The 114,491-nt window shown below is 72.3% G+C and carries 96 protein-coding genes and 1 pseudogene (1 of these 97 running past the window's edge); 44 read left to right on the top strand and 53 right to left on the bottom strand.

Features of this window, described 5'->3' with window-relative positions; all coding sequences use genetic code 11:
- Positions 1–1,059, top strand: the 3' portion of a protein-coding gene (locus LZ198_RS12615; protein ID WP_253972179.1) for a hypothetical protein. 249 nt of this gene lie to the left of the window's left edge; only the last 1,059 of its 1,308 coding nucleotides appear in the window; its start codon lies off the left edge, out of view; its stop codon occupies positions 1,057–1,059.
- 3 nt (positions 1,060–1,062) lie between these two features.
- On the opposite strand, the gene LZ198_RS12610 is transcribed toward LZ198_RS12615, so the two are convergent.
- The 5 genes from LZ198_RS12610 to LZ198_RS12590 all read right to left on the bottom strand — a co-directional run bounded on the left by LZ198_RS12610 (position 1,063) and on the right by LZ198_RS12590 (position 5,186).
- Positions 1,063–1,812 (bottom strand): queuosine precursor transporter, encoded by a 750-nt coding sequence (locus LZ198_RS12610; RefSeq protein ID WP_253972178.1) that lies wholly within the window; start codon positions 1,810–1,812, stop codon positions 1,063–1,065.
- 111 nt (positions 1,813–1,923) lie between these two features.
- Entirely contained in the window at positions 1,924–2,769 is an 846-nt protein-coding gene (locus LZ198_RS12605; protein ID WP_253972177.1) for a dihydroneopterin aldolase, read from the bottom strand.
- Positions 2,766–3,491: an SDR family oxidoreductase gene (locus tag LZ198_RS12600; protein WP_253972176.1), complete on the bottom strand. Its 726-nt coding sequence runs from the start codon at positions 3,489–3,491 to the stop codon at positions 2,766–2,768. Before LZ198_RS12600 ends, LZ198_RS12605 begins: the two co-directional genes overlap by 4 nt.
- A gap of 144 nt (positions 3,492–3,635) precedes the next feature.
- On the bottom strand, positions 3,636–4,118 hold the full coding sequence (locus LZ198_RS12595) for a hypothetical protein (RefSeq protein ID WP_253972175.1): 483 nt from the start codon (positions 4,116–4,118) through the stop codon (positions 3,636–3,638).
- 96 nt (positions 4,119–4,214) lie between these two features.
- Positions 4,215–5,186 carry a LysR family transcriptional regulator gene (locus LZ198_RS12590; protein WP_253972174.1) on the bottom strand — a complete coding sequence of 324 codons (972 nt, stop codon included), beginning with the start codon at positions 5,184–5,186 and terminating at the stop codon, positions 4,215–4,217.
- A gap of 188 nt (positions 5,187–5,374) precedes the next feature.
- Here LZ198_RS12590 and LZ198_RS12585 point away from each other — a divergent pair, with 188 nt between their 5' ends.
- Positions 5,375–6,388: an aldo/keto reductase gene (locus tag LZ198_RS12585; protein ID WP_253972173.1), complete on the top strand. Its 1,014-nt coding sequence runs from the start codon at positions 5,375–5,377 to the stop codon at positions 6,386–6,388.
- 38 nt (positions 6,389–6,426) lie between these two features.
- Complete coding sequence (locus tag LZ198_RS12580; RefSeq protein ID WP_253972172.1) at positions 6,427–7,143, top strand: class I SAM-dependent methyltransferase; 717 nt, start codon at positions 6,427–6,429, stop codon at positions 7,141–7,143.
- Positions 7,144–7,146: 3 nt separating this feature from the next.
- On the opposite strand, the gene LZ198_RS12575 is transcribed toward LZ198_RS12580, so the two are convergent.
- From LZ198_RS12575 to LZ198_RS12555, 5 genes are all read right to left on the bottom strand, one after another.
- Entirely contained in the window at positions 7,147–8,052 is a 906-nt protein-coding gene (locus LZ198_RS12575; protein WP_253972171.1) for an MBL fold metallo-hydrolase, read from the bottom strand.
- Positions 8,053–8,141: 89 nt separating this feature from the next.
- Positions 8,142–8,648, bottom strand: a complete 507-nt coding sequence (locus tag LZ198_RS12570) for a GreA/GreB family elongation factor (protein ID WP_253972170.1) — start codon at positions 8,646–8,648, stop codon at positions 8,142–8,144.
- 525 nt (positions 8,649–9,173) lie between these two features.
- The gene (locus LZ198_RS12565; RefSeq protein ID WP_253972169.1) at positions 9,174–9,635 is read right to left on the bottom strand and encodes a YajG family lipoprotein; all 462 of its coding nucleotides are present in this window, start codon (positions 9,633–9,635) and stop codon (positions 9,174–9,176) included.
- Between the two features lie 685 nt (positions 9,636–10,320).
- Positions 10,321–13,116, bottom strand: a complete 2,796-nt coding sequence (locus tag LZ198_RS12560; RefSeq protein ID WP_253972168.1) for an Lnb N-terminal periplasmic domain-containing protein — start codon at positions 13,114–13,116, stop codon at positions 10,321–10,323.
- Positions 13,117–13,247: 131 nt separating this feature from the next.
- Positions 13,248–14,030 (bottom strand): hypothetical protein, encoded by a 783-nt coding sequence (locus LZ198_RS12555; RefSeq protein WP_253972167.1) that lies wholly within the window; start codon positions 14,028–14,030, stop codon positions 13,248–13,250.
- A gap of 534 nt (positions 14,031–14,564) precedes the next feature.
- Between LZ198_RS12555 and LZ198_RS12550 the strand changes: the two genes are divergently transcribed.
- Both LZ198_RS12550 and LZ198_RS12545 read left to right on the top strand, forming a co-directional pair.
- Positions 14,565–15,689, top strand: a complete 1,125-nt coding sequence (locus tag LZ198_RS12550) for a response regulator transcription factor (protein WP_253972166.1) — start codon at positions 14,565–14,567, stop codon at positions 15,687–15,689.
- A gap of 43 nt (positions 15,690–15,732) precedes the next feature.
- Complete coding sequence (locus tag LZ198_RS12545; protein ID WP_253972165.1) at positions 15,733–16,896, top strand: metallophosphoesterase; 1,164 nt, start codon at positions 15,733–15,735, stop codon at positions 16,894–16,896.
- Positions 16,897–16,899: 3 nt separating this feature from the next.
- Here the strand turns inward: LZ198_RS12545 and LZ198_RS12540 are convergent, their stop codons facing one another.
- Positions 16,900–18,261 (bottom strand): thioredoxin family protein, encoded by a 1,362-nt coding sequence (locus tag LZ198_RS12540; protein WP_253972164.1) that lies wholly within the window; start codon positions 18,259–18,261, stop codon positions 16,900–16,902.
- 111 nt (positions 18,262–18,372) lie between these two features.
- Between LZ198_RS12540 and LZ198_RS12535 the strand changes: the two genes are divergently transcribed.
- The 4 genes from LZ198_RS12535 to traB all read left to right on the top strand — a co-directional run bounded on the left by LZ198_RS12535 (position 18,373) and on the right by traB (position 25,435).
- A complete protein-coding gene (locus LZ198_RS12535; RefSeq protein WP_253972163.1) occupies positions 18,373–20,115 on the top strand; it encodes a GTPase in 1,743 nt (580 codons plus the stop codon).
- A 187-nt stretch (positions 20,116–20,302) separates the two neighbouring features.
- Positions 20,303–21,397, top strand: coding sequence for a hypothetical protein (locus LZ198_RS12530; RefSeq protein WP_253972162.1), 1,095 nt, complete (start codon positions 20,303–20,305; stop codon positions 21,395–21,397).
- Between the two features lie 217 nt (positions 21,398–21,614).
- Positions 21,615–23,798 (top strand): outer membrane exchange protein TraA family protein, encoded by a 2,184-nt coding sequence (gene traA, locus LZ198_RS12525; protein WP_253972161.1) that lies wholly within the window; start codon positions 21,615–21,617, stop codon positions 23,796–23,798.
- Positions 23,795–25,435 (top strand): outer membrane exchange protein TraB, encoded by a 1,641-nt coding sequence (gene traB / locus LZ198_RS12520; RefSeq protein ID WP_253972160.1) that lies wholly within the window; start codon positions 23,795–23,797, stop codon positions 25,433–25,435. The genes traA and traB overlap by 4 nt, the downstream gene beginning before the upstream one ends.
- 169 nt (positions 25,436–25,604) lie before the next feature.
- Here the strand turns inward: traB and LZ198_RS12515 are convergent, their stop codons facing one another.
- The 5 genes from LZ198_RS12515 to LZ198_RS12495 form a co-directional block, all read right to left on the bottom strand.
- Complete coding sequence (locus LZ198_RS12515; protein WP_253972159.1) at positions 25,605–26,381, bottom strand: Ig-like domain-containing protein; 777 nt, start codon at positions 26,379–26,381, stop codon at positions 25,605–25,607.
- Positions 26,382–26,594: 213 nt separating this feature from the next.
- Positions 26,595–27,947 (bottom strand): HD-GYP domain-containing protein, encoded by a 1,353-nt coding sequence (locus LZ198_RS12510; RefSeq protein WP_253972158.1) that lies wholly within the window; start codon positions 27,945–27,947, stop codon positions 26,595–26,597.
- 24 nt (positions 27,948–27,971) lie between these two features.
- Positions 27,972–29,714, bottom strand: coding sequence for a HEAT repeat domain-containing protein (locus tag LZ198_RS12505; protein WP_253972157.1), 1,743 nt, complete (start codon positions 29,712–29,714; stop codon positions 27,972–27,974).
- Positions 29,715–29,786: 72 nt separating this feature from the next.
- Positions 29,787–33,764 carry a serine/threonine-protein kinase gene (locus LZ198_RS12500; RefSeq protein ID WP_253972156.1) on the bottom strand — a complete coding sequence of 1,326 codons (3,978 nt, stop codon included), beginning with the start codon at positions 33,762–33,764 and terminating at the stop codon, positions 29,787–29,789.
- 57 nt (positions 33,765–33,821) lie between these two features.
- A complete protein-coding gene (locus tag LZ198_RS12495) occupies positions 33,822–35,729 on the bottom strand; it encodes a lipase maturation factor family protein (protein WP_253972155.1) in 1,908 nt (635 codons plus the stop codon).
- Between the two features lie 158 nt (positions 35,730–35,887).
- Between LZ198_RS12495 and LZ198_RS12490 the strand changes: the two genes are divergently transcribed.
- Both LZ198_RS12490 and LZ198_RS12485 read left to right on the top strand, forming a co-directional pair.
- Positions 35,888–36,541 carry an MBL fold metallo-hydrolase gene (locus LZ198_RS12490; protein ID WP_253972154.1) on the top strand — a complete coding sequence of 218 codons (654 nt, stop codon included), beginning with the start codon at positions 35,888–35,890 and terminating at the stop codon, positions 36,539–36,541.
- A 31-nt stretch (positions 36,542–36,572) separates the two neighbouring features.
- On the top strand, positions 36,573–37,370 hold the full coding sequence (locus LZ198_RS12485) for a hypothetical protein (protein WP_253972153.1): 798 nt from the start codon (positions 36,573–36,575) through the stop codon (positions 37,368–37,370).
- 9 nt (positions 37,371–37,379) lie between these two features.
- On the opposite strand, the gene LZ198_RS12480 is transcribed toward LZ198_RS12485, so the two are convergent.
- Together LZ198_RS12480 and LZ198_RS12475 are read right to left on the bottom strand one after the other, a co-directional pair.
- Positions 37,380–38,171: a hypothetical protein gene (locus LZ198_RS12480; RefSeq protein ID WP_253972152.1), complete on the bottom strand. Its 792-nt coding sequence runs from the start codon at positions 38,169–38,171 to the stop codon at positions 37,380–37,382.
- Positions 38,164–39,063 carry a dimethylarginine dimethylaminohydrolase family protein gene (locus LZ198_RS12475; protein ID WP_253972151.1) on the bottom strand — a complete coding sequence of 300 codons (900 nt, stop codon included), beginning with the start codon at positions 39,061–39,063 and terminating at the stop codon, positions 38,164–38,166. The genes LZ198_RS12480 and LZ198_RS12475 overlap by 8 nt, the downstream gene beginning before the upstream one ends.
- 125 nt (positions 39,064–39,188) lie before the next feature.
- On the opposite strand from LZ198_RS12475, the gene LZ198_RS12470 reads away from it, so the two are divergent.
- Complete coding sequence (locus LZ198_RS12470) at positions 39,189–40,886, top strand: GTPase (protein WP_253972150.1); 1,698 nt, start codon at positions 39,189–39,191, stop codon at positions 40,884–40,886.
- A gap of 183 nt (positions 40,887–41,069) precedes the next feature.
- Here LZ198_RS12470 and LZ198_RS42865 read toward each other — a convergent pair.
- Positions 41,070–41,522: pseudogene (locus tag LZ198_RS42865) on the bottom strand (M23 family metallopeptidase); the annotation flags it as partial.
- A 364-nt stretch (positions 41,523–41,886) separates the two neighbouring features.
- On the opposite strand from LZ198_RS42865, the gene LZ198_RS12460 reads away from it, so the two are divergent.
- The 3 genes from LZ198_RS12460 to LZ198_RS12450 all read left to right on the top strand — a co-directional run bounded on the left by LZ198_RS12460 (position 41,887) and on the right by LZ198_RS12450 (position 45,272).
- On the top strand, positions 41,887–42,561 hold the full coding sequence (locus LZ198_RS12460; RefSeq protein ID WP_253972149.1) for a TetR/AcrR family transcriptional regulator: 675 nt from the start codon (positions 41,887–41,889) through the stop codon (positions 42,559–42,561).
- A gap of 21 nt (positions 42,562–42,582) precedes the next feature.
- On the top strand, positions 42,583–43,491 hold the full coding sequence (locus LZ198_RS12455) for a sterol desaturase family protein (protein WP_253972148.1): 909 nt from the start codon (positions 42,583–42,585) through the stop codon (positions 43,489–43,491).
- 191 nt (positions 43,492–43,682) lie between these two features.
- Entirely contained in the window at positions 43,683–45,272 is a 1,590-nt protein-coding gene (locus LZ198_RS12450; RefSeq protein ID WP_253972147.1) for a glucose-6-phosphate isomerase, read from the top strand.
- An 84-nt stretch (positions 45,273–45,356) separates the two neighbouring features.
- Here the strand turns inward: LZ198_RS12450 and LZ198_RS12445 are convergent, their stop codons facing one another.
- Positions 45,357–46,133: an alpha/beta fold hydrolase gene (locus LZ198_RS12445; RefSeq protein WP_253972146.1), complete on the bottom strand. Its 777-nt coding sequence runs from the start codon at positions 46,131–46,133 to the stop codon at positions 45,357–45,359.
- 398 nt (positions 46,134–46,531) lie between these two features.
- Here LZ198_RS12445 and LZ198_RS12440 point away from each other — a divergent pair, with 398 nt between their 5' ends.
- A complete protein-coding gene (locus tag LZ198_RS12440; RefSeq protein WP_253972145.1) occupies positions 46,532–47,437 on the top strand; it encodes a helix-turn-helix domain-containing protein in 906 nt (301 codons plus the stop codon).
- Positions 47,438–47,447: 10 nt separating this feature from the next.
- On the opposite strand, the gene LZ198_RS12435 is transcribed toward LZ198_RS12440, so the two are convergent.
- The gene (locus tag LZ198_RS12435) at positions 47,448–48,344 is read right to left on the bottom strand and encodes a LysR family transcriptional regulator (RefSeq protein ID WP_253972144.1); all 897 of its coding nucleotides are present in this window, start codon (positions 48,342–48,344) and stop codon (positions 47,448–47,450) included.
- Positions 48,345–48,452: 108 nt separating this feature from the next.
- Here LZ198_RS12435 and LZ198_RS12430 point away from each other — a divergent pair, with 108 nt between their 5' ends.
- The 3 genes from LZ198_RS12430 to LZ198_RS12420 all read left to right on the top strand — a co-directional run bounded on the left by LZ198_RS12430 (position 48,453) and on the right by LZ198_RS12420 (position 50,805).
- Positions 48,453–49,424: an alpha/beta hydrolase family protein gene (locus tag LZ198_RS12430; protein WP_253972143.1), complete on the top strand. Its 972-nt coding sequence runs from the start codon at positions 48,453–48,455 to the stop codon at positions 49,422–49,424.
- Positions 49,425–49,441: 17 nt separating this feature from the next.
- Complete coding sequence (locus LZ198_RS12425; protein ID WP_253972142.1) at positions 49,442–50,212, top strand: SDR family NAD(P)-dependent oxidoreductase; 771 nt, start codon at positions 49,442–49,444, stop codon at positions 50,210–50,212.
- A gap of 68 nt (positions 50,213–50,280) precedes the next feature.
- A complete protein-coding gene (locus LZ198_RS12420; protein ID WP_253972141.1) occupies positions 50,281–50,805 on the top strand; it encodes a hypothetical protein in 525 nt (174 codons plus the stop codon).
- Between the two features lie 19 nt (positions 50,806–50,824).
- Here the strand turns inward: LZ198_RS12420 and LZ198_RS12415 are convergent, their stop codons facing one another.
- From LZ198_RS12415 to LZ198_RS12365, 11 genes are all read right to left on the bottom strand, one after another.
- On the bottom strand, positions 50,825–53,521 hold the full coding sequence (locus LZ198_RS12415) for a YncE family protein (protein WP_253972140.1): 2,697 nt from the start codon (positions 53,519–53,521) through the stop codon (positions 50,825–50,827).
- 399 nt (positions 53,522–53,920) lie between these two features.
- Positions 53,921–54,946, bottom strand: a complete 1,026-nt coding sequence (locus LZ198_RS12410) for a cytochrome d ubiquinol oxidase subunit II (RefSeq protein ID WP_253972139.1) — start codon at positions 54,944–54,946, stop codon at positions 53,921–53,923.
- Complete coding sequence (locus LZ198_RS12405) at positions 54,936–56,291, bottom strand: cytochrome ubiquinol oxidase subunit I (protein WP_323382451.1); 1,356 nt, start codon at positions 56,289–56,291, stop codon at positions 54,936–54,938. Before LZ198_RS12405 ends, LZ198_RS12410 begins: the two co-directional genes overlap by 11 nt.
- Before the next feature lie 45 nt (positions 56,292–56,336).
- Complete coding sequence (locus LZ198_RS12400) at positions 56,337–56,846, bottom strand: hypothetical protein (RefSeq protein WP_253972137.1); 510 nt, start codon at positions 56,844–56,846, stop codon at positions 56,337–56,339.
- Positions 56,843–57,247, bottom strand: coding sequence for a phage holin family protein (locus tag LZ198_RS12395; protein ID WP_253972136.1), 405 nt, complete (start codon positions 57,245–57,247; stop codon positions 56,843–56,845). Before LZ198_RS12395 ends, LZ198_RS12400 begins: the two co-directional genes overlap by 4 nt.
- A 167-nt stretch (positions 57,248–57,414) precedes the next feature.
- Positions 57,415–58,443, bottom strand: coding sequence for an ADP-ribosylglycohydrolase family protein (locus LZ198_RS12390; protein WP_253972135.1), 1,029 nt, complete (start codon positions 58,441–58,443; stop codon positions 57,415–57,417).
- 414 nt (positions 58,444–58,857) lie between these two features.
- Positions 58,858–59,121: a hypothetical protein gene (locus LZ198_RS12385; RefSeq protein ID WP_253972134.1), complete on the bottom strand. Its 264-nt coding sequence runs from the start codon at positions 59,119–59,121 to the stop codon at positions 58,858–58,860.
- Positions 59,118–59,561 (bottom strand): RrF2 family transcriptional regulator, encoded by a 444-nt coding sequence (locus LZ198_RS12380; protein ID WP_253972133.1) that lies wholly within the window; start codon positions 59,559–59,561, stop codon positions 59,118–59,120. The genes LZ198_RS12385 and LZ198_RS12380 overlap by 4 nt, the downstream gene beginning before the upstream one ends.
- Before the next feature lie 2 nt (positions 59,562–59,563).
- Positions 59,564–60,553: an FAD-binding oxidoreductase gene (locus tag LZ198_RS12375; protein ID WP_253972132.1), complete on the bottom strand. Its 990-nt coding sequence runs from the start codon at positions 60,551–60,553 to the stop codon at positions 59,564–59,566.
- Between the two features lie 26 nt (positions 60,554–60,579).
- On the bottom strand, positions 60,580–60,963 hold the full coding sequence (locus LZ198_RS12370) for a group I truncated hemoglobin (protein ID WP_253972131.1): 384 nt from the start codon (positions 60,961–60,963) through the stop codon (positions 60,580–60,582).
- Between the two features lie 145 nt (positions 60,964–61,108).
- Positions 61,109–61,738 (bottom strand): flavin reductase family protein, encoded by a 630-nt coding sequence (locus LZ198_RS12365; RefSeq protein WP_253972130.1) that lies wholly within the window; start codon positions 61,736–61,738, stop codon positions 61,109–61,111.
- 85 nt (positions 61,739–61,823) lie between these two features.
- Here LZ198_RS12365 and LZ198_RS12360 point away from each other — a divergent pair, with 85 nt between their 5' ends.
- Positions 61,824–62,501 carry an ArsR/SmtB family transcription factor gene (locus LZ198_RS12360; protein ID WP_253972129.1) on the top strand — a complete coding sequence of 226 codons (678 nt, stop codon included), beginning with the start codon at positions 61,824–61,826 and terminating at the stop codon, positions 62,499–62,501.
- 15 nt (positions 62,502–62,516) lie between these two features.
- On the opposite strand, the gene LZ198_RS12355 is transcribed toward LZ198_RS12360, so the two are convergent.
- The 5 genes from LZ198_RS12355 to atpG all read right to left on the bottom strand — a co-directional run bounded on the left by LZ198_RS12355 (position 62,517) and on the right by atpG (position 66,955).
- Entirely contained in the window at positions 62,517–62,930 is a 414-nt protein-coding gene (locus LZ198_RS12355) for a F0F1 ATP synthase subunit epsilon (protein WP_253972128.1), read from the bottom strand.
- Between the two features lie 30 nt (positions 62,931–62,960).
- Positions 62,961–63,524: a hypothetical protein gene (locus LZ198_RS12350; RefSeq protein WP_253972127.1), complete on the bottom strand. Its 564-nt coding sequence runs from the start codon at positions 63,522–63,524 to the stop codon at positions 62,961–62,963.
- A 31-nt stretch (positions 63,525–63,555) separates the two neighbouring features.
- Entirely contained in the window at positions 63,556–65,001 is a 1,446-nt protein-coding gene (atpD, locus tag LZ198_RS12345) for a F0F1 ATP synthase subunit beta (RefSeq protein WP_253972126.1), read from the bottom strand.
- Positions 65,002–65,178: 177 nt separating this feature from the next.
- Complete coding sequence (locus LZ198_RS12340) at positions 65,179–65,973, bottom strand: prohibitin family protein (protein ID WP_253972125.1); 795 nt, start codon at positions 65,971–65,973, stop codon at positions 65,179–65,181.
- Positions 65,974–66,076: 103 nt separating this feature from the next.
- Positions 66,077–66,955, bottom strand: a complete 879-nt coding sequence (gene atpG / locus LZ198_RS12335) for an ATP synthase F1 subunit gamma (RefSeq protein ID WP_253972124.1) — start codon at positions 66,953–66,955, stop codon at positions 66,077–66,079.
- 219 nt (positions 66,956–67,174) lie between these two features.
- On the opposite strand from atpG, the gene LZ198_RS12330 reads away from it, so the two are divergent.
- From LZ198_RS12330 to LZ198_RS12320, 3 genes are all read left to right on the top strand, one after another.
- Complete coding sequence (locus tag LZ198_RS12330) at positions 67,175–67,600, top strand: response regulator (protein WP_253972123.1); 426 nt, start codon at positions 67,175–67,177, stop codon at positions 67,598–67,600.
- Between the two features lie 77 nt (positions 67,601–67,677).
- A complete protein-coding gene (locus tag LZ198_RS12325) occupies positions 67,678–68,325 on the top strand; it encodes a SanA/YdcF family protein (RefSeq protein ID WP_253972122.1) in 648 nt (215 codons plus the stop codon).
- 111 nt (positions 68,326–68,436) lie between these two features.
- The gene (locus LZ198_RS12320; protein ID WP_253972121.1) at positions 68,437–68,709 is read left to right on the top strand and encodes a hypothetical protein; all 273 of its coding nucleotides are present in this window, start codon (positions 68,437–68,439) and stop codon (positions 68,707–68,709) included.
- 201 nt (positions 68,710–68,910) lie between these two features.
- Here the strand turns inward: LZ198_RS12320 and LZ198_RS12315 are convergent, their stop codons facing one another.
- Entirely contained in the window at positions 68,911–70,878 is a 1,968-nt protein-coding gene (locus LZ198_RS12315; RefSeq protein ID WP_253972120.1) for an SMI1/KNR4 family protein, read from the bottom strand.
- Between the two features lie 332 nt (positions 70,879–71,210).
- On the opposite strand from LZ198_RS12315, the gene LZ198_RS12310 reads away from it, so the two are divergent.
- From LZ198_RS12310 to LZ198_RS12290, 5 genes are all read left to right on the top strand, one after another.
- Positions 71,211–71,555, top strand: a complete 345-nt coding sequence (locus tag LZ198_RS12310; protein WP_253972119.1) for a thioredoxin family protein — start codon at positions 71,211–71,213, stop codon at positions 71,553–71,555.
- A 193-nt stretch (positions 71,556–71,748) separates the two neighbouring features.
- Entirely contained in the window at positions 71,749–73,101 is a 1,353-nt protein-coding gene (locus LZ198_RS12305; RefSeq protein ID WP_253972118.1) for a hypothetical protein, read from the top strand.
- 79 nt (positions 73,102–73,180) lie between these two features.
- A complete protein-coding gene (locus LZ198_RS12300) occupies positions 73,181–73,510 on the top strand; it encodes a hypothetical protein (RefSeq protein WP_253972117.1) in 330 nt (109 codons plus the stop codon).
- A gap of 29 nt (positions 73,511–73,539) precedes the next feature.
- Positions 73,540–74,118, top strand: a complete 579-nt coding sequence (locus tag LZ198_RS12295; protein ID WP_253972116.1) for a type 1 glutamine amidotransferase family protein — start codon at positions 73,540–73,542, stop codon at positions 74,116–74,118.
- 121 nt (positions 74,119–74,239) lie between these two features.
- Entirely contained in the window at positions 74,240–75,115 is an 876-nt protein-coding gene (locus LZ198_RS12290) for a Uma2 family endonuclease (RefSeq protein WP_253972337.1), read from the top strand.
- 12 nt (positions 75,116–75,127) lie between these two features.
- Here LZ198_RS12290 and LZ198_RS12285 read toward each other — a convergent pair whose 3' ends face one another.
- Together LZ198_RS12285 and LZ198_RS12280 are read right to left on the bottom strand one after the other, a co-directional pair.
- Positions 75,128–76,987 carry an ABC transporter ATP-binding protein gene (locus tag LZ198_RS12285; RefSeq protein ID WP_253972115.1) on the bottom strand — a complete coding sequence of 620 codons (1,860 nt, stop codon included), beginning with the start codon at positions 76,985–76,987 and terminating at the stop codon, positions 75,128–75,130.
- A gap of 43 nt (positions 76,988–77,030) precedes the next feature.
- Positions 77,031–77,954, bottom strand: coding sequence for a universal stress protein (locus LZ198_RS12280; protein WP_253972114.1), 924 nt, complete (start codon positions 77,952–77,954; stop codon positions 77,031–77,033).
- Positions 77,955–78,576: 622 nt separating this feature from the next.
- On the opposite strand from LZ198_RS12280, the gene LZ198_RS12275 reads away from it, so the two are divergent.
- Entirely contained in the window at positions 78,577–78,735 is a 159-nt protein-coding gene (locus tag LZ198_RS12275; protein WP_174453945.1) for a hypothetical protein, read from the top strand.
- Between the two features lie 106 nt (positions 78,736–78,841).
- Here LZ198_RS12275 and LZ198_RS12270 read toward each other — a convergent pair whose 3' ends face one another.
- The gene (locus LZ198_RS12270) at positions 78,842–79,030 is read right to left on the bottom strand and encodes a CsbD family protein (RefSeq protein WP_253972113.1); all 189 of its coding nucleotides are present in this window, start codon (positions 79,028–79,030) and stop codon (positions 78,842–78,844) included.
- Positions 79,031–79,407: 377 nt separating this feature from the next.
- Here LZ198_RS12270 and LZ198_RS43195 point away from each other — a divergent pair, with 377 nt between their 5' ends.
- Positions 79,408–81,138, top strand: coding sequence for a methyl-accepting chemotaxis protein (locus LZ198_RS43195; RefSeq protein ID WP_267145466.1), 1,731 nt, complete (start codon positions 79,408–79,410; stop codon positions 81,136–81,138).
- On the opposite strand, the gene LZ198_RS12260 is transcribed toward LZ198_RS43195, so the two are convergent.
- Both LZ198_RS12260 and LZ198_RS12255 read right to left on the bottom strand, forming a co-directional pair.
- Positions 81,129–81,995, bottom strand: coding sequence for a hypothetical protein (locus LZ198_RS12260; protein WP_253972112.1), 867 nt, complete (start codon positions 81,993–81,995; stop codon positions 81,129–81,131). The two genes, LZ198_RS43195 and LZ198_RS12260, sit on opposite strands and share 10 nt — an antisense overlap.
- A gap of 100 nt (positions 81,996–82,095) precedes the next feature.
- A complete protein-coding gene (locus tag LZ198_RS12255; RefSeq protein WP_253972111.1) occupies positions 82,096–83,685 on the bottom strand; it encodes a phytoene desaturase family protein in 1,590 nt (529 codons plus the stop codon).
- A 211-nt stretch (positions 83,686–83,896) separates the two neighbouring features.
- Between LZ198_RS12255 and LZ198_RS12250 the strand changes: the two genes are divergently transcribed.
- Together LZ198_RS12250 and LZ198_RS12245 are read left to right on the top strand one after the other, a co-directional pair.
- Complete coding sequence (locus tag LZ198_RS12250) at positions 83,897–85,732, top strand: CHASE domain-containing protein (RefSeq protein ID WP_253972110.1); 1,836 nt, start codon at positions 83,897–83,899, stop codon at positions 85,730–85,732.
- A 123-nt stretch (positions 85,733–85,855) separates the two neighbouring features.
- Positions 85,856–86,389, top strand: a complete 534-nt coding sequence (locus tag LZ198_RS12245; RefSeq protein ID WP_253972109.1) for a hypothetical protein — start codon at positions 85,856–85,858, stop codon at positions 86,387–86,389.
- Positions 86,390–86,399: 10 nt separating this feature from the next.
- On the opposite strand, the gene LZ198_RS12240 is transcribed toward LZ198_RS12245, so the two are convergent.
- A complete protein-coding gene (locus LZ198_RS12240; RefSeq protein WP_253972108.1) occupies positions 86,400–86,903 on the bottom strand; it encodes a VOC family protein in 504 nt (167 codons plus the stop codon).
- A 298-nt stretch (positions 86,904–87,201) separates the two neighbouring features.
- Between LZ198_RS12240 and LZ198_RS12235 the strand changes: the two genes are divergently transcribed.
- The 12 genes from LZ198_RS12235 to LZ198_RS12180 all read left to right on the top strand — a co-directional run bounded on the left by LZ198_RS12235 (position 87,202) and on the right by LZ198_RS12180 (position 103,176).
- Positions 87,202–87,687, top strand: a complete 486-nt coding sequence (locus tag LZ198_RS12235; protein ID WP_407667417.1) for a chemotaxis protein CheW — start codon at positions 87,202–87,204, stop codon at positions 87,685–87,687.
- Positions 87,684–89,456, top strand: coding sequence for a CheR family methyltransferase (locus tag LZ198_RS12230; protein WP_253972107.1), 1,773 nt, complete (start codon positions 87,684–87,686; stop codon positions 89,454–89,456). Before LZ198_RS12235 ends, LZ198_RS12230 begins: the two co-directional genes overlap by 4 nt.
- Before the next feature lie 43 nt (positions 89,457–89,499).
- On the top strand, positions 89,500–90,111 hold the full coding sequence (locus LZ198_RS12225; RefSeq protein WP_253972106.1) for a chemotaxis protein CheW: 612 nt from the start codon (positions 89,500–89,502) through the stop codon (positions 90,109–90,111).
- Positions 90,108–91,751: a methyl-accepting chemotaxis protein gene (locus tag LZ198_RS12220; protein ID WP_253972105.1), complete on the top strand. Its 1,644-nt coding sequence runs from the start codon at positions 90,108–90,110 to the stop codon at positions 91,749–91,751. The genes LZ198_RS12225 and LZ198_RS12220 overlap by 4 nt, the downstream gene beginning before the upstream one ends.
- On the top strand, positions 91,751–93,898 hold the full coding sequence (locus LZ198_RS12215) for a hybrid sensor histidine kinase/response regulator (RefSeq protein WP_253972104.1): 2,148 nt from the start codon (positions 91,751–91,753) through the stop codon (positions 93,896–93,898). The genes LZ198_RS12220 and LZ198_RS12215 overlap by 1 nt, the downstream gene beginning before the upstream one ends.
- Positions 93,895–94,965 carry a chemotaxis-specific protein-glutamate methyltransferase CheB gene (gene cheB / locus LZ198_RS12210; protein ID WP_253972103.1) on the top strand — a complete coding sequence of 357 codons (1,071 nt, stop codon included), beginning with the start codon at positions 93,895–93,897 and terminating at the stop codon, positions 94,963–94,965. The genes LZ198_RS12215 and cheB (LZ198_RS12210) overlap by 4 nt, the downstream gene beginning before the upstream one ends.
- Before the next feature lie 104 nt (positions 94,966–95,069).
- On the top strand, positions 95,070–96,758 hold the full coding sequence (locus LZ198_RS12205; protein WP_253972102.1) for a sensor histidine kinase: 1,689 nt from the start codon (positions 95,070–95,072) through the stop codon (positions 96,756–96,758).
- Between the two features lie 31 nt (positions 96,759–96,789).
- Positions 96,790–98,271, top strand: coding sequence for a potassium/proton antiporter (locus tag LZ198_RS12200; protein WP_253972101.1), 1,482 nt, complete (start codon positions 96,790–96,792; stop codon positions 98,269–98,271).
- Positions 98,272–98,358: 87 nt separating this feature from the next.
- On the top strand, positions 98,359–98,721 hold the full coding sequence (locus LZ198_RS12195) for a VOC family protein (protein ID WP_253972100.1): 363 nt from the start codon (positions 98,359–98,361) through the stop codon (positions 98,719–98,721).
- A gap of 160 nt (positions 98,722–98,881) precedes the next feature.
- On the top strand, positions 98,882–100,666 hold the full coding sequence (locus tag LZ198_RS12190) for a monovalent cation:proton antiporter-2 (CPA2) family protein (protein WP_253972099.1): 1,785 nt from the start codon (positions 98,882–98,884) through the stop codon (positions 100,664–100,666).
- 294 nt (positions 100,667–100,960) lie between these two features.
- Positions 100,961–101,635, top strand: coding sequence for a hypothetical protein (locus LZ198_RS12185; RefSeq protein ID WP_253972098.1), 675 nt, complete (start codon positions 100,961–100,963; stop codon positions 101,633–101,635).
- A gap of 23 nt (positions 101,636–101,658) precedes the next feature.
- The gene (locus tag LZ198_RS12180; protein ID WP_253972097.1) at positions 101,659–103,176 is read left to right on the top strand and encodes a sensor histidine kinase; all 1,518 of its coding nucleotides are present in this window, start codon (positions 101,659–101,661) and stop codon (positions 103,174–103,176) included.
- Here the strand turns inward: LZ198_RS12180 and LZ198_RS12175 are convergent.
- The 9 genes from LZ198_RS12175 to LZ198_RS12135 form a co-directional block, all read right to left on the bottom strand.
- On the bottom strand, positions 103,137–103,532 hold the full coding sequence (locus LZ198_RS12175; protein WP_253972096.1) for a response regulator: 396 nt from the start codon (positions 103,530–103,532) through the stop codon (positions 103,137–103,139). The two genes, LZ198_RS12180 and LZ198_RS12175, sit on opposite strands and share 40 nt — an antisense overlap.
- Before the next feature lie 18 nt (positions 103,533–103,550).
- On the bottom strand, positions 103,551–104,636 hold the full coding sequence (locus tag LZ198_RS12170; RefSeq protein WP_253972095.1) for a PilZ domain-containing protein: 1,086 nt from the start codon (positions 104,634–104,636) through the stop codon (positions 103,551–103,553).
- A gap of 186 nt (positions 104,637–104,822) precedes the next feature.
- Positions 104,823–105,788 (bottom strand): fatty acid desaturase family protein, encoded by a 966-nt coding sequence (locus LZ198_RS12165; RefSeq protein ID WP_253972094.1) that lies wholly within the window; start codon positions 105,786–105,788, stop codon positions 104,823–104,825.
- Between the two features lie 124 nt (positions 105,789–105,912).
- Positions 105,913–106,959, bottom strand: coding sequence for a chemotaxis-specific protein-glutamate methyltransferase CheB (gene cheB / locus LZ198_RS12160; protein WP_253972093.1), 1,047 nt, complete (start codon positions 106,957–106,959; stop codon positions 105,913–105,915).
- Positions 106,956–107,777, bottom strand: coding sequence for a CheR family methyltransferase (locus LZ198_RS12155; RefSeq protein WP_253972092.1), 822 nt, complete (start codon positions 107,775–107,777; stop codon positions 106,956–106,958). Before LZ198_RS12155 ends, cheB (LZ198_RS12160) begins: the two co-directional genes overlap by 4 nt.
- 10 nt (positions 107,778–107,787) lie before the next feature.
- Positions 107,788–110,166, bottom strand: coding sequence for a HEAT repeat domain-containing protein (locus LZ198_RS12150; protein WP_253972091.1), 2,379 nt, complete (start codon positions 110,164–110,166; stop codon positions 107,788–107,790).
- Positions 110,163–112,715, bottom strand: a complete 2,553-nt coding sequence (locus LZ198_RS12145) for a methyl-accepting chemotaxis protein (protein WP_253972090.1) — start codon at positions 112,713–112,715, stop codon at positions 110,163–110,165. Before LZ198_RS12145 ends, LZ198_RS12150 begins: the two co-directional genes overlap by 4 nt.
- Positions 112,696–113,142, bottom strand: coding sequence for a chemotaxis protein CheW (locus tag LZ198_RS12140; RefSeq protein WP_253972089.1), 447 nt, complete (start codon positions 113,140–113,142; stop codon positions 112,696–112,698). The genes LZ198_RS12145 and LZ198_RS12140 overlap by 20 nt, the downstream gene beginning before the upstream one ends.
- Positions 113,139–114,491: chemotaxis protein CheA (locus LZ198_RS12135; RefSeq protein ID WP_253972088.1), on the bottom strand; the 1,353-nt coding region annotated here is incomplete at its 5' end. The genes LZ198_RS12140 and LZ198_RS12135, both read right to left, overlap by 4 nt.

Genomic DNA, 114,491 nt, shown 5'->3' with positions numbered 1-114,491 from the left:
AGCTCCACGCCCACGGAGGAGGGGACCTCCGCGTCCGACGCGGGGGACCGGGTGCTCACCCTCACCCACCACGGCGCGGAGGGACAGGTGGTGTGGGCGCGGCGGTTCGTCCCCGAGCCCTCGGAGTCCACGGTGGCCAGCGCGCACGGCACCTGGTTGGCCGTGGGCCCCACGGGTGAGCTCTTCCTCGGGGGCAGGGTCGAGGGTCGCTTGAGGTTGGGAGAGAGCCTGGTCACCGACAGCCACTTCATCGCGAAGCTGGCCGACGACGGCACGCCGCTGTGGGCGCGCGCCACGGGCGCGGTGAAGGCGGTGACGCCGGACGTGGACGGCGAGGTCCTGGTGGCCCACGGACGGCTCGTCACGCGCTACGACCCCCGAGGCGCCGCGCGCTGGTCCCAGGAGATTCCGGCGATGACCTCCGCGTCCGCCGTCGCGCTGGACTCGGACGGAGGCGCGGTGCTGGCCGGGCGCCGTCCCGTCACCCCCTTCGAGAGCATCGGCTTCATCGCGCGCGTGTCCCCCGTGGGGGAAATCTACTGGGAGCTGGAGGTGGGGCCGGACGCGCCCGTCTTCACCCAGGTGGCGTTCACCCACGACGGAGGCATGCTGCTCACCGGCGACCTCGGCGCCCCGCTCCACTGGGGAGGCGCCGTGCTGTCCCCCACCTGCGTGGACGACGTCTGCCCGCGCACGGCCTTCGTGCTCGCGGCGGATGCCGCCGGGCGGCCGCTCTGGAGCCACGTGGCGGACAGCGGTGGCCTCGAGGGTTCGCTCGAAGCGCGCGTGGCGCCAGACCCGGAGGGTGGTGGCGCGGTGCTCTGGCGCGGCACGTGCGGCGCGGAGCTGACGCGGCTGTCGCCCCGGGGCGAGCCCCTGTGGCATCAGGCGCACGTCGCGGAGCCGTGCGCGGCCTCCCCGTCGTTGACGGACCTCACCTTCGTCTCCGGCGGCGACGTGGTGGGCGTGGGGAGCTTCCGCGGCACGCACAGTTTCGCGAGCGGCGGAGACTTCACCGCGGATGATTCGGACCTGTTCCTGCAGCGCTGGGTGCCGTGAACCTCACAGCGTGTTCGACGCGACGGGGACGGGGACGGGCTCCGGGGACTCCGGGAGCGGCTCTCCGTCCGCGCCCAGCACCACGGGCTTGATGCCCAGCTTGCGCTCCACGAAGCCGTGGCCCAGGTAGATGAACGGCGTCAGGCCCACGGCGATCAACAGCTTCACGAAGTACGACGTGTAGATGATGCTGAAGATGGTGGCCGTGGGCAGCACACCCGACCACGCGACGAACTGCACCACCGTCGTGTCGATGAGCTGCGACACCAGCGTGGAGCCCGTGGCGCGCAGCCACAGGAGCCGGTTGTTCGTGACGCGCTTGAGCAGGTTGAAGATGGCGATGTCCGCGAACTGGCCCACGAGGTAGGCCGCCATCGACGCCACCAGGATGCGCTGCGAGCCGGAGAAGACGTTGTTGAACGCGCTCTCCACGGTGCCCTTGAAGTCCGGCGCGCGCGTCAGCGGCGCCCACGGCACCTGCACGGCGATGGCGATCACCCCGTACGCGAAGATGGCCATGAAGAAGCCCACCCAGGTGACGTAGCGAGCGGCCTTCTTGCCGTAGAACTCGTTGAGGATGTCCGTCAGCAGGAACGTCACCGGGAAGGGCAGCATCCCGATGGACATCACGGCCACGACGGGACCGAGGTGCGCCTCGAAGAGCTTCACCCCGATGAGGTCTCCGACGACGAGCGAGGTGACGAACACCGCCGCCAGCACCACGAAGAGCTGCATCCGCCTGTCGAGGTTCATCCTGTCTTCTTCCTTGTGAGCCGAGCCCGCGTCATACCGCGCCTGCCTCGTCCAGCAGTAGCCCCCGGCCCCACCGGACGAGCCGGGTGGGGCCCGGGCTCCCGCCCGCCCTCAGAGGTGACGCTCGGCGTGAAGTCCCGGCGCCGCGGGCTCGTCGTGCGGGTAGTACGAGGTCCCCGCCACGGGCTCCAGCGGCGTCACGGGCGGCTCGTCGGAGAGGGCGTCCGACTCCAGGGGCAGGTAGCGCGGCCGGTACACGCACAGCACCGTCTGCTCCGTCGAGGACGGGTTGTCGTAGCGGTGCGGGAAGCCCCGGGGCCAGTGGAAGGCCATGCCGCGTTCGACCGGTCGCCCCTGGGACAACAGCCCGGGCCCGAGCACCAGCTCGCTCTCCTCTATGCGGGGGTTCGCCCGCGCGGGGACGCCGCCGCCGGGCTTCACGCGCAGGCGGTAGATGCCGTAACCCGCGCCCTCGTGGATGGCCTCCACCCTGCCGAAGGACCGCTCCTCGCTCGCGTACACCATCTCCTCCGCGGTGCGGTGCACCTGGAGCGACGGCGTCGCCACGCCACCGAGCGCCAGCGGCTTGATGACGCGCACCGTGGCCGCGAGCACCTGCGCGCGCGGCGCATCCCCCGTGGGCGGCGCCAGCAGGTAGCGGCTCACCGCCTCGACGGAGGACTCCAGCAGCTCGAAGCGACAGGCCTCCAGGAGGAAGCGCAGCTCGCCCGTCAGCCGGCCATAGTTCACGGTGTTCGCCAGCCGCCCGCCCGTCGCCGCGCTGCGCGTGTCGAGGAAGAGCGCCACGTCCAGGCGCAGGGGCTGGGCCGTCACGCGCTCGCGGTTGTAGATGCCCACGACACAGTCGACGGTGAGGCCGCGCAGCTCGATGATGTCCAGCGGACGGCCGTGGGCATCGGTGACGTTGGGGGGCTGGAACGCCTGCTCCGCGCTCATAGCTGCACACTCCTGCCGCCGTCGACGGCGATGACCTGGCCGGTGATGTAGGGCGCCTCGCGCGCGAGGAAGACGACCGTGCGCGCGATGTCCTCCACCGTGCCCGAGCGGCCCATGGGCACGCGGCGGAGCACCTCCTCCCGCGCGGCCTCGTCGAAGCTCTCCGGGAAGGCGGCCACGCCGGGCGAGACGGCGTTGACGCGCACGCGCGGCGCCAGCTCCACCGCGAGCGCCCGCGTCAGCATGAGCAGCCCCGCCTTGCTCACCGAATAGTGCGCGTAGTGGCTCACCGGCCGCTCGCCGCCGATGTCGGTGATGTGCACCACCAGCGGGTCCTTGCCGGCGTGCAGCGCGGGGAGCAGCGCCTGGGTGAGGAAGAACGGCGCGTCCAGGTTCACCGCGAGCATCGTGTGGTACTGCGCGCGGGTGATGGCGGCGAAGTCGACGCGCTCGTAGAGGGCGGCGTTGTGCACCACGACGTCGAGCGCGGGCCAGGCCTCGCGCACCCGGGCGGCCAGGAGCTCCACGGCGTCGGGCTGACCCAGGTCGGCGGCGTGGAGGGTGACGCGGCGGCCCAGGGCCCGCAGCTCCTCGGCGAGCGCCTCGAGCGGGACGATGGAGCGATTCGCGTGGAGCGCCAGGTCATACCCGGCATGAGCGAGAGCCCGAGCCACCGCGCTGCCCACGCGGATGCCGGCCCCCGTGATGAATGCGGTGCCCATGCGGCGCACTGACTAACAGGCCGCGCCGCGAAAGGCACCGGCGGACTGAGAAACACGAAGGGCGATGCCGGATACCCCCGTATCCCGGCACCGCCCCTCGCTTCTTCCCGTTCCCCCCGGAACGATTCCTTCAATCCCCGTCGACTACGGGTGGTAGCTGGCCGTGCGGTAGACCGGGCGCCAGTCGTTGCGCTCGTGCGACACCCAGACCCACTCCGTGGTCTGCTCGTACCGGCCCGGCACCCAGCGCTGCTCGAAGCGGCCCTCCGTGCAGTGCGTCACCCGGCCATGGCGGCCCCGACGCTGCTCCGTGCAGACCTCGGGCACCCACACCCGCTCGTAGCGGCCCTCGACCCAGCGATTCACCGTCTGCATCTCGTAGCGCCCCTGGGCGCGCGGCGGAGGACGCGGCGCGGGAGCGTGGTGGCAGTCGCGCGAGTGGACGTGGGCCTCGTAGTAGTCGCGGTGGTTGTCGCGGCGGTCATCCCGGCGATCGTCGCGGCGGTCGTCGCGGCGGGCCTGCTGCCCCGCCCAGTCGCGCACGCTGCCGTCCGCCGCCTGGGCCGCCGTGGAGCCGAAGAACATCGTGCCGAGAACCAGGGTCGCGATCGCAGTCTTGAAAGCCATGTCCTTCAACCTCCGTCGTCCGTGTTGAACCTTCTGACGGGGGTCCCTCCGGAACATTCAATCCCTCGGAGATGAGGCATGGCTCCGATGTAGGTCCTACATCCCCCCGGACAGGGCGCGGGCCTCCGCCTCGGCGACGAAGCGCTCGGCGGTCCGGGCCTCGTCCACGTAGAGCGCGGTGAGCCACTCGATGAAGAGGCGGACGCGCGCGGGCAGGTGGCGGGAGGCGGGGTAGAGGATGCTGGAGGGGAGCGGCTCACTGTGCCAGCCGGGCATGAGGAGGCGCAGCTCGCCGCGCTGGAGGCGCGCGCGCACGTCCGCGGAGCACGGCGTCTGGAGGATGCCCAACCCGGCGATGGCGAGCGCGATCCACGTGTCGGAGTCGTTCGCGGCGACGAGGTGACGCGCCATCCGCACCACGGGCTGCGCGTCCGGTCCGCTGCCCGGTGGGCGCCAGTCGACCTCGAACACGCGGCCGGTGCGCGAGGAGAAGTAGTTCACGAAGACATGGCCCTCGAGTTCGTGGGGCGTGCGCGGCGTGCCCCGCGCGGCGAGGTAGCTCGGCGCGGCGCACGTCACCACCGGCAGGTGCGCCAACCGGCGGCCCACGAGCGACTCGTCGTGCACGTCGCCGCCGCGCACCACGCAGTCCACGCCCTCCGCCACCAGGTCCACCGGGCGGTCGCTGGAGCCCAGTTCCAGGACGATGTCGGGGTGGCGCGCGAAGAACCCGGGCAGGGCCGGTGCGATGAGGTGGCGCCCGGCCGCCGCGGGGACATCCACCCGGATGCGGCCGCGCGCGCTCGCGGCGGAGTGCCCCAGCCCCGACTCCACCTCCGCCAGGTCCTTCAGCAGGCGGCGGACCTCCTCGTAGTAGAGCGCGCCGTCGGTGGTGAGCGACACGCGCCGCGTGGTGCGGTGGAGCAGCCGCACACCGAGATGCGCCTCCAGCGCCTGCAGCTCGGTCGTCGCGCTGGTGCGCGGCATCCGCAGCGCCTGGGCCGCGGCGGTGAAGGAGCCCGTCTCGACCACCCGGAGGAAGAGCTCCATCGCCCGAAACCTGTCCATCGCGCTCGCCTCCCTGCCCGGATTGGTCGGAAATTCCGACCAGCCCATTCCATGCGGCGCAGTTTATCGCCCGTGCGCCGAACAATACATCTGGCTCACCGCGCACGGTGTTCCAGCGGCCAGCCAGCGGCGCTGGAGCGGCGGGAGCGGGATGTCGCACCCAGGTTCTTCCTTCAAGGAGCAGCGCCATGACGACCCAGATGACCACCCGTCGGCTCGGCCGCACGGGCCCCACCGTCTCCGCCCTCGGCCTCGGGGCCATGGGCATGTCCGACTTCTATGGCCCGGCGGACGAGGCGGAGAGCATCGCCACGATTCACGCGGCGCTCGACGCGGGCATCACCCTCATCGACACCGGGGACTTCTACGGCTCCGGCCACAACGAGCTGCTCATCCGCGAGGCCCTGCGGGGCCGCAACCGCGAGAAGGTCGTGTTGTCGGTGAAGTTCGGCGCGATGCGCGACCCGGCCGGCAACTTCGGTCCGGTGGACCTGCGCCCGCAGGCGGTGAAGAACTTCCTGGCGTACAGCCTGAAGCGACTGGGCACGGACTACATCGACATCTACCGTCCGGCGCGCATCGCGGGCGAGACACCGGTCGAGGAGGTCATGGGCACGCTCGCGGACCTGGTGAAGGCGGGTTACGTGCGCCACGTCGGCCTGTCGGAGGTGGGCGCCAGCACGCTGCGCCGCGCCGCCGCCGTGCACCCGGTCTGCGACCTCCAGATCGAGTACTCGCTGCTGTCGCGCGGCATCGAGGCGGACATCCTCCCCACCGCGCGTGAGCTGGGTATCGGCGTGACGGCGTACGGCGTGCTGTCACGAGGCCTGCTGTCGGGCCACTGGAACCCGCGGCGGGAGCTGACCTCGAGGGACTTCCGCGTCAACAGCCCCCGCTTCCAGGGCGACAACCTCCAGCACAACCTCGCGCTCGTGGAGGCGCTGCGCGAGGTGGCGCGGGCGCGCGGCATCGAGGTCGCGCAGGCGGCCATCGCCTGGGTGATGTCGCGAGGAGACGACATCGTCACGCTCGTCGGCGCGCGCTCGCGCAAGCGGCTCACCGAGGCGCTCGGGGCCGCCGAGGTCGCCTTCACCGCCGCGGATCTGCAAGCCATCGAACAGGCCGTGCCAGCCGGCGCCGCCGCGGGCGAGCGATACCCCCAGGCCGCCATGGCGCACCTGGACAGCGAGAAGCGGGCGTAGCCCCTTCCTCCCCGGGATGCGGTACACCGGGGAGCACCATGTTCCACCGCCAAGGGCCCACCCTGCTGGAGCTGGCCGAGCAGGCCTTCTCGTCCGTCGAGAGAGGCTACGACCTGCTCGCCCCCAAGTTCGACTACACGCCGTTCCGCACGCCGGACCCGGTGCTCCAGGCCGCCGTCGAGGCCCTGGGGCCACCGGGCAGCGTGCGCGACGCGCTCGACGTGTGCTGCGGCACCGGCGCCGCGATGCGCATGCTGCGCCCGCTCGCCCGCGAGCGCGTCGTCGGCTTCGACCTGAGCCAGGGCATGCTGGAGGAGGCGGAGCGGCGGCTGTCCGGCGCGCCCGGCACCGCGGCGCTGGAGTTCGCCCGGGGCGACGCGCTGGACCTGCCCTACGACGCGGCGTTCGACGTCGTCACCAGCTTCGGCGCGTTCGGCCACATCCTCGAGGAGGACGAGCCCCGACTGGTGCGAGGCATCGCTCGGGCGCTGCGGCCCGGCGGTCGGTTCCTCTTCGTCACCGGCCACCCGCCCTCCCTGCTTCATCCGGGTCTCTGGATGGCCAGGGGCTTCAACGCCGCCATGCGCGTGCGCAACGCGCTGTGGAAGCCGCCCTTCGTCATGTACTACCTGACGTTCCTGGTGCCCCGGGCCCGGGCGCTGCTGGAGGCGGAGGGCCTCACCGTCGAGGTGCGCGACGGCATCCTCCCCCCACCCTTCACGCCGCTGGCGACGGTCATCGCCACGAAGCGCTGAGCGCTACTTGCCGTCGGTGGCCTTCGCCGCGCCCTTCTCCAGGCCGCGGTACACCGACTCCAGCCAGACGTCCTGCTTGATGAAGCCCTCTCCGTAGGACTTGTACTTCTCCGGCAGGCCCTCGGCCTTCACCTGCTCCAGCGTCTTGCCCGCGTCACGCCGGGTGCGCACGAGCGACACCGTCTCGCGCAGCATCGCCACGAAGCGCTCCAGGCCCGCGCGGTCCGTCAGCGCGCCGTGGCCGGGGATGATCTTCACGTTCGGCGGCAGCGTCTGGAGCACCTGCTCCACGTTGCGGACGTAGCCGTCCAGCGAGCCACCGCTGCCCACGTCGATGAAGGGGAACGCGTCCAGGACGAACTGGTCACCGGTGTGCATCACGTTGGAGCTCGTGAAGTAGACCAGGGTGTCGCCGTCCGTGTGGCCCGCGGGCAGGTGCGTGAGGCGAACCTCCTCGCCGTTGAAGTACAGCGACATGCCCGTGTCGTAGGTGATGACCGGCAGCGCCTCCTTCTTCGCGGGGGCGATGGTCCCACCCGGTCCGTCGTTCCGACCCGCGACGAGCCGCGTCCGCACCTCGCGCTGCGCGACGATGCGGCCCTCGCGCCCGAACACCGCGTTGCCGCCGGTGTGGTCGGGATGCCAGTGCGTGTTGAGCACGTAGGAGATCTTCGCCTTGCTCAGCTTGTCGAGCGCCTTGTGGATCTTCGGCGCCAGCGGCTCGAACTGGTCATCGACGATGAGCAGGCCGTCCGGGCCCACCGACACGGCGATGTTGCCGCCCGCGCCCATCAGCAGGTGCACGTTGCCGGCGACGGGGGTGCTCGTCACCTGCACCTTCTCGAAGCCCGTGGGTTGGGCGAGGGCCAGCGAGGGCGCCGCGACGAGGACGGCGAGGACGCTTCTCATGGGGGAGCTCCGACGGACACAGCGGGGTGTGGGAGACGGGGTGGCACGATAACCATCCGCGTCGCACGGGGCCCGCAAATGCACGCGACTCACCGCGCCGTGTAGTCCACCGCCTCCACGGTGTATTCGACGGCGCCCCGGGGACGCTCCACCAGCACGGCGTCCCCCACCTCCTTGCCGAGCAGCGCCCGCGCCAGGGGGGACTCCACGCTCAGCCGCCCCGACTTCACGTCCGCCTCGTCAGGGCCGACGATGCGGTAGCGCGTCCGCGCACCGTCCTCGTCCTCCAACACCACCCAGGCGCCGAAGAACACGCGCCCGGCCCGCGAGCCGTCCGGCTCCACCACGCGGACCTCCTCCAAGGTCGCCGCGAGCTGCTGCACCCGACGCTCGCGCTCCTTGCGGCGCACGCCGGCCTCCAGGGGCGTGAGCCCCTCCGCCCCACCATCCGGCCCCTGCAACGCCGACAGCTCCTCCTGCAGCGCGCGGTATCCGTCGGGGGTGATGTAGCGCTTCTCGCCGGACTCGGACCGGGGGCGCGGCGGCACCACCACGTCGTCCCCGCCCGAGTCCTCCTTCGTGAATGCCTTCGACATGCCCTTCTCCACTCCCCCGTCCGAGGACGTCCCGCTCACGAGATGTACCGCGCCCGCCCTCCAGGTGGGGGAGGAAGCGGTGGCGCCCATCCCGCGCCTTCACAGGCCGCTCACGTTCAAGGAGTGCATACGGGCGAAGACAGGCAAGCCCGTGGCTCCGTGGAGGCGTCTCCTGGAGCGCCCGCCTGATACCAGGGCTTGCTCGGGCTTCGAGCGCGCATCAGCCACTCGTCGCCCGAGCGCACACGCAGGGTCCGCGCGTGAGACCGCTTCGCGCGTTGGGAGGCCGCTCACGACGACGCGCGGCACTCCCGGGGAACCTGGAGGCGCAACGCCCTCGTCATGGCGAGCGGTGAATCCCCCTTCACGAGGGAACTCGAGTCCCCTCGGAGGCGACGCTGTTCACGTGCGTGGACATCCGGGTCACGCGGGGACGATTTTCGCCCGCTCCGCGCGGACCGCGACTCCGTGAGGAGACTCCACGCGAGGCGACAGCAGGGCTCGCGTGGAGGACCGGGAAGCGACTCAGGTCGCCGGGGCGGGCGGGGTCGCGGAGGAAGGCGCCTCCGGAGCGGCGGGCGTCTGCGGAGCGCTCGGCTCGGTCTCGGGAGCCGCCGGCGTCTCGGGCGCGACAGGGGCCTCGACGGTGGGGACCGGCACGATGCGGTAGGACGTCACACCGCGCGGGTTGATGACCTCGACCAGCGGGTTCTCCTTCAGCAACGTGCCGGAGACCTCGACCTTCACGATGCCCTCCGCGTCGCTGGTCGCGGACAGGCGCGTGCGGCCCTCACCAGCGAGGACGCGGGCGCCCTCGACGGGCTTGCCGGCGCCGTCCACCACGCGCAGCACCACCGTCTGGCCCGCGGTGACGCTGTCGGAGCCGGGCGCCTGCACGACCTGCTGGTAGGTCGGGCGCAGCGCACAGGCGGAGAGCAGGGAGGAGGCAACGAGGGCGGAGGTCAGCAGGGCTCGACGGAGGCTCATGGCGATTCCAGATGGACGTGAAGGGGACAACGGGCCGCGCAGCATAGCCGCAGTCACCCTCCCGCCAAGCCCGCCACGACGCCTCGTGCCCTGCATTCCCGAGAATCCAGGGGAAGGAGTCGGGGGGCCGCAAGCAGGCCCGGCTTCCGAGGCGGACGGCGGCCCTTCCGCATCTCCACCGCCGATGCCACCTGAGAAACAACCGGGGAACTTCGTCCCCCAGGGAGGCCTGGAGTCATGGTCGAGATGATTCGCACCGACAGGAAGTCCGCGACGCCCCCTTACGTCCGGGACGTCCGTCGCGACTACCGCTACGAGGAGCTGCCACCCGGTATCGGGATGCGGGACGAGAACTTCCAGCTTCGCCACAAGCGCTTCCTCGTCAGCGTGGCGGTGATGTTCATCACCAGCCTCCCGCTCTTCTTCGCGCCCCTCTTCAACGGGCTGTTCGCGGGCGCCCTCGGCGGATACCACGCGGGCCGGATGAAGCGGGCCCTCTCCGCGGCGGTCGTGTGTGGCGTGGGCGTGCCGCTCATCATCGCCCTCGCGACCTTCCTCGCCGGCAACAACTCGCTGCGCATCTACTCCGGCCTCGGTTTCTGGGTCTGGGCGGTGCTGCACTTCATCAGCGTCCTCGTCGGCGCGGCGACGGGGGCCGCCAGCCGGCCCATCACGTCCGAGTACTTCACCGGACCTCGAGACCTACTGCCAGCCGGCGGTCCACGGTTCCATCCCACCATGAGGACCGAGACGGTGACTCGTGTCGAGCGGGTGGAGACAGTGTCCCCTCCCAGCGCAGTTGTGCGCGAGGAGTGAGCAACACACCGAAGGGCCCGGCGCGGCCCAGCCACCACTCCACCTGGAGCGAGGCCCCCGCCTCGTGGACGAAGCGCGAATCCCCCATGCGCCAGGTGGGGGCATAGGCCGCCTCGACGCGCACCGCATTGGCCCCAGAACCCGGCAGCCCCGACCGATGCACCAGTGAGAAGCGGGGCCCCGCCGCAGGGGCCAGCATGCCCTCGCTCCAGTGCATGCGCGCCAGACCACCGATGCCCAGCGCGGTGAAGCGGGAGAAGCGCTCCGCCTCGTCCACCACCACCAACGCCTCCGCCTGCACCGTGGCCCGATAGGGCAGAGGCCGCGAGGCATCCGAGGCCACCCGCGCCTCCGCGCCCCAGCCCAGCGAATCCCAGACCGACTCGCGAAAGCGGGGCAGTTCGCGCTGCAACGTGCGGTAGCCCAGCAGCGTCATGTCGGTGGACACCAACCGGGGCATGCCCCAACGCGGCTCCACCGACAGCTCACCATCCAGGACCCGCAGCTCGCTGCTCGGCTGGAAGCCGTGCAGCCTCGCGTCGCCCAGCGCCTCCGCCATGCCCGCCGTCCGCACGCTGACCACGGGCCTGGGCCCCCCCACGTCGGGGAAGTCCATGCCCACGCTCACCACGGTGCGCCCCGCGCCGGAGTCCCGAAGCGCCGACGCGGCCCATGCGGACTCCGCCGCCACCTTGCGTCGATGGTCCTCCCCCAGGAAGGCCATCGGGTCCACCTCCGACAACACGCCGTCGTTCAGCTCGCCCTGTGCGTCGGTCGCGGCGGCGAAGGCCGCCTCGGTGCGCTCGGCCCGGACGAGGGCCTTCAACTCCTGGGGCGTGGGCAGACGTCTGGGGGCGGTGGCCAACGCGTCCTGGAACACGGTGGTCCGGTCCAACACCGCCAGCTTCCGCTGGAGCGCGTCCTCCCGCTCGAAGACGCGCTGACGTTCACGCAGGCCCGCCGCGGCGGAGCCCTCCACCGGTGCATTCACGGAGAGCAGCCGGGTGCGATCGATGCGCAGCCGCTCTCCCTCGGCGCGGTCCACCGCCGCGCGCTCCACCCGCACCGCGTGCGCCACATACGCGTGCAGCAGCTCACGCACGGAACGCCGAGCGGCCCCCGTCGACGAACCGAGCACCCCGCGCACGAGCGCTGGCAACTCGAGATAGGCCGCGCGCCGCGCCTCGGGCTCGGGTGACTGGAGTCGCTCGTCCAGGCGTCTCAGCCTCGCGAGCCCTGTCTCATCCACCTTCCCCACGAGCCCATCCAGCGCCGCGTCCCTCGACACGCTCGCGCGCACCGCGCGGTCCCCCGTCGACTCGAAGGCATCTGGCACGAGCGCCAGCAACGGCCCCGCGCGACCGTCCTTGCCGAGCACCTCCACGCGCGCCAACACGTCGAGCGTGGCGGTGGGCAGCACCCACAACGTCCCGGGGGCTCGGACCTCGCGGCCCTGCTCCAGCACACCATTGAGGAGGAACAGGAGCGCGCTCGCGCAGTTGTCCGTGAAGAAGTAGTAGCCCATGTACCCGCGACGCTCGAGCTCCCACACCCGCTCCAGCATCCGCGCCTCCTCGCCTCGCGTCAGCCGGAGGTGGAAACGACGGATGGTGCGCTGCTCCAGCTCCAGCGCCTCGTGCGCGAGGTCTCCCATCGTCCCGGTGAGGAAGACGGTGTCGTAGCCGCCCGTCATCCCCTTCACCACGTACCCCAGCCCCCGGGGCTCCATGCCCGTGAGGGCCACGAGCTGCACCACGCGCTCGAACGTCGGCCCACGCACCCGCGCGCCCTCGCGCCAGACGGGCTTCAGCAACAGGTGGCCGAAGAGGGACTCCGGCTGGCGCCCGGTCGCGGCCACCAGCAACACCTCGAAGTGGGAGAGCAGGTCCAGCTCCGCCCAGGCATCGAAGGCCGGACACGCTCCGCGCCACGCCAAGGCCCCCAGGCCCGAGTCCTCCACCAATCGCGCGAACGCACCGGCCTTGGAGAACTCCTGACACCTCACGCGGTCATCGACGTTCAACGCGTCCTCGCGCAGCGACTCCACGGGGACGAGCAGCTCCTCCGCGAAGGTGACGAGGTCGAGCGACGCGCTCCGCGCGCCCAATGCGCGGCTGAAGGCACCGGCATAATGGAGGCGAGCCTGCTCCTTCCAGACGAGGGGACGCTCGAACGGGTTCATCCAACCCGAGAGGCGCCGCCATTGCGCGTCGCGACTCCACCCGAGCGCGTCGTCCCACCGCTGCACCACCGCGTGCACCACCGCGCGCCGTCGCCACAGCCGCTCCGCCTCCACGTCCGTCAGTCGCGACAGCCGCAGCATCGCCCGCCGCTCGGAGGACGGGGCGTAACGGTAGAGGTGGAAGCGCCCCCGCCCCTCCGACCAGTCGGGACGCTCGGGGCTTCCATCCCCCAACCCCAACGGCGCGGACGCCGCGTGCAGGACCAGCTCCAGGGGCCCCCCAGGGAAGCGGCGCATCGCGGGTGGCAACGCCGCGAGGCCCGCCTCCACGTCCGAGACGAGGGCCGCGTCCCATGCCTCGGAGCCACGCAGCAGGAGTCCCCGTCGCTCCAAGGCCTGGAGTCGCGTCACCAGCCCGGTGGCGACAGGGTCCACGTCGTCGGGACGCGCCGGGGAAGCCACGTCCCGAGGGACAGCAGTCATCAGGGCGTCCGGACGGGCTGGCCCTCGTGAGGTCGACGGCCCGGCGCCCCCATCCACGGCCCACGCGGGCGCACTCACCGACAAGGTCGGCAGCAGGCAGAGCAGCGCCAGCACCCCGGCGCGGCCCGACGTCACCGCGCCACCTCCGCCGAGGCCTCCTGATTCCTGGCGGAGAGGAAGGCCCGTCGGTCCTCGTCGAGTCGAGCATCGGAGCGCGCCAGCTCGCCCACCCGCTCCAGCCACGCCAAGGCCCGGTCGGGGGTGAGGGTGCGTGCGTCCGCCATCTCCAGCAGCTCTCGGCGGTGCGTGCGCAGCAGCCGGCCGAACGTGCCCAGGTTCTCCCGGCGGATGTGCGCCGCCTCCGCCAGGTCCTCCACCGTGGGGCCCGCGCCGAGGGCCAGGTCCTCGCGCAGTTGGTGCGTGCGGGCTCGCAGATAGACCTGGGCGGCGCGTCCCACCTCCTCCGCGCGGGCCCGCTCCCGCCGCTCGGATGCGACGTAGGCGCGCCAGATGACCACGCCGAGCCCTAGTACCGTGGCCGCCACTGTCGTCGCGGAGACGATGCGTCCGTCCTTGTTCCCGCGGTTGCTCGTCTCCGAGCGCGAGTCCTTGCCCTCTCCTCCACTCTCCGACTCGCTGGAGCCCGACTCGCTCTGCTTGCTGGAGCGTGACTCACTGGAGCCGCCCTCCTCCGAGCTGTGGTTCGAGCCCTCGCTCGACTCGCCTGATTCATTGGAGGAGTGGTTCGAGTCACCCGACGACTCGCCCGAACCCGAGTTCGAGTTCGAGCCGTCCGAGGAGTTCTCCGACGCACTCATTCCCTGCTGCCCCATCGCCCCTGGCGTACGGCAGCCTCCCGCAGTCATCAGCAACACCAGGCAGACGGCTCGCTTCGCCAGGCTCTTCGTCTTCATTCCAGACACCCGTGACGGTGAATGACCATTCGTTCTGGTGGGCTTCATGTGAGCGTTTGCCTCACCGAACCGCATAGCCAAGGACGTGCCGACGCACCGACGGATGGCTTTTCGCGCCCTTGCGGGTGACCCACCGCGGCAAGGCGCGTAACACGCGTCACAAGCGTGCGTCGAACACTTCGCGCCTGGAGGCTCCTCGTGCGAAATGTCATGCACGCCAGAGTTTTCCAGGCTGACAGCAATCCCAGGGAGCCCCGCAGCGCTCAAGGGCGGCGCGCCGGGCGTCGACAATCCGACCCCGGCGCGCGCTCACATGAAACATACCGCGATGGCGGCCCTCCCCCCCGGTGGGCCGGCGGTTCATTGTCCTTTGGTCGCTGTCGAAAATTCCATCCGGGGAAGCCCTGATGTCGACTTCCACCCCAAGACCCAGGACCAGAGGGAGGGTTGCGGCCTGGCGCTCAACACCTCTCATTCCCAGACCACGGGCCGGGGACTGGGCGCCACGCATTGTCAGCGTATACTCAGCAAATCTTGATTCGTTTGAATTCCGAGGAGCAGCGCCTCCTGTCTGATTTGGAGGCCCTGCTCATAGAGGCGGAGCCTGGGGCGGAATCCCTGCCTACGGTGCTGGGGGCACTGCGCGACTCGCTGAAGGCGGAGCGCGCGGTGGCCTACGGCGTCGACGTGGGGCCGGATCGCTACCATGTGAGTTATTCCTTCAGCTCGGGCTTCCCGCAGGAGCCCGGGGCCATCTTCGAGGCGCTCGACACGTTCATGTCGCAGCGGGAGAGTCCGTGGGGTTGGTATGATCCCGCCCGGCCCGCTCCGGTGCAGCGCAACCGCGCGTTGCACTTCCGCTCGCTGAAGGAGTCCGAGGCGCAGCAGATGCCGCTGCACGACGTGCCCGCGTACGAGGTGGGGCGGCGGCTGGGCTGGAGCGAGAGTGAGCTGGCGGCGCAGCGCGAGCGGGTGAACCACCGCTCCGGCGCGGTGTTCCGGCAACTGGGCATGGAGCGCATGGCCTTCCTGCGCACGCTGGTGTGCGAGGGCCCCGCGCTGCTGGGCTGGGTGGGGCTGACGCGCGAGGAGCCCTTCACCGAGCGGGAGCAGCGGCTGCTCCAGGCGCTGACGCCCACGCTCCAGCGGCGGCTGACGATGGAGACGCGGCTGCGCGAGTCGGGCCTCATGTCCACCGCGCTGGAGGTGGCCATGGAGGCGCTCGGCCGCGCCGCGTGGGTGGTGAGCGGCAGCGGCCGGGTCGTCCACGCCAACAGCGCGGGCCGCGTGTGGCTGGAGCGGGGCGAGCCGGAGCTCGCCGAGCAGCTCAAGCGCGGCGCTCAGGGCGTGCCGTGTTCAGGGCCCCTCACGCTGACGCCGCTGCGCACCACGGGGCTCCCCGCGCACTACCTGGCCATCGACACGGGCACCGCCTCCAGCGCCGCCGCGCGCGTGCAGGCGCTGGCCGCGCGCTGGTCGCTCACCGCGCGCGAGTCGGAGGTCCTCACGCACATCGTGCAGGGCGAGACGAACAAGGCCATCGCCGGACGGCTGGGTTGCGCCGAGCGCACCGTGGAGGTCCACGTCACGCACCTGTTGGCCAAGGCACAGGTGGAGAGCCGCTCGGCGCTCATCGCGCGCTTCTTCCAGTCGTCCTGAGCAACTCGCGCGACGCGAGGCGTCCCGCGTCTAGAATGGGGCGGTGAACGACACCCGTGACATCCGCATCCAGGCCGCCCGCTCCCGTGCGAGGGAGGCGGTGGCGACCGGCCCCTTCTCCGCGCCCGCCGACGGCGTCCCCCGTCGCCGCCGCATCGCCATGGGCGACCCCCAGGCGGAGTTCGACAAGGTCCTGCGCATCCTCGACCACCACGACCTGCTGGGCGAGGACGGCTGGCTGAAGCCGGACGTGCAGCTCGTCTCGGTGGGAGACCACTTCGACTGGGGCAGGCCCGAGGAGCGCGACACCGCCGCCACGAGCGCGCTGGAGCTGGTGGCCTGGCTGTCCGCGCATCCCGAGGACCAGGTGGTGCTGCTGCTGGGCAACCACGACCTGGGCCGCGTGGGAGAGCTGGCGGACTTCACCGACGCGACCTTCGCCGCCGCCCAGGAGGAGGCGGACCGCGTCTACCAGGGAGGCCACACGGACGAGGTGCAGGAGCGGGAGTTCCTCGCGCGCTGGCCCCAGGCGCCGAGCGCGGAGCTGGTGGCCCGCGACTTCGGCAACTTCCGCGAGGTCCAGCGCGCCTGGGTGGCGCACCTGCTGCGCGCCCGTCGCTTCCGCGTGGCGCACGCGGCGGCCCCCGACCTCGTGGTGCTGCATGCGGGCGTCACGCGCGAGGACCTGGAGGTGGCGGCGCTCGCTCCCGCGCACCACGCGGACGCGGGCGCGGTGGCGCGGACGCTGAACGAGGTGATGGACGCGGCCGTGCGCGGGTGGAGCCGCGGGCCCCTGGAGCTGCCGGGCCTGCACCTCCCGGGCAACGCGTCCCGAGGAGAAGGCACGGGCATCTTCTACCAGCGTCCCACGTTGAAGCCCGAGGACGCGGAGCGCACCCGTCCGACGCCTCGACGACGCTTCGACCCCCGGCACCTCCCCACGGGCCTCACGCAGGTGCTGGGTCACACACGCGACAAGCGCACGCGCGAGACGCTGGGCGCGACGCCGCAGCCCCCACGCAACGGCGTGGTGCGCCACCTGGTGATGACGGGGGACCGCGCGGACTACGCGTGGGGAGCACCGCCGCCCACGACGCCGGGGCAGGCGGTGCTCGTCTTCACGGATGGCGGCATGCGCGAGTGCCCGGTCGAGGACTACGAGCTGTTCGACCTGGACACCCGCGCCGCCGTCACGGCCGCGCGCTGACGACTACGGCGCGGGCCGGGCCGCCGCCTGGAGACCGGAGAGCTTCTTCTCCAGGCCGCTCACCGCGCGCGGGGACACCTGCGAGGTGGGCAGCGTCTTCGCGAACGCGATGGCCTCCTCCAACGTCTTCGCCGCGGCGGCGGGGTCCTTGCGGGCGACGTGGATGTCGGCGCGGCCGGACAGCACGGAGAGCCGACGCGAGCCCTGCACGAGGGCCAGGGCGCGGTCGTTCGCGGCGAGCGCATCGTCCAGGCGCCCCTGGAGGCGGTAGAGCGTGGCGAGCCGCGCGGGCGGGTTGTAGTCGCGGGGCAGGTCCTTCTCGCTCTGCTCGATGGCGGGGACGGCCCGCTCGGGTGCGCCCAGCTTCATGGCGGCCAGCATGCGGTGCGAGTCGAAGACGGAGCGCGCGTCCGGGTTCGGCGCCTTCGCCGCCTCGGCCTCGAGGTAGGCGAGCCACTCCTGGGCGAGCGCCTTCACGCCGGCCTCGTCCTTCTCCTCCTCGCGCGCCTGCACCCGGACCTCGTACAGGCCGGAGCGGTCATCCGCGGCCATCTCGATGGCGGGCGGCGCCAGGGCCTCGGCCACCTTCGCGTCGAGCGCGGCGCGCAGCTCCTTGCCGCCCGCCTGGTCCTCCGGCAGCGACAGCGCGCACGACAGGCCGAGCAGCGCGCCGTTCGCCCACGACAGCGAGCGCGGCGTGCCGGGCAACACCTCCAGGGCCTTGCGGGCGCAGGGCTCGTACTGCTTCGCGCCGTACATGGCCGTCAGCAGCGACTCCACCGCGCGTCCACGGCGCGACCAGTCCGCGGGAGCCTCGGCCAGGGCCTCCGTCAGCGTCTCGGCGGCCTCGGCGGAGCGGCCCTCGCCATACAGCGCGTCGCCGCGGGCCAGCAGGGCCTCCGCGCCGGTGACGCCACCCTTGTAGGCGCGCTCACCGTCCTCGAAGAGCTTCTCGAGCTGGGACACCGTGGCGCTCCCGGCGAAGCGCAGGAGCGGCTTCTCCTCGCGCGGGTCGATGACGTACAGCGTGGGCCAGAACTCGACTGGGAACTTCTCCTGGAAGGCCGCGTTCTGCGTCAGGTCGGTGTTCACCTGCAGCCAGACGTAGCGGCCGGCGTGGCGCGCGAGGGACCTGTCGGAGAGGACGTACGCCTTCATCGAGCGACAGGTGTGACACCACGGCGCCCAGACGTCGACGAAGAGGGGGATGCCCTTCGACTTCGCCTCCGCGAGCGCGCGGGCGTAGTCATCCTCGATGAACGGCAATGGGGCTCCAGCGTGCGTCGGCTCCGCGGGCGCGTTGGTGTTCGCGGCGGTGCAGGCGACGAGCCCCAGCAGCAGCAGGCAGGCGGCATGGGTTCGCATGGGGTGGCACCCTAGCGCGCCCCCGGGCCTGTGTCCCCCGCCGACGTCGGCGCACTCAAGCCGCTGGGCACCCGCCTCCGCGCATGCTGTGGTGTGCGAGGACCTCCGGTGATGAGAGACCCGTACACCCTGCGCGACTCCCTCGCGTCCGCCCTGGACGCGCTCCCCGCCCCCGAGCGCTTCGCCGAGGCAGCGGACGCGGACATGGCCCGCCGACTGGCCGAGCGCCTGCGTCGCGACCTGCTCCCACGTCTGGGCTCCGCCGACGCGCCGCTCCTGCTGGTGGCCATCGCCGGGCCGAACAATGTGGGCAAGTCCACACTCTTCAACGCGCTGGTGGGCGCGCCGTTGTCGCCCGCGCGGCCCGAGGGGGGCCTCACCAAGCAGTGCCTGGCCGCCGCGCACCCGGAGACCTGGACGGGGACGCTGCGGGAGTTCCTCACGCGGCGCTACGACACGGTGCCGGTGGCGCCCGGGGCCGACGCGCCCGTGGACCAACCGGGCCCCGCGGGGCGGCTGTATCTGGTGCTGGCGGAGGCGGTGCCGCGCGGGCTGCTCGTCATGGACACGCCGGACTTCGACAGCGTGTACCGCGAGAACCGCGAGCGCGCCGAGGCGCTGCTCGTCACCGTGGACGTGCTGGTGTTCGTGGTCAGCCGGCAGACGTACCAGAACGCGGCGCTGGTGGACTTCCTGCGCGCGGCCGTGGGCCACGGTCGGCCGTACCTGCTCGTCTACAACGAGGCCTCGCGCGAGGAGGTGGCGCGGGGCCACCTCGACAAGCTCGCCGCGGACGTGGGGCACCCGCCGCTCGCGCGCTATCTGGCGCCCCATCAGCCCGACGTGGAGGCCGGCCTCGTCCCCTTGTCCACGGCGCCACTCGATGGACGGCCCCCGTTGAACGCGCTGCTGGGACGGGCCGAGCACGCACGGGAGCTGAAGGCGCGCGCGCTGGAGGCCTCGCTCGCAGACGCGCGCGCGGAGCTGGAGGCCGTGGCGAGCGCGGCGACCCGGTCCGCGCGTGAGCCCGAGCGACTGCGTCAGCGGCTGCGGCACGAACTGGCGGGCGTGGGCGGCGCGGCGGCGCTCAAGGCCGTGCCGGCGGACATCCTCATCGATGCGTTCCGCGACGAGCTGGATGCGCGCAGCACGTTCCACAAGTGGGTGCGTCTGCCATTTCGCGGGCTGGCCACGGCGCTCACCTTCGTGAGCCGCAAGGTGCGCCAGTCCTTCACCGGCCCCGAGCCCCAGGGCGCGGACACGCCGGTGCAGGCGGTGGACGCGACGCTGACGGATGGGGTGCGCCGGCTGGTGGAGGCCTTCGCTCCGGAGGTGGCCGCGTGGCGCGGGGATGCACGGACGCGAGAGAAGCTGGCGGAGGCCTTCGGGCCGGCGACCCTGGCGCGGCTGGAGGAGCCGCTGGGCTTCGACGCCCTCCACGCGCACGCGGCGGACCGAGCGGCGCTGTATGCCTACTGTCGCGAGCTGGTGGCCGAGGAGCTCCAGGGCGGCATGCGGGAGGAGCTGCTCCAGGCGTTGACGACGCTGGTGTATTCGGTTCCGTCGGGCGCGGCGGCGGTGGTCACGGTGGCCACGGGGGGCTTCGGCCACGACGCGGTGGTGTGGGCGGGCACGCTGCTGTCCACGCCGTTGATGGAGCGCTTCGTGGACCTGCTGGGCGCGCAGGTCCGCGCCCGCGTCACCCGGAAGTGGGCGGATGCCCACGGCGCCACCCTCTCCCACGCCCTGGAGCGGCGGTTCTTCGCCGACGTGCTGGGACACCTCGACGGGTTGGCCGAGGACTGGAACCGCACGGCCACGCGGCTGGAGGCCACCCGCGTCGCGCTCACCTGACGAGGACCTCCCGACGCCATCGCCGTCTGGTGGCGGGGCGCCCCGAGCGGCGAGACGAGTGCTCGGAAGGTGACGGGCCGTCCTCGGCTGGTGGGGACGTTCGAACGCCGGCCCTACCGGGACTGAGGGGAGAAGGCACTGGGACGCATAGACGGAGTGTCATTCCGGCCGTGCGTGTCCGGCGCCGATGCGCCATGCTGGGCGAGTCATGACGACCGGCTCGGACTCCGGCGCCCCGGGCAGCCCACCGCCCATCCTCTCCTTCCGCCACCTGCTGACCGACGCTGTCGGGACGTTCCTGGACGAAGCCGGGATGACGTGCGCGCAGACGGCGGACTCCATCGGCGAGCTCATCGTCACGCTGTCGCGCTATCGCGAGGAGGGCGCGCCCCTGTTCCCCATGGCGTTCGTGGGGGACGACCTGGGGCAGATGCTCGGGCTGCTCGGCGGGCACGACCCCATCGCCATCGGCATCGGGCCGCGCACACGCGCCACCGTGCAGCGCGCGCTCAAGCAGTGCGCGCCCCTGGGCCAGGGACGCTGGTGGGCCCTGTACTTCCTCCGCGTGCCCGAGGGCTTCGCGTACGGCGTCTTCCGCACCGACCCCTTCCCGCTCGCCGAGTCCCCCCTGGAGCGGCTGCGCAAGACCGAGGAGACGCAGGCGGGCGTCATCGGCGTGCTCCAACTGGCGGACAACATGCTGGAGCTGCGGGCCGGGGGCGGCCTGTGCCGGCACGTGTACCTGTCGGGCGCGCGGGTCGAGGCGGCGTCGCCGCCGATGGTGCTCAACGAGCTGGCGGAGGCCATCACGGAGGGCGTGGCCTCGGCGGCGCGAGAGCGTGCGCGCGGGTTCTTCCGGCGCGTGCTGTTCGAGGTGATGCAAGGCTCACACGGGACGCTGGTCGCGGTGCTGCCTCGGGAGCGCGCGGGTTCGAGCCTGTTCGTCGACGGCATCATCCTGCCGCGACCGCTGGACACCGTGGCCCTGCTGGAGCGCTACCACGTGGACCCGACGGACGCCGCCGCCACCGCGGTGCGCGCCACCGGGCAGTTGCTGCGCGGGATGATGGCGACCGACGGCATCACCGTGCTGCGCGCGGATGGCTGCATCGTGGGCTACAACATCTTCGTCCGGCATCCGGAGACGCTCGCGCACCAGCCGTCGGTCGTCGGCGGAGCGCGGCGACGGACCTACGAGGTGCTGTGCGCCGCGGTGGGCTCCGAGCTGACCACGGCGTTCATCCGCTCGCAGGATGGCGACGTGGCATGTCGCCGGGCGTGATGCGCGCCGTCACGACGCGGTGACCCACACCTCGACATGTCGCGGGCCTACATGCCCCGGTGGCCTGTTTTTCGAGCTGTTCCCGATATTTGAATCGGCTCGGTGCCGGACCTCCCTCCCGATGGCGCACATGACCTGTTACGTCGTCCCGGATACGGCGAATGCCCAGCGTTCCGAGAATTGCCCTCGTCAGACGGATGTAGGATGCTTGGCCGCCTTGAAACTCCCCTCGTTCCGCATCGCGCGTGCCGCGCTCGCCGTCCTATCGGTGTGCCTCACGGCATCCCCCGCTCTGGGCCAGCAGAAGCTGCCGGACGTCGTCGTCGCAGGCCCCCCCATCGCCCCCGCACTGAGTGAGAGCGGACAGGGGCTCTGTGTCGCGTCGAATGTGTGGACGCGCTCCGCGAGCGAGTACCCTCAAACACGTGGCACCTTCCTCGACGGCATCAATGGTTTTATCGAAGAGCCCACGAGCAAGCTGAATCGTGTCACCACGGTCCTGCGAACGCCGTTCGACATCTCGAACAACCTCAACGACGGACGGACGCTGAGCTATGGCGACTTCGTCAATCAGGTCAATGCACCTGGATGTGCGACGGGAGGATGCAGCTTCAACGTCATTAACGACAACGATGCATTCACGCCGTTCGTCTCGCGATTTCGTGGCTACCTGAATGTACCGAGCACGCTGACAGGCCAGGCGCTGCACCTCGGCATCTACGCTGATGATGCCGTCAGCCTAGTCATCTACGACCGTTCGCAAGCGCATGTGGTCGTCAACCGCCCCCCTCAGTTGGGGTTCCCGACGTGGCGAACGACGAATACTGTCACGTTCACCAATCCGGGCCTGTATGCCGTCGAGATCCTCTATGCCGAGGTGGGCGAGCACGCCGCGCTAGAGATGTCGATGTACGTAGGCGCATTCTCCGACTTCGAGCGCGCAGCCAATCAGCCGCCGATCATCAACCTCTACAGCTCGGGCTTCCAACTGCTGCAGCCAGCGCAGTTCTTCCAGACGGAGAACGGCCGGCCGTCCTTCCCCACGGATCCGAATCGCTGTGAGCAGTGCGGCCGCGCGAACGTCAACGCACCGAACAACGGTGGCTGCGGTTCGTACTACCACTGCAACTCCGCCGCCCTCTGCGCGCCCTGCGACTCCGCGCTCTTCTGCGGCTCGGCCTGCTCGCCTTGCGGTCAGTCCACGCCGTACTGCGCGAACATCAACGGCAACACCCAGTGCGTGCAGTGCACGGAGGACTCGCAGTGCCCCAACGGCCGCTGCGACCTGACCGACAACATGTGCCGCGGTTGCAACGAGGACACCGACTGCCCGGAGAACGGCCGCTGCGACCTCGAGACGAACCAGTGCACCGGCTGCAACGATGACTCCGACTGTCCGGGAGCGACCTGCGACGAGGAGTCCTCCACCTGCGTCCAGTGCACCGACGACACCCACTGCCCCAATGGCCAGACCTGCGCTCCCGAGACGCACACCTGCGTCGAGTGCAACGTCGACGAGCAGTGCGCCCGCGGCAAGGCCTGCTCCAATCACCAGTGCGTCCCCTGCAACACGAACGACGCCTGCGCGGGCAACTCCTGCAACTGCTGCCCCAACGGCACCCAGTGCTCCGCCCTCACGCCCGGCGCCTCCCCTTCCTGCGTCGAGTGCACCACCGACAGCCAGTGCGCCACGGGCGAGAAGTGCGATCCGCTCAACGGCCGCTGCGTGGCCGAGCTGCCCAAGTGCAACACGGCGGATGCCTGTGGCCCTGGCTGCTCGAAGTGCCCCGGCGAGCGGCCCTACTGCCTCGACGGCGAGGTCTGCGTCCAGTGCCGCACCGACCTCGAGTGCGGCGACGGTCAGTTCTGCCTCAGCGGTGAGTGCAGCTCGTGCACCACCGACCGGCACTGTGGCGCGCGCTGCGGCGCGTGCGAGGGCGACACGCCCTTCTGCCTGTCCGACGGCTCCGTGCAGAACAGCGCCTGCGTCGGCTGCCGCAACAACGACGACTGCGGCAGCGGCCAGTGCAACCCCACCACCCGCGCCTGCGAGAACGCCGGTGCCTGCGCGGTGACCTGCGATGACGGGCTCGTCTGCAACGGCGAGTCCTGCGTCCAGTGCTTCGCCGACGCCCACTGCCCCTGCGGCGGCACGTGCGACCTCGGCACCAACACCTGCTCCAGCTCCTGCACGGACAGCGAGGACTGCCTCGGTGTCCAGCACTGCTCCGCGAAGACCCAGGCGTGTGAACGTGGTCGACGCAAACCCGGCACCGACCCACAGGGCGGCGCCTTCTGCTGCGGCACCACCGCCGACGCCACGCCCGCGGGCAGCGCCGCCATGCTCTTCCTGCTCGCCGCCGGCCTCCTGCTCCTGCGCTCCCACCGCCGCGTCCAATGAAGACCTCCCGCCTGCCCCTCCTCCTCGCGGCGCTGGGATGGTCCACCCTCGCCGCCGCCCAGCCCGACGCGCGCTTCGACGTGCAGCTGTTCCGTCCCTCCGCCGGTCCCCAGGACCTCGTGGTCGTGACGCAGTCCCGGCCGCTCTCGCACGCCACCGTGGCCGCGGGGCCGTACTTCAGCTACTCGCTCAACCCGCTCACCCTCATCCCCGAGGGCGGTGACCTGGAGAAGATCAGCCTCGTCGGCAACCGCCTCCAGCTCGACGTCATGGCCATGGTCGGCCTGTTCGACTGGGCCGAGGTCGGCGTGGACATGCCGCTCATCCTCGCGCAGGGCGGCCAGAACCTGGAGGTCATCGGCACCGAGGGGAGCGTGGAGAGCTTCGTGCTCGGCGACCTGCGCATCTCCGGCAAGGTGGCCATCCCCGGCCTGCGCCGCCCCGCGGAGGGCAAGGGCTTCGGCGCCGCGCTGACGCTCAACGTGAGCTTCCCCACCGGCGCCCAGGACGCCTTCGCGGGTGAGGGCGAGCTGACGTGGGCCCCGGGCCTCGTGGTCGACTACCGCTTCGGCAACGGCATCCTGCTCGCGCTCAACGGTGGCTTCTGGAAGCGGCCGGACCGCGTGTTCGACGACGTGCAGCTCGGCGACATGATGCCCTTCGGCGTGGGCGCGGAGGTCCCCATCCTCCGCGGCAGCGGCGTCATGGCCCTGGGCATGGTCAACGGCGCGGTGGGCCTCAAGAAGGCCCCCGGCCAGGAGCGTCAGGTGCCCGCGGAGCTGCTCATCGGCCTGCGCTGGTACAGCTCCACCGGCTTGACGTTCACCTTCGGCGGCGGCGCGGGCTGTGGTTGCTCGCTCGCCTCGCCCACGCTCAGCTTCTTCACGTCCATCATCTGGATTCCCGCGAAGACGCGCGAGTGGGAGGCGCTGGAGCGCTTCAAGGAGCCCCCGGAGCCGCCCCCGCCGCCCGCGCCCCTCATCGACCCCGACGGCGACTCCGTCATCGGCGTGACCGACCGCTGCCCGGACGTGCCCGGCCCCGTGGAGAACGCGGGCTGCCCGGACTTCGACCGCGACGGCGACGGCGTGGTGGACCGCCTCGACAAGTGCCCGGACCAGCCGGCCAACAGCCGCGGCCGCGAGGGCTGCCCGCTCGCGCGCCGCGACGGGAACAAGATCGTCATCCTGGAGCAGGTGAACTTCGCCACGGACCAGGACGTCATCCTGTCCGAGTCCTTCCCCATCCTGGAGGAGGTGGCGCGGGTGATGAACGAGAACAAGGAGGTCGACCGCATCCTCGTGGAGGGCCACACCGACGCCCGCGCGAGCGACGCGTACAACCTCGAGCTGTCGCGCCGCCGCGCCTCCAGCGTCATGCGCTTCCTCGTCGAGAGCGGCGTGGTCGCCGAGCGGCTGTGCTCGCAGGGCTTCGGCCGCAGCCGGCCGCTGTCCGACAACACGACGGAGGAGGGCATGGCCCTCAACCGCCGCGTCGAGTTCACCATCCAGCCGCCCAGCGAGGGCCCCCGCCCGCCGTGCCCCGAGGAGCCGACGGACAAGAAGGGCAAGCGCCCCAAGCCGCAGAAGGCGCCCGTCTCCCGGCCCAACACCGGGAGCCCGGCCCCCACGCCGTAGAGCGACGCCCGGGCTCGACGGGGTCACCCTGGTCGAGCCGGGCCCACCCCAGCTCAAACCCACCGTGGACGGAGCGGCCCCTGCCCTGCGCCGGGCAGCCGGGCCGTCACGCCAGGCCCCACACGGGCGGCACGCGCCTCACCGCCTCGAGGAGGCGACGCCCCACCCGTCAGGGAACGACGAACTCCGCGGCGGTGCGGCGACGACCGGCGACGACGGAGACGACGGCGCGTCCGGTCCCCACCGCCGTCACCCGCCCATCCTGGGACACGGAGACCACGTTCGCGTCCGAGGAGAACCATTCGAGCGGCACCGTGTCGAGCACGACGCCACTGCGGTTGAAGGCCCGCGCCTGGAGCATCACGGACTGGCCCCGGCGCTGGAACTGGTGGTGCGTCAGGTTGAGCCCCAGGCGCGCGAAGTCCGCGGGGACCACCTGCACGGCGATGTGTCGCGACAGGTGCCCCAGCGTCGCGCTCACGGTCGCCGAGCCCGGGCGCACCGCCACCAACTGCCCGTCCTCCACCCGCGCCACCGTCTCGTCCGACGAGGTGAAGGCCGGCATCGCGTCAGCGAGCGAGGCCCCCTGCTCGTTGCGAGCCACCACGCGCAGCTTGATGGTCCGCCCCACCTCGAGGAAGTCCGCCCCGGGGGCGCGCACGTCCAGCGAGTTGAGGATGACCACGTCCAGGGGCAGCGCCTCGCGCACCTTGCCTCCCGTCACGCCGATGACGGTCTTCCCCGACCGACGCACCGTCACCACTCCATCCTGGACGAGCGCGACCTCCGGCGCGGAGCTGGTCCAGCGCAGCTTCGGCTCGGACATGCGGTTGCCCTCGTCATCGAGGACCACGTAGTCCAGCTTCACGTTCTGCCCGGGCGTGCGCAGGAACTTCGACTCCAGCGGCTGGAGCGTGATGGAGGTCGGCGTCGGCCCACAGGCCATCAGCAGCCCGAGCGCCAAAGGAACGACGGAACGAATGAGAGTGCGCGGCGTCTTCACGGCGGCGACAACGGAACAGGAGCGGGAGAGGCGCCCATCTTAAACACGCCCACCACCACGCACGCGAGCAGGGATGTTCCGCGCCCGAGCCGCTGGAGCCCCAAGCGTCCACAAGCACGCATCCAGGCGTGCGGTCCTCCCGAGCCCCCGCCCTCCTCAGGAGAACAGGAAGTGGGGCACGTTGAGGTCGCTCTCCGTCGAGTCGAGGGAGGCGACGATGGTGAGTCGCTGCCCGGGCTCGGCGAGGTCGACCACGTAGTCCGCCTTCGTCCTCCCCGCGCCCTGGACGACGCGGACGCGAGGCCGGGCCGCCTGCGCCGGGTCCGTGGGCACGTCCATCACCACGCCCAGCTGGCCGCCGGACAGGCGCACCAGCGTCCCCACCGGATAGAAGCCCGCCACCGCGGTGAAGAGCCGCACGACCCGAGGGTCGAAGCGCGTCCCGGCCCGGTGACTGATGAGCCGCAGCGCCGTGTCCGGCGGCAGCCCCGGGTGAGGAGGCGCCGGGAACGTCAGCAGGTCGAAGGCGCAGGGCACCGCCAGCATCCGCCCCGCCAGCCCCACCGGCCGCTGCACCGGACCGCTCCAGGCCGGCTGGAGGCAATCATGCGCCGCCACCACGCGCTCCAGCCGCCCGGGGTCCAGCGGACGCTGCAACATCCGGAGCGCCGTCTTCAACGGTCCCCGTCGCGCCAGGAGTTCGTGCGAGGAGCGGTCGAACTCCCGCTCCGGCGGGAGCGCCGAGGTCCCCCGGCCCAGGTCGTGGAACAGGCCGCTGAGGGCCAGGTCGAGCTGCTGCGCCCGGGGCATCCCCATCCTGCGCGCCATCAACAACACCAGCACCGCCACCGCGGCGCCGTGCTGTCCCCCATCCACGTCCTTGCGGTGGAAGCGCGTCAGCCCCACCAGCAGGGCCTCGTGTCCGACGGAGGCCTCGGCCAGCCGCTGGAGCACGCGACGGAAGCGCTCGACGCGCACCGGCGTCTGCGAACCGATGACGTGCTTGAGCAACACGACGAGCCGCGCGTAGTAGCGCAACAGCACCTCGCGCGGCGTCAGCACCGTCGACGCGGAGAGCGTCTCGCGCAGCCGGACCAGCCCCAGCTTCTCCTGCAAGATGGCCTGGGGTTTGGGCGCGCGGCGATGCTTCTGGAACGCCAGGAAGAAGCCGCGCAGGTGCTCACGCCGGAGCCCCGCGCCGAACGAAATCTCCTGCACCTGGAGGTGCTCCAGATAGCGCCGCAGCGCCACCGCCGTCTCCAGGTGCTCCTCGCCCATCTTCAGGCGCGCGCCATTGAGGAACGGGATGCCGCCCACGCACTGGAGCTCCACCGACTTCTGCTGGCGTAGCTCCGCGTCCAGCAACACGCCCAGCTCCTCGATGGTCTCCTTCGAGCTGGAGTTGTCCACGTCGTGCAGCGACACCGTGTTCAGACATCGCACGACGAGCGCCATGAGCTTCAGGCCCACCTGCGACTTGTCCGCTTGTGCCGCCGCCGAGTCGTTCATGTGTGTCCCCCCGGACATCGCCCGCTAACCTCCCACTGGCGCGAGCTGCGCCAGCGCCTCCTTGCAAGCCTGTCTGAGCGCTCGGGGCGCGAAGAGCTTGCCGGCGACCGCCTCCAGCAGCGGCCGCGCCCGAGGGTCCCCCAGGACGCCGATGCAGCGGGCGCAGTGGGTCTTCATGTCGATGTCCTGCTCGCGCTCGAAGGTCGTGCGCAGCGCGGCGGCGGCGACGGGCCCCCCCAGGTCCGCGAGCGCGCGCAGCACGGCCATCCGCTCGCGCGCCTCCAGCTTCACCTCGAGGCGGGCCACCAACGTCCCCACCGCGGCCTCCACGCCGTGCTGCACCAGCAGCACCAGCACCGCGCCACGGACGCCCGGGTCCGGGTCCGCGAGCAGCTTCAGGAGCGCGGAGCGGTGCTGCTCCACGTCCTTCGGACTCAGCCGTGACAACAGGGCGATGCGGACCTGCGGGCGGGGATGCCCGAGCAGGGCCGCCGTCAGCGCGTGCGCCTCCGGCCCCGACTCCCGCAGGGGCTGGAGCCAGTCGAGGTCCTTCTCGTTCAGCGACGCGATGCGCGGCACCAGGATTCCGAGCGGGATGCCGCGACGCACGAGCAGCTTCGCCAGCGTCCCCCGGGCCTGCGGAGAGGGCAGCTCGAACACCAGCTCCGGAGCGACCTGCAGCGCGTCGCGCGGCAACACACTCAACAGCTCCAACACCTTCAGCAGCACCCCGGGCTGGGCCGTGGCGCTGGCCAGCGCGAAGCGCATCTGCTCGCGGAAGAACAGCCGCGCGACGGCGTAGAGGTCCGGCGTCCGGGCCTGCGCGGCGCGCGCATCCCGCGTCATCCCCTGCACCACCTGCGACAGCTCCGTCCACCGCCCATGCGTCGCGAGCCCCGCCAGCAGCTCCTCCGCCCACCCCAGCAGCTCCGCGCGCTCCTCCTCCCGGCACACCGCCAGCAGGCCCCACACCATCCACAAGCCCCGCTCGTGGAGCCCGTCCGCGGAGCGCTCCCGCTCCATCAGCGCGCGCAGCTCCGCCAGCTCCGCGTCGGTGGCGCCCGCGAAGCCCTGCGCATCCGAGCGCGTCAGGTCCTGTGCGTTCACCGGCGCCAGCACCTCCGCCTCCAGGCGCGCGAGCCACTCGTCGTGCCCCACGGGGCGGCGGCGCCCCCGGCCCGAGGACTCCCGGCGGGTCAGCTCCGCGAACAACTGCTCCTCCCGCTCGGCCAGCAGCGCCTCGTCCTTCGCCGCGTCCGAGCCCGCCTCCACCGCCGCGGGGACCTCCGCGACGACGAGCTCGATGTCCTCGAAGCCCCGCTCCCAGAAGCACGTGTAGAAGTCGTACTCCGGCGGCAACGTCCGCTGCAGCGCGCGGTACCACAGGCTCAAGAAGGCATTCAGCTCGTCCTGCTCCAGGCCCGGCTGCAACAACACCTCCTGCACCCCCTCCAGGAACAGCGGACGCGTCATCGAGTCCCGGGGCGAGGTGACCTCCAGCAAGGGCACGTCCCGCAACACCAGCATCGTGGAGCGCACGTGCAGCACCACGGCCTCGCCCGACACGCCGTGATAGCGATGCATCGCCTCCCAGAGGCGCTGCTGGACCTCCACGAGGCTCGCGTGCCCTTCCGCATAGAAGCGGTACGCGTTCAATGCCTTGCTCAGCGAATGCCCTACCTCCGACGCGGCCTCGCCGGCCGTCTGGATGGGCTGCGCCCCGACAGTGGGCAGGACCGAAGGGCCTCTGGGGACGGAGACAGGCATGGCAATGGAATACCAACAATTCTTGCCATGACCCAAAAACCGGAAACCACTCTCCACCTGTGCAGGCGTTCCTCAGGGGCGAGGGGTCTGTGATTCCAGGGCACCCAGGGCTTGGGTGGCGAGGGCCTCTCCCTCCCGCCAGCCGGCCGTGCGCGCCCGCTCGCGAGCGCGCTCCAGACGCTCGCGCGCCTCGGCCGCGCGGCCCTGGGCCCCGAGCAGTCGCCCGACGTTGTAGTGGATGCGGGCGGCCTCCTGGGCGTCGCCGCCCTGCTCCGCGAGGACGAGCGCCCGCTCCAGTTCGGCCAGCGCCGCGGCGTGCTCACCCGCGAAGACGCGCAGCCCCGCGAGGTTGGAGAGCGCACGCGCCTGGCCCACCGCGCTGGAGACGGCGCGCGCCTGGTCGGAGGCGTGGGTGAAGGTGATACGCGCGCGCTCCGGCTGGTTGAGGCGCAGCTGGAGGCGACCCAACAGGTTGAGGTGCTCCCAATAGAAGTCGGGCGCCCGCGCGGGCCGTCCGCCCATGCGCTGGAAGGCCTGGGTCAGCAGCTCCACCGCACCCGACACGTCGCCCCGGGCCTCGCGGACGCGGGCGCGCTCGCCCAACACCCAGGCCTCCACCTCCGGGTCCGTGGCGGCCGCGTCACGGGCCGTCACCAGGCGCGCCTCCGCGGCGGCCACCCGGCCCAGCTTCAGGTCCGCGATGGCCACGCGCCGCATCACCTCCGCGCGCGCCGCCAGGGCCTCCGCGTCCGGCAGCCGCTCCAGCCAGGGACGCGCCAGCACCTCCACCGCCCCCGGGTCCACCTGCGTCATGCAGGTGAGCGCGCGCGTCAGCATGCCCAGCTGCCACGCTCGCGCGGGCGGCGTGGCCCCGGGCGTCTCGCCCATCGCGCGCAGGAAGTACTCCGCGGCCGCGCGCCACTCGCCTCGCGCCGCCAGTCGCTCTCCGGCGCGCTCACACGCCGAGGCGGCAGCGGGCGACGCGGCGGCGAGCAGGTGGTCCGCCACGCGGACCTCGCGCGCCGGCTCCGCGGCGAAGAAGTCCCGGGACAGCGCCTCCGCCAGCTCCTCGTGCGCCCGACGCAGCGTGCTCGCCGGCAGTCGCTCCAGCAGCACCTGGCGCGCCTGCTCCAGCGCGAAGCGGAAGCAGCCGGGGCGGTCCACCAGCGCCACCAGCCACCCATCGGCCACCAGCACCTCGCGCGCGTCGCCCACGTCCTCGCCCACGAGCGAGGCCTGGACCAGCACCGAGGAGAACACGGCGCCCTCCACGGAGGCGCGCGCCAGGAAGCGCTGCGCGGTGGGGGGCAGCAGGTCCAGCCGGGCCCCCAGCGCGAGCCCCAGGCTGTCCGGGAGGCCCACCTCGGCCAGGGGCGCCGTCGCCTGCCACGCGCCCCCCAACCGCTGCACGGCCCCGCGCTCCACCAGCGCCCGCATCAACTCCAGCGCGAAGGAGGGATTGCCCTGCGAGCGCTCGAAGACCACCCGCTCCACCTCCAGGCCCGGCGGAGCACCGAAGGCCTCGGCGAGCAGCCCTCGCAGCTCCAGCCGGGGCAGCCCCTCCAGGGACGTGGCGGGCAGCGACACGAGCGACGCGGGCACGCCCTCCGGCGCCGAGGTCGCGACGAGCCCCACGCCCGAACCCGAGGCCCCCAGCAGCGACGCGACCAGCTCCACCGAGGGCACGTCCGCGCGGTGGATGTCGTCCACGAGCAACAGCAACCCATCCGGACGCGCGGCGCGCAGCAGCGCGTCCGTCACCGCCGCATCCGACGCCTGGAGCTGCCCCTGCGGCCCGCCGTGCGCGAGCCGACGCCACAGCGCGGAGACCTCCTGCGGGGTGAGCCCCAACGCGGCGAGGGGTTGGAGCGGCGCGACCTCCGTCACGCTCCCCAGCGTCCGCGCCAGCCCGGTGAGCACCGAGCGAATCAACCCCATGGCACCCGCGCCGTGCAGGTCCTCCGCGCTGACCCGGATGACCCGGAGCCCCGCCGCGCGTCCGGCGCCCTCCGCGATGGCCTCCAGCAGGCGGCTCTTGCCCATGCCCGCCGCGCCCAGGAAGAGCCGCGCGCCGCCCGAGCCGCTTCGGACACCGGCCACCACGGCATCCGCCAGCGCGAGCGCGTCGTCGCGACCACCGAACGGCACCGAGCGCACCACGCCGCCCAGCCCCTCCACGCGCCAGGCCGTCCCGGGCTCGAAGTCCGGGGCCTCCGCGAAGCGCACGCCCTCCTCGAGCAGCGACTTCGCCGACGCGCCCGCCAGCACCTCGCCCGGCGTGGACGCCGACGCCAGCGAGATGGAGCGCTCCAGGGCCGCGCCCGTCACCCGCCAGGGCACGCGCCCGCCGCCCCCGCTCACCAGCACCGCGTCGAACTCCAGCCCCGCCCGGACCACCGGCATGGGGGACAGCCCCATCCCCTCCACCGAGCGCAGCAGCTCCAGGGCGCAGCGCACCGCCCGCAGCGGGTCATCCCTGCGCGCCACCGGCAGACCGAAGGCCAGGCTCCAGCGCGTCTCGGTGAGCTGCACCACCTCCGCCTCGTGGCGCTCCGCGACGGAGGCCGCCACGTCGAGCATGCGCCCCACCGCCTCCATCCCCTCCTCTTCCCCCAGCTTGCGTCGCAGCGCGTCCGAGCCCGTGACATCCACCGTGACGACGACGAGCTTGCGCCGGAGCGCGCCCCCCTCGCGCCCCCGCACCTGCACGGTGGGCTCCGGCGACGAGTCCCCCAACGCCGCCGTCTCCAACCCGACGTCGAGGCCCGACTCCGAGTCGTGCAGCGCCGTCGGGGACTCCGCCGAGGGCGTGGTGGTGGTCTCCGGCTCCAGCGGCTGCACCATGGACGGCGCCACGTCGCGCGACGGCACCGAGATGAGCGCCGAGGACGAAATCACCGACGGAGACGAGGACGCGCCGGACGGAGGCGTCGGGGCCGCCTGCGCGAGCGCGCTGCCACAGTGCGGGCAGAAGCGGCTGGTCCCGCTGGTGGACTGACCGCAGCGCGGACACGACACGGTGGAGCCCGGAGCCCGCAGCAGCACGCCCTCGAGGCCCACGCTCGGCTCGCGCAGCCGGGCGCGCACCGCCTCTCCGACCAGCCGCTCGGCGGTGGCCGACACCCCGGGCTCGCCCTGCCGGGCGGACTCGTCCAGGTAGACCTGGAGGGCGCGCGCGACCTCCGCGCAGCGCTCGAAGCGCTGCTCTCGCGCCTTGGCCAGCATGCGCAGGATGATGTTCTCGAGCAGCGGATGGATGCCATCCACGACCGTCGAGGGGCGGGGCGCGGGGGTCAGCGCGATGCGCCGCATCGCCTCCGCCGGGTTGTCGTTCTCGACGAGCGGACGCCGCGTCACCAGCTCCCACAGCACCACGCCCAGCGCGTACTGGTCGCTGCGCCCGTCGAGCGGCTGGTTGCGCACCTGCTCCGGCGACATGTAGCGCAGCTTGCCCTTGAGGATGCCGGTGCGTGTGCGCGTGGAGCGGTTGCTCGCCTTGGCCACGCCGAAGTCCACCACCTTCGTCACGCCGTCCAACCGCACCATGATGTTCTGCGGGCTGATGTCGCGGTGCACGAGCTCCAACGGCGCGCCCTGCGTGTCCACCGCCGCGTGCGCGTGGTCCAACCCCAGCGCCGCGTCGCGGATGATTTCGGCGCAGACCCGAGGACTCAGGGGCGACGCGGACCGCACCGCCGCGCGCGCCAGACGCCCCAGGTTCTCCCCCTCGATGTACTCCATGGCGATGTAGTACGTGCCGCCCCACTCCCCGACCTCGAACACGGAGACGACGTTGGGGTGGTTGAGGCGGCCCGCCACGCGCGCCTCGTCGAGGAACATCTCCAGCGAGCCCTCCTGGTCCAGCAGGTCCGGCAGGAGGTTCTTGAGGATGACCAGCCGCTCGAAGCCGCTGACGCCCACCTGGCGCGCCAGGAAGATTTCCCCCATGCCGCCCACCGCGAGGCGGGTCAGCACCGCATAGCGGCCGAAGACCAGGGGAACCGGACTGCTCGCGGGCGTCATCGCACGCACACGGTAGCCAGCCGACATGGGCCTACGCCAGTTCCCTTCAGGTCCTCACGCAACTCGGTGACAGGGGGGTGTCGGTTACACCCCGTGCGATGCCTGCCATGCCAGCCGGGGGATGCGGCCGGAGGGCTGCGGTCCCGGGGCCAGGGACAGGGGTTGGACATAGAGGCCCAGGCGCTCGCGCCGCCACCAGGCGCCGGTCCGCCGCCGCTCGGACAGGTCCGTCATCCGGTAGTCGTACAGCACGGCGCGCACCTGCCGGGGAGGCGTGTCTTGAAAGGGATTGCCCGCGAGCAGTCCGAGCACGTCTGGCGAACCCTGGAGCAGCCTCGCCAGGAAGGCGACGAACCAGGTGGGTGGAGCGGAGAGGGCGGCGAACCACATCTGCCAGTCCAACCGGGGCTGATGTGGGGCGACCTGCGACGGAGGCCGGTCCACGGCGCCCACCTTGTAGCGGAAGGGATAGGCCATCCAGTGCTCGCCGTCGTTCGAGCCCTCCACGACGACCTCCGGCCGCTCCACCGTCATGACGCTGAAGAGGCCATACCGGTTCACCGAGCGCAGCGGACGCGCGCAGCCATGCAACCACGTCAGCGGGCGCATCACCCGCGCCGACAAGCGAGCGCCCCGCTCGAAGCGAAGGAAGACGTCCGCGGCCCCGAGCACCACCAGCGGCGAGACGAGCGCGGCCGACACCGCCGTGCGCCACCCGGGACGCGGCGCCAGGGGCGACGCCCGCCTCAGTGGAAGCACGCGCCGCAGGGCCTCGTCGTCCAGCAGCCACAATCCCAACACCGCCGACTGGAGGTTGAAGAAGCCATAGTTGCCCGTGGCGGCGATGGCGGCCTGGAGGCCCGTGAAGGCGCCGAAGGCGAGCATCCTCGGGCGGCGTGGGAGGAACACGAAGAACGGTCCTCCGACCTCCAGCGCGAGCACCGCTCCCGTCGAGGCCCGCTGCATGGACGAGGAGAGGTGGTGCGCATACCAGCCGCCTCGCGTGGGCAGCGGCGCCGTCTCGTAATAGTGCCGACACGCCGTCAGCTCGCGCCACGTCCTGTCGCCGGACTGCCACTTGCTGATGCCAGAGCCGAAGTAGAGCCGGAAGGTGAGCAGCCTGAAGAGGAACACGTCGAACGCACCGGGCCCGCCGCGTCCCAGTCCGGGTCGCAAGCCATTCGGCGCGGTGAGCACCGACAGGAGGCCCATCTCCAGGAGCAGCACGTCCCACTGGAACGACAGGAACTCGCGGCCCACGGAGGCATAGGAGAGGTACAGGCCCCACAGCAGCGCCAGGGCGGGACGCGGCGCGAGGCCGAGCAGCACCGCGAGGGACAACCCCTGTCCCACGCGACATCCGCGCACCAGCGCCTCGTCGGAGGCATCGAGCCAGAACACCGTGGGCAACCGACGCCAGCGCTCCAACGCGGTCAGGCCGGAGCGGTCCGTGTCCAGGAGCTCCTTCGCGGGCCGGATGCCGCGCGAGCCGATGAGCCCGAGGACCTGCCTCCCCAGGGACGTGAAGGCGATGAGGTAGACGCCGCCCATCAACCGGAGGAAGCCCCAGCGCACCCAGCGGTACTCCCGTGGCGCCACGCTCCGGCCGAAGAGCCAGCGGTCCACCCGTGACGCCGCGGTCCGGTTCCGGGCGATGACACCGTAGACCCCTCGCGCCGCCTGGAGCACGCCGGGCAGCAGGCCCAGCCTCGCCGCGACACGGGTCGTCCAGCGGGGCGACCAGGTGAGCGCGCGGAAGGCCGCCTCCGCGCCCCGGGACAACCGACCCGAGGGCTCCACGAGCTGCATGGCCCCGCGCATGTCCTTCGAGGAGATACCGAGGAGCCGCCGCCTCCAGTCGCTGCCCGGCAGGAAGCGCACACGCCCCTGCGTGCGCGCGCTCCAACGGGCCACCCAGCGACGGCAGAAGCCGCAGTCGCCGTCGTAGAAGACGAGGGGTCGAGGGGATGGGTCGAAAGCCATCGCGCGCATGTGGCCTTCCTCCTTCCCGGAAGTGTGCGTGTGCCCGGAGGCCCTGGCCGCGCCCGGTCGCGGGAGGGTGGCCGCTCCGGGGGAGGGAGACCGACCGGGCAGGCGCGCCGCGCGCGGACGGCCCCTGGTCTTCGGGACGCGGTGCCTAGCTTCTCCGCATGAGCGAGCCCAAGGGGAAGGCACGACGACTGGTCGAGGTGGTGCCCGGCGTCCATCACTGGAGCGTGTCCGATGACCGCATCGGCGGGAGCCGGAGTGACGCCTATGCGGTGGTGGATGACGACGGCGCGGTCGTCCTCATCGACCCGTTGCCCATCGACGAGGCGAAGCTCCGCGAGCTGGGGGACATCACCGCCATCCTCCTGACGGCGGGCAACCACCAGCGCTCCGCGTGGCGTTTCCGCAAGGAGCTCGGCGCGCCGGTGTGGGCTCCGGAGGATGCCCATGGCCTCGAGGACACGCCGGACTTCACCTACGTGGCGGGCGACACGCTCCCCGCCGGGCTGATGCCCTTCCACACGCCCGGCCCGGCCATCGCCATGTACACGCTGTGGATGCAGCGACACCCGCGCGGCGTCGCCTTCATCTCCGACCTGCTGGTCCACGACGACAAGGGCACGCCGGAGTTCGTCCCCAGTGAGTACCAGGACGACCCGCTGCGCACCCGTCAGAGCGTCCAGCGCATCCTGGACCACCTCACCGTGGACACCGTCTGCTTCGCCCATGGAGCGCCCATCGTCCGCGACGGCGCGGCCGCCCTGCGTCGCGCGCTGGAGGAGGACATGGAGGCCCCCGCCGCGCCCGCGCCCTGAAGCGCCCTCCGCGATTGGGTAGACTGCCTGGATGGATTTGGACATCCGGGCCCGCTTCCTCGATGGGGCCGTGAGGGCATGGTCCACCGATGCGCGCCTCCTGGGCGTGGCGCGCGCGGATGGCCACAGGCCGACGTACATCGACGGAACGCGGGAGCTGGTGCTGGTGCTCGTCTGTCGCGACGAGGCGCTCGCCGGGGTCCTCGCGGAGCGGCTCGACCTGGCGAAGGCCGCGGGCCCGCTGCTCCAGGCCTTCTCCGAGGATTCACGACGGCTCACCTGCCTCTACGACCGCCCGCTCATCCACGTGGAGCTGGACTTCGCCACGCTCACGGAGCTGGGGCATCTCGAGGGGAAGACCTCCGTCGTCTGGGAGCACAGCGGCGCGCTGACGGCGCGGCTCGAACGACCGATGTCCGGCCCGGACGACGCTCCGCCTCCGCACTGGTTCGAGGGGCGCTTCTGGGTCTGGGTCCATCAGGCCGCGTGCATGGCGCAGCAGCGCCGTGTCTTCGACTGCATCACCTTGCTGGGCACGCTGCGAGAGCAGGTCCTCGTCCCCATGCTCCGTGCCGTGGTGCGAGCACCGCCCCGCACCCTCCTCTCCGAGCTGGGCACGCGCCTGCCGCCCGACGGGCCCCAGTTCGAGGACACCGTCGCTCGGCCCGTACCCGAGGACTGCGGACGCGCGTTGCACGCGACCGTGGGCATCTACGACCTCTTGCGCACCGGCGCGGGAATCACCCACGCCTCCCCGGCGGAGCCCGCCGTCCGCAATCACCTCGCCCGGCATTTCCCCCAGGCCCGGCGCGACCGCCGCGCGCGCTGAGTCGAGGCCTCACCCTTCACGCACGAGCACCTGCCCATCGCTCACGCCGGGTGGCACGAGGTGCAGCACCTCCCCCGCATCCGCCCGGTCCAGCAGCCCGCTCAACGCGGGAAGGTCCGTGACGGCGACACGACGCGTGGGTTCCAAGACAAGACGGCGCTCCATCGCGGCCACCACGCGAGCATCGTCCGACACGTCCGTCTCGTAGACGAAGGTGCGCTCGCCATACTCGTGCCCTCCGGGAACACGCCCCACCAGTCGCAGCGGCCCGAGCCGCGCGTGCACGCGAACACTCGGGTTGTCCCACTGCGCCACGCCCCGCAGCCGCTTCGCGCGCAGCATGCGCAGCGTGAGCAGCTTCACCCACGCCCCCGCTCCGCCACCCGGCAGGAAGCTCATCAGCGAGACACCGATGAAGAGCCCCGGCGTCAACGAAGGGGCCGCGTAGTACGCCGCGCCGATGGCGGGGTCCTCGTCCGCCAGCCCCAGTCGCTCTCGCGCGCGGGGCTCCAGCATCCGCGCCGGACAGCGCAGCAGCCCGATGGCGCCCGGCAACAGGTACAGGTCCGACAGCACCCAACGCGGCACGCCGATGCCGCCGAAGGCGAACTGGTTCAACACGAGGTACTGCGCCGCCAGCTCCAGGTTCTGCTCCGCCGGCAGGTACGTCGCGGGCAACCCGAGCGGCGACAGGTCCAGCGACTCGACATGTTCCCCCGAGCCGAGCGCCATGAGCGAGACGCCCGGATGCCGGGAGAAGAAGTCCTCCGCCTGCCGCGTCAGCGAGCGCGAGTCACGCATCGGCTTCGATGTCCTCCGCCACGGCGGACAGCCGGGCCTCGTCGGGAAGCTGGAACGTCCCCTCCTCCACCCGCGCCCGCGACACCAGACAGCGCGAGGAGCCGCCCCCCTTCTCACACAGCTCACGCATCGTGAGCGACACCACGCGCATACCCATGCCCTCCAACCGCACGCGCACCGACTCCGGCACCACGGAGGGGGCCAGCAAATCCCAGCCCATGGGCAGTCCATTCGTCGCGTAGCCGCGCGTCTCGTCCTCCGTCACCGCCAGCAGCCGCGCCTCGCCGAAGCGCTCGCGCAACAGCGCCAGCGAGTCCGGAGCGATGACGTCTTGACACACCATCAGCCGGTCCACGGCCGGCAGCGGGAGCACGGCCATGTTGCCGTGGAACGCGGGCTCACGGACCTGCACGCGCACCACCTCCCCGGGGAAGTACCGCGCCGCCGCCTCCAATCCCTCGCGCGTCGTGCGCCCTCCCCAGAACAACAGCGTGACGCCGTCGAAGGTCGCCACGTCGCCGTGCGCCTCCCAGACCCCGACGTCCGGGTCCACCACCTCGAACCCCATGCGCCGGGCCAGCGGCGCCCAGTGCTCCCGCTCCGCCTGACGGTGCGCGCTCATCATCCGAGGCAGCAGGAACAGCGGCGCGGCGCCCGGGCGCGGCACCACCTGGCCACACTCGGCCGAATACGGCATGCCCGTCAGCAGGTCCGACGGCGAGGGCAGCGCCACGACCGTGCCGCCGCGCGCCTCGATGGCTCGCGCCAACGCCAGCCACTCCTTCCGAGCCTCGCGCGCGTCCACCTGCGGCGCCTCGCGGCTGCGGAAGTTGTTGCGTCCGCGCAGCGCCCAGCCGCGCCCCGGCGGAGACATGAGGAAGAGGTCCACCATGACGTGCTTCTACCCTCCGCGCCCCCGCCGCGTCACCCCACCCCCGCCACGCACTGAACGCTGGCACACGCGGCGGCGCATTCAGGCTGGCCCCCGCCCTCGGGTCGGGAGAGGCTCTGCCTCCCGTGGACGAGACGCCCCTGCCCGAGCCCGAAGCCCTGCGGTCCCTCCTGAAGACCGCCCTGGAGCTGCCGTCGCTCCAGCCCCACGCCGCGCGCCTGGAGCGCCTCGTGGACGACTACGCCCGGGGCGTGGCGCGCAAGGACGCCCCCCTCGCCGTGGCCCTGGTCGGCGCGACGGGCGCGGGCAAGTCCACCCTCCTCAACGCGCTCGCCGGCCAGTCCCTCTCCCGCGAAGGCGTGGACCGCCCCACCAGCACCGCCGCCACCGTCTTCGCGCCCGACGGCTCCGACGTGGGGGAGCTGGCGAAGTCCGGCGCGCGCGTGCTGCGCTACGCCTCCGGCCCCCAGGCCCTGTGGGGCGGACAGGTCTTCGTCGACACGCCGGACCTGAACAGCGTGGCCACCACCCACCGCGACGTGGCGCGCGCCGCGCTGGAGCGCGCGGACGTGGCGCTGGTGGTCATGCACCGGGGCAGCGTGGCGGAGGCCACGCAGGTGGAGTTCCTGTCGGAGTTCGCGCGCCGCCGCGCCCTCGTGTTCATCCTCAACTTCGCGGACGAGCTGTCCGCCGAGTCACGCCAGACGCTCAAGGCCCAGGTGCGCCGCGTGGCCTCCGAGCAGCATGGCCTCGCGCAGGAGGACGTCCCCGTCTTCGCCATCAGCGCGCTCGCCGCCCGGGACGGCCGCGACGTGTCCGGCGAGTTCGGCGCGCTCCTCTTCCACCTGCGGGGCCTCGCCTCGCAGGCCGTGGCCGCGCGCGTGCGCCACGGCAACGCGCTGGGCGCGCTGGACGAAATCCGCGCGAAGGTGAAGGCCGCGCTGGACGAGACCGACGCCCTGCTCGCGCGCACGCAGGCGGCGCTGCTCTCCGGCCTGGAGAAGGCCTCGGAGGGGCTGCGCGCCGACTTCGACACGCGGCTGCACCTGGCGCATGGACACCTCGCGGCCGAGGTGCGCCGACAAGCCGGAGGCCGCTTCTGGGGCCCGGCCGCGTGGGGGCTGCGCCTGTCCATCTGGGGCGCGAGTGGCCTGGGCGCGGCGGCCTTCGTCGGACGGCGCAGCCTGCCCGCGGGGCTGGCGGTGGCGGCGGCCTCCACCGTGGTGGACGCGGTGCGCGGACACACCCGGGCCCGCGCCGCGGAGAGCGTGGTGGTGGAGCCCTTCGAGGACGACTTCGGCGTGGAGTCCGCGGCGCGGACCGCGCTCGCGGAGGCGCGCAGCGTGGTGCGCTCGAGCGGCCTGGACCCGGCGCTCGTCGGCGTCCCCGACGTGGAGGTGATGCTGGAGGAGGTCCGCGCCGCGCGCGCCAGCGCCTGGCGCTACACGGCGACGACGGGCGTGGGAGAGGCGGTGGCCGGCTGGTGGCGCACCGCGCGCTGGCTGGTGCTGCCCCTCATCAACCTGCCCCTGCTCGCGCTGCTGGGGCACGTGGGCTATCGCGTGGTGCGCGCCTACGTGGAGGGCCCCCTGTTGCCGCTCGACTACTTCGTCAACGCGGGGGCCTTGTTCGCGCTGCTCGCCGGAGCGGGCGTGCTCGTGGCGTCAGCGAGTCTCGCTGGGGCCGCTCGCCGTGCGGGAGCCGCCGGTCGGAGCCGCTTTGTCGAGTCCCTGGCCGCCCTGGGCCGGAGGCTGGGAGAGGCCGTCGATGATGGCCTTCGCCCCGGGCGGGAGGCCGCGCGGCGCATCCTGGCGCTCCGGTGACATGGACACCACCGGCTGCCCCGGCTCGTGCGTGCCGTTGCTGGTGGCCATCAGCGTGTTCGCGCCGGAGTCGCGGCAGATGGGCGCGGACACGCGCGTCTCGCGCACTGGGTCCCCATAGCCCACGATGCGCGCGGGCACGGAGGGGTTGTTCCACCCCTTGCCCACGCTGCGCGCCACCTTGAAGTGCAGGTGCGCGCCACACGCCCAGCCCGTGGAGCCGGAGAAGCCGATCAACTGCCCCTCCTTCACCTGCTCACCGGACTTCACCACCACCGCGCTGAAGTGGAGGTACTGCGTCTCCAACCCATCCGAGTGCTGGATGACGACGTAGTTGGCGTACGGCGCGAACTTCTCGTCGCAGCCACCCTGCGTGCTGTCACCGCGGGACATGCGCACCACGCCGTCGCGCGCCGCCACGATGGGCGTGCCCTCCGGCATGCGGAAGTCCCACGCGTACGTGTCGTTGTGCTGATGGCTGCCGGTGTCGTGCCCCTGGCTCACCGTATAGATGCGGCCACACGCGAACGGGACACCGACTTCCGGCGCGTCGCTCGGAGGAGAGGCAATCGAGTTGGGAGCCGCCGGCGCGGAAGCCAGCAAGGAGCCGACGAGAAGGGCAGAGGAAAGGTTCATATCGGGCTGGCGGACAACGGTGACAAGTGGCCCTGGTATTTCCTGTGCGAATTATCGCGCGCCTCCGTGGCCTATCACCAGGGGCCCCATGCCCTGCCCGCTCGGCCGCCCGGTCCCAACCGCGGGCGCCGGAGTGAGCCACCCGTCCTCGACGAACGGGCCCTCGTCGCCTCGCTCGCTGGGGGGCCTGACGCGAACGCCCGCTACGCAGCCCGCGGCGGCGTGGCATCCCGATCGGAAAATGCCGCCCGCCGTCTCACGGCCTACGTGCCAGGCGCTCGGCGCAGCGCATCATGCTGGTTCGACGCGGGTCGTCAACTTAGTGACTGGTCACTCACTAAGTATGTCGTTATGATTTTCGAGGATGGCCAACCGGACTCCTCCACCACCGCCCGAGCCTGCTTCGCGTCCGCCGCGGCGCACGCAGCAGGAGCGTCGCGAGACGACCCGCCGCAAGCTGTTGGACGCCACCATCGAGACGTTGGTGGAGCTGGGCCACGCGCGGCTCACGACGGTGGAGGTGGCGAGGCGGGCGGGCGTGTCGCAGGGCGCGCTCTTCACGCACTTCGACACGAAGGAGGAGCTGCTCGCCGCGGCGGTGGAGCACCTGTTCCCGCGCATCATCCAGGACTACCTGGCGGGCGTGGGGGCGCGTCCCTCCGGCAAGGACCGCATCGCGTCCGCGGTGGACATGTTGTGGTCCGCCTACCAGCGCCCGGAGCTCCAGGCGGCCATCGAGTTGTATGTCGCGGCGCGCACGGACACCGGCCTCCAGGTGGCGCTGGCCGCGGTGGACGGTCCGCACCGCAAGAACCTGCACCGCGTGGCCCGTGAGCTGTTCCCGGAGGCCGCCTCCGAGCACCCGGACTTCGACGCGGTGGTGGAGCTGGCGCTGGACGCCGTGCAGGGCGCGGCGGTGGGTGGCAGCGCCCGACCGGACGACCCGGCCCATCGCCGCATGCTCGACGCCCTCACCCGCTTCATGCGCAGCGCCTTCACTCCACCCGTGAGCCCACGCCCTCGACGCACCCGTTCCTGAGTCACACGAAGGAGGTCCCTGATGGACTCCACACACATTCCCGACCTCATCACCCCGGCCATTCCCGTGTTCATCATCACGGTGCTCGCCGAGGCCCTCTGGGTGAAGAAGCTGCGGGATGAAGGGAGGGACGTGGCGGGGCACACGCTGAAGGACTCGGCGGCCAGCCTCTCCATGGGCCTGGGCAACGTGTTCATCAACGTGGTGTGGAAGGGCGTGGCGTTCGCCGGCTACCTCGCGCTCTACAAGCTGACGCCGCTGCGGTTGGGCACGGGCCTGGGCGCCTGGGTGCTGCTCTTCTTCGCGGAGGACCTCTGCTACTACTGGTTCCACCGCGTCCATCACGAGAGCCGCTTCTTCTGGGCGTCGCACGTGGTGCACCACTCCAGCCAGCACTACAACCTGTCCACGGCGCTGCGCCAGACGTGGACGCCGCCCACGGGCTGGGCGTTCTGGGCGCCGCTGGCGCTCCTGGGCTTCCACCCGGTGATGATCGTCGTCCAGCAGTCGGTGAGCCTGCTGTACCAGTATTGGATCCACACGGAGACCATCGGCCGGCTGCCGCGTCCGCTGGAGTTCGTGCTGAACACGCCGTCACACCACCGCGTGCACCACGCCTCCAATCCTCGCTATCTCGACAAGAACTACGCGGGAATCCTCATCGTCTGGGACCGGCTCTTCGGCACCTTCGAGCCGGAGACCGAGCGGCCCGTGTACGGGCTGACGAAGAACCTCCAGACGTTCAATCCGCTGCGCATCGCGACCCACGAGTTCGTCGCCATCGCGCGCGACGCGCTCAAGCCGGGCCCGTGGAAGCAGCGGCTGGGCTACATCTTCCGCAACCCGGCCTGGAAGCCCGGGGAGGGCCTTCCGCCGAGCCCGCCCTCCGGTCCCGCGCCGTCGCCGGAGCCCGCGCGGACCTCCGCCTGAGCCCCGGGAGGCGTGGGGACGGCGGCCGCTCCGGGGTTGCCCCGTGCTCACTCCCGCGCGGGAGGTGTTGAGCACTGGCCGCCCAGGCGTGTCCGCTCGCGCCCGGGCGTCGTGTTCGACTTCCATCGAGCGGGCGGAGGCGCTAAGCCACCCCCACTTTCTGCGCGAGCAACCCAAGGTGGAGGGGTGACATGACCGAGCGTGAGCTGTGGGAGCGGTATCAGCGATATCTGAGCGTCGTCCCGACCCTGGGGTTCACGCTCGACGTCTCCCGCATGAACTTCGCGGCGGACTTCGTGGAGCGGATGCGGCCGCGCATCGAAGAGGCCTTCACCCAGATGGAGGCGCTGGAGAAGGGCGCCATCGCCAACCCGGATGAGAACCGCAAGGTCGGCCACTACTGGCTGCGCGCGCCGGAGCTGGCCCCGGAGCCCGCGCTGGCGAAGGAGATCACCGACACGGTGGCGGCCATCCACGCGTTCGCCAAGGACGTGCACGACGGGCGGGTGAAGCCGCAGAAGGCGCAGCGCTTCACGCACCTGCTCCTGGTGGGCATCGGCGGTTCGGCGCTGGGGCCGCAGTTGGTCGCGGACGCGCTGACGTCGAGCGACGACGCGATGCAGGTCTCCTTCTTCGACAACACCGACCCGGACGGCATGGACCGGGTGGTGGGCCAGTTGGGCGGCCGGCTCGCGGAGACGCTGACGGTCGTCATCAGCAAGTCCGGCGGGACCAAGGAGACGCGCAACGGCATGCTGGAGGCCGAGCGCGCGTACAAGGCGCGGGGGCTCGACTTCAGCCAGCACGCGGTGGCCGTCACCGGCGCGGGCAGCGAGCTGGACCAGCACGCGCGCAAGCAGGGCTGGCTGCGCACCTTCCCCATGTGGGACTGGGTCGGCGGGCGCACGTCGGTGATGTCCGCGGTGGGCCTGCTGCCCGCGCGGCTCCAGGGGTTGGACATCGACGCGATGCTCGCGGGCGCGAAGGAGATGGACATCGCCACGCGCGAGCGCGACCCGGTGAAGAACCCGGCGGCGCTGCTCGCGCTGATGTGGTTCCACGCGGGCGACGGGCGCGGCCTGAAGGACATGGTCATCCTGCCGTACAAGGACCGGCTCCTCCTGATGTCGCGCTACCTCCAGCAGCTCGTCATGGAGTCGCTGGGCAAGGAGAAGGACCTGGACGGGAAGGTGGTGAACCAGGGCATCGCCGTCTACGGGAACAAGGGCTCCACGGACCAGCACGCGTACGTGCAGCAGCTGCGCGAGGGCGTGCCGAACTTCTTCGCCACGTTCATCGAGGTGTTGAAGGACCGCGGAGGGCCGTCCATGGAGGTGGAGGGCGGCATCACCAGCGGTGACTACCTGCTGGGCTTCCTGCTCGGCACGCGCCGCGCGCTGTACGAGAAGGGCCGCGAGTCCATCACCCTGACCGTGCCGGACGTGAGCGCGCGCACGCTGGGCGGGCTCGTCGCGCTGTACGAGCGCGCGGTCGGCTTCTACGCGAGCCTCGTGCACATCAACGCGTACCACCAGCCGGGCGTCGAGGCCGGCAAGAAGGCCGCCACGTCCGTGCTGGAGCTCCAGAAGAAGCTGATGGCGCGACTGAAGGAGGCCCGCGCGGAGGCGCGCACCGCCGAGCAGCTCGCCGGCGACATCGGCCAGCCGGACGAGGTGGAGACGGTGTTCAAGATTCTGGAGCACCTCGCCGCCAACCCCGAGCGTGGCATCCAGCGCTCCGGGCAGCCCGGTCCCGCGGGCGCGCGGTTCCGCGCGGGCTGAGCGGCTCCACGACGCGCGAGTCCCGTCGGCGCCCGGCGCTCTCCTCGGAGGGGCCGGGCGTTCGTGTTCCAGGGATGCGGAGCGTCAGCGCACGCCCCACAGGGCACGGGCCTCCTCGGCGATGAGGTCGGGGTATTCCTCCGGGAAGAAGAGGCGCGCACCGGGGACACGCCGCACGCCCCGCGAGTTGCCGAAGGCGCGGTCGAGGTGGTCGGCGCTCGACTGCGAGAAGATGGTGTCGCCCGTTCCCCAGAGGATGCGCGTCGGGACGGTGCTGCGCGCGAGCGCGGGCCCGATGCCCGCCAGGGAATTCGCCTCCAACGCCAGGGTGTACGCATGCACCTGGTCCCGGCCTCGTGGTGAGCGCACGAGCGGCGCGAAGTAGGTCTCGATGGCCTCGTCCGACAGCTCGGCGGGGCGTGTGTACGTCATGCCTCCGATGCCCTGGTCGGAGCGGGCCAGCGCCTTGTCCGCGAGCCACGGGGCGAGCCACTGGTCCACGTATGCCCCCTTGCGCGCCATCTCGATGACCGGGAGCACCGCCGCCGGAGGGCACTCCGTCTCCACGTCACAGTTGGTGAGGAGCAAGGTCCGCACACGGTCCGGGTGACGGGTGACGAAGAGCTGCGCGATGGCGCCACCGCTGTCATTCGCGACGACGTCCACGGTGGAGATGGAGAGCTTGTCCAACACGGTGACGAGCATGTCGACCTGCTCGGAGGGGGCGTAGCTCTGGCTCTCGGCGACCTCGGTGTAGCCGAGTCCCAGGAAGTCCGGGGCCACGCAGCGCCGATGCGCGGACAGCCGCTCGATGGCGCCTCGCCACTGGAAGCCATTCAGTGGGAAGCCATGGAGGAACAAGGCGGCGGCCCCTGTCCCTCGCTCGACGTATGCGATGCGACCGAAGCGAGTCTCCAGATAGCGCCGCTCGGCACGCCAGGCTGTCGCGTCCAACGGGCCGTGTGCTCGCGGAGCACCGCCCTGCCCGCTTCGTCCCGCGCAACCCTGGGACACTCCCAACGCGAGTGTCCCCGCCATCAGCTCGAGGAACGTCCTGCGCCGCATCCCGACCACCCCTGACCTCACCTCGTGATTCGTCGCGTCCATGTGCCTGACCTTCGCGCCAGAGTGCGAACGGCCCGGCTTGTACCGAGGCCTCCGTGGCATCCACTTGGTGAAAATTGCGCAGGCCCCGTAGACGGGGAGTGCATCCCGAACCGGGGTGACGTCCCGTGTCCATGGACTGCTAGGCTGCGCCCATGAGCCGCACGCAGGGGACTCCGCTCGCGACCACCCAACCCGCCTCGAAGCGCGAACTGGCGCGCACGAGCCTCGTGCGGGTCTTCGAGTATTGCTGCCACGCGGCGAAGAACGCGCCCATCGAGCCGGAGCAGTTCACCTTCCCCGCCATCAGCCTCGTTCGCTCGGGGGTCTTCGGCTTCCGGAACGCGCGCAGCCCACAGCTCCTCACCACGGGCTTCGCGCTGCTGTCGAATCCAGGCCAGCAGTATGAAATCTCGCACGAGCACGCGGGCGGGGACCGGTGCATCGTCTTCCGCTTCGACGAGACCGCCATCAACGAGCTGGTGGACAGCCCGCGCCATGGCGCCCCGCGACGCTACTTCGACAAGGCCGTGCTCCCTCCCATCCCGAAGGTCGACGCGATCCGACACCTCGCGGAGCAGCGGCTCGCGGACGAGAGCCCCACGATGGGACTGGAGGAGCTGGGGCTCGCGCTCGCGACGACGGTCGCCGCGCAGATGGGGCGCGTCCCCAAGCACGAGTCGCCGCGAGACAGCCGGGGCACTCGCGACAGCATCTATGCGGCGCTCGCGGCCATCGAGGCCTCGTCCACGGAGGAGCTCGCCCTGGGGGACCTCGCGAACATCGCGGGGCTGAGCCCGTATCACTTCCTGCGCGTGTTCAAGCGTGAGACAGGCGTCACGCCCCACCGCTTCCTATTGCAGACACGGGTGCGCCGCGCGCTGGAGCTGCTGCGAGACACGAACCGTCCGGTGACGGAGATTGCGTTCGACGTGGGGTTCGGAGACCTGTCGAACTTCATCAACACGTTCCGCCGAGAGGTGGGCGCATCCCCGGCCCGCTTCCGCAAGTCGACGCCCATCGAGTGGGCCGCGCTCGCACGGGCACAGCATCCCGCCTGACAGCCCACCCCTACCGCGAAACCTCCCCCGCGAGCCCCGCCTTCTCGCGGCGGCACAGCTCCGCCACCCAGTCCGACGCGGCGCGCACGCGGGGGCTTCGCTGCAGGTCCTTGTGCAGCACCAGCCACAGGGGCCGCTTCGCGATGATGCCCGCCCCCACACGCGTCAGTCGCGCATCCCGCTCCCCGGAGAGACACGGCAGCAGCGCGACACCGAGCCCCGAGGCCGCCGCCTCACGCAACACCGGCGAGCTGTTGCTGCGCAGGAGCCGCCGCCCTCCCGCCGTCAGCCGCTTCAGCTCCTCGGACTCCGCGCCCGACGTCAGCGTCTCCCGGTACACGAGCACCGAGTGTCCCCGGAAATCCCCCGGCCTCGGCGCCCCCCGGCGGCGCAGGTAGCCGCGCGACGCATACATCGCGAAGGCCAGCTCCCCCACCTTGCGCACCACCAGCGCATCTCCCTTCGGAGCCACCAACCGCAACGCCAGGTCCGCGTCGCCTCGCTGGATGTCCACCATGTCCGTGCCCACCACCAGCTCCACGTCCAGCTTCGGATGACGTGAGTGCAGCAGGTCCATGTTCGCGGCCAGCAGCGCCTGCGCCAGGTACTCCGTCGCCGCCACGCGTACCGAGCCCTCCACGCGGGCCTCGTCCACCACCGCGCCGTGCAACGAGCGCAGCGCCTCCTCCATCTCCCGCGCCCGCGCGACGACCGCCTCCGCGCCCTCCGTGAGCCCCAACGTGCGCGCGCCGCGCAACACCAGCTTCGTCCCGAGCGACTTCTCCAGCGCGGCCAGCCTGCGTCCCACCGTCGTGGCGTCCACGCGCAGCTCACGGGCCGCTCCGGCGAGCGAGCCCCGTCTCGCCACCGCGAGCAGGTAGCGGAGGTCGTCCCATCGCATATCCATGCCTGCAATGGTGCAGCAAAGGGCTGCATCCGTGCAGCCCCCCTGGCGCTATTCCGACCCGGATGCAGCGGCGGCACGCCCGACAGCCCCGCGCCACTGGAGGACATCATGTCTCATGCAACGGTGCTGGACCCGGACGTGGCCCCGCTGGGCCGCGACCTCCCTCGGGGAGACCGCCTCACGGTGGTGACGTCCGACACGACGCCCGGCCTCGACTTCCCCATCCGCGCGCTCGACGGCTACCCGCTGGGCGGCAAGCTCTTCCCCCACGAGGGCGCCGAGGTCGGCGCCGTGGCCCTCATCACCAGCGCCACCGGGGCGCGCCAACGCTACTACGCCCGCTTCGCCGCCTTCCTCGCCCGGCGCGGCTTCCCCACCATCACCTACGACTACCGCGGTATCGGCGACTCCCGCCCCGAGAAGCTGGAGGGATTCCCCGCGCGCATGGAGGACTGGGGAAGCCAGGACCTCGCGGGCGCCATCGCCACGGTGCGCGAGCGCTTCCCGCGCCGCCGGCTGGTCCTCGTCGGCCACAGCGTGGGAGGCCAACTGCTGGGCCTCGCGCACAACGCGAACGAGGTGTCCGCGCTGCTCAACGTCGCCGCGGGCTCCGGCTACTACAAGCTCTTCCCCCAGCGGCTGCGCATGGCGCTCAACTGGCGCGTCATCGCCCCCACGCTGATTCGCGCCTTCGGCAAGCTCCCGGGCTGGGCCGGCACCGCGGAGGACCTGCCGGCGGGCGTCGCGGAGCAGTGGGCCCGCTGGTGCCTCTCCCCCGAGTACATGATGAGCGAGGGCGGCGAGGCGCGCCGCGAGGCCTACGCGTCGCTGTACCTGCCGCTGCGCGCCTACAGCTTCTCGGACGACCCCATCGCCTCCGAGGCCGCCGTGTCGCACCTGCTGGACTTCTACGCGGACGCACTCGTCGAGCACTGCCACGTCACGCCCCGGCAGGTGGGAGGCCAGCCCATCGGGCACTTCGGCTTCTTCCGGGAGACCTTCCGCCAGACGCTGTGGGAGGACGCCGTCGAGTGGCTCGCACACCAGGCCCTCACGAGCCGGCCGGTGAAGGCGGCTTGAAGTAGAACGCCAGGTCCATGGACCTGGAGCTCAGAGGAAAAGTGGCCCTCGTCACCGGCAGCAGCCGGGGCATCGGCCGGGCCACCGCGGCGGCGCTCGCCCGCGAGGGCGTGAAGGTATGTCTCTCCGCCCGGGGCGTCGAAGCCCTGGAGACCACCGCCACGGAGCTGCGCGCCGCCGGCGCGGTGGTCTCCACCGTCGTCACGGACGTGTCCACCCAGCCCGGCGCGGTGGCGGCGGTGGACGCGGCGCTCCGCGCCTTCGGCACGCTGGACATCCTCGTCAACAACGTGGGCGGCAGCGGCGGCGCGGGCGCCTTCGACGTCGCCACCGGCGAGCAGTGGACCTCCGTCCTGGACCGCAACCTCCTGTCCGCCGTCTGGTGCAGCCAGCGCGCGGTGGAGCACATGCGCCAGCACGGCGGCGGCACCATCATCCACATCAACTCCATCTTCGGCCGCGAGTACGCCACCAGCGCGCCCTACACCGCCGCCAAGGCGGGCCTCACCGCCCTCACCAAGGAGATGGCGGTGGACCTCGCCCGGCACCACATCCGCGTCAACGGCGTGGCCCCCGGCTCCATCCTCTTCCCCGGGGGGAGCTGGGACAAACGCCAGAAGGCGGACCCGGAGAAGGTGGCGAAGGTGCTGCGGGACGAGCTGCCCTGGGGCCGCTTCGGCACGCCCGAGGAGGTGGCGGACGTGGTGGCCTTCCTCTGCTCGGCCCGCGCCCGGTGGGTGACGGGGGCCACCCTCCCCGTGGATGGTGGACAGGGCCGCGCCTTCTGAGCGCGGCGGCGGGCACGCCCCGTGCTATGAGGCCGGCCGCCACACCGCTTGGGATTGGGATTGAGCGATTGCTGAAGCTCTACAAGAAGGAAGGCGGAAGCCTTCGCTACTGGGAAGCCTGGGTCCACGAACGCGTGCTCACCCTGCATTGGGGCACCGTGGGCGAGGTCGGCGAGCAGAAGGAGCTGCCGATTCCTCCCGAGGAGGAGGACCCGGAGCTCGCCCTCGCCGAGGCCGCCGGCCCCCTGGTGGACGACGGCTACGACGAACCCGACCCCGACGCCATGGACACCCTCATCGTCCAGTACGACGTGGAGGGCCCGGGCTCCGGCCATGACCTGGAGAAGCGCGTCGCGGTGGAGGAGCTGCTCACCGACGCGCTGGGCTGGACGGGCAACGGCGAGGTGGAGGGCGGCGAGCAGGGCGACGGCCACCTGCGCGTCCACTGCCGGGTGATGGACGCGGACGCCGCCGTGCGCGCCGTGGAGCTGGCGCTCGACTCCGAGGACCTCATCGACGGCGCCACCGTGTGGGTGGCGCGCGGCGACGAGGCCCCCCGGCGCGTCTGGTCCGCCCCCAAGCCCCAGGGCTGACCCGCGCCGCCCGCGCGGGCTACGGCACCAGCGTCGCGAGCGGCGAGCTCACCCCGCCGACGAAGCGGCGGCTGTCGTTCGGCTGGTCCGGACGACGGCCCCGGTCCAGCTCGTCGCGGTCGTACATGCCGTCCTCGTCCTGGTCCACGCCGATGCGCCACTCGCTGCCGGAGGGCACGACGGTGAAGGTCAGCTCGCTGCCCGCCGCCGCGCTCGCCAGCAGCAGGAAGGCGTTCACCCGCTCCGAGGCGCGGTCCGACTGGAACTGGCCGTTGCCCAGGTACGTGTAGCCCCGCGCGAGCCCCAGCCGGCGGCCCTTCACCACCAGGCCCACCTTGCCGCTGTCCGCCAGCGACATGAAGCGCAGCGCGCGCGCCAGCTCCGCCGGCGTCACGTCCGAGAGCGTCACCTGCTGCCCCACCGCCGCGTGCGAGTCCTTGCTGTCCGGACCGGGCGGCAGGTACATGTCCGTGAGCGAGCCCCTGGGCAGGTCGCCGCCGGAGAAGGACAGCAGCAGCGCGACGATGTCCGCGACCTGCTGGTCGCTCTCCGGGTTGAAGGGCGGCTCCGCGACGAACCGCGCGATGGAGTCCACGCTGCCGTCGTGCAGGAAGCTGAAGCCGGACAGGCTCTCCTTCTGGCTCAGCTCCATGCCCACCTTCTCGTAGAGGTTGCGCAGCTGCGGCACCTTGAGGGAGACGTTGGTGCTGCCGTCGGTGGACGCCAGCGCGTGGCGGGACTCCCCCATGGGCCCCTTGGGGAGGGCCAGCCACTGGGAGCCATCCCACGTCATGTCCACCGCCAGGCCCGTGGGGAAGGTGTGGCAGGTGTTGCAGGCGAACAGGCCCATGGCCAGCAGGTTCGGCGGGCGGAACAGCGCCATGCCGCGCTGGGCGTTGCCGTTGGGCAGCGGCTGGCCGGCGGGCCCGAAGCGGCCCGTGGTGTAGTGGCCGGGCAGCGGCAGGTCGCGCGGCAGCGCGTTGTCCAGGTCGCGGAAGGGGTTGGGCGGGAAGGAGAGCGTGGCGAGGAAGGAGCGCAGCTCCCCCATCTCCTTCGGCGTCAGCTGCGTGTCGTCACCCTGCAACCCCACGAAGGCCGGGTTGAACTCCTCGAGGCTCGCGCGGTCTCCCCGCCAGTGCAGCGGCTCCTTGCCGATGATGTCCTGGAGCGTCTGCGTCGTCATGGGGCCCTTCATCGGGTGGAACGGCTCGAACGGCGGCATCAGCAGGCCCATGCCCAGGTTCTGCCCCTCCAGCGACTTCATCTCGCCCGAGGGGTCGCCCAAATCCCACGCCAGCCGGTCCATGCGCGCGTCGATGTGGCAGGACGCGCAGGCCAGGTGGCCCAGGCCGGACGTCTTGCGCGTGTCGTACAGGTGCTTGCGGCCCGCCTTGATGGCGGTGGGGGACGGGTCGAAGAAGGCCACCCGCGACAGCTCGCGCAGCCGGTCCGCGCTCACCACGGAGATGCTCGCCGCGAAGCGGTTGAGGACGTAGAGCCGGTCGCGGCCCGCGTCGTAGACGATGCCCGTGGGGCCCTCGCCCACGTCCACCTGCCCCAGCCGCGCGCCGGTGGGCCCCACCGCCACCACGTTGTTGGAGCCCATGCCCGTCACGAAGGCGCGCGTGCCCCGCGCGTTCCAGGTGACCCCGCGCGGGTCCCCCACCGACAGGTCGCGCACCGCCTGCGGCACCGTGGGCGTGGAGTAGTCCAGGTGCGGATTGAGGTCGTAGATGGAGCGCGAGGACGGCCGGCGCGGATCCACCGACGCCATCAGCACGCGCAGGAAGCGGCCGTTGACGTTGGGCTCGAAGCGCACCTCGTTGTGCGCGTCCGTGCCCACCACCGTGACGGAGCCGGACGGGTGCACCGCCACCGCCATGTTCGCGTTCATCAGCCGTGACGCGTAGGTGACGTCCAGCGACGCCGTGTCGATGATGGCCAGGTCGCGGTCCGGCAGGTCCCAGCCCCGGAGGCGGCCGGAGGCGGAGGCGTTCACGCCGCTCACCAGGTCCGTCCAGTCGCCGCGGTTGTCGTCCATCCACCGGCCCCGGTCGTCCTTGCGCACGATGAGCCCCACGGCCGGCGGCGGCGGGTTCTCCGGGTTGAGCGCCGGGAAGAAGGAGGTGCCCGCGTTGGGCGGAGGGTTCACGCCGCGGTAGGGACCGCGCGGGTCGCCCACCACGTTGGGCGGGTACGCGTCCGGAATCGTCAGGCCACCGCCGAGCAGCGTGGAGCCGTTGCCGGACTCGAAGATGGCCGCGTAGACGAAGCGCCCGTCGGCGCTCACCGCCAGCGCGCGCGGGTCCTCGCCCTTGAGGGTGATGCGCCGGGGCGCGGCGTCCGGCCGGCGCGGGTCCACCACCAGCACGCGGTTGACCTGCGAGCAGGTGATGAAGGCGCGCTCGGGGCGCCCCGCGAAGACGACGTCCGCGGGCTCGTCATCCGTATAGACGGTGGCCGTCACCACGCCGCGGCGCAGGTCCACGATGCTGACGCTGTCCGAGATGTGATTCACCACCCACGCCTCGGAGTTGCTCCGCGCGCGCACCGACACCGGGTCCAGGCCCACCGGGATGGAGGCCACCAGCTCCGGCCCGTTGCGCGTCGCCACGTCGAACACCAGGAGCCGGTTGTCCGCCGTGTTCACTGCCAGCAACAGGTTGCCGTCCGGCGTCAGGTCCAACGGGTGGACCTGGGGGTCCTCCCAGTTCACGAAGGTTTCACCCGCGTGAGACATTTTCGGAATCACAACCGAGAGGAAGCACAGCAGCACGACGGCGCGTCGGACGACACCCATATCGGCGACCTCCACGTCAGGAAGAAGCGGTGCTTCTCACTGTCTTGCATTTATCAACGGGCTGGTTGCAACTCCTTGCGTGTGAAAAGCGCATTTCCCACATCCGCCCTCACGAGCGATTGCAGTCACAAAAACAAAGATTTGAGTGGCCTGGAAAACGACCCGGAGCGTCACGCGCCGCCACAAAGACAGGCACGCGAATCCTTCAGTTCGGGTCAATCCAGACAGAACCGTCACAGCCCAAAATGCGCGCCCCACTCAAGAAAGCACCCGCAGTGCGTTCTAGGGGATGCAACCGGGAGGGATTTTTCTGTCTCAGCTCCGGGTGCTGGCGGTGGCGTCCTCCTCCGGCCGCGGGCGGAACACGCGGAAGAGGAGCGCGATGGAGGGCACCACCACGGCGGCGCCCACCACCAGTGCGGCCAATAACAGACGCTGTGTCGATGGACTCGCGGCGGCTGCCTTCAGCGTGATGTCTGGCACCACGAGATAGGGATACTGGGCGGCCGCCCAGCCCAACACGATGAGTCCCACCTGCACGGCGGCGGCGACGCGGGCCCAGGCGTAGCGGCGGGTCCAGAGCAACACGAAGGCCGTCACCGCGGCCAGCGCCGTGCCCAGGTGCAGGGCCACCGCGAAGGGCGAGGCGAGCAGGCCATGCCAGACGCGGGGCGCCCCGGTGCGCGCCAGCAGCAGCACCCCGAGGGCCGCGGCGAAGACGAGCGCGCCCGAGCCCAGGGCGCGGCGGCGGAAGTCCTCCTTCAGCTCCGGCGAGGGCGCCTCGTGGGTCAGGTACACCGCCGCGAGGAAGGCGAACAGGGTCAGCGCGAACACCCCCACGGCCCACGCGAAGGGCGACAGCCAGGGGGCGAAGAAGCCGCTGACGACGACGCGGCCCTCCACGCGGATGTCGCCGCTGACCACCGCGCCCACGCACATGCCCAGGAGCAGCGGCGCCACCACGCTCGCGCCACTGAAGACGAGGCCCCACTGGCGCTGCACCGCGTCGCCGCGCGTGTCGTAGGCGCGGAAGGTGAAGGCCGCGCCCCGGCAGACGATGCCCACCAGCAGCAGCGTCAACGGGACGTGCAGCGCCACGCTCAGCGCGGCGAAGGCGCGCGGGAAGCCGGCGAACATCAGCACCACGCCGACGATGAGCCAGATGTGGTTCACCTCCCAGACGGGCCCCATGGCCCGGGCGATGAGCGCGCGCTGCCGGGCCTTGCGCGGCCCCCGGGCCAGGAGGTCCCACACGCCGCCGCCGAAGTCCGCGCCCCCGAAGAGGGCGTAGAGGACGAAGGTCCCCGCCAGCACGAACCCGAGCACGCCTTCAGTGGACATGGGCCTCGTCCTCTCCGAACGCGGGGTGGCCCGCCGCGCGGGGGCCGTCCCCCGGCAGCGTGTCGCGCACCTGGTGCAGGAGCAGGAAGAGCACCACCGCGCCCAGGAACAGGTACAGCAGGGTGAAGGTCCAGAAGGGCGCCGCCAGGTGGGGCACCGGCGTCACCGCCTCCGCCGTGCGCATGGCGCCGTGGACGATCCACGGCTGCCGGCCCCACTCCGTCACCAGCCACCCCGCCTCCAGCGCCACCAGCCCCAGCGGCCCCGCCACGAGCCACGCCCTCATCATCCGACGCCCCGACGGCCATTCCCCACGCCGCCACCGCTGGACGAGCGTCACCAGGGACAGGAGCGCCATGAGGCTCCCGGTCCCCACCATGACCTGGAAGGCGACGTGCACCTTGGCGACGGGCGGCCAGGTGTCGCGGGGGAACGCCTCGAGCCCCTTCACCTCCGCATGCGGGTCGCCGAAGGCGAGGATGGACAGGCCGTGGGGGATGTCGAGCGCGCCCGACACCGTCCCCGTCTCCACGTCCGGCAGCCCGCCAATGCGCAGCGGCGCGCCGCGCTCCGTCTCGAACTGGCCCTCCATCGCCGCCAGCTTCACCGGCTGGGCCTTCGCCACGTGCTTGGCGGAGAAGTCCCCCACCAGCGGCTGGAGCAGCGCGGTGAGACACGCCACGGGCAGCGCCACCGACAAGGCCTTGCGGTGGAACGCGGAGCCCGGGTGGCGCAGCAGCACGAAGGCGTGGATGCCCGCCATGGCGAAGGCGCTCGCCTGATAACAGGAGAGCAGCACGTGCGCCGTCTGGTATTGCCAGCCCGGGCTGAACATGGCCACCAGCGGCTGCACGTCCGTGGGGCCGTTCGGCGTGGGCACGAAGCCGGACGGCTGGTTCATGAAGACGTTGACCAGCGTGACGAAGAACGCGCTGGCCGCGCCGCTCACCGCCACCATGACACCGGAGAACAGGTGCATGCCCGGCGACACCCGCTCGCGCCCGTACAGGTAGATGCCCAGGAAGATGGCCTCGGTGAAGAAGGCCACGCCCTCCAGGCTGAAGGGCAGCCCTATCACCTCGCCGTATTGCCCCATGAAGTCCGGCCACAAGAGGCCCAGCTCGAACGACAGCACCGTGCCGCTCACCGCGCCCACCGCGAAGAGGATGGCCGTGCCCTTCGCCAGCTTCTGGCCCAGCTTCCGGTAGTCCGCGTCCCCCGTCCGCCGCGCCTTCAGGTCGCTGAGCACCATGAGGACCGGCAGCGCCACGCCCGCCGCCGCGAACACGATGTGGAACGCGAGCGACAACCCCATCTGGGCGCGAGCAAAGAGCAGGTCCGTCATGCACATCAGAATGAATAATGCGGCATTCTTCCGCAATTATTCATTCTACTGACCCAGCGAAGCCTCGCTCGGCCCCCGTCGACCGGGGACGAGGGTCTGCACGGAGTTCTTCGCCACGGCGGTGGCGAGGGTGGTGGCGAAGATGAGGACGAGCTTGCGCCCCAGCTCGGCGCCCATGGGGCGCTGCTCCGCGGTGGAGGCGAGCCGGTCCGGGTGCGCCCACGCGCGCTGGAGCGCCTTGCGGCGCTTGCGGCGCAGGGCCTGCTCGCGGTGACGGGAGCGGTAGAGGGCCAGGGCCACGCCCGTGCCCACCAGCACCATGGCCACGGCGCCCGCGGCCACGAGCGCGCCGCTGTGCTGACGGGCCTGGTAGCGCACGTCGAGCATGCGCCCGCGCCGGCGGTCCAGCTCCTCGAGCGTCAGCAGCAGTCCGTCGCGGATGCGGTCCGCGGTCTGCTCCACCTGCTTCCGGTCATCCATGCCCCGGGTGACGCGGTGGTCGCCGTGGCGCTCGGAAGCCACCAGCTCGCTGCCCTCCTGCCCGTTGCCCTTCATTGCAGCGTCTCCCGCGTGAGCTGGTAGTCGAGCTTGAGGCGCTCCTGGGTGTGGGCCAGGGGCTTCTTCGGCAGGCGCTTGATGCCGGAGAAGACGAGCAGCCCCGCGACGACGAGCACCGCCACGCCCACGAGCAGCACGCCCAGGGCGGCGCCCAGCGGCAGGGCCAGGCCCAGCGCGACGAAGAGGACGGCCAGGGCGTCGAGCGCGAGCACGGCGCCGGCGCCGAGCAGGATGCCGGCGGTGCGGGCCGCCTTCACCTCGTCGCGCAGCTCCTTCTTGGCGTGCAGCACCTCGGCCCGCACGAGCAGGCGCGTCTCAGACAGGGCATGGCGGAGCAGCTCCGACGTGGAGAGCGTCTCCAGTTGGCTGCGCTCCAGGCGTTCCGATTCGAGGTCCACGACTCGCGCCTCCCAGGGCTCGGGGAGCGGGGCTCCCGGGCGCACGCTCGTCCGGCGGGCCTGCGACCGCTCCGACTCCCTGGACCACAATGTGCGCAGGGCGGACGGGCAAGAGAAGCCCGGCCGGAAGTGGGTGCCCGGCCGGCTGCTCGCCGGGAGGTGTCGGGTCAGCGGCGGCGCTGGTGGGCCAGCGCGGTGGCCAGCGTCTCGCGCACCTGGCTGGCGCGGAAGAGGCGGTCCGCGGTGTCCACCAGGTTGTCCACGTACAGCACCTGCTTGCGCAGCCGCGCGGGCAGCGCGCGCGTGCCCAGGTGGGCGCCCACCAGCGCGCCCGTGAGGGCGGCGGCCACGTCCGCCTCGCCCCCGCAGCGCAGCACGAGCGCCACCGCCTCGCGGAAGTCGTGCGGCACCTTGAGCGCGGCGTAGAGGGACGTGAGCAGCACGGGCACCACGTGCGCGGGCAGGCCATCCACGCCCTTGAGCTCGCTGGGGAGCACGCCCACGCGGCGAAGCTGGGTCAGCGCGCGCGTGGTGTCCCACGTCAGCAGGCGCGGCAGGTGGCGGAGCTCCTCCGCCAGGCCCTTGTCGTGCACGGCCGCGGCGAGCGACAGCTCGTCGCAGAAGGCCGCGGGCGTCAGCGGCTCCTCCTCCATGCCCAGCGCGGCGGCCTGCGCGAAGGCGGCGGCGGCGGCGGCGCAGACGGGGTCCTTGTGGGTGATGACGGTGAGCACGCCCGCGTCGTGTGGCAGGCGCGCGCGGTTGCCGCTCTCGAACAGGCCCACCACCAGCGCGCGGCTGAGCACCGACGGGCACAGCGTGCCCAGGGACGCGCCCGCGCTCATCCACGGCGCGCCGCCGGCCAGCCGCTGGAGCGACTCGGCGAGGCTGCGCGGGGGCTGGAGGATGATGCCCTCCTGCCACAGCCACGCCAGGTGCGCCGCCGCGCTGCGTCCTTCCACGCGGCCCTCGCGGATGACGCTCTCCGCCGCGGCGAGCAGGAGCTGCGTGTCGTCGCTGAACTGGCCCTTGGCGAACTTGCCGCGCGGGCGCGGCGCGAAGTCCTCGGCCAGACCCGGGAGCCGCGCGAGACTCGCCGGCGGGACGCCGCGCAGCGGGAAGCCGAGCGCGTCTCCGATGGCGAGCCCCACGAACGCCGCATGGAACCTGTCCTGGCGCTCGGCGGAAGTCAGCGGCATGGGTTCGCGGAGATTAACCGAGGCTCAGGGCTGGACGGACAGGGAGAAGCGCGTGATTCGCGTGAAACACGCACGGACCGGGACGAAATGGGCAGCCGGGGGGCTTGACTCGCGCGACACGAGCCCACCCGCGTTTCGCGAGCGGACCGTTCCCGCTGCATACACCAGGACGCACGCCGTCTTCACCGTCCACCCTCCTTGCCTCGTGCGGAAGCCCTCGCCGCGAAGGCGGGGCGGGCTGACTATCGCAACCAGCACGCGCCCGGCAAGCGCCAGCGCCGGCGATCATTCGCGCACCTGCACGCGTGTCCAACTCCGGAAGCTTGCGCGCGCCGACTCACACGGAGCGCATGGCGCACGAGGAACGCACAGGTGGCAGCGACACGCGGGAGTCGGCACACGCGCCGTCACGCGTCAGGTGTCGTCGCGTCCCAGGTTGACGACGGCCTGGAGCCGCGCCACCACCGCCTGGGCGCCCTGGTGCAGGCGGGCGCCGTCCCACAGCGCGGGCGTGGTGTGGCCGCCGAGCCGCCGCCAGTCCCGCTCGGCCTCCTCGAACGCGACGTTGCGGAACACGACGCGGTCCTCCAGCGCGTGGTCGACGACGTACAGGCGCGCCTGGGCGGAGGGCCGGTCGGCGATGCGGTGGAAGAGCTGGAGCGGGACGGGGGCCGTCACGAGGCCACCGGGAGGAAGAGGTCCGCCAGGTCCTTGCGCGAGCGGCCCACGAGGTCCGCGAGCGTGTAGCGGTCCAGCACGGCGAGGAAGGCCTCGCGCGCCTCGCGCAGCACGCCCTTGAGGCCACACGCCGGCGAGATGGGGCAGGTGTTGCGCTCGCGGTCGAAGCACTCCACCAGGTCGAAGTCCGGCTCGGCCGCGCGCAGCACGCGGCCCACGGCGATGTCCGCGGGCGCGCGCGCCAGCGTCACGCCGCCCGCGCGGCCGGGCTTCACCTCCACGAAGCCCTCGCCCGCCAGCGTCTGCACCACGCGCACCAGGTGGTGCTTGGAGATGCCGTAGGCGTCCGCCAGCTCCTGCGTGGAGGCCAGCCGGTCCGGGCGGGCGGCGAGGTAGAGCAGGACGCGCAGCGAGTAGTCGGCGTGGAGGGTGAGGTGCACGGTCAGCGGGCTCCAGCGGCCTCCGCCCGGGGAGCGCTCGGCAGGAAGACGTCCGCGTGGAGGTCCTTCAGCGAGAGCCCCGCGAGGAAGAGCTTCTTGCGCAGGGATAACACCAATCCCGAATCGCCGCAGAGCCACGCCCGGTAGCCCGCCACCCGGGGACACTCCGCGCGGAGGAGCACGGCGAGCGCGCCCTCGGCCACGTCCCGGGAGCCGCCCGTCAGCACGCACGGACGGTAGTGGAATGCGGGGTGGCGCCCGGCCAGCGCCCGCAGCGCGTCCCCCAGGTACAGCCCCTCCGGTGTCCGCGCGCCGTGGAAGAGCCACACCGGCCCGGTGTGCCCCGCCTCCAGCGCGTCGCGGGCGATGCCGTACAGCGGCGCGAGCCCCGTGCCCGTGCCCGCGAGGAGCAGCGGCTGCTCGGGGCGGCCCGTCACGTAGAAGCAGTTGCCCGCGGGGCCCTGGACGTGGAGCACGTCCCCCACGCGGGCCTCGCGCGAGAGCCAGCCGCTCATCACCCCGCCGGGCACCAGGCGCACGTGGAGCTCCAGCACGCCCTCGCGGGGCAGGCTCGCCAGCGAGTAGCTGCGCGCCAGCCCGTCCCCGCGCACCAGCGACACGTACTGCCCCGCGCGGTAGTCCAGCGGTGTGTCCGTGGCGAGCCGCACGCACAGGACCGAGGGCGACAGCGGCTCCAGCGAGACGACGCGGGCCCGCAGGCGCAGGCCCTCCGCGCCCGCGACCTCCAGCTCGCTCCCCGGCGCGGGCCTGCAGGCGCAGGCGAGGAAGTAGCCCTGCGCCCGCAGCGTGTCCTTGAGGCCCGCGCGCGCGGCCTCCGGCACGTCACCGGACACCGCGCGCATCAGGCACGACTGGCACGCCCCGGCGCGGCACGCGTGCGGCACGACCACGCCCTGCCGCAGGAGCCCGTCCAGCACGCTCTCCTCGGGCTCCAGCGGATACCACCTCGACTCGTGCCTCACCCTGGCCATGGCGTGCCTCCCGAGACGATGGGTCCTCAGCGGTTCAGCACGTCCGCGCGGGCGCTCTCCGCGATGGACAACACGCGCGCCACCAGCGCCGCGGGCACGCCCAGCTCCTCCAGCGTCGCCTTCAGGTGCCCGGCGACGGCGTCGAAGTGCGTGTCGTTCAGGCCCTGGCGGACCAGGTGCGCATGGCCCGCCCGCATGTCCCTGCCCGAGTAGTTCGCGGGGCCGCCCGTCACCATGGTGAGGAACGCCTTCTGCCTGGCGGCCTGGCGCTCCATGTCCACGTCCTCGAAGAAGTGGCTGATGCGCCCGTCCTCCAGGACCCTCCGGTAGAAGACCTCCACCGCCGCCGCCATCGCCGGCTCGCCGCCAATCTGCTCGTAAACGCTCTTCTCCACCGCTGACGTGCTCATCGCGTCCGCTCCTCCCGGCCAGGGCCGGGGATAAAGATGCATTTCAAATGCATCTTTTAGAGACTAGCGTCAAACGCGTCGGACAAGGCGGCGGAATCCCCCGGAGGAGGCGCGCTGGGCGCGTCCGGCAAGACGTGCGTCCGCGTCACGTCTCCGCGCGAAAGTTGCGCCCCAGGCTGGGGCCGGTGCCGGCGTAGTGGCGGAACACGTAGAGCAGCGGTCGCCAGCGCCGTGCGTCCACGTGGTGGGTGCCGGGCACGGTGACGTCGTCGTGCGCGTGGACGCGGGTGACGCGCAGCTCGGCGATGGCGAACGGGGGCGCGGAGCCGCCCGGGATGGGGGTGCCCTCGTGCACGCCCATCAAGACGCCCTCCAGTTGCAATGGACACTCGAGGACGCGAGGCGGCGCGACGGTGTCCGAGCGTCCTGGCGTGAGGCCCGCGCGCTCGAACTTGCGAGGCTCGTGGACGTAGCCCATGGCGCGCTTCGACTCGGGCACCGGGAAGCGGCCGGTGGTGGGCGCCAGTCGCTCCACCTGGGGCCACAGCTCCGCGGAGGGCAGGTTCACCACGGCCTCGCGCGTGCGCGCCAGGTTGGCGAACCCCTGCCCCATCCGCCCCAGGCCGAGGACGACGCGGTCATCCAGCGCCCACGCGGAGGACAGCGGCGACAGGTTGGGGGTGCCGTCCTCGTTCAACGTGCTCAGCAGCACCACGGGGGTGCCGAAGTAGAGGATGCGGGGGGCAATCACGCGGTGGCTCGGCGGCTGGCTCATGGGCCACTTCCCTACGCGGGTGGCGCCTGGGATGTTTCGGCCCGCGCCGAAACATGCCCGCGCGAGGCGACGCACGCTGCCCACCATGCCCCATCCCATCGACCTGGCCCACATCGCCTCGCTCATCGGAGACCCCACGCGCGCGGGCATGCTGGCGCGCCTGCTGGAGGGCCCCGCGCGCACGGCGGGCGAGCTGGCGCGCGAGGCCGGCATCTCCCCGCAGACGGCGAGCGGACACCTGGCGCGGTTGCTCGACGGCGGGCTCCTGCGCGTGGAGGTCCAGGGCCGGCACCGCTACTACCGGCTGGCCCACGCGGACGTGGCGCGGGCGCTCGAGGCGCTGAACGTGCTGGTGCCCCAGCGCGCCTCCCCGGTGCGCGTGCCGGAGCCGCTGCGCTTCGCGCGCACGTGCTACGACCACCTCGCGGGCACGCTGGGCGTGGCGCTGGCAGAGGGGCTGGAGCGGCGCGGCTACCTGGAGGCGGAGGAGGACGGCTACGCGCTCACGCCGGAGGGCACGCGCTTCGTGGCGAGGCTGGGCGTGGACACGCAAAGCCTGGCGAAGGGCCGGCGGACGCTCGCGCGACGCTGTCTGGATTGGAGCGAGCGGCGCGCCCACGTCGGCGGCGCGCTGGGGGCCGCGCTGACGGAGCGGTTGTTCACGCTGCGCTGGATCGCGCGCCGGCCCGAGGGCCGCGGAGTGCGGCTCACCGTCGAGGGCCGGCGGGGCTTCGACCGGGAGCTGGGGCTGACCTGGCCCTGAGGGCCAGGCGCCACCTCAGCCGCGGGCGCCGACGTTCGCGGCGCCGATACGGGCCGCCTCGCGGCGCACCGTGGCCTGCTCGAGGTCGTAGCGGGCGTCCTCGGTGGACAGGCCGCGCAGGCGCTCCTGCGCGTCCGCCATGCGCTTGCGCGCGCCCTCCACGTCGATGCCGGAGACGTGCTCGGCGGCGTCCGCCAGCACGAGCACCTTGTCGTTGGCCACCTCGACGAAGCCGCCGGCGACGAAGTAGGCGTCCTTCTGGCCCGCCTCCACCAGCGTCAGCGCGCCGGGCTCCATGAGCGACAGGAACGGGGTGTGCCCCGGGCGCACGCCGAACAGGCCCTTGCCTCCGGGAACAATCGCCTCGTCGGCCTGCACCGACAGGATGCGCTTCTCGGGGGTGACAATCTCCACAGTCAGCTTGGCCATGAGGCTCCTCGCACCACTCTCGCTACCGAATCAGAACATGAGCCGGCGGGTCTCTCCGCCCACCGGTTCGAACTCCACCACCCCGGCGTCCGTCAGCCGCGGCCCCTTCCCGGGGATGCCCAGCGTGCCCTCCAGCCACTTCAGGTGGTGGGTCATCTGGCGCACCTCGGTGAGGGACTTCGCGGCGACCACGTCGGTCAGCCGTCGCTCCAGGATGCGCTGGCCGTCGCGTCCGTACTGCGCCGCCACCAGCACGTCCTGGGCCCAGCCCGGAGGTCCCTTGGGCTTCTTCTTGCCCTTCTTCACCGGGACCTCCTTCACCTTGCCCTTCTCCACCAGGGGCCAGAGCACCCAGACCCGCTCGCCGTCGTTGGAGACGAAGTAGATGTCGTCCACCGTCCCCAGGCACTGCTCCAGGTGCCAGGCGGGTCCGCTCTCCTTCGACACCTCCAGGCGACACTGGCCCGGGCCCAGGTCGACCATGCGCACGCTGAACAGGCCGTTGGCGCTGACCCGGGCTCGCCCCTTGCGCTCCTCCGCGTGGGCGGGGAGCGACAGGAGCATCAGGAACAACGCGAGCGCCGCGCGACGCATGGTCACCTCGGTGGGAGGGGCTCCGACGAGACTACGACGCCGCCAGCTTGCGGGCGTTCTCGACCACCTCGTTGATGGCGCCCGCCATGTAGAACGCCGCCTCCGGGATGTCGTCGTGCTTGCCCTCGGAGATCTCCTTGAAGCCCTGGATGGTGTCCTGGAGCTTCACGTAGCGGCCTTCCTTGCCCGTGAACACCTGGGCGACGAAGAAGGGCTGCGACAGGAAGCGCTGGATCTTGCGGGCGCGGGCGACGACGAGCTTGTCGTCCTCGGAGAGCTCGTCCATGCCGAGGATGGCGATGATGTCCTGGAGCTCCTTGTAGCGCTGCAGGATGCCCTGGACCTTGCGGGCCACCGCGTAGTGCTCCTGGCCGATGACGCCCGGGTCCAGGATGCGGCTGGTGGAGTCGAGCGGGTCCACGGCGGGGAAGATGGCGAGCTCGGCGATGGAGCGGTTGAGCACCGTGGTCGCGTCCAGGTGGGCGAACGCGGTGGCGGGGGCCGGGTCCGTCAGGTCGTCGGCGGGGACGTAGATGGCCTGCACCGAGGTGATGGAGCCCTTGGTGGTGGAGGTGATGCGCTCCTGCAGACCGCCCATCTCCGTGGCGAGCGTGGGCTGGTAACCCACCGCGCTGGGGATGCGGCCCAGGAGGGCGGACACTTCCGAGCCGGCCTGGGTGAAGCGGAAGATGTTGTCCACGAAGAGGAGCACGTCACGGCCCTCCACGTCGCGGAAGTACTCCGCCATGGTCAGCGCGGAGAGGGCCACGCGGGCGCGGGCGCCGGGCGGCTCGTTCATCTGGCCGTACACGAGGACGGCCTGGCTGGCCTCCAGGTTGTCGGTCTTGATGACGCCCGTGTCCTGCATCTCGTGGTACAGGTCGTTGCCCTCGCGGGTGCGCTCGCCGACGCCGGCGAACACGGAGAAGCCGCCGCGCTCGATGGCCACGTTGCGGATGAGCTCCTGCAGGAGCACCGTCTTGCCCACGCCGGCGCCGCCGAACAGGCCGATCTTGCCGCCACGGGTGTAGGGGGCGAGCAGGTCGATGACCTTGATGCCGGTCTCGAACATCTGCACGCGCACGTCCTGCTCCGTGAAGGGCGGGGGCGGGCGGTGGATGGGCCACTGCTCCTGCGCCTTCACGGGGCCCATCTCGTCCACCGGCTCGCCGGTGACGTTCAGGATGCGGCCCAGGGTGGCCTTGCCCACGGGGACCTGGATGGGGGCGCCGGTGTTCTTCACCGCCATGCCGCGGGCGAGGCCCTCGGTGGAGTCCATGGCGATGGTGCGGACGGTGTTCTCACCCAGGTGCTGCGCGACCTCGAGCGTGAGGTTGTCCTGCTCCGGGCCGAGGTTGGTGTTGGTCACCTTGAGGGCGACGTACACCTCGGGGAGACCGCCCGGCGGGAACTCGACGTCGACCACGGGGCCGAGAACCTGGATGATTTTGCCTGCCGTAGGAACTTGAGCGCTCATGGGATGTCGTCTGCCTCGTGCGGGGGGCGACCGGCGCCGTGCCCGTCATCAAAAATCGGCCCGGGTATGAGGGCGGTGCCCCTTTACCGGGGGCCTTCCCTGGAATCAAGCCTCCCGGGGGCCTGACCCGTAAGTCCCGCTTAGCGGATCCACGCCCCCGGCGCCAAGCCCCCCCGGCTACTTGCCGTCCGGCTGGTAGACGAGGGGGAGCCCCCCCTGCCCGCCCCCCACGACCACCGTCTTGGCGTTGGAGCTGGTGGCGAGCTTCTCCGTCGCCTCGATGCCCTTGAAGCGCAGGTACTCCTCGGTGAGGCCCTGGCGGACGATGCCCTGGTACTTGGCGATGCCCTCGGCCTCGATCTGCTTGCGCTCGGCCTCCTGGCGCTCCTTCTCCAGGGTGAAGCGCATCTTCTGGCTGCGCTGCTCCTCCGCCAGCTTGTCGGAGATGGCCTCGCGGATGGCGGTGGGCAGGGACACGTCGCGCACGAGGATGGCCTCCACCACCACGTGCTTGTCGGTGAGGGCGCGGCCCACCTCGTCGAAGATCTCCTTTTCGATCTGCTCGCGCTTGGTGGAGTAGATCTCCTCCGGCGCGTACCGGCCGAACACCTTCCGGGCCTCCGAGCGGACGATGGGGGCGATGAGGATGTCGGCGTAGCGGGGGCCCGTCTGGGTGTGCAGCTCGAAGAGCCGCGTGGGGTCCACCCGGTAGCGCACGCTGGAGTCCACCTTCAGGTCCAGGCCGTTGTTGGAGAGCACGTTCAGCTCGTCCTTCATCTCCTGGACGCGCAGGTCGTACACGATGAGGGACTTGCCGGGGCGCAGGACGTGGAGCCCTTCGCCGTAGGGCTCGCGCAGCGTGCCGTTGCCGAACGAGTCGAAGCCGATGCCCCCGTGCCCGCTGGCCACCGTCTCACAGGCGCAGCCACTGATGCACATCAACCCCAGGACGAGCCACAGCCGCTGCTTCATGGTGCCTTCCTCTCGCATACCCCTGCTCGGGGAAGGCATTAAACGCGACGGGCCCGCTCCCGAAAACGGGGGCGGGCCCGGAGGGCGGAGCTCGACGACGGCGCTACTTGAGCGCCTCGGCGCCGGAGACGATCTCCATGAGCTCCTTGGTGATGACCGCCTGACGGGTGCGGTTGTAGGTGAGCGTCAGGCTGGCAATCATGTCCGAGGCATTGGAGGTGGCGTTCTCCATGGCGCTCATGCGGGCGCCGTGCTCGCTGGCCACACTCTCCAGGAGGGCGCGGTAGAGCTTGATGTTGACGGCCTGGGGCACCAGGCGGTCCAGCACGGCCTGGCGGTCCGGCTCGTACTTGAAGTCCACCAACGCGGTGTTGGCGGAGGCCGGCGCGTCCGAGCCGAGCGTCTGCAGCGGGAGCAGCTGCATGACGACGACCTTCTGGGAGATGGCGCTGACGAACTCGTTGTAGACGACGTGGACCGCGTCCACCTCGCCGTTGAGGAAGCTGGCGACCAGCTCCTCGGCCACGTCCGCGGCGGCGCGGTAGTTCAGGCGCTGGTACAGGCCGCCGAAGTCCTTGCGCACGGCCTGGCCGCGGTTGCGGAAGAAGTCGTTGCCCTTGCGGCCCACCGTGGAGAGCTGGATGGCCTCCAGGTTCGTGTTCTCGTACAGGAACCGGTTGGCGCGGCGGGTGATGTTGGAGTTGAAGCCGCCGGCGAGGCCGCGGTCGGACGTCAGCGTCACCAGCTCCACGCGCTTGACGGGGCGGGCCGCCAGCAGCGGGTGGCTGAGGTTGTCGTCACCGGAGCGCGCCGACAGGTCCGAGATGATCTGGTCCAGCATCGTCGCGTAGGGGCGGGCCGCGAGGATGGCGTCCTGCGCCTTGCGGAGCTTCGCGGCCGAGACCATCTTCATGGCCTTGGTGATCTGCCGCGTGTTCTTCACCGAGCGGATGCGCTTGCGGATATCGCGAAGGGACGCCATGGGACGGGGGACTCCTGTGAGACGAGCTGGCCGGGTGCGCCCAGGTGGGAGCGAGGCAGGCTGACGGCGGGGCCCCCTATATAAGCGGGCCGGGGGCCGGTCAACGGGGGCCTGACGGGGCTTTCCGGACACGGGGGCCGGCTCCCCTCCGGCCTGGGCGGCCAGGCGGACGGGAGCGGGCGGGTTCCGGGGTCGGCCGTCCGCCTTACCTTCCAGGGCATGGCCCCTTCCCCCGACAGACCGCTGCTCGTGGTCGAGGACGACGAGGACATCCGCGAGGCCCTCCAGGGCTACCTGGAGCTCCAGGGGTACGCGGTCCAGGTCGCGAGGGACGGCCGCGAGGCGCTGGAGCGCCTGGAGGCCCTTCCCCGGCCGGCGCTCATCCTGCTGGACATGGCCCTGCCGGTCATGGACGGGCACCGCGTGTTGATGGCGCGGGGCCGCAGCGAGGTCCTGGCCCAGGTGCCGGTCGTCATCCTGTCGGCGGGCATGACGGACATGCACCCACGCGACCGGGCGGTGTACGCGGCCAGCCAGGGGGTGGCGGCGCTCCTGCCGAAGCCGGTGGACCCCCGGCAGTTGCTGGAGACCGTCCAGAGGCTGCTCGCGGGGACGGCCGCCGCCCGGGCGGACGCCCATCCCTGACGCGGTGGTCCAATCGGTCCTTTGCGAGGGCCTCCGTGCGGAACACAATGGCCCCTCGACCGGTGTTCTCGGGGTCCATGAAGCCAGGCGGAGCGAGGGGTATCTGGGTACGCAGGGTCCTGGTGGCCCTGCTCGCGGGCCTGGCGGGCCTGCTCCTCCTCTCGTACCTCGTGCGGGTGAGCTACGAGGAGCGCATCGTGCCCCCGGCCGACGCCCCCGAGGCCCCCATCGCGCTCGTCTTCGGCGCGGGGCTGGCGCCCGGCGCGGTGCCCTCCCCGGTGCTGGCCCAGCGACTGGACATGGCGATGGCCCTGTGGCGCACGGGCAAGGTCCAGGCGGTCCTGGTGAGCGGGGACGAGGTGAAGCCCTTCCACCACGAGACGCGGGCCATGCGGCGCTACCTGCTGGAGCGGGGGCTCCCGGAGGCCGCGGTGCTGGGGGACGAGGCGGGCCTGTCCACCTATGACAGTTGCCTGCGCGCGCACAGCGTCTTCGGCGCGCGGAAGGCCTTGCTCGTCACCCAGCGCTTCCACCTGCCACGGGCGCTGTTCATCGCCAACTCGGTGGGAATCGACGCGTGGGGCGTGGCGGCGGACGAGGGCCGTCCGACTCCCTGGCGGTACACGGTGCGCGAGACGCTGTCCCGCGTGCTGGCGCTGGGGATGGTCGTGCTCGAAGTGGAGCCCGTCTACCCGACGGGCCGCGCGCGGACACCGAAGACCTGAGGCCTGAACGTCTCTGTCTCCCGGCAGGCGGGCGGGCGGCGCGAATTGCGGCGGCCCGGGCTGGTTCTCATTGTTGAGCCAAGGCAGCCCACCCTTTCGCGAGGAGACACCATGCGCTTCAAGAAACTCGGCACGGAGGACGTGGGCGAGTCCAGTTCGCTCCGACACGTGAACCAGGACACGGGGGAGGAGGAGATCAACATCTCCGACCAGGACCTCGCGGCCTCGCCCCCACTGGAGGAGGAGCCGGACTTCCGGGACATCCTCCCGGACCAGATCCACGAGTTCCGCCGGGGCGACGAAGAGGCGGAGGAGACGGAGGTCACGGCCCAGCCGGAAGAGCGGCTCCGCCCCGCTCGCCGGGACCAGCCCCCCGAGGGGTAGGACCCGTCCTTGCCAGTCATCCCGTGACGGCTGTCACGGGGTGGCGGTACGGATGATGGGCCCGAGGGGCCGCGACCGTGGGAGACCGTGCCCCCTGCACTGCGTGTCCTCGAGCACGCGGTGGTTGGTTGCATGACGGGACGTGGCGACTCCAGGTCGCCACGTCCTCGACATCCCACGCTCGGTCGTAGCCTGCGTGGGTTACTTGCGCTTCACCTTCTTCGTCGCGGCGGACTTCGTCGCGGACTTCTTGGCCGCGGGCTTCCCGGCGGACTTCGTCACCGACTTCTTGGCCGCAGGCTTCCCGGCGGACTTCGTCACCGACTTCTTCGTGGCGGACTTCGTCGCGGCAGGCTTGTTCGTCGCGGACTTCTTGGCTGCGGGCTTCCCGGCGGACTTCGTCGCGGACTTCTTGGCCGCGGGCTTCCCGGCGGACTTCGTCACCGACTTCTTCGCGGCGGACTTCGTCGCGGACTTCTGCACGGTGGCTGCGGGCTTCGTCGCGGCTTTCTTGGCCGTGGGCTTCGCTCCAGCCTTCGCAGCGACCGGCACAACAGACTTCGTTGCGGTGGGCTTCTTCTCTGTGACCTTCGCAGCAGCCTTCGTCGCGACCTTCGCAGAGGCGGGCTTCACCGCAACCTTCTCAGCGGCCTTCGTCACTGTGGGCTTCGCTGCAACCTTCTCGGCGGCCTTCGTCACTGTGGGCTTCGCTGCAACCTTCTCGGCGGCCTTCGTCACTGTGGGCTTCGCCGCAACCTTCTCGGCGGCCTTCGTCACTGTGGGCTTCGCCGCAACCTTCTCGGCGGCCTTCGTCACTGTGGGCTTCGCCTCCGCAGACTTCGTCGCGGGGGGCTTGGCAGCCACCGGCTGCACGGAGACGTCTGCAGCCTTCTCCGCGGCCCCCTCCTTTGCAGCCGAAGCACCAGTGCCCACCTTCGCCTTCGCGGGCTTCTTCTCCTTGGCCGCGGCCTTTTCGGCGATCGGCGTCGGAGCATCGGCGGCGGCCTTCTCGACAGTCGCCGCCGGAGCCTGGGGCTCGGACTTCGCGGCGGCCGCCTTCGCGGCGCGGATGACGTCCTTGCTGGACACTCCCGTGGACGCGCTAGCCTGGCGGGCAGCGCCCTTCACGGGCTCGCTCACGGGAGCTTCCACACCCGAAGCTGCGGCCTCACGCGCGGCGGCAGCCAACTTCTTCGCGGCCGCCTTCGGGTCCTCGAACTTCTTCACCACGGCCTTCTTCGTGGTGCCCAGCTCCTTGCTCAGCGCATCTCGCATCGAGGGCCTGGCGAACAGCTCGGCCTGCGCCACCAGCCCCGGCTTGCCCGCGCGAGCCGCGGCCTTGCTCCCGGAGGCAGTCCCGTTGGCCCCGGACTTCGCCCTCGGCGCCACGTCCTCGTCGTACTCGTAGGCCAGCTCCCGCTGGACGGACTCCTCATCCTCCTCGGACTCGGGCTCCGCCTCGACGAGCGTCTCTCCCACGGCCTCGGCCGACGCGAACTCCGCCTCTTCATCCGCGTCGGAGTCCTCGTCATCCACCTCCATGCCCGACAGCGCGCCCTGGAGCACCGCGTTCATCGCGCGAGCGAACGTGCGCTCGCCAAAGCTCTCGACCTCCGCCGGCGGCACGAGCACGTCGAGCATGTCCTTCAGCGAGCGATACAGCCGCATCTGCCGCTGCTCACCGTCCCACGTGCCGTAGACCCAGTCCTCCTCACCGAGCGTCTGGACCCACTCCGGCAGCGGCCCGCCGCCATCCCCCTGCTCCACCATCGCCGACTTGCGCGCGGAGAAGATGTGTCGGTGCGGTCCCTTGAGACCGATGCGCCAGACCCCCGCCGCGGGGAGTCCCACGAGCTTCAGCCGGGACTTCTCCAGGACGCTCGGAGAGCCCTCGGGCCCATGCAGGGGGAACAGGTGGACGTCGCCGTGAAGCTCACCGCCGTTGAACGTCAGGTACAGCTGCCCCAGCTCTTCGGGGAATGGGACACCGCACTCCGTCTCGGCCCACCGGACCTCATCCGCGGACACACCCGATGACGCTGCCTTCGCCGACTTCCGCAGTGCCTCCAACCACTCGTGCATGACCCCTCCACGACACATCCAATGCCACAACCTTATGGCGCCCAGGGCCGCCGCGCAGTGCGCGTGTTGTGCTTTTGATGGCGCCACCCCAGGTTGATCCAACCCCCGGGCTCGCGCCTCCCCAGGCCGACCTCACGGGGAGATACTCGGGCACCCTCGGCCGGCAATCCACTCCCGCGCGACGCCCGGAGCCGCTTCCCGTCCCCCAGGGCTCGCCATCTCCACCCCCAGGCGGCCTCCACGCCCTCCGGCTGATCCTCCGTCCGCCCCACGGGTGGCCACCCCACCCCGCTGCCAGAGCGACGCCACCAGGGGAGCGCCGCCGCGCAGGGGACCCAGGGACGGAGAGCGTCCCCGGGAGAGCCCCCGTGTCCCCCACCCTCGCTTGAAGAGGGAGCACGGAGCCGTTACGCAGGGGCATGGCACATCCCGTGAGCTATGAGGGGACGACCGAGAACTTCGACCAGCTCGTGCTGGAGCCGAAGGACGAGCTCGTCGTGGTGGACTTCTGGGGCGATGGCTGCCCGAACTGCGAAATCTACGCGGAGGCGGAGCCTTCACTCCTGGCCGAGCTGGATGGCGCCCGGATGCGCGTGGTGAAGGTGAACGCGTACCAGCACGAGGCGCTCGCCCACCGCTTCGGCCTCTACGGCATCCCCACCTTCATGCTGTTCCGTGACGGAAAGCTCATCGGGAAGATGTCGCAATTCTATGGGCGAGCCTACTGGTTGGGCGTCGTCAGGGAGCACCTGCCAGCAACCTGAGCGCCCCTGACGAATGCGAGGCGAGAGGGCGGTTGCGGCAACCGAGGATGCCTTCGACCTCACGCCGTTTCCCGGCCGAGACGTCGACGCCCGGGTAGGACGTGGGGTCCGCGCGGTGCTGAGGTAGCGCTCCTCGTGAGTTGCTGTCGAGGCCCGTCGTATTACTGTCGGCCCGACAATGGAGGGCGGCACGATGAAACTCCTTCGGCGGGTGAGACTCGCGCGGGTGGCTGTGGCGGCGATGAGCGTCTCGAGCTTCGGCTCGGCCGCAGCCGAGCCCGAGGTGAAACCAGCGCCCGAGGTCCTGGAGGTGGGGGCACTCACCTCGGCCTTCGCGGAGTTCCAACGGACGTGTGACGCCGAGGGACGGCGACTGTGGAACCAGTCGCTGTGTGCCCCCCTCCTCGTCGTCCATCCCGTCACGCGCGTCTTCGTCGCGAGCACCTGGCCGACGGGGGCGGGGACAGGGCCTTGGGTGGGAGTGTTCCCCTCGGACCTCACCATCGCCAACACGGCCCTGACCTGGGCAGGAACCACCTGGGTCCAGCTCCAAGGTCCGTTGCCCGACGCCCCCGCACGTCGCAGGGCCCTGCTCGCGCACGAGGCTTTTCATCGGCTCCGCACCACCTCCGGCCACCCTGGGCGGGAGAAGGACAATGCCCACCTCGACGGCATCGAGGGCCGCACGCTGCTGCAACTCGAATGGCGTGCCCTCGCGGCCGCCCTGCGCACGACGACCCCCTCGGTCCGCACCCGCGCCATCGAGGACGCACTGGTGTTCCGTCGCGAGCGCCGAGCGCTCTTCCCTGAAGCAGCGGTCGCGGAAGGGCTCCTCGAGGAGCACGAAGGCCTCGCCGAATACACGGGCGTGGCGCTGGCGGGGACCGACGCACGTGGCAGGCGAGCCCTGGCGCTGGAGAACCTCGACGATGCCGTCAAGCGAAGCTCCTTCGTGCGCGCGTTCGCCTATGCCTCGGGCCCCGCCTACGGCCTCCTGTTGGACGAAGCGGGCCCCCGCGCCCAGGGATGGCGTGCCCGAGCGTTCGCCGGGGCGGACCTGGGAACGCTGCTCCAGGACGCACTGCGGTCGGGCACGCCCGAGCCTTCCCCCGAGCGCGAAGCACGCTACGGAGGCGCCGCACTGCGCGAGACCGAACGCGAGCGGGCGCGCCTCGCCCAGGCCCGCGCCGAAGCGCTGCGCAAGAAGCTGGTGGAGGGCCCTGTGCTTCACCTTCCCCTGGTCCGCATGCGGATCCAATTCAACCCCGGGGAGCTCATCCCGCTCGGCGAGCACGGCACGGTGTATCCCGGCGCTCGCATCGTCGACACATGGGGCTCGCTCACCGCGACCGCCGACGTGCTCCTCTCCTCGGACTGGAAGACGGCCACGGTGAACGCGCCCCGCTCAGAGCCCCGAGATGCCCGCTGGGAAGGCGAGGGCTGGGTGTTGGAGCTGGCCCCCGGCTGGCGCGCCAACGCGGGGCCTCGACCCGGAGACCTGGTTCTCCGGGCCCCCGAGGCGCTCTCACCGACACCTCACCCCTGACGGCTCCGAACGAAAGTCAGGTCCGGTTCGCGGGAGTGCCGGTCTCCGTGTGCGAGGGACAAGACCCGAGGAGCGGCGCATGGAGAAGAAGCACCGGAAGATCGTCGTCGATGACCGCGAGTACGCCTGGGTCGGCGACTGGAATTACACGCAGGGCCGCCGCGTCGTCGGGGTGCGTGTCTGGTTCAAGGGACAGGACCCACACACCGTGGGCCCCGTCCTGTCCGTGAAGCTGGTGAGCAAGGGAGTCGGGATGACGGACTGCGCCGCCGCGCTGCCCCACCATGTCCGCGCGGTCATCCTGCTCGCGAGAAGCGTGGGATGGACACCCGAGGGTCGTGGGACGTTCTGGCTCCGCCCCTCGCATGGGCTCGAACTCGATGACCTGGAGGTCATCGAACCCGAATAGAGTGCGCGGCCTCTTCAAGGAGCACACTCGTGGCCCGTATCTCGTTCGTCCTGGTCGACCCTTTCGCGGATTGGGAGCCCGCGCTGCTCGCGGCCTGCGCCCGGGAGGAGTTCAAGGACGAGGTGTCGTGGCTGTCATTGGACGGGAAGCCTGTCCCCTCGATGGGCGGCATGAAGGCGCAGGTGGACGGCGCGCTGGATGTCTCGGTGCTCGAACGAGCCGATGCGCTGGTCCTGATTGGCTCGCCACTGTGGCAGACGTCCGAAGCCCCGGACCTGTCGTCCATCCTGCGTCGCGCGGCAGAGCGCGGACTCGTGGTGGCGGGTATCTGTGGCGCCACGCTCGCGCTGGCACGCGCGGGCCTGCTCGACGAGCGGGCGCACACGAGCAACGCGCTCGAGTTCCTCCAACGACACGCGGCGGGCTACGGCGGGAGCGCTCACTACCGGCACTCGGCGCAAGCGGTCCGTGACGGACGCATCGTCACCGCCTCCGGGAGCGCGCCCATGACGTTCGCCGTCGAGGTGCTCCAGTTGCTGCACCCCGACGCAACCGCATCCCTGGGAGAGTTCCGCCGAGACTTCGCCCGCGAGTACCTGCCCGGGTGAGTCCACGCGTTGGTGGAACAAGAGCTGCATCCAGCCGAGCATGACGATGCTCACTGGACAAGACAGCGCTTCACCGAGGCTTGGCCTTCAGGGATCCACGACCTACTCTCGGGGAGGTCCCATGGCGCCCATCCCGTATCGAATCGATCCCGATGACCCTCGGGCTCCTCCACAGGAGCTCTGGGACCAACTCTCACCCGAGGAGAGGACTCGCATCGTCGAGGAGTTGCCCTCGGAGTTCCCTGTCTCGGAAGCCAATCCGCCCGAAGGGGACCCCCACTTCGAGGCGAAGATTCGAGCTCGCGAGGTCTTGGGGAGCTTCTTCTCCCGCATCGGCCGGAAGGTGTACCTGGGAAGTGAGCTTCCCGTGTATTACCCGGGCGAGGCGATGTTCGCTCCGGATGTCATCGCCGTGATGGATGTGGAACTCCACTCCCGCATGAGCTGGGTCGTGAGCGCCGAAGGAAAAGGCCCGGACCTGGCCGTGGAGATCGTCTACGCGGGCGAGCGGCGCAAGGACATGGAACGCAATGTCGAGCGCTACGCCCGACTCGGCATCCATGAGTACTTCATCTTCGACCGAGCCCGGCTTCGCCTGAGTGGATGGAGGCTCGACAAGGAGCGCCGCGTCTACCGCCCCATCCTGCCGCAGCACGGGTGCTACGGCTCCGAGGTCCTCGGGCTGGAACTCCAGGTAGAGGATGAGCGGCTGCGCTTCTACCGTGGCGGCGCCGCGCTCCCCGAAGCCCAGGAGATGATTGCCCGCCTCGAACACATGATGGAGCGGAGCGAGGCGAACCGTTCGGAACTCGAGCAGCGGTACGCCGAAGAGGTACGCCTGCGCGAGGAGGAGACCCGGCGTCGCGAGGAGGAGACACGGCTGCGCGAGGAGGAGACCCGGCGTCGCGAGGAGGCAGAACGACGCGGCGAGGATACCGAACGGCGCCTCGCCGAGGCCCTCGCGGAGCTGGAGCGACTTCGCGGCGGCCGGACATGACCGCCGCCCACCTCAGTCCCGATACCCGCGCGCCTGCAGACGGAACAGGTGCGCGTAGCGCCCGTCCTTCGCCATCAGCGCATCGTGGCTCCCCAGCTCCTCCACGCCACCGTTGTGCAGCACGGCGATCTGGTCCGCCATCCGCACCGTCGAGAAGCGGTGCGAAATCACGATGGCGATGCGGTCCGCCGCCAGCGCCTGGAACCGCTCGAACAACGCGTGCTCCGCCTCCGCGTCGATGCTCGCCGTGGGCTCGTCCAGGATGAGCACCTCCGCGTCGTCCCGCATGAACGCGCGCGCCACCGCCAGCTTCTGCCACTGCCCCGACGACAGCTCCTGCCCCTTCTCGAACCAGCCCCCCAGCATCGTGTCGTACTGCTTCGGCAGCGCCGCGATGACCGCGCTCGCCCCACCCTCCTCCGCCGCCTGCGCGATGCGCCCCCGGTCCTCCAACGCCGGCACGTGTCCCAGGCCGATGTTCTCCGCCACGTTGAACTGGTAGCGCACGAAGTCCTGGAACACCGCCCCGAAGCGGCTGCGCAGGTCCTCCACCGTCATGTCCCGGATGTCCACGCCGCCATACAGAATGGTCCCCTCCGTCGGCTCGTACAGGCGCAACAGCAGCTTCACCAGCGTGCTCTTGCCCGCGCCGTTCTCCCCCACCAGCGCCAGCTTCTGCCCGGGCCGCAGCGTCAGCGACACGTTGCGCAGCGCCCACGCCTCCTTGCCCGGATAGCGGAACGACACGTCGCGCAGCTCGATGGCGTTGTCCCGGCCCCGCTCCGGTGACAGCGCCGGCAACATCCGCGTCGCCTCGTGCCCCGTGGGGATGGTCAGGTACGTGAAGAGGTTGCTCATGAAGAGCGCGTCCTCGAACATCGAACCCACGCTCGTCAGGATGCCCTGGAACGCCGCCTGCCCCTGACGGAACACACCCAAATACAACACCATGTCGCCCACGGTGATGTGCCCCCCCGCCGCGCGCCCCGCGACGAACAGGTAGCAGCCGTAGAACGCCGCCAGCGACAACAACCCCAACCCCAACCCCCACCCCATCCGCCGGAACGCCAGCGCCCGGTCCTCCAGGAAGAACTTCTGGAACAGCTCCCGGTAGCGCCCCAACACCAGCTCCCCCAGGCCGAACAGCTTCACCTCCTTCACGTGGCTGTCCCGCGTGAGGATCCACTCCAGGTAGTTGAGCTTGCGGCCCTCGGGCGCGCGCCACGAGTACAGCCGGAAGCCCTCCATCGCCAGGCGCGCCTCGGCGATGAACGCCGGAATCGACGCCGCCATCAGCACCACCACGCTCCATGGCGACAACGCAATCAACAGCGCCGCGAACGTCGACAACGTAATCGCGTTGCGGACGATGGAGAACGCCTGCATCACCAGCGACAACGGCCGGCTGCTCGCCTCGCGCCGCGCGTTCTGCATCTTGTCGTAGGTGTCAGAGTCCTCGAAGTGCTGCAGCTCCAACGCCAGCGCCTTCTGGAGGATTCGTTCGTTGAGGAGGTTGCCCAGGTTGGCGCGCAACAGCTCCCGCGTCAGCGTCAGCCCCCGGTCCACCACCGCCGAGCCCAGCATCAACCCGAACTCCAGCCCCACCAGCCCGTAGACACGCGCGCGCGCCTCGACCGAGCCCTGCGCCGCCGCCACCACCGTGTCCACGATGAGCTTGCCCACCCAGGCGATGGCCGCCGGCAGCACCGCCGCCACCAGCGTCAACGCCCCCAGCAGCACCGCGCCCCGCGGGCTGGCCTGCCAGAAGATGCGGAACGTGCCAGGCAACTGCCGGAACAGGCTCCCGGCGTTCTTCAGACGGTCCTTGAGGGATTTGGGCGCGGCGATGGGTTCGGGAGGGCGAGGAGACACGGGGCGCGTTCATAACGCGCTCACCGTGTCCGCGCTCGACTCCTCAAGCCACCGCGGCCGGATGCCGCGACACCAGCACGTCGCACGACGCGTGGGCCAGCACCCGCTCCACCACACCGGAGATGCCCGGCCCCGACGCCTGCCCCAACACCACCAGGTCCGAGCCCCGCTCCGACATCTCGGCGACGATGCCCTCGCCCGGCTCTCCGCCACGCAGCCGGGCCTCCAGCACCCGGCCCGTCTCCCGGTACGGCGCCAGGAAGCGTCCCAGCGCCACCCGCGCGGCGTCCTCGCGCCCCTGCCGCGCCAACAGCCACCGCTCCACCGGCGCGCCCGACAGGCGCAGCGCGTCCTCCTCGCGCGTGTCCACCACGTGCAACACGTCCACCGGCGTCCCCGGGCACATGCGCAGCATCAGCTCCAGCGCCCGCCGCGACTCGCGCGAGAAGTCCACCGCCACCAGCGGCCGGGCATACGGCCGCACCGGATGCGGCACCACCACCAGCACCGACGAACCCAGCCCCCGCACCAACCGCCGCACGTGCGACGAGGCCGACAGCTCGCGCACCGGGTACGTCACGTGGGGCCGACCGAGCACCACCAGCTCCATGGACTGCTCGCGCGCCGCCGCCACCACCACGTCCACCACGTCACCCCGGCGCAGGTCCTCGCGCACCGTGACGTCCGGCCGCTGACGCAGGCGTCGACACACCGCCGTCGTCGCCTTGCGCAGACAGCGCTCGCCCGCCACCGCGCCCCCCGGAGGACCCTCCAGGGGCGCCCCTACGTGCAACACCGTGAAGAGCGCGCCCTGCCCGAGCGGCAGGCGCAGCGCCCTCGCCAGCGCCAGCTCCGCGCGCAGCGAGAAGTCCGTCGCCACCAGGACGCGCGACATCCCCCGGGGACCTCGCGCGGGCCCCGGCGACAACAACGGCCATTCCATCCGCGTCAGCTCTTGCTGCCTCATCACGAGACCCTCCTCTCCACCTCCCGCACTCCCTAGGATTCACGCCCCGGCGTCACGGTGCGCCGCACCGCGCGCCCGGGCACGCACGCGCCGCTTCCGCCCAGGCAGCCGACGCCCCCCGGGGACACCCGCGCGCCCACACCTCTCGAAGATTGGGGCTTCGCGCTCAATTGCCACGTGCGTCATGCGGGGACGCCGCGAGCACGGCCAGGCGAGACAGCCCTCCGGCCCACCCGCGCCATCACCCCGAGCACGACCTCACGGACTCGCACGGACGCACGCCTCGCACCGCGGTGAGGGTGGCGCGCGACACCGACGCGACGGCTGCGGGCGGCGCGCGAAGGGGAGCGGGAGCCCGAGCCCCCGCTGCGCGCGGGGAGGAGGGGTGCGTCACACGCACGACGGCCTCCCTGAAAAATCTCCAGAGGGCCGCCATCCGTATCACACGCGAGCCCATCCCGACGTGCATCCCGGGACGGGGATTGGCGCGCTTGGCACGTCCGGAGAGCGACAGAGCGACGCCCCACGGCCACGCGGAGGTCGGCCAGCGCCTTGCAAAGAGGAGCCACGACGGCGCGGTGGGTGGCGGGACGGACGGGAAGCTGAAGAAGGGGGAGGGCCAATGCGCGGGGTCATCACCGGACGAGAGGTGGTCACCAACCTGGGTCTCATCTATCGAGAGTTCGGCGCGGGCTGTGTGCTGCGCTGCCTGTGGGTGATGCTCAGCGGGAAGACCACCACGTTCCTCGAAGTGGCGTGTCCGCCGGCGGCGAAACGCTAGCGGCGGCAGGGGGCGAGGCAGACATCCAGAGACACCGCGGGCCGCGGCGGGGAGGACTCCCCTCGCGACCCGCGTCTCTCCATCCAGCAACACCTGTCATCACGAATCACTCGCCACGACGAGGCTTGTCGCCGTCCACCGCGTCCTTGATGGCGCGCTTGGCGTCCTCGAACTTCTCCTTGATGTGGCCCTTGGCCGTGTCGGCCTTGCCCTCGGCCTCCAGGGAGCGGTCGCCCGTCGCGGCGCCCGTCGTCTCCTTCATCTTCCCCTTGGCCTTGTCGATCAACTCACCCATGACGCGTCTCCTCGGGTTGTGAGCTCATACGAGCCGTGACGTGTTGAACGTGGCCATGCGCCCGGCGGCTGGCAGGCGCGGCCCGCCCGCCCGCTCGCCCTCGGAGCGGCGCGGGCTCGCACCTCAATCCCTGACTTCCTCCTCTTTCGGCCTACACCCCCCGACACAGACAGCGCAGCGCCAGAAACGCAGCGCGAGTCCATGGGGACGCGGCGCGTGACGAAAGGGTGCCCAGGGCTGGAATCCTCCTCCCGGAGTGAACCGAGACATTGACGGGGGGCCCTCCACCCCGCACTCTGAGGTCACTGCCACCCCGGAGCCAACGCTTCCCGATGTCCACTCCCCCGCTCCCGACCCTCGGCGCGCTGTTTGGACGGATGTACCTGCTGCGGTCCCTCATCACGACGGTGGCCTTCTGCCCGGCCCTGTACGTGGACATGCAGCTGTTGGACCTCACGGGGGACCATGCCATGCGCATCCTCCTGGGGATCATCACGCCGCTGGTGCTGGGGCTGTGCGCGGTGGTGCAGCCGGTGGTGGTGATGCCGTGGCTGCTGAAGCAGGCGCTCGCCTCAGAGGGGTTGTTGCGCGTGTCGCGGCTGGTCCGCCTCCCGTCGCGGCTGGCCTTCATCGAGTCGATGATTTCGTGGTTCATCGGCGGGGTGCTGTTCAACGGCGGCGTGGCGCTGCTGCTGGACCGGCCCTGGTCGGCGGTGCCGCTGGGCGTGGCGGTGTCGGTGAGCGCGGGGCTGTTCAGCAGCCCGCTGCTGTACATGCTCTACGAGCAGGTGCTGATGCCGACGATGCTGGACGCGTACCAGCGCGCGCCGAGCACGCGGCCCGCCGGAGAGGGGTTCGCGCCCCGGCAGCTGTGGCTGCTGCCGGCGACGGTGGTGTCCGCGCTGCTGGTGACGTGCCTGACGAGCATCGTGACGCTCAACCTGCGCGTGGAGCGGGAGATGGGCGCGCTCGCGAAGACGCTGGAGACCGGAGGCCAGGGCGCGTCCGCGGACCGCGTGCGCGCGAAGATCGCCCCGCTGCAGCGCGACCTGGTGGTGCCGGTGGTGATGTTCGGTGGCTACGCGGCGCTGGGCTCCATCATCACCGCCGCGTGGGCGGCGCGCCGGCTGGCGCGGGGCTCGCGCGCGGTGGGCGCGTCGCTGGAGGCGCTGGTCGAGGGCCGCGCGGCGCCGCCGAAGTGGGTGTCGTCCGACGAGGTGGGCGACCTGGCGGCGACGACGTGGCAGTTGTACCAGCGACTGCAGGAGCTGCCGCGCTCGTTGAGCACGTCCGCGGGAGACCTGGCCCAGGCGGGCACGCGGCTGTCGGCGGCGAGCAACGAGCAGAACCAGACGCTGTCGCGGCAGGCGGCGGCGCTGCACCAGGCGCGGGCCACCGCGCAGGAGATCCAACAGGCGTCCCACGTGGCCGCCTCGCGCGCCACCAGCATCCTCCAGGTGGCGGACCGCGCGGCGTCGCTGGGCAAGCTGGGCGAGGAGTCGCTGGCGGGCACCGCGAAGGGCCTGTCCTCCATCCGCGACATCACCAGCGGCCTGCACACGCAGATGCAGGACCTGGAGCAGCGCGCCCGCGAGGTGGGCCGCGTGTCGGAGGTGGTGAAGGCGCTGGCGGACCAGTCGCACATGCTGGCCATCAACGCCGCCATCGAGGCGACGCGCGCGGGCGAGCACGGCAAGGGCTTCGGCGTCGTCGCGCGGCAGATGCGCGAGCTGGCGGACCAGTCCGTCCAGGCCACCAACCAGGTGCGCGTCCTGCTGGAGACGATGGCGTCCGCGGCCACGCAGGCCACGGAGATGACGGACCGGGGCGCCGAGGGCGTGGAGACGGCGCTGGCCCCGCTGCGCGCCAGCGGCGAGCGGCTGCGCGAGCTGGCCACCCTGTCGCGCGAGTCCGCGTCCGCCGTGCGCCAAATCGCGGAGGCCGTGGCCCAGCAGCACCAGGGCGTCGACCAGCTCTTCGCCGCCGTGCGCGAGCTGGACGAGCTGACCACGGACACGCTGCGCCACCTGGACACCACGCAGCAGGCGGCCTCCGCCGTCACCCAGGCCACCAACCAGGTGTCGAAGCTGGCCCAGCGCTACGTCTGAGCCACGGGCTCGTGCGCCACGGGCTCGGCGTCCGGCGAGGCGGGCGGCAGCGGCGCGAGCCGGCCCTCGCCGTCCAGCACCGGCGCGCGCAGGAGGAGCAGCAGCGTCCCCGTGAGGACACCCAGCCTGCGCAGGCGCTCGCGGGGCTCCTCGCCGCCCGACTCGAAGCTCGGCGCGTCCAGGTAGGCGAGCTGCGCGGCCGCGCGCGCCTGCAGCGCCGCGACACACGCGTCCAACGCCTCCAGCCGCCTGCGCAAATCCTCCAGGAAGGCCGTGGCCCGCGCCAGCGCGCGCGCGCCGGCCTCCAGCGCCTGGACCCTGGCCTCGAGGCCCTCGGGCGGCTGGGAGGCCCAGGGCGCGGCGGCCGTGAACAGGCAACTGCCCTCCACGAGGACACGCGGCCCGTCCTCCTGGAGCCAGCCCTGCTCCAGGTAGTCCAGGAGCGGCGCCGTCGCCGGGGGGACGCTCGAGCCCACGCCCCACAACGGCCAGCAGCGCCGCGCGGCGCGGGAGACGGGCTCCGGGGAGAGCACCTCCAGGACCTCCCGCGCCCCGGGCGACAGCACGTCCTCGCGCCGCGCCTGCTCCCACCGCTCCAGCCGTGACATCAACCCACGGAAGGGCTCCAACACCTCCGCCTTCGCGCGCGCCTGCCGGTCGCCATACGCGACCACGCCGTCACGCACGCGCAGCCGGGCCACCTTGAGCGCGGCCAGCGCCGCCGCGTGCCGCTCGCGCGCCTGGCGCACCTCGGGCGCGTCCGGCGGCCCCACGCCCTCTCCCAGCACCCGCTTCACGCCGAGCCCCAGCGCGGTCAGCACCAGGCCGCCGACGGCGAAAGGGATGAAGATGGGCATGCGGACTCCTCCGACCACGCGGGACCGGGAGACAGCTTCGCATCCGTCCCGCCCCCGCGCGAGCCGGGTCCTCACCGGCCGCACGGTGGGCAGAGGGGCCTCAGCCCGCGCGGGCCCGGGGCAGCACCTCCACCGTCGGCTCGGAGGGCGGCTCCAGCGGCGGCACGTACGGCCAGCCCGGCAGCGGCCCCTGCCCCGCCTCGCGCGTCAGGTAGTCCGCGGCGATGTTGGCGCTCTCCATGATGGTCAACAGGCCGCTGCCCGGGTGCGTGCCGCCGCCCACCCAGTAGAGCCCCTGCACGTCCGGGTTCTTCACGCGGGGCCGCAACGGCCCCAATTGCAGCCACGTGTGCGAGAGGTTGAAGACGGCGCCCCGGAAGACGTTGAACTCGTCGCGCCAGGTCTCCGCGGTGAAGTAGCGCTCCTCGCGGATGTGCGGACGCACGCCCTTCAGCCCCACCTTCGCGAGCATGTCCGGGATGCGCTCGCGCAGCGTGGCCTCCGTCTTCGCCCAGTCCACGTCCCTCGCGGTGTTGGGCGTGGGCACCAGCACGTACAGCGTGGAGTGGCCCTCCGGCGCGCCGGACGGGTCCGTCACGCAGGGGTTGCACACGTAGAAGGGCGGGTCGTCCACGTCCACGTGCCGGTCCTCCAGCGCGTCCCTGTCCGTGCGCCGCGCGGCCTCCGACAGGTAGATGAGGTGGTGCGGCAGGTCCGCGTAGCGCGTGTCCAGGCCGTAGTAGGCCATGAAGGTGCTGCACGAGTACTTCGCGCGCTCCAGCGCGGCGTCGGTGAGGCGCGAGCCCTCGCGCGCCTCGGCGGGCACCAGCCTCGTCGCCGCGTAGGGCAGGTCCGCGTTCACCACCACCGCGTCCGCCTCCAGCACCTCGCCGCCCACGAGCTTCACGCCCACCGCGCGGCCCGCCTCCACCCGCACGCGCTCCACCGGGGCGCCCATCCGGAACGTCGCGCCCAGGTCCTCCGCGCAGCGCTTCATCCCCCGCGCCAGCTCGCGGAAGCCGCCGTCCACGTGCCACACGCCGAAGGCCAGCTCCAGGAACGGAATCACGCTGAACACGGACGAGCACGTCGTGGGGTGCAGCCCCAGGTACTTCGACGGATACGACAGCGCGTACGTCAGCCGGTCGTCGTGGAAGAAGGAGTCCAGGTGCCGGTAGAGCGTCTGCCACGGTTTGAAGCGCAGCGTGGGCGCCAGCCGCCAGGGCGCGTAGTACCCGAGGTCCCCCGCGTGGGTGCAGATGAACTTCTCGTAGGCGATGCCGTACTTCGCGCGCCCCTCCTCCAACCACCGGCGCAGCGCCTCCACCTGGCCGGGGCCGAAGCGCGACACCTCCGCCTCCATGCGAGCCAGGTGTCGGCTGGTGTCCAGGTGGGTGCCATCCCAGAAGTGGACACGCGTGTTGACGTCCAGGGGGACGAGCTTCACGTAGTCCTCCATCCGCCGGCCCGCGCGCCGGAATATCTGCTCGAGCACCCCGGGCAGTTGGAGGATGGAGGGCCCGGTGTCGAGCGCGTACTCGCCCCGGGGCCCGAGCGTCAGGCCCTTCATCCGCCCACCGGGCACGGCGTCCTTTTCGACCACGGTGACCCGCAGGCCCTGTCCGGCCAGGTTGATGGCGGCGGACAACCCACCCGGTCCGGCTCCCACGACGATGACGTGACGCACCATGGCTCCCCAGCATGCCCCGAGCGGGCAGCCGTTGCAGTGTCCGCCATGCAGACGAGCGGGGCGGGATTGTGTTTCCGACGCTGGCGTTTCACCTGGAGGACACGCCGGACGGGGACGGCTTGAAGGGGGCGCGGACGCACTCGAAGCTCGAAGCCGTCGTCCTCCCGGCCCTTTCTCCGGTTCTCCTCGTGGGGACTGCCTCTCCGACGCCGTGCCGACACCCCTCCTCCACCTGCGCCGCAACGCCGCCGCCTATGGGGCCCTGCTGACGGGGCTCCTGTTGACGGCCGGCGCCACGGCCTACGTCCTGCGAGGAGTGGGGATGCGGCGCGAGCAGCTCTTCAACGACTCGGTCACCGACGGCGCCCTGGCGCTCCAGCAGCGCATGGACACGTACCAGGCCATGCTGCTGGGCACGCGCGGGGTGTTCAGCAGCAGCCAGGAGGTGGAGCGGCGGGAGTTCCGCGCGTACACGGAGAGCCTGGAGGTCCCCCGGCGCTACCCGGGCATCCTGAGCCTCAGCTACGCGCAGTGGCTGAACGCCGACCAGCGCCCCGCCTACGAGGCCCGCATCCGCTCCGAGGGCTTCCCCCAGTTCCGCGTCTGGCCGCCGAGCGGGGCCTCCCACTCGGTGGTGGTGGAGATGGTCGAGCCGCTCACCGAGCGCAACGCCGGGGCGCTCGGCTTCGACATGTTCTCCGAGCCGGTGCGGCGCAAGGCGCTGCTGCGCGCGCTGGAGACGGGACGGCCGTCGGCCACCGGCAAGGTGGAGTTGGTGACGGAGCGCGACGGCGACGAGGCCGCGCAGGCGGGCTTCCTGCTCTACGTGCCCGTCTACGAGACCCACGCCGCCCACACCCCCGAGCCCACGACGTTGGCGCAACGGCGCGCCCTCATCCAGGGCTTCGTCTACGGCGCCTTCCGCATGAAGGACCTGGTGGACGGGCTGCGCTTCCCGGGCTTCCAGACCACCATCGACCTGAGCATCTACGACGGTCGTGGCATCCGCCCGAACGCCCATCTGTATGGCCCTCCGCTGACGGAGCCCCCCAGCCACCCGGAGCTCCCCCGCGAGCAGCTCGTCGTGAACATGGCGGGCGAGCCGTGGACGCTGGTGTTCGAGGCGCGCAGCGCCTTCATGAGCGGGACGCACTCCAGCCTTCCGGCCACGGTGGCGCTGGGAGGGGTGGTGATGTCGCTGCTGCTGTTCCTCGTCATCCGCGCCCAGGTGAACGCCCGCGCCTCCGCGGAGCGCGCGGGGCTGGACCATCAGCGACTGGCGAGCGAGGCCCAGGCCGCGGTGCGCGTGCGCGACGAGTTCCTCAGCGTCGCCGCGCACGAGCTGCGCACGCCGCTGACGTCCCTGAAGCTCCAGCTCCAGCTGCTCTTCCGTCAACTGCGCCAGGAGGCCCGGCTCGACGCGGGGCGACTGGAGCGGAGCATGGAGACATGCGAGCGACAGACGACGCGGCTCTCCCAGCTCATCGACAGCCTGCTGGACGTGTCGCGGCTGACGAGCGGGCGGATGGAGTTGCAGTTGGAGGAGCTGGACCTGGGCGAGGTGGTGCGCGAGCTGGCGCAGCGCTTCGAGTCGGAGGCCCAGGCGGCGGGCGTCCGACTGTCCGTCGACGCCTCCGAGCGCATCCTCGGCCGATGGGACCGCCTCAGGCTGGAGCAGGTCATCACCAACCTGGTGTCCAACGCGCTCAAGTACGGGCACGGGGCCCCGGTGGACGTCCGCGTGCGGGGCGACACGGACGTGGCCCGGCTCGAGGTGGAGGACCGGGGCATCGGCGTCGCGCCCGAGGACGCGCGCCGCATCTTCGACCGCTTCGAGCGCGCCGTCTCCAGCCGCCACTACGGCGGCCTGGGGCTGGGCCTGTTCATCACCCGCCAGCTCGTCGAGGCGCTCGGGGGACGCATCGCCGTCGAGAGCCGCCCCGGACAAGGCTCCGTCTTCACCGTCACCCTGCCGCTCTCGGGTCCGGGGGATGGCGCCTCGAGACCTCCGCCTCCGCCGCAGCCCCCGGGACCGCCGCTGCACTGACCGCTGGCGGCGCGTGTGGCCTCCCCGCGAGTCCGGGGGACGACACGCTCTCCCACCGCGCGGCGATGGTCCGGGGACAGGTGACAGGGAAGAGTCCGCCGCGTGAATCGGGAGGGCTGTCTCATGGTGAACCACGGATGTCTTGGAGTGTTCCTCGCCGTCGGACTCGTCGCCGGACTGCTGGTCCCCGCGGACGTCCGGGCCGAGGAGCACGTGCGCTGCGAGGGCAAGGCGACGAACCGCTACGAGCCGGGCCTCCGATTCACCGAACCGCGCGACTCGCAGTACCTGGGCCGTCACGACTACACGACCTGCACCTTCGACGACGGCACCCGCCAGACGGCCACCCTCTACGAGAGCGCCTTCCTGACCGAGGCGCTGTGCACGGTGGCGCCGAGCCCCACCACCGCGACCATCGTCTGGGCCGACGCGGAGGGCTCCGAGCTGTCCCTCAACGGCGTGGAGCTGGACTTCGACTTCGACACCCTGTCGCAGATCTTCATCACGGCCGGCTTCGTCACCGCCGGCCGGTACGAGGGGATGCGGGTGAGGTTCGTCGTCATCCTCCCGCTCGCCGAGCAGTTGCTGGCCTGCGCCACGCCCTGGGGGCTGACGTTCCAGCGGGGCCCGGCCACGCTGAGCATCGAGAGCCCCTGAGCTGGCTCCCCTACCCCGCGGCGCGCTGGAGCTCCGCGATGTCCAGCTTCTTCATCTTCAGCAGCACCTCCATCACGCGGCGCGCCTTCTCCGGCGCGGTGGAGGCGAGCAGTTGGGGCAGCATCACGGGCACCACCTGCCACGACACGCCGAAGCGGTCCTTGAGCCAGCCACACTGCTGCGCCTTCTCGTCGCCGCCCTCGGACAGACGCGACCAGTAGCGGTCCAGCTCCGCCTGCGTCTCGCAGTTCACCACGAACGAGATGGACTCGTTGAAGGTGAAGTGCGGGCCGCCGTTGATCGCCGCGAAGTCCTGCCCCGCGAGCTGGAACGCCATCGTCATCAACGCGCCCACCGGCTGGCCTCCCGGCTGCGCGCTCTCCTTCGTGTAGTGCGTGCGCGTGAGGATGCGGGAGTCCTCGAAGACCGAGGTGTAGAGCGTGACGGCGCCCTCCAACGTCTCCGCGCTGGTGAACCAGAGGAACGGCGTGATGCGCTGGAATCGGGCTGCCATGGAGACCTCCAGGGACGTGGGAAGGCAAAGCTGGGCAGGGTGGACGTGGCCGGCACGCTACCGCGCCCTGCCTCCGCGCCTCCGACCCGCAGCTCGTCCACGTGCCTGGCCTCCGTGCGAGGGGACGCGGCGGACCCGCCCCCTTCCGATGAAGAGGCGCGGCGTGGAGACGGGCTCCGGCTTCCTCGTCCTGTTCGGCGGTCGACAGGCGTCCGCGGACGACGGCGCCAGTGCGCACTGGTGGACATCTTCCGGAGAGGACGCGCGGCGCGTTTCCACAGCCCGCAGCGCACCATCTATGTCCCTCTCCATGGAGTCCGCGCCGCGCGAGGTGCTGCTGTTCACGCTGGAGGGCCAACGCTACGGGCTGCCGACCGAGGACGTCCGGGAGCTGGTCCGCGCCGCGCGACTGACGCCCCTCCCCCGGGCTCCCGCCGTCGTGGAAGGGCTGCTCAACCTGCACGGCGCGCTGCTGCCCGTCCTCGACCTGCGACGCCGGTTCCGACATCGTCCCCGCCCGCTCTCCCCCTCGGACCACTTCATCATCGCGAGCGCCGGCCCCCGGCAGGTGGCCCTGCGCGTGGACCGCGCGGAGGGACTGCGCGTGCTGGCGCCCGGTGAGTGGGACGAGACGCCTCGCGAGCTGCCCGGCGTGGGGCTGGTCGCGGGCGCCGCCAAGCTCGAGGACGGGCTGGTCCTCGTGCACGACCTGCGAACCTTCCTCTCCGAGGCCGAGAGCCTGGAGCTGGACGCCGCGCTCGCCGCGCCGGAGACCCCGTCGTGAGCCACGCGACGTGGAGCCACCCCGGGTTCCCCTCCGTGCTGGCCCTGGTGGAGGAGCGCGCGGGCCTGTCCTCGCCGAGCTGCCCCGCCTCCGCCGAGGAGGGCATCAGCCGCGCCATGGCCCGCGCGGGCCTCTCCGACTTCGACGCGTACCGCGCCCGCATCACCGCGGACCCCGCCGCGATGGATGACCTGCTCACCGAGCTGACCATCGGTGAGACGTACTTCTTCCGCACCCCCGAGCACTACGAGCACCTGCGCCGCGTCATCCTCCCGGAGCTGCGCGAGCGCTTCGAGCCGGCCCGGCGCATCCGCCTGTGGAGCGCCGCCTGCGCCTCCGGCGAGGAGCCGTACTCCATGGCGGCCCTGTTGATGAACGAGGGCTGGGGCGGCCGCATGGAGGTGCACGCGTCGGACGTGTCCCGCGCCGCGCTCAACCGCGCCCGGCGCGCGCAGTACGGCGAGTGGTCCCTGCGCGGCCCCTGGGCGGACCGGATGCGGCCCTACCTCCAGCAGGAAGGGCGTCACTACCTCCTCTCCCAGGACGTGAAGCAGGCCGTGCGCTTCAGCTACCTGAACCTCGCGCTCGACACGTGGCCCTCCGCCGACAGCGGCATCTGGAAGCTGGACGTCATCTTCTGTCGCAACGTCCTCATCTACTTCAACCCCGCCACCGTCGCCGCCGTGGCCCGGCGCCTCCATGACGCGCTCGACGAGGGCGGCTACCTGTTCATGGGCCCGTCCGACCCGCCCCTGGGTGGACTCGCGCCCTTCGAGACCCTCCTCACCGAATGGGGCGTGCTCTACCGCCGCCCACGCGCGGGCGCCGTGGTGGCCGTGCCCCTCTCGGCGCCGGTCGACCTCCAGGGACTCGGGAAGGAAGCGGCGCACGGCGCGGCCGGCGCTCCCATGGGGGCTCCGTCCACCCACGTCGACCACCGACCCGCCGATGCCGAGCAGCTCGCGCGCGCGGTCACCAGCGCTCGGCCGGGCCCGAGGAGCAGGCCCGCTCCGCTCGGCGGTGGGACGAAGGGCGCCGCTGGTGATGCGGGGCGCTCCGCGCGCGGCGCCCTCCCCGGGCGTGTCCCGAACGGGAGCAAGGGCGCCTTGTTCAGCGGCGTGACCCCCGACACCGCCCGCGACGCCAGGAGGCCCGACGACACGCGGGGCGCGACGCTGCCTCGCGCTGGCGGCGGGAGCGGCGCCGCACCCGCCTCGACGGCGCCCTCCGGCCGTCCCGAGGCCTCGACGCGGAGCCCGACGCTCTCGGACAGGGAGGGCGCGCGACGCGCGTTGGAGCGCGGGGACTGGCACGAGGCGGCGACGCGCATGGGCGCGCTGGACAAGGACCCCTCGGTGGCCGCCGAGGCGGTGCGCGCCATCGCGAACCTCGACGCCCAGGCGGCGCTCTACGCCAGCGCCGAGGCCGCCTCGCGACATCCCCTCGTCCCCGAGCTGCGCTACCTCGAGGCCTTGTTCCTGCTCGGCCAGGGGCGGTTCCCGGACGCGGAGCGCGCGGTGCGACAGGCGCTGTACCTGGAGCCCACGCTCGCGGTCGCGTGGCTGGTGTTGGGGCGCGTGCTGGGACGCCTGGGCGATACGCCCGGCGCCCTCAAGGCCCTGCACGAAGCCGAGGCGCTGTGCGAAGCCCTTCCCTCCGACACGCCCCTGCCGCTCGGCGACGGCGAGCGCGCCGGCATGCTCGCGGGCATCGCCCGAGCCGAGCGTGAGCGATGGGAGTCCTCCGTCTCCCCCGGCGAGGTGCCCTGATGTCAGCCCACGAGCGCGCCTCGAACCACGGTGAGCCCCGCTGATGGCCTCCCTGAAAGGCATCGACTGGGACGCGGCCCGCGCGCGGCTCGGGCGACTGGCCGCCGCGCACGAGGAAGGAGACACGCTCTCCCCCGAGGCGGCCTCGGCGCTGCTCGATGAACGGGCGCGGGAGCTCGCGCGCCCCCCCTCGCCCGAGCTGGCGCCGGGCACCCTGCGCGAGGTGGTGCGCTTCCGCGCCGCGGGCCAGCGGTATGCCCTGGAGTCCCGCTTCGTGCTGGAGGTCGTCCGCCCGTCGGAGGTCGTGCCGCTTCCCGGTGCGCCGCCCGCGCTGCGCGGGCTCACGCTGCTCCACGGGGGCGTGCTCCCCGTGGTGGAGCTGGCCCCCCTCTTCGGGCGCGCGCCGACGAACAGCACCGGTCCCCTGCTCGTCGTGGGCAAGGACCAGCCCGAGCTGGGCGTGCGCACGGAGGAGGTGGAGGAGGTGACCCTCGTGTCCAGCCAGGACCTGCTGCCCCCTCCCGCCACCCTGGCCGACGAGGCCGCCGGGCTGGTGTTCGCGGCCGAGCGCGACGGCGTCCTCCTGCTGGAGGGCGCCGCGCTGCTCGCCGACGGCCGCCTCACGTTCGACCTGTCCGACGAAGGAGTCGTATGAACATCGGCAACCGCATCGCGGTCGGCTTCGGGCTGTCCCTGCTGGTGCTGCTGGTCCTGGGCGCCGTGGCCTTCCAGGGCGCGCGCCAGCTCACCGCCACCACCGAGGGCCTGCTCAAGGCCCACGAGAACTTCCGCCTGGTGCGCGAGGTGCGCTCGCTCGTCATCGACGCGGAGACCGGCCAGCGGGGCTTCCTGCTCGCGGGAGAGGAGTCCTACCTGGAGCCGTACGAGCAGGCCGTCTCCACGCTGCAACAGGACATCACCCAGCTGCGGCAGGCGCTGGCCTCCAACCCCGCCCAGCGCAACCGCCTGGTGCGGCTCGAGCCCCTCATCACCGCCCGCCTCTCGCTGCTCGAGGAGGGCATCCGGCTGCGTCGCGAGAAGGGGCTGGACGCGGCGCTGGCCGTCGTCCGCAGCAACCGGGGGAAGCAGATCATGGACGACCTGCGCGACCTCGTGAACGAGATGCTCGCGGACGAGCAGGAGGACTGGACGGAGCACTCCGAGGCCGCGCGGAGCACCGCCCAGCAAATCCTGTGGGCGCTGGCCATCTGCACCGTGCTGGGCGTGGTCATCGTCGCCGTGGGCAGCTACCTCATCACCCGCAGCATCACCGTCCCGCTGCGCAAGCTGATGGTGGGCGCCGAGCAGCTCGGGCTGGGCAAGCTCGACTACCGCATCGAGCTCAAGGGCCGCGACGAGGCGGCGGAGCTGGCCCGCTCCTTCAACGCCATGGCCGAGCGACGTCAGCAGTCCGAGGAGCAGATCGCCCGGCAGGCCGACCAACGCGAGCACACGCTCCGCACCGTGGCGGAGTTCGTCAACCAGCTGGCCAGCGCCAGCTCCGAAATCCTCGCCAGCACCACGGAGCAGGTCGCCGGCGCGCAGGAGCAGGGCAGCGCGGTGACGGAGACGGTGAGCACCATCGAGGAGATCACCAAGACGTCCGAGGAGGCCGCCGGCCGCGCGCGCAACGTCAGCGACTCCGCCCGCCACGCGGAGGAGGTGGGCCGCAGCGGGCGGCGCGCCGTCGAGGAGGCCGTCTCCTCCATGGGCACCGTGCGCGAGCAGGTGGAGTCCATCGCCTCGCGCATCCTCGCGCTCGCGGAGCAGGCGCAGGCCATCGGCGACATCATCACCACCGTCAACGACATCTCCGAGCAGACGCACATGCTCGCGCTCAACGCCTCCATCGAGGCGAGCCGCGCCGGGGAGAACGGCCGGGGCTTCGCGGTGGTCGCCTCCGAGGTGAAGGCGCTCGCGGACCAGTCCAAGAAGGCCACCGGGCAGGTGCGCCAGATCCTGGGGCAGATACAGAAGGCCACCCACGGCGCGGTGATGACCACCGAGGAGGGCACCAAGAGCGTGGCCGCGGCCACCCGCATCGTCTCCGAGGCGGGCGCCACCATCCAGACGCTGTCCGACCTGCTCGCGCAGGCCTCCCTCACCGCCGCGCAGATCGCCGCCTCCGCCAACCAGCAGGCCACCGGCATCGCGCAGATACGACAGGCGATGCACGACGTGAACCAGGCCACGCAGCAGGGGCTGCTGTCCTCGCGACAGACCGAGCGCGCCATGCAGGACATCAACGCCATGGGCCAGAAGCTCAAGAACCTGCTGGAGGAGTACGGGCGCTGATGGACCGCGACCGGCTCGCCCAGGCCCTGCTGGCCACGTTCCTCGAGGAGCTCGAGGGCCACGTGGTCTCGCTCAACCGCGACCTGCTCGCGCTGGAACGCGAGCAGGGCACCCCCCGTGCGCCGGAGCGCGTGGCCTCGCTGCTGCGCACGCTGCACAGCGTGAAGGGCGCGGCGCGCGCGGCCAGCGCCAGCCTCGTCGAGACGGCGTGCCACCGTCTGGAGGAGGTGCTGGAGCCGCTGCGCGACGGCCGCACCGCGCCGCCCGCGCTGTACGAAGTGTGCTTCGCCGCCGTGGACGCGCTCGACGACGCGGGCCGGCGCCTGGGCGCGAAGCAGGAGCTGGCCGGCTCTCCGCTCGAGGCGCTCCTCCCCGACCTGGAGCGCGCGGCCTCGGGCACCCCCGCGGCGCCGCCCCATGCGCCCCCTCCCCCGAAGGCCCCGGCGCCCCAGGAGCGCGCCCCCGCCGACGCCCCGCTCCCACCTCCGCCCCCCGCGGCGGGGGAGACGCTGCCGGTGCGCGTGTCCGCGCAGAAGCTGGACGCCCTGCTGTACCGCAGCGGGGAGCTGCGGGTGGCGGCCCTGCGGCTGGAGGGACGGGCGGAGACGCTGGAGACGGTGCGCGAGGAGCTGGTGCGCCTGCGCGAGGTGGTGCGTGGGACGGAGGGCGAGACGGCGCTGCGCCGGGCCGAGTCGGAGCTGGCGCGCGTGGCCCGTGAGCTGGCCGCCGACCGGCGGACGCTGGGCGGCGTGGCCACCACCGTGGACGACGAGGTCCGCCGCGCGCGCACCCTGCCCTTCGTCGAGGGCTGCGCGGGCCTGGAGCGGACCGCGCGCGACGTGGCCCGCGCCGAAGGCCTCCAGGTGCGCCTGGAGATCCACGGCGGCGCCCTGGAGCTGGACCGCTCGCTGCTCCAGTCCCTGCGGGAACCGCTCCTGCACCTGGTGCGCAACGCCGTGGCGCACGGGCTGGAGACACCCGAGGCGCGCCGCCGCGCGGGCAAGCCCGAGGAGGGCCGCGTCAGCCTGTCCGCGCGGCTGCGCGGCAACCGCGTGGAGGTGACGGTGGAGGACGACGGGCGGGGCCTGGACCTCGGCGCCCTGCGCGAGCGCGCGCGGGCCCGGGGCCTCGAGGCGCCCGACGACGATTCGGAGGCCGCGCGGCTGGCCTTCCTCTCCGGCCTGTCCACGTCCGCGAAGGTGACGGAGGTGGCCGGGCGGGGCGTGGGCCTGGACGTGGTGCGCGCGGAGGTGGAGGCCCTGCGCGGCACGGTGGAGGTGTCCTCGCGCGAGGGCCAGGGGGCGCGCTTCACGCTGGACGTGCCCCTCACGCTCAGCACGCTGCGGGTGCTGCTGGTGTCGGCGGGAGGCCAGACGCTCGCGCTCGCCAGCGAGGGCGTGGCGCGGCTGGTGCGGCTGTCACCCGACGAGGTGCGAGAAGTCGAGGGGCGCCCCACGTGGGTGGCCGGGGACGCGCTGGTGCCGCTGGCGTCGCTCGCGGACGTGCTGGGCCTGCCACCGGGGCCGCCCCGTCAACGCCGGGGCGCGGTGGTGCTCGAGGCGGGCACGGCGCGCGCGGCGCTGGTGGTGGACGAGGTGGTGGCGGAGCAGGAGGCGCTCGTGCGGGCGCTCGGTCCCCGGGTGCGCCGGGCACGACACGTGGCGGCGGCGGCGGTGCTGCCGGACGGACGGCTGGCGCTGCTGCTCAACCCCGCGTCGCTGGTGCGCGCGGCGGGGGGGCGGCCCTCCGCGTCGCTGTTCCCCAGCCCGGCGACCCGCGCCACGCGACGGCGCCTGCTGCTGGCGGACGACTCGCCCACCACGCGGGCGCTGGAGCAGAGCATCCTGGAGGGCGCCGGCTACGACGTGGTCGCGTGCGCGGACGGCGCCGAGGCCTGGGAGCGGCTGCAGGCGAGCGGCGCGGACGCGCTCGTCCTGGACGTGGAGATGCCTCGCATGGACGGCATCGCCCTCACGGAGGCGGTGCGGGCCTCGCCGCGCTTCGGACGGCTGCCCATCGTCCTCGTCACGGCGCGCGGACGCCCGGAGGACAAGGCGCGCGGGCTGCAAGCTGGCGCCAGTGCCTATCTTGTGAAGAGCGCATTCGACCCGACGAGCCTGCTGGAGACCCTGAGACGACTGCTATGAGGACCGAACCGTTGCGCATCGTGGTGGCCGAGGACTCCCCCACCGCCCGCCGGCTGCTGGTGGAGATCCTCCGGGCCGACCCCGGACTGAAGGTCGTGGGCGAGGCGAAGGACGGCGTGGAGGCGGTGGACCTCACGCAGCGGCTGCGGCCGCACCTGGTGACGATGGACATCCAGATGCCGCGCATGGACGGGCTGGACGCCACCCGTCGCATCATGACGGAGACGCCCACCCCCGTCGTCGTGGTGTCGACGCTGGTGGAGCGCGACATCCAGACGTCCATGGCCGCGCTGCGCTCCGGCGCGCTCGCCGTGCTTCAGAAGCCCGTGGGGCCGGAGTCGCCGGACTTCGACGCGGAGAGCCGCCGGCTGCGGGACACGCTCAAGGCCATGGCCGAGGTGAAGGTGGTGCGCCGCTGGCCGGACCGCGTCGCCGCGCCGACCCCGGCCGCCCCCCCTCCGCCAGCCGCGACGCCCGAGCCCACGTCGACCCGCGCGCGGGTGGTGGCGCTCGCCGCGTCCACGGGAGGACCGGCCGCGCTGTTCCGGCTCCTCTCCGAGCTGCCCGCGGACTTCCCGGCGCCGCTGCTGGTCGTGCAGCACATCGCGCTCGGCTTCAGCCAGGGCCTGGCGTCGTGGCTCGCGACCGCGGGGCCGCTGCCGGTGCGCGTGGCGGAGGACGGCGAGGTGCTGCTCCCGGGGCACGTCTACCTGGCGCCGGACGACCGCCACCTGGGCATCGTCGAGGGGCGCGCGCAGGTGTCCAACGCGGCGCCCATCAACGGGTTCCGCCCGTCCGCGACGTGGCTGTTCCGGTCGGTGGCCCGCGCGCACGGAGCGGAGGCCCTGGCCGTGGTCCTCACGGGCATGGGGCAGGACGGCCTGGAGGGCATCCGTGAGCTGCACGGTGCCCGGGGGCGCGTGCTGGCGCAGGACGAGGAGTCCTCCATCGTCTACGGCATGCCGGGCGTGGTGGTGGGGGCGGGGCTGGCGGACGAGGTGGTCTCCCTGGCGGCCTTGCCCTCGCGACTCCTGCTCGCCGTCCGGGATGGGCCGCAGCCGGCGTGAACCCCACCATCCAGTAGTGAATCGTCGGGGCCGACGCGCCGGGTCCGGAATGGCCTCCCGTCCGAGCGATGTCAATATCCAGAAGTCCCCTCTCCTCGCCGCGCATGAGCCGCCCTCCACCTCCCTTCGTCGCCGCCTTCACCGCCCTGCCCGAGCCGGCCTACGTCCTGGACGTCGCGGGCCGCATCGTGGCGTACAGCATCAGCGGGGCCCGCGCGTTCGCCCGGTCGGTCGACGAGCTGGACGGCCGGCACTGGGGCGAGCTGGGGCTCCCCCTGGAGGACGCCGCGCGGCTGGAGGGAGCGCGCTCGCGAGCGCTGGCCACCCGGCAATCCCTCTCACTGGAGCTGACGTGGCCCACCGACACGGAGCCCCGGCGTCACGCGCTGGTGGTGACGCCGCTGCCCACGGAGGAGCTGGTGCTGGTGACGGCCCGGCCCCTCACGGAGGCGGAGGCGGTGTACTCGCGCGCGCTGGAGCTGGAGCAGGCGTCGCGCGCGGAGGTGGAGCAGGCCGAGCGCCGCCGCTCCTTCCTCTACCAGGCGATGACGACGCTGTTCACGCATCCGCCGGACCCGCAGGGCATGTACACGCTGCTGGCCCACCTGGCGGTGCCGGACCTGGCGGACTGGTGCCTGGTGGACGCCATGGAGCAGGGGCCGTGGGTGTCGCGCGTGGCGGTGGCGTGCCTGGACCCGACGCAGCAGGAGCGCGCGGCGACGCTGCCTTCGCGCACCGAGCTGCGCGACGACGCGCCCGTGGGCCTGCTGCGCGTGCTGCGCACCGGGGAGCCGGAGCTGGTCCCGGCGGTGACGGACTCGCTCCTGCGCGCGGCGGCGGCGGAGCCCGCGCACCCCGCGCTCCTGCGCACGCTCCAGGCGCGCTCGTACATGATCATCCCCCTGCGCGCGCGCGGGAACACGCTGGGCGCCGTCACCTTCGTGTCGTCGGGCTCGGGGCGACGCTACGGGCCGGATGACCTGGCGCTGGCGGAGGACCTGTGCCTGCGCGCCAGCCTCGCCATCGACAACGCGCGGCTGGTGGGCGAGTCGCGGCGCGCGGCGCGGGCCCGCGAGGACCTGCTGGCCGTCGTGTCGCACGACCTGAAGAACCCGCTGGGCGTGGTGCAGCTGGGCGCCGCGCTGTTGATGCGGGGGCCGGGCGCGCGCCCCGGGGGCGAGAGCGTGGCGAAGCAGGCCACGCGCATCCAGGACGCGACGGACCGCATGTCCCGCCTCATCTCCGACCTGCTCGACTGGGGCCGGCTGGAGGCGGGCGGCCTGCCCCTGGAGGTCGGCGAGCACTCGCTGGCGGAGCTCGTCACCGAGGCGGTGGAGTCCATCCGCCCGCTCATCGAGGCCAAGGGGCTGCACCTGCACGCCCAGCCTCCGCCGGAGGACGTCCGGGTGCGCTGTGACCGGACGCGGGTGCTCCAGGTGCTGGGCAACCTGCTGGGCAACGCGGTGAAGTTCACGCCCACCGGCGGGGACCTCCTGGTGAGCACCACGGTGCGCGAGGGCGAGGTGGGCGTGCGGGTGCACGACACGGGCGCGGGCATCACCCCGGAGGCGCTGCCCCACATCTTCGACCGCTACTGGCAGGCGCGCGACGCGGCCAGCCGGGGCACGGGGCTGGGGCTGGCCATCGCCAAGGGGTTGGTGGAGGCGCACGGCGGGCGCATCCACGCGGAGAGCACGCCGGGCGGGGGCAGCACGTTCTCCTTCACGCTGCCGGTGTCCGGCGTGTCCGCCGCCCCGCATTCCGCGCGCCCCCGCCCTCACGTGGACGCCTGACGAGGACGCGTCCGGGTAGAGTCCCCCGGACATGCCCACCACGGAGCCGCTTCCCACCGCGTTCATGCTCGCCGTCTGCGGCGCGCTCCTGGCGCTGAGCGTGCTGTTCAGCCGGGCCTCCGGCCGCTTCGGCATCCCCGTGGCGCTGCTGTTCCTCGGCGTGGGCATGGCGGCCGGCTCCGACGGCCCGGGCGGCATCGAGTTCGACAACTACGCCTTCGCCTTCCGCCTGGGCACGGTGGCGCTCGTGCTCATCCTCTTCGACGGCGGCATGAACACGCCGCTGTCCGCCATCCAGGCCGCGCTGAAGCCCGCCGCCGCGCTGGCCACGGTGGGCGTGGTGGCCACCGCCGCGCTGATGGGGCTGGCGGCCCACCTGCTGTTCAACTTCAGTTGGGTGCAGGCGCTGCTGCTGGGCGCCATCGTCTCCTCCACGGACGCGGCGGCGGTGTTCTCCGTGCTGCGCGGCAGCGGGCTGCACCTGAAGCGGCGCGTGGGGACGACGCTGGAGCTGGAGTCGGGGTTGAACGACCCCATGGCCGTCATCCTCACCACGGGGCTGACGCGCACGCTGGCCAGCGGGACACCTCCCGGGTGGGACCTGCTGGTGGAGGCCGTGGTGGAGATGGTGGTGGGCGCGGGGATGGGCATCGCGCTCGGGTGGGGCGCGCGGCTGCTCCTCAAGCAGCTGCGGCTGCGCGTGGCCGGGCTGTACCCGGTGATGACGCTGGCCCTGGCGCTCCTGTCCTTCGGCCTGCCCACGCTCCTGCACGGCAGCGGCTTCCTGGCGGTGTACATCGTGGGCATCGCGCTGGGGAACGAGAGCATCCGCTACCGCTCCGGGCTCCTGCGCGTGCACGACGCGCTGGCGTGGCTGTCCCAGGTGCTGATGTTCCTGGTGCTGGGGCTGCTCGTGTACCCGCGCAACCTGGTGGACGTGGCGTGGGTGGGGTTGGGGCTCGGCCTCTTCCTGGCGTTCGTGGCCCGGCCCGTGGCGGTGGCGCTGTGCCTGGCGCCGTTCCGGTTCCCGTTCGGGGAGATCCTCTACACGGGCTGGGTGGGGCTGCGCGGCGCGGTGCCCATCATCCTGGCCACGTTCCCGGTGCTGGCCGGCACGCCGGGCGCGCGCGACATCTTCAACGTCGTGTTCTTCATCGTCGTGGTGAACGGGCTGGTCCCCGGGGCCACGGTGCCGTGGGTGACGCGCAAGCTGGGCCTCGCGGCCAACGTGCCGGAGCCACCCCAGGCCGTGCTGGAGATCGCCTCCACGCAGCTGCTCAAGGGCGAGTTGAGCTCGTTCTACATCGGGCACGCGTCGGCCGTGGCGGGCGAGCGGCTGGCGGACCTGCCCTTCCCTCCCGGCTCCGCGGCGATGCTGCTGGTGCGCGGCCAGGAGCTGCTCGCGCCCAAGGGCGACACGGTGTTCCAGCCCGGGGACCACGTGTACGTCTTCGGCCACGCCGAGGACCTGCCCCTGCTGCGGCTGCTGTTCGGCCAGCAGGAGGACGAGTAGCGCTTGCGCGAAGGCAGCAAGTTCCACCAAGTCCGCGGAGGCCTCGCTCCCTACCCTGCACCCCTCTTTTCCACGGAGGAGTGCATCGTGTTCGACCACATCGGAGTGAAGGTGAAGGACCTGGACGCCAGCGTGCGTTTCTACACCGCCGCGCTCGCGCCGCTCGGCTACGTGCTGTGCACGCGGGACGACTCCAGCGCGGGCTTCGGCCCGCCCGGCGAGCCCGCGCTGTGGCTCTACGCGACGCCGGGCCTGAAGAACCCCGGCACCCACGTCGCCTTCCGCGCGTCGAAGCGCGGCGCGGTGGACACCTTCCACGCCGCCGGGCTCGAGGCGGGCGGCAGCGACAACGGGCGCCCGGGCGTGCGCACGGACTACAGCCCCACGTACTACGCCGCGTTCCTCAAGGACCCGGATGGCCACAACGTCGAGGCGGTCATCCTGGAGTAGCGCCGCGGAACGAGGCCCCGGCGGACCCCACGCGCCGCCGGGGCCCTGCGGCCCACCGTTCCCCTGCCCGATTGGTTCTCAAAGCAAGACACGGAGGGGCCGGCGCCGGGCGGATTCGGGTCGATTGCTCCGCCCGCGGGTCCGTGCGAGGAAGCGGGGCATGTCCTTCCTGCATCAGGCGCTGGTGTTCCTCGGCGCCGCGGTGGTGTCCGTGCCGTTGTTCAAGCGGCTCGGTCTGGGCTCGGTGCTCGGGTACCTGGCGGCGGGGGCCATCATCGGCCCTTCGGGGGCGCGGCTCATCGGCGACGTGGAGAACGTGCTGCACTTCTCCGAGCTGGGCGTGGTGCTGCTCCTGTTCGTCATCGGCCTGGAGCTCCAGCCCACCCGCCTGTGGGGCATGCGGCGCACCGTGTTCGGCCTGGGCGGCGCCCAGGTGGTGCTCACCGGCGCGCTGCTGGCCGCCGTGTGCTGGCTGTTCGGCCTGTCCCCGGGCGCGGCCATCATCGCCGGCTTCGGGCTGTCGCTCTCCTCCACCGCCTTCGCCCTGCAACTGCTCGCCGAGCGCAACCAGCTCACCACCGGCTACGGGCGGCTCGCCTTCGGCATCCTGCTGTTCCAGGACCTGGCCGTCATCCCGCTGCTCGCGCTCCTGCCGCTGCTGGGGCACGCCAACGCCGCGTCGCCGGAGGCCGGCTGGCTCACCGGGCTCAAGGTGGTGGCCGTGCTCGTGGGCGTCGTCCTCTCCGGCCGCTTCGTGATGCGGCCGCTGTTCCGCGCCGTCGCGTCCTTCCACAGCCAGGAGCTGTTCACCGCGACCGCGCTGCTCGTCGTCGTGGGCACCGCGTCGCTCGTCAACGCGGTGGGCCTGTCCATGGCGCTGGGCGCGTTCCTCGCCGGCGTGCTCCTGTCGGAGTCCGAGTACCGCCACGAGCTGGAGGCCGACATCGAGCCCTTCAAGGGCCTGCTGCTCGGCCTGTTCTTCATCGCCGTGGGCATGTCCGTGAACCTGGGGCTCATCGTCGCGCGGCCGGTGCTCGTCACCGGGCTGGTGCTCGGCCTCGTGGTGCTCAAGGGCGCGGTGCTGTACGGGCTCGGCCGCTGGAGCCTGAAGCAGGACGAGCCCGCGCTCAGCCTGGGCGTGGTCATCTCCCAGGGCGGCGAGTTCGCCTTCGTCCTCTTCGCGCTCGCGGTGTCCTTCCACGTCATGGAGCGCGAGCTGTCGGAGCTGCTGGTGGTCGTGGTGGGCCTGTCCATGGCCACCACGCCGCTCTTGTACGCGGCCTACGAGCGGTGGGGGCGCCCGCGCTTCCGGCAGCAGGTCGCCGCGCGCGAGTACGACGTGGCGCCCCAGGAGGACCACCCGGTCATCGTCGCCGGCTTCGGGCGCGTGGGGCAGGTGGTGGGCCGGCTCCTGCGCGCCAAGCGCATCGGCTTCACCGCCATCGACGCCAGCCCCGAGCACATCGACTTCATGAAGCGCTTCGGCAGCCAGGTGTTCTACGGCGACGCGTCCCGCCTGGACCTGCTGCGCGCGGCCCGCGCCGACAAGGCCCGCATCTTCGTCGTCGCCATCGACGACGTGGAGGCCTCCGTCCGCACCGCGAAGACGGTGAGGGAGCACTTCCCCCACCTGGTCATCTTCGCGCGCGCCCGCAACCGCGTGCACGCGTACCGCCTGCTCGACCTGGGCATCGAACACGTCATGCGCGAGACGTTCTCCGGGAGCCTGGAGATGGGCGGCGAGGTGCTCCAGTCCCTGGGCCTCACCTTCTCCGAGAGCCACCGCGTCATGGAGCGCCTGCGCGACCACGACGAGAAGCTCCTGCGCGACACGGCCCGCTTCCACGGCGACGAGGCGAAGCTCATCGAAATCGCCACCCGCGCCCGGAAGGAGCTGGAGAGCCTCTTCGAGCAGGACGACGCCGACCAGAAGAAGTCCGCCTGAGCGACGGCGCCCCACCCGTCCCAGGGCCCCGAGCATCCCCTCCGGAAGTCCCGCCTCGGTGCGCCCCGGGGTGCGCCCCCTCCCTCGCTCGCCAGGCCCCCTGGGTCGTCCCGCATCCACCCCCGGCACATTCCTCCGCTGGAAGTGCGGACCTCACGGGCTCGACGCATCTTTCAGGCGTCACGGTCCAGGAAGCCGGGGGCCCGCGCGTGGGGGACAGCGGGAGCCCCTCGCGCCCGGCGAGGAGCGGGGTATGGTTCTGCCCGGATGCGTTTCTGCCTCACCGCAGCTCTCATGTTCGCTCCCTTCCGCGCATCGGCCCACGCGGAAGCCTCGGCGCTGGCCTCCGTGCGCGCGGAGGAGGCGGAGCTGAGCACCGGCGGAGGCCTGCTCACGGGCGGAAGCACCTTCGACCACGGCCGCACCGGTGACACGTACCTGGCGAGCGTCACCACCGCGCGCTACCTGCTGGGCGGGTTCACGCTCGACGGCGGCCTGCAGTCGCTGCTGCCCCTGGAGCAGGGCACGCGGGGCGGGCGCACGCGGCTGAGCGCCCGGCTGGGCTACACCGGGGCGCGGTGGAGCCTGGTGGTGGGCGCGGTGCTGGGGCTGGCGTACACCGCCCACCCCCACTTCGAGGCGCTGCCCACCGCGCGGGGACTGTACCGGCTGGGTGACACCACCGCGCTGGAGGCCGGCCTGTTCGACGCCCAGGGGCAGCTCCCCGGTCACGTGGGGGTGTCGTGGCGGGGCCTGGGGCTCGGGTATGTCTTCCCGCTGGGAGGACGTGCCCGGTGGGACATCCCCGTGGCGCCGCGCGCCAGCCTCCGCCTGGAGGGCGCCCTCTTCCAGCACCGCGACGTGCGCACCACCCTGGTGACCCTGGGGGTCGTGGGCCGCCCCAGCGCCGCGAACCGGACTCCGTCCGGACGAAACGTTTCCCCGCCGGGCTTGGAGAATGAAGCCTGAGCACCTTCGAGACTCCACGACGCATGCCCCCCTCCTCCGCCAAGAAGCGCCAGCGACCCCAGGCACCGCCCGCCGCCGAGGTGCCCGGTGTACCGCTCCATGCGCTCCTGGAGGGGCTGCCGGACGCCTTCTTCACGCTCGACGCCGCCTGGCGCTTCTCCTACGTCAGCCCGCGCATGGCGGAGCTGCTCGACGGGTCCGCCGGCCTGGGGGACGACCTGCGCCGCGCGTGCCCCGCCGTGCTGGAGCTGCGCCGCCACCTGCGCTTCGAGCAGCCCGCCACCGAGCAGGTCGCCGCGCGCTTCGAGCACGACTGGCCGGGGCGGGACCTGTGCTTCGACGTGCGCGCGCGCACCGTGACGGGGGGGCTGCTGGTGCACTGCCGGGACATCACCGGCGAGCGCCGCGTGCGCGAGGAGCTGCGCCGCGCGAGCGAGGTGTTCCGCGCCATCCACGAGGGGACGACGGACGCCATCTACACGAAGGACCTGGAGGGGCGCTACCAGCTCATCAACGTCGCCGGGGCGCGCGCGGTGGGCTACGAGGTGGGCGACATCGTCGGGCACACCGACGCGGAGCTGTTCGACCCGGACGTGGCGCGGGTCAACGCGGCCAATGACCGGGAGGTGCTCGCCTTCGGCCGCACCGTCACCTACGAGGACGCGCAGCCGGGCGTGGAGGGCCCCCGCACGTGGCTGTCCACCAAGGGCGTGCTGCGCGACGCGGACGGCAAGGTGGTGGGCCTGTTCGGCATCAGCCGCGACATCACCCAGCGCAAGTGGGCGGAGGAGGAGGCGCGCCGGCACTCCGAATTCCAGGAGCAGTTGATGGGCATCGTCAGCCACGACATCCGCAGCCCGCTGGGCGCCATCATGAACTGGTCGCGCATCATGGCGGAGGCGGGCACGGCGGAGGACGCGCGGCGCACGGCCCAGCGCATCGCCACCGGGGCGGTGCGCATCGAGCGGCTCACCCGCCTGCTGCTGGACTTCACGCGCACGCGGCTGATGGGCGGGGTGGCCATCGAGCCCCGGCCGGTGGACCTGAAGGACCTGGTGGCGCGCGTGGCCCACGAGTTCCGCGTGGCCTACCCCGAGCGCGCCATCGAGGTGGAGGCCAAGGGCAACACGCAGGGCATGTGGGACCCGGACCGGCTGGGCCAGGTGGCCTCCAACCTGCTGGAGAACGCGCTGAAGTTCGGCCCGCCGGAGGAGCCGGTGAAGCTGACGGCGCGCGGCGGGCGGGGCAACAAGGTGGCGCTGGAGGTGCAGAACGGCGGGCGCCCCATCCCCGCGCACCTGCTGCCGCACCTGTTCGAGCCGTTCCGCAGCGGCCCCCAGGCGTCGCGCACGCTGAAGATGAGCTACGGCCTGGGGCTCTACATCGTCCGGGAAATCGTCCAGGCGCACGGGGGCACCATCGAGGCGCGCTCCTCGGAGGAGGAGGGCACCACGTTCGAGGTGACGCTGCCGCGGCGCTCGCTGCCGGCGCGGCCGCCCAATCAGTCGATTCCGCGCGTCCCCCGCTCGGAGCCCAGGTAGCGCTGGAGCAGCGCCGTCAGCTCCGCGCCGTCGAAGGGCTTGGTGAGGTAGTCCGTGCAGCCGCTCTCGAAGCCGGCCTGCACGCTGGCGGGCTCCGCGCGGCTGCTGCACAGGATGATGGGGGTGTGGCGCGTGGGCTCGCGCTCGCGCAGCGCCCGACACGTCTCCAGGCCGTCCAGGTGCGGCATCATCACGTCCAGGAAGACGAGGTCCGGCGTCTCCGCCCGCGCGCGGGCGAGCGCCTCCACGCCGTCACGCGCGACGAGCGTCTCGTAGCCCCGCTCGCCCATCATCATCTGGTGCAGCAGCAACACGGTGTTCGAGTCGTCGACGAGCAGGACCTTCTTGCGTCGCATGGCACCTCCCGGTGGAGGTCAGGGTGAGGGGGACTGGCACAACTGGCGCAGGTGCATCAGGCGCGGCGGGCCCATGCCCAGGAAGCGCACGCCCATGCCGTGGGGGCGGCCAGGCCCCACGCGCGCGGAGAAGGGGTTGGACCACGCCACCACGCCCGGGGACTCCAGCACCTCGCCCGTGGTGGGCAGGTGGATGCGCAGCGCCACCGCGGTGCCGGCGCGCGCGGGCACCAGCGTGCGGATGAAGAGGCCCGCGGGGCTCATGGCGAAGGAGACGCCGGACAGCCAGGACAGGCCGCGCGGCCCCGTCTCGCCGAACTCCACCGGGCAGCAGAAGGACACCCGCTCCTCCACGCGGAGCGACGCGCCCTCGCGCCCCAGCAGCGCGTGGACGCGCGGCAGGACGGCGGCCGCCCGGAAGCCCTCGCCCACCTCGAGCGTCAGCGACGGCACGCCCTCCAGGAGCTCCCTCGCGCGGGGGCTGGCGCGCATCCACGGCGCGCTCGCGGGCCCACCGGCCGCCACCAGCAGGTGCGGGGGCGCGCCGTGCTCCTGCAGCCGCGAGGCGACCCCCGCCACCGTGGCGCCGTACAGCAGGTGGTGGCCACACGCCTCCAGGTGCGCGCCCAGCCCGTCCCACGCCCGGGCCCCGCTGGCGCCGGCCAGCAGCACCACGCGCGGCGTGTAGCGGGACGCGGGAGGAGGCACGGCGGACGCCAGGAGCGTCGCGAGCCGCGCGCGGGCGGCGCCCTCACCCACCGGCGTCAGCAGGCAGTCGTCCACGCCCTCCGCGTTGGCCAGCTCCAACACCTCCGCGGGGGTCTCCGGCTCCGCCACCAGGACGAGGGGGGCGCCGCCCAGCCCCAGCCGCGCCTTGAAGGCGCCCGGTGGGCCGTGCACCGGGAGCTGCCGCCAATCCACCAGCACCAGCGAGGGGCGCGCGCGGGACGGCTCCGGAGCGGCGGGCACCTGCACGGCGTCCCAGCCCAGGGCCCGCGCGGCACGCGACAGCGCCAGCCAGGGCTCCCCCACCGCCCCCACCCACAGCACCCGAGCGGGCGCCGCGCTGGACGACGGGCGGACCTGGCTTGAAGCCATCCTCATGTGCGGTGCCTCCGTGTCGACTCCCCCGGCCCGCCCTGCGCGTCCTCTACCCGTCAGATACGGGAATCCGCCACCCGCCGAACACTCCCCCTGGAGGGATTCCAGGGAGAGATGAGAAATACAGGACAGAGCGCCCGCATCGTGCACGGAGTCATGCGGGCGCGTGAGGGGCGGTGCGGGCCAACCTCAGACGCGGGCGACGTTGACGCCCGAGTCCACCGCCTGCAGCTCGTCGCCGAACGAGACGTCGACGGTGCCACCCGCGGGCGGATCATACGGAGCGCGGCCCACCTGCTTCGTGCCGAAGCGGGGCAGGAAGGGCGCCACCACGTACGAGCGGAAGCACCAGGCGAAGAAGCTCACCGGCCGCAGGTCCGGGTGGATGGCGCCTTCAATCTTGGCGTGCGCCTCCGGCAGCAGGCTCCAGTGCAGGCCCGGCGTCTCGTGGTGCACCGCGTGCAGGCCGTTGTTGAAGAGGAAGAAGTTGATGAGGCGACCGGTGAAGCTGCGGCTGTGGTCGTGGTCGCTCCAGGGGTCCGCGTGGACGTGCTGGATGTAGTTGAAGAACATGATGGTCCACAGCGAGAAGAACGCCGGAATCAGGAAGGCGAAGGCCCAGATGCGCAGGCCGCCCTGGACGCCGTGGAGGAAGATGGCCAGCGCGACGAGCGCCGCGTGGGTGCCGCCCCAGACGACGTACTGGAGGACGATCTGCCGGAACAGCGCGCGGTTGCGCGTGCGCGCCTTCTCGATGAAGGCCTTGGTCGGCTCCTGCTGCCAGTAGGTCGAGACGAAGGGGAAGAGGAAGGCGACGAGGAAGTTGTGCTTCTTCGAGTAGCGCCAGGTGATGGTGGCGTCGCCCGCCTTGTTGACGAACTTGTGGTGGTTCAGGTTGTGCGTCGGAATCCACACGAAGGTGGGGTAGCCGTAGAAGAGCGACAGCCACATGCCCATGGCCTCGTTCATCTTCCGGCTGCGGAAGGTCGGGCAGTGGTTGTGGTTGTGCGCGATGACTCCCGCGGAGAGCGCCAGGTAGCACGCGAGAGGGCAGAGGTACGGAATGAGCGTGGGGGCGGCGTACATCGAAAGGGCGACCACGGGCATCGCCAGGCACCAGATGAGGGTGCGCACGTCGGCGCTGTATCGGAGCATGGGCGGCAGTGTGCCTGATGCCTCCGTTTGGAACCAAACTCCTTGCAGTGCGTGTTGGGAAGGGCCCGCTCCGCGCCTCGGTATGTAGGGGGCGGGCCCTGAGAGGCCCACCCCGCCACGGGTATCACCGCAGGTGGGTCCCGAGGAGCGACAACAGGCCATCCAGGGGAGCCGTGGCGGTGGCCAGCCCGGCCTCGTCGACGACGCGGGGCATGCCGTAGACGACACAGGAGTCCTCGGATTCCGTGAGGACGGTGCCGCCGGCGTCACGGATGGCGCGGGCGCCCGCGAGGCCGTCGTCCCCCATGCCGGTGAGCACCAGCCCCACGGTGGCGCCGCCCCAGGCCTTGGCGGCGCTCTCGAAGAGGACGTCGACCGAGGGGTGGTGGGGCATGCGCATGGGATGACGGTCCAGGCGGGCCAGCGTGCGCTCGCCCTGACGCTCCACCTTGAGGTGCTGGCCCGCGCGCGCCAGCACCACGCGGCCGGGCCGCAGCTCCAGGCCCTGCTCGGCCTCCAGCACCTCCAGCGCGCACTGCGCGTCCAGGCGCCGGGCCACGGCCTCCGTGTAGCCCGCGGGGATGTGCAGCGCGAGGGCCATGGGGGCCGGGAAGTCCGGGGGCAGCATGGACAACAGTCGTGTCAGGGCCTGGGGGCCTCCGGTGGAGGTGCCCACCACCACGAGGTTGCGCGCGGGCCCGCTCACCACGACGGGCGGCGCGGCCTCCCGCGCGGACGGGGGCGGCGCGGACGGACGCGCCACCGCGGTCGCCGCCGCGCGGACCTTGGACACCAGCTCCTCGCCCAGCTCGTAGAGGCGGTCGGTGGCGAGCGCCGTGGGCTTGTGCACCAGCTCCACCGCGCCGGTCTGCAGCGCCGTCACCGCCAGCTCGCTCTCCTCGCCCGCGCTGCTCACCACGACGACGCGCGGCGCGGAGGGCATGGAGGCCAGGGCCCGCAGCACGCCCAGCCCGTCCAGCCCCGGCATCACCAGGTCGAGGGTGACGACGTCCGGGGTCAGCTCCACCAGCTTCTCCAGGGCGTCCAGGCCGTCGCGCGCGGTGCCCACCACCTCCAGGCCCTCCGCGTGGGAGAGCACCTGGCGCAGCACCTTGCGGGCGAAGGCGGAGTCGTCCACCACCAGCACGCGAATGGGAGGGGACGTCGTCATCCGGTGGCCTTGCCGTAGAAGAAGGCGCCGCGCCGCTCCTCGCAGCGCAGCGCGGTGCCGAAGCGCAGCAGCGATTCGGAGGAGCCGACGAGGAGCTGCCCGCCCGGCCGCAGCGCGCGGGTGAGCGACTCCGCCACGCGGCGCGCGGTGTCGTCCTGGAAGTAGATGAGGACGTTGCGGCAGAGGATGGCGTCGAAGGCGCCCAGCCCCGCCACGGCCACCGGGTCCACCAGGTTGACGCGCTTCCACGTCACCGCGTCCACCAGCTCGCGCCGGGGACGGGCGCGGCCCTCCACCACCTCCAGCCACCGCCCCTCCACGCCCGGGGGCAGCGCGCGCAGCGCGCGCAGGTTGTGCTCGCCCCCCCGCGCGCGCTCCAGGGCGCGCGTGCTCAGGTCGCTGGCCACCAGCTCCACGCCGGACAGGACCTTGCGGTCGGCCAGCATCATCGCCAGCGTCAGCGGCTCCTCGCCGGTGGAGCACGCCGCGCACCAGACGCGGGGGCGCCGTCCCTCGCGCACCGCCGGGGCGAGCACGTCCTCCACCAACACCATGAGGGGCTGCGCCTCGCGGAAGAAGTACGTCTCGTGGACCAGCAGCGAGTCGACGAGCGCGTCCAGCGCCTCCGAGCCGGCCGGGTCGTACCGGAGGAAGTAGTAGTAGTCGAGCAGCGAGTCGAAGCCCGCCTCCAGCGCGCGTCCGGACACCTTCTCCCCGAGCAGCTCCCGGTCCTCCGCTCCGTAGTGGAGGCCGGCGCGCTGCTCGATGAGGGCCGCGAGGATGGCGAACACCTGGGGCGACAGGGGCAACGAGGGCATGGGGTCCTCGTCACCGCCCCAGCGCCACGGCGCAGGCCCGACGCACCTCGGGGTCCTCGTCCCGCAGGGCCGCGCGCTCCAGCGCGTCGCGCGCCTCGGGCGTGCCCAGCGCCCCCACCGCGGGCGCGACGGCCCGGCGGCCCATGGGGCTGGCGGACTCGAGCGACTGGAGCAGCGCGGCGCGGGCGTCCGCGCGGCGCATGCGCGCCAGGGCCGCCACCAGCAGGGGCGCGGTCACCTCGTCCGCGGCGTCCAGCGCGGCGAGCAGCCCGGGCAGCCGCCCGTCCATGGGCAGCGCCAGCGCGCTCACCACGCGCTCGCGCAGCGTCATGTCGCCCAGCAGCGACACCAGGGCCTGCGTGGCGGGCAGGCCGGGGCGCGTGGCGAGGAAGCCCACCGCGGCGCTGCGCACGCTGTCGTCCCGGTCGCTCGCGGCGCGCAGGAGCGCGGGCAGCGTCTCCGGGGACTCGTACTCCGCCACGGCCGACAGGGCCACCAGCCGGGTGGCGGCGTCCTCGGAGGACAGCGCCTCCAGCAGCACCGGCAGCGCGTCCTGGCGGCGCGCCACGCCCAGGCCCAGCAGGGCCGCGCGCCGCACGTCCGCGTCCGCGCTGGACGCCGCGCGCCGCAGCGCCATCATCGCGCTCTCCGTGTGCATGTGCGCCAGCGCGTCCACCACCGCCACGCGCACCTGTCCGGCGTCGTCGTCCGCCAGCGCGACGATGGCGTCCGCGGCGGCCTCCTCGTTGAGCTTCCCCAGCGCCTGGCACGCGTAGTAGCGCACCCACGGGTCGCGGTCGTTGAGGCCGCCCAGCAGCGTGGAGGTGGTGCGCGCGTCCTTCTCCGTCTGGCCCAGCGCGCGCATCGCCGCCGCGCGCGTGCGCTCGGACTCGTGCGTGGCGGCCGTCAGGAGCGCGTCCACCGCGCGCGGGTCCTCGATGAAGGGCAGGCCGTAGATGGCCGCGTCGCGCAGCCGATCGTCGGCGTCGCGCATGGCGGCCAGCAGCACCTCCAGGCCGCGCGGGTAGCCGAAGTAGGAGATGATGCGCAGCGCCGCGCGCCGCAGCCGCGCGTCCGGGGAGCGGGCCGCCTGGAGCGCGAGCGCCTCCGTGGCCTCGCTGCCCAGCGACTGGATGGCGCCGGTGGCCGCCTGCACCACGCGCGGGTCGTCGTCCACCAGGCGCTGGAAGAGGGCCGGCACCGCCGCCGGGTCGCCGATGCGCGACAGCGTGTCCGCCGCCAGCGCGCGCACGGAGGCGTCCCGGTCCTCCAGGCACACCAGCACGTCCGGCACCGACGCGGCCCGGCGCCCCACCAGGGGCAGGAGCACGCGCCGCCGGGCGCTGTCGCCGTCGCGCAGCGACTGCAGGATCTGCTCGTCCGCGTCCGCGCCCAGCTCCGCCAGCGCGCCCGCCGCGGACCGCGCCACGGACGGGTCCGGCCCGTCCAACAACCTGAGCAGCCCCGCGGCCGCGTCCTGGCCTCCCACCCAGCCCAGGAGCCGCGCCAGCGCGGTGCGCTCCGCGGAGTCCGCGCTGCTCACCGCGTGCGCCAGCTTGCGCCCCAGCGACGCCAGCTCCGGCCCGCCGCGCAGCGCCGCCTGCACCGCGCGCGCGCCGCCGAAGCGCTGCACCTGCGCCTCGTGGATGTCCACCAGCGCCACCGCCGCCACGCGCACCAGGGCGTCGTTGCCCCGGCGCAGCAGGCCCACCAGCGCCGGCACCGCCGCGTCCTGGCCGGTGCGCCCCAGCGCCCGCGCCGCCTCCATGGCGTAGAAGGGGTCCGCCAGCAGCCCCAGCAGCGCGGGCACCACCGCCGGGTCACCGCAGCGGCCCAGCACGTCGATGGCGGGGAAGATGCGGAAGAAGTTGCCGCTGCCCAGCGCCGCCAGCAGCGCGTCCACCGCCGCGCCACCGCCGATGCGGCCCAGCGCCTCGATGGCGGCCACCGCCACGTTGTCGTCCGCGTGGACGGTGAGCCGCGCCAGCAGCGACACCGAGCGCCGGCTGCGCCGCCGGCCCAGCACCTGCGCCGCGTCACAGACGATGGCGGGGTTGTCGTCGTCCGCGAGCGACTCGAGTGACGCCTCCACGTCGCCGGTGGACGCCACCAGCGACTCGACCGCCGCCGCCAGCCGCGTCTCGCTGTCGCGCCGCGCCCGCAGCACCTCGCACAGGGGCACCACCGCCGGCGTGCCCAGCCGCGCCAGGGCCGCCACCACCGCGCGCCGCACCGCCCAGCTCGGGGTGTCCAGCCCGGCCACCAGGCCGTCCAGGCTGCCCACGCCGCGCCGGGCCAACTGCTCCACCGCCTCCACCCGCTCGCGGTCGTCCGGCGACAGGGACAACAGGGGAGAGGTCATCGCCGAGGCCGAAGAGGAGGTCGTCATGCCGTTCGCTCCGGGTTGCGCGAGGCGGCGGCATCCCGGGGGGGCGCCTCCCCCAGGAGCGTGCTGCTCAACCTCGACAGCCCCTCCACCTGCTCGCCCTGGATGCGCGACAGCGCGCCCAACCGGCCCGCCATCTCGCGAAGCTCCGACACGCCGGCCGCCGCCGCCCGCGCCTGCTGCGTGGTGGTGCCCGCGATTTCGCGCGTGCGCGAACGCATCTCCTCCACGCCCTTCTGCAGTCCCTCCGTCAGCGTGGTGGCCTCCACGCTGGCGCGCGCCACGGCGGCCACGCCCCCGGCCTGCCGCTGCGCGGAGGTGGAGAGGCTGGAGAGCGCCTCCGACTGCTCGTCCAAGGCGCGCGCGGTGCCCTTCGCCACGCGCCGCACCTCGTCCGCGGCCTTCACCAGCGCGGAGAGCGCCTGCGCCTGTTCGTCCGTGGCCCGCGTCACCGCCGCCGCCAGCTTCGCCACCTGGCGGCTGGCCGCCTCGCCCTGCTTGAGCGCGCGCGCCTGCTCCGACATGCCGCGCGCGGACTGGGCCACCTCCTTGCGCGTCTCCTCCATGGCCTTCGTCACCTCCGCGGCCGCCTTGGCCTGCTCGGACAGCCCGCCCAACGTGCGCTGGGTGGAGGTGGCCAGGTCCTGCGCCAGCGCCCCCACGCCCGACACGTCCTTGCCCTGCGCGACCACCAGGGCGCTCACGCCCTGCACCAGCTGGCGCATCTGCAGCGCGCCCTTGGACATGTCCACCGCCGCCGCGGCCTGCTCCTGCACCGCGCGCGACACCTTCTGGGCAATCTCCGCCAGTTGGCCGTTGGAGCGCACCATGTCGCGCAGCGCGCGCGCCTGCTCGGCGGTGGCCTGCGTCGTCTGGCGCGCCATGCGCCGCATCTCCGAGCCGCCCTGCGCCAGCGCCTGCGCGGCCTGGGCCTGCTCCGCCGCCGTGGTGGCGATGACGCGGCCCTGCTCGCTCAGCTTCACCGTGCCCTGCGCCAGCGACTGCACCGCCTGCACCTGCTCCCCGGTGGCGCGGCTCACCTCGCGCACGTTCGTCCCCAGGTCGTCCACGCCCTTGAGGATGCTGCTCAGCGCCCGCTCCGCGTCCGCCGCCAGCGACGCGCCCTCGTCCGCCGCGCGCACGCCCTCGCCGGTGGCCAGGGTCGCCTCGCGCGCGGTGGTCTGCAGGCCGCGGACGATCTTCGCCACGTCCGAGCTGGCCGCCGCCGCCCGGTCCGCCAGCGCGCGAATCTCCTCCGCCACCACCGCGAAGCCGCGCCCGTGCTCCCCCGCGCGCGCCGCCTCGATGCTGGCGTTGAGGGACAGGAGGTTGGTGCGGTCGGCGATGAGGTTGATGGTCTGGACGATGTCGCCAATCTCCTCGGCGCGCTTGCCCATCTCCTTCATGACGCCGGAGGACTCGACGATGGACTGGCGGATGCGCGAGAAGCCGGCGATGGAGCGCGCCACCGTGGCGCCGCCGTCGCGCGCGGTGACGCCCACGCGCTCCGCCGTGGTGCGCGCCTCCTCCGTCATCTGGGCCACGCGCCGCGAGGACACCTCCAACTGGCCGGACGCGCTCGCGCTCGTCGACGCCAGTTGGTTGATGGACTCGGACGCGCGCGCCACCGCCTGGGCGGAGCGCGCCATCTGCTCGATGGTGGCCGCGTTGGCGTCCACCACGGCGGCGTTCTTCTCCGCGGTGGCGGCGACCTCCTCGACGCTGGCGGCCACCTCCTCCACCGAGGACGCGGTGGAGGCCGCGTGGGACTCCAGCATGCGCGCGTTCTCCGCCACGCCCCGCACGCTGCGCGCCAGCTCCTCCGCCGTGGACGCCGTCTCCTCCACGCTGGAGGCCATGTGCGTGGCGTCGCGAGTCACGTCCCCCAGGGACTTGCCCAGCCCCACCACGGCGCCCGCCACCTGCGCCACGCGCTCGCCCACGGCCTGGGCGTCCGCGGCCAGCCGGGAGATGCCCTTGGTCATCTCCTCCATCGTCGCCGCCACCTGCTCGGTGGACGCGGCGCCGGACTGGTTGCGCGAGACCAGCTCCGCCACGTTGGCGCTCATCTGCGTCATGGACGCCAGGAGCTGCTCGCTGGAGGCGGCCAGGTCCTCCGCGCTGGTGTTGACGCCCTTGACGGAGCGCGACGCCTGCTCGAGCGTCGCGGCGGTGGTGTCCGCCTCCGCCGCCAGGTGGGCCGCGTCCTTGCGCATGCTCGCCACCGACGCGCTGACCTCCTGCACGGCGCCCGCGGTGGACTCGGCCTCCTGCTGCACGCCGCGCGCGGACTCGCTCACCGAGCGCTGGTTGCGCAGGAGCGACTGCATGCCCTGCCCCGTCGCCTCGACGCGGGCGGCCACCTCCTCCAGCGCCGCGCGCACCTGCTCGGAGGCGGCCGCCTGCTCGTTGCCCGTGGCGGACAGCCGGCTGGCGAGCGCCTCCACGTCCTGCACCAGGGTGGCGCTCTCCCGAGCCCCCCGCGTCGCGCCCTCCACCAACCCCCGCACGGCCTCCTGCCCCGCCGAGCCGCTACCGCTTTCCGTCGCCATCCGACGTCTCCTCCCCGATGACCCGGGGGAAATCGATGAGCATCACCAGCCGGGGGCCCACCTGGGCCACGGCCTTCACGAAACCCTGGGCGCCCTCCATCACCAGCGGAGGCGGAGGCTTGAACTGCCCTGGGTCCAGCTTCAGCACCTCGCGGGCGCTATCCACCAGCAGACCCACCGTCCGCTCCCCGAGCCGTCCCACCACCACGCGCGAGTCGAGCGAGCGCTCCACGGGCGGCAGCCCGAAGCGCGTCCGCGCGTCCACCACGGGGATGACCCGGCCGCGCACCTGCACCAGCCCCGCGACGTGGGCCGGCGCCCCGGGCACGGGCGTGGCCCCGGTGAAGGACTCCATCTGCAAGACCTCCGACGCCGGCAGCACGTACTCCGCGCCGTCCACCTTGAACACGACGTGCAGCACGCTCATGACGCGCGCTCCTCTCGTCCGCCTGCGCCCTGCCGCCGCGCCGCGCCCAGCGTCGCCAGGTCCAGCACCAGCGTGGGCCGTCCATCCCCCAGGTCGGTCGCCCCCGCCACCCCGGGGACCCGCACGAGCGGGTCCTCGAGCGGCCGCAGGACGATCTCCTGCTGCCCCACCAGCCGGTCCACGCCGAACGCGACCAGCTCCCCGCGCTGCCGCACCAGCACGCCCCGGGCCGGCACGCCGGCCCCGTCACCCGAGGCCACGCCCAGCAGGCGCGCCAGCGGCACGAGCGGCACCGCGGCGCCACGCCGCTCCACCAGCGTCACGCCCTGGGAGCCCGCCGGCCGCACCACGCGCCCGGGCTCCACGTCGAACAGCTCCTCCACGGAGCCCACCGCGACCGCGTAGCGCAGCCCCGCGCACTCGAAGACGATGGCGTCCAGCAGGGTGATGGTCAGCGGCACGCGCAGCAGGAAGGTGGAGCCGGCGCCGGGGCGCGTCTCCAGGTGCAGCTCCCCGCCCAGTTGGTCGACGACGATGCGGCGGACGATGTCCATGCCCATGCCGCGCCCGCTCGTCTCCGTGACCGCCTCGCGCGTGGAGAAGCCCGGCCGGCACAGCAGCTCCAGCAGCGCGTCCCCCGCCCGCGGCGCCTCCGCCACGCCCGCGCGCCGGGCCACCGCCGCCGCGTCCACGCCCCGCCCGTCGTCCTCCACGGTGAGGTCCACCCAGCCGCTGGCGCGCGCGTGACAGGCCAGGCGCACCCGGCCCTCCGGCGGCTTGTCCGCGGCGCGGCGCTCCTCGGGCGTCTCCACCGCGTGGTCCACGGCGTTGCGCACCAGGTGCACGAGCGCGGGCAGCAGCCGGTCCGCCACCGCCTTGTCCAGCTCCGTCTCCCCCACGTCCAGCTCCAGGCGCACCGCCTTGCCCGTGCTGCGGCGCAGGCCCCGCACCAGCAGCGGCAGGCGCTCCAGCACGTCGCCCACGCGCACCATGCGCAGGCGCAGGATGGCCGCGCGCATGTCGCGCAACTGCCGCCCGTTCTCCTGGAGGATGGCGCGCAGCTCGCGCGTGGGCGCCCCCGCGGCCGTCAGGTCCGCCACCGCGCGCTGCAGCCGCGAGCGGTTGACGACGAGCGAGGCCAGCCGCTCCAGCGCCTCGTCCAGCCGGGACACCTCCACGCGCAGCGTGCCGCCCGCGCGCCGCGACTCCTCCGGCTCCTCCTCGACGCGCTCCGCTTGCGCCTCCACCGGCGGGAGCGGGGCCGCCGCGGCGGCGACGGGCGCGGGCCGGGGCCCGGCCAGCGCCACCACGCTCGCGGGCGCGCCCCCGGCCGCGTCCAGCAGCGCGGC

The sequence above is a fragment of the Myxococcus dinghuensis genome (assembly GCF_024198235.1).
Classification (GTDB): Bacteria; Myxococcota; Myxococcia; order Myxococcales; family Myxococcaceae; genus Myxococcus; species Myxococcus dinghuensis.
Note: the sequence above shows the minus strand (reverse complement) of the source record. Positions and strands in the feature narration are given on the sequence as shown.

Bases quoted from the DNA above. Each gene is read 5' to 3' on its own strand.
- LZ198_RS12500 (WP_253972156.1), bottom strand. From the start codon at position 33,764: ATGTCGGCTGGCTACCGTGTGCGTGCGATGACGCCCGCGAGCAGTCCG.
- LZ198_RS12175 (WP_253972096.1), bottom strand. From the start codon at position 103,532: ATGCGACGCAAGAAGGTCCTGCTCGTCGACGACTCGAACACCGTGTTG.
- LZ198_RS12595 (WP_253972175.1), bottom strand. From the start codon at position 4,118: ATGGCTTTCAAGACTGCGATCGCGACCCTGGTTCTCGGCACGATGTTC.
- LZ198_RS12610 (WP_253972178.1), bottom strand. From the start codon at position 1,812: ATGAACCTCGACAGGCGGATGCAGCTCTTCGTGGTGCTGGCGGCGGTG.
- LZ198_RS12480 (WP_253972152.1), bottom strand. From the start codon at position 38,171: ATGCGTGACTCGCGCTCGCTGACGCGGCAGGCGGAGGACTTCTTCTCC.
- LZ198_RS12375 (WP_253972132.1), bottom strand. From the start codon at position 60,553: ATGGCCAGGGTGAGGCACGAGTCGAGGTGGTATCCGCTGGAGCCCGAG.
- LZ198_RS12530 (WP_253972162.1), top strand. From the start codon at position 20,303: ATGCGCCATGCTGGGCGAGTCATGACGACCGGCTCGGACTCCGGCGCC.
- LZ198_RS12300 (WP_253972117.1), top strand. From the start codon at position 73,181: ATGGAGAAGAAGCACCGGAAGATCGTCGTCGATGACCGCGAGTACGCC.
- LZ198_RS12200 (WP_253972101.1), top strand. From the start codon at position 96,790: ATGCCCACCACGGAGCCGCTTCCCACCGCGTTCATGCTCGCCGTCTGC.
- LZ198_RS12580 (WP_253972172.1), top strand. From the start codon at position 6,427: ATGTTCCACCGCCAAGGGCCCACCCTGCTGGAGCTGGCCGAGCAGGCC.
- LZ198_RS12510 (WP_253972158.1), bottom strand. From the start codon at position 27,947: ATGAACGACTCGGCGGCGGCACAAGCGGACAAGTCGCAGGTGGGCCTG.
- LZ198_RS12575 (WP_253972171.1), bottom strand. From the start codon at position 8,052: ATGAGAAGCGTCCTCGCCGTCCTCGTCGCGGCGCCCTCGCTGGCCCTC.
- LZ198_RS12365 (WP_253972130.1), bottom strand. From the start codon at position 61,738: ATGAGCCAGCCGCCGAGCCACCGCGTGATTGCCCCCCGCATCCTCTAC.
- LZ198_RS12600 (WP_253972176.1), bottom strand. From the start codon at position 3,491: ATGGGCACCGCATTCATCACGGGGGCCGGCATCCGCGTGGGCAGCGCG.
- LZ198_RS12280 (WP_253972114.1), bottom strand. From the start codon at position 77,954: ATGAGGCAGCAAGAGCTGACGCGGATGGAATGGCCGTTGTTGTCGCCG.
- LZ198_RS12330 (WP_253972123.1), top strand. From the start codon at position 67,175: ATGGCCCCTTCCCCCGACAGACCGCTGCTCGTGGTCGAGGACGACGAG.
- LZ198_RS12220 (WP_253972105.1), top strand. From the start codon at position 90,108: ATGAACATCGGCAACCGCATCGCGGTCGGCTTCGGGCTGTCCCTGCTG.
- LZ198_RS12440 (WP_253972145.1), top strand. From the start codon at position 46,532: ATGAGCCGCACGCAGGGGACTCCGCTCGCGACCACCCAACCCGCCTCG.
- LZ198_RS12390 (WP_253972135.1), bottom strand. From the start codon at position 58,443: ATGCCGCTGACTTCCGCCGAGCGCCAGGACAGGTTCCATGCGGCGTTC.
- LZ198_RS12305 (WP_253972118.1), top strand. From the start codon at position 71,749: ATGAAACTCCTTCGGCGGGTGAGACTCGCGCGGGTGGCTGTGGCGGCG.
- LZ198_RS12455 (WP_253972148.1), top strand. From the start codon at position 42,583: ATGGACTCCACACACATTCCCGACCTCATCACCCCGGCCATTCCCGTG.
- LZ198_RS12430 (WP_253972143.1), top strand. From the start codon at position 48,453: ATGTCTCATGCAACGGTGCTGGACCCGGACGTGGCCCCGCTGGGCCGC.
- LZ198_RS12340 (WP_253972125.1), bottom strand. From the start codon at position 65,973: ATGAAGCAGCGGCTGTGGCTCGTCCTGGGGTTGATGTGCATCAGTGGC.
- LZ198_RS12190 (WP_253972099.1), top strand. From the start codon at position 98,882: ATGTCCTTCCTGCATCAGGCGCTGGTGTTCCTCGGCGCCGCGGTGGTG.
- LZ198_RS12290 (WP_253972337.1), top strand. From the start codon at position 74,240: ATGGCGCCCATCCCGTATCGAATCGATCCCGATGACCCTCGGGCTCCT.
- LZ198_RS12275 (WP_174453945.1), top strand. From the start codon at position 78,577: ATGCGCGGGGTCATCACCGGACGAGAGGTGGTCACCAACCTGGGTCTC.
- LZ198_RS12490 (WP_253972154.1), top strand. From the start codon at position 35,888: ATGAGCGAGCCCAAGGGGAAGGCACGACGACTGGTCGAGGTGGTGCCC.
- LZ198_RS12565 (WP_253972169.1), bottom strand. From the start codon at position 9,635: ATGAGCCTCCGTCGAGCCCTGCTGACCTCCGCCCTCGTTGCCTCCTCC.
- LZ198_RS12515 (WP_253972159.1), bottom strand. From the start codon at position 26,381: ATGGCCTGTGGGCCGACGCCGACCTCCATCACGCTCCAGCCGCTGGAG.
- LZ198_RS12140 (WP_253972089.1), bottom strand. From the start codon at position 113,142: ATGAGCGTGCTGCACGTCGTGTTCAAGGTGGACGGCGCGGAGTACGTG.
- LZ198_RS12255 (WP_253972111.1), bottom strand. From the start codon at position 83,685: ATGGTGCGTCACGTCATCGTCGTGGGAGCCGGACCGGGTGGGTTGTCC.
- LZ198_RS12165 (WP_253972094.1), bottom strand. From the start codon at position 105,788: ATGCTCCGATACAGCGCCGACGTGCGCACCCTCATCTGGTGCCTGGCG.
- cheB (WP_253972093.1), bottom strand. From the start codon at position 106,959: ATGACGACGTCCCCTCCCATTCGCGTGCTGGTGGTGGACGACTCCGCC.
- LZ198_RS12370 (WP_253972131.1), bottom strand. From the start codon at position 60,963: ATGAGCACGTCAGCGGTGGAGAAGAGCGTTTACGAGCAGATTGGCGGC.
- LZ198_RS12235 (WP_407667417.1), top strand. From the start codon at position 87,202: ATGTCCCTCTCCATGGAGTCCGCGCCGCGCGAGGTGCTGCTGTTCACG.
- LZ198_RS12155 (WP_253972092.1), bottom strand. From the start codon at position 107,777: ATGCCCTCGTTGCCCCTGTCGCCCCAGGTGTTCGCCATCCTCGCGGCC.
- LZ198_RS12350 (WP_253972127.1), bottom strand. From the start codon at position 63,524: ATGCGTCGCGCGGCGCTCGCGTTGTTCCTGATGCTCCTGTCGCTCCCC.
- LZ198_RS12325 (WP_253972122.1), top strand. From the start codon at position 67,678: ATGAAGCCAGGCGGAGCGAGGGGTATCTGGGTACGCAGGGTCCTGGTG.
- LZ198_RS12310 (WP_253972119.1), top strand. From the start codon at position 71,211: ATGGCACATCCCGTGAGCTATGAGGGGACGACCGAGAACTTCGACCAG.
- LZ198_RS12485 (WP_253972153.1), top strand. From the start codon at position 36,573: ATGGATTTGGACATCCGGGCCCGCTTCCTCGATGGGGCCGTGAGGGCA.
- LZ198_RS12205 (WP_253972102.1), top strand. From the start codon at position 95,070: ATGAGCCGCCCTCCACCTCCCTTCGTCGCCGCCTTCACCGCCCTGCCC.
- cheB (WP_253972103.1), top strand. From the start codon at position 93,895: ATGAGGACCGAACCGTTGCGCATCGTGGTGGCCGAGGACTCCCCCACC.
- LZ198_RS12560 (WP_253972168.1), bottom strand. From the start codon at position 13,116: ATGACTGCTGTCCCTCGGGACGTGGCTTCCCCGGCGCGTCCCGACGAC.
- LZ198_RS12360 (WP_253972129.1), top strand. From the start codon at position 61,824: ATGCCCCATCCCATCGACCTGGCCCACATCGCCTCGCTCATCGGAGAC.
- LZ198_RS12355 (WP_253972128.1), bottom strand. From the start codon at position 62,930: ATGGCCAAGCTGACTGTGGAGATTGTCACCCCCGAGAAGCGCATCCTG.
- LZ198_RS12555 (WP_253972167.1), bottom strand. From the start codon at position 14,030: ATGAAGACGAAGAGCCTGGCGAAGCGAGCCGTCTGCCTGGTGTTGCTG.
- LZ198_RS12425 (WP_253972142.1), top strand. From the start codon at position 49,442: ATGGACCTGGAGCTCAGAGGAAAAGTGGCCCTCGTCACCGGCAGCAGC.
- LZ198_RS12245 (WP_253972109.1), top strand. From the start codon at position 85,856: ATGGTGAACCACGGATGTCTTGGAGTGTTCCTCGCCGTCGGACTCGTC.
- LZ198_RS12570 (WP_253972170.1), bottom strand. From the start codon at position 8,648: ATGTCGAAGGCATTCACGAAGGAGGACTCGGGCGGGGACGACGTGGTG.
- LZ198_RS12270 (WP_253972113.1), bottom strand. From the start codon at position 79,030: ATGGGTGAGTTGATCGACAAGGCCAAGGGGAAGATGAAGGAGACGACG.
- LZ198_RS12225 (WP_253972106.1), top strand. From the start codon at position 89,500: ATGGCCTCCCTGAAAGGCATCGACTGGGACGCGGCCCGCGCGCGGCTC.
- LZ198_RS12180 (WP_253972097.1), top strand. From the start codon at position 101,659: ATGCCCCCCTCCTCCGCCAAGAAGCGCCAGCGACCCCAGGCACCGCCC.
- LZ198_RS12170 (WP_253972095.1), bottom strand. From the start codon at position 104,636: ATGAGGATGGCTTCAAGCCAGGTCCGCCCGTCGTCCAGCGCGGCGCCC.
- LZ198_RS12260 (WP_253972112.1), bottom strand. From the start codon at position 81,995: ATGCCCATCTTCATCCCTTTCGCCGTCGGCGGCCTGGTGCTGACCGCG.
- LZ198_RS12150 (WP_253972091.1), bottom strand. From the start codon at position 110,166: ATGACGACCTCCTCTTCGGCCTCGGCGATGACCTCTCCCCTGTTGTCC.
- LZ198_RS12240 (WP_253972108.1), bottom strand. From the start codon at position 86,903: ATGGCAGCCCGATTCCAGCGCATCACGCCGTTCCTCTGGTTCACCAGC.
- atpD (WP_253972126.1), bottom strand. From the start codon at position 65,001: ATGAGCGCTCAAGTTCCTACGGCAGGCAAAATCATCCAGGTTCTCGGC.
- LZ198_RS12450 (WP_253972147.1), top strand. From the start codon at position 43,683: ATGACCGAGCGTGAGCTGTGGGAGCGGTATCAGCGATATCTGAGCGTC.
- LZ198_RS12590 (WP_253972174.1), bottom strand. From the start codon at position 5,186: ATGGACAGGTTTCGGGCGATGGAGCTCTTCCTCCGGGTGGTCGAGACG.
- LZ198_RS12320 (WP_253972121.1), top strand. From the start codon at position 68,437: ATGCGCTTCAAGAAACTCGGCACGGAGGACGTGGGCGAGTCCAGTTCG.
- LZ198_RS12585 (WP_253972173.1), top strand. From the start codon at position 5,375: ATGACGACCCAGATGACCACCCGTCGGCTCGGCCGCACGGGCCCCACC.
- LZ198_RS12495 (WP_253972155.1), bottom strand. From the start codon at position 35,729: ATGCGCGCGATGGCTTTCGACCCATCCCCTCGACCCCTCGTCTTCTAC.
- LZ198_RS12535 (WP_253972163.1), top strand. From the start codon at position 18,373: ATGAGAGACCCGTACACCCTGCGCGACTCCCTCGCGTCCGCCCTGGAC.
- LZ198_RS12145 (WP_253972090.1), bottom strand. From the start codon at position 112,715: ATGGCGACGGAAAGCGGTAGCGGCTCGGCGGGGCAGGAGGCCGTGCGG.
- LZ198_RS43195 (WP_267145466.1), top strand. From the start codon at position 79,408: ATGTACCTGCTGCGGTCCCTCATCACGACGGTGGCCTTCTGCCCGGCC.
- traB (WP_253972160.1), top strand. From the start codon at position 23,795: ATGAAGACCTCCCGCCTGCCCCTCCTCCTCGCGGCGCTGGGATGGTCC.
- atpG (WP_253972124.1), bottom strand. From the start codon at position 66,955: ATGGCGTCCCTTCGCGATATCCGCAAGCGCATCCGCTCGGTGAAGAAC.
- LZ198_RS12475 (WP_253972151.1), bottom strand. From the start codon at position 39,063: ATGGTGGACCTCTTCCTCATGTCTCCGCCGGGGCGCGGCTGGGCGCTG.
- LZ198_RS12540 (WP_253972164.1), bottom strand. From the start codon at position 18,261: ATGCGAACCCATGCCGCCTGCCTGCTGCTGCTGGGGCTCGTCGCCTGC.
- LZ198_RS12435 (WP_253972144.1), bottom strand. From the start codon at position 48,344: ATGGATATGCGATGGGACGACCTCCGCTACCTGCTCGCGGTGGCGAGA.
- LZ198_RS12460 (WP_253972149.1), top strand. From the start codon at position 41,887: ATGGCCAACCGGACTCCTCCACCACCGCCCGAGCCTGCTTCGCGTCCG.
- LZ198_RS12400 (WP_253972137.1), bottom strand. From the start codon at position 56,846: ATGAAGGGCAACGGGCAGGAGGGCAGCGAGCTGGTGGCTTCCGAGCGC.
- LZ198_RS12405 (WP_323382451.1), bottom strand. From the start codon at position 56,291: ATGACGGACCTGCTCTTTGCTCGCGCCCAGATGGGGTTGTCGCTCGCG.
- LZ198_RS12185 (WP_253972098.1), top strand. From the start codon at position 100,961: ATGTTCGCTCCCTTCCGCGCATCGGCCCACGCGGAAGCCTCGGCGCTG.
- LZ198_RS12505 (WP_253972157.1), bottom strand. From the start codon at position 29,714: ATGCCTGTCTCCGTCCCCAGAGGCCCTTCGGTCCTGCCCACTGTCGGG.
- LZ198_RS12605 (WP_253972177.1), bottom strand. From the start codon at position 2,769: ATGAGCGCGGAGCAGGCGTTCCAGCCCCCCAACGTCACCGATGCCCAC.
- LZ198_RS12410 (WP_253972139.1), bottom strand. From the start codon at position 54,946: ATGTCCACTGAAGGCGTGCTCGGGTTCGTGCTGGCGGGGACCTTCGTC.
- LZ198_RS12215 (WP_253972104.1), top strand. From the start codon at position 91,751: ATGGACCGCGACCGGCTCGCCCAGGCCCTGCTGGCCACGTTCCTCGAG.